The sequence below is a fragment of the Xanthobacter luteus genome (assembly GCF_040049235.1).
GTDB lineage: Bacteria > Pseudomonadota > Alphaproteobacteria > Rhizobiales > Xanthobacteraceae > Xanthobacter.
This window is the reverse complement of record NZ_JBDZDO010000006.1, coordinates 112,289-222,775: the sequence shown is the minus strand read 5'-3', so window position 1 is coordinate 222,775 and position 110,487 is coordinate 112,289. Positions and strand designations below refer to the sequence as shown.

Genomic DNA, 110,487 nt, shown 5'->3' with positions numbered 1-110,487 from the left:
GCGGCGGCGAGATGCCCCTGAAGCTGCTGTTCGACGAGGGCGACGACCCGGTGCGCTTTCCCCTGTCGCGCCTGTGCTGGACCATGATGGACGTGACCGGCGAGTATTTCATGGAGAACGTCGCCACGGTGTTCCGCGACAACGCGCTCGCCCGCGGCACGCTGGCCATCGCCGGCCGCAAGGTGCGCCCGCAGGCGCTGGCGCGCACCGCGCTGCTCACGGTCGAGGGCGAGGACGACGACATCTCCGCCCCCTGCCAGACCGCCGCCGCGCACGATCTGTGCCCGGCCGTGCCGGCGCCGCTGCGGCGCCGGCTCACGCTGGCGAAGGCGGGCCATTTCTCGCTGTTCTACGGCCACGCCATGCGGCGCGAGGTGATCCCCGCCATCACCGGCCTCATGGATCTTGCCGAGGCCTCAGCCCGCGGCGCGGGCTGAGGCCGGCGGCGCGGGGTGCGACATTGGCGCCGGCCCGGGACCGGAGCGGGCGCTTGATCAATGCGGCGGCCTCGGCGAAGCTTCATGAAAGGGCGATTTCGCCTGCGATCCGGCCGACCGCCCGCGGCGCGCCGGAACGCGCCATCCCATCGGAATTTTCCATGCCGGCTGCCGCTCGCGTGCTTTTCCGCGTCCCCGTCGTCGGCTGGTTCCTCAAGGACGCCGTCTGCGGGCTGCCGGACGCCAAGTACTACTTCATCGCCAATCTCGGCTTCCTGTTCGCCGGCCTCACCTACCGGTTCGGCTATGCCTTCCTCATCGTCTATGGCCTGACCGCCACCGCGCTGGCCATGGGCGCGTTGATCGTCCTCACCGCCTCGGACCTGATCGCCAACTGGTCGAAGAAGCGGTGACGGGCGCCCTCAGGCGAAGCGGGCGCGGACCTTGGCGGAGATCCACTCGCTCGCCACCACGGTGGTGAGGATGACGAGCAGGATCAGCGTCACCTGCGGCCAGGCCAGCGTGTTGAGCGAGCTTTCGAGGTTGAGCCCGATGCCGCCGGCGCCGACCAGGCCGAGCACGGTGGATTCGCGGATGTTGATGTCCCAGCGGAACACGCTGATGCCGGCGAAGGCCGGCATGATCTGCGGCACGATGCCGTAGGTGAGCACCTGCGGGCCGGAGGCGCCGGTGGCGCGGACCGCCTCCACCTGGGCTTCGTCGATCTCCTCGATCGCCTCATAGAGCAATTTGCCGATGAAGCCGATGGAGCGCAGCGCGATGGCGCAGATGCCGGCCAGCACGCCCGGCCCGAGGATGGCGACCAGCAGCAGCGCCCAGATGATCGAATTGATGGAGCGCGAGGCGACGATCACGAACAGCGCCAGCGGGCGCACCAGCGCCGCGCTCGGCGTGGTGTTGCGGGCGGCGAGGAAGGCGACCGGGACCGAGAGCGCGATGGCGGCGAGCGTGCCCAGCGTCGCGATGTTCAGCGTGTCCCACATCGGCTTCAGGAGATTGGGGAAATACGACCAGCGCGGCGGCATCATGCGCGACAGGATGTCCCCCGCCTGGGTGGGGGCGTCGAGCACGAAGCTCCAGATGGTCTCGGCCGTCATCACGCGCCAGCAGAGCACCGTGAACGCCACCAGCGCGAGCCACAGGAACCAGGCCGCGAGCGTGCCGGCGGGGGTGCGGCGCTGCCAGGCCTTGCGGCCGTCGGGAAGGGGCGCGACCGGCATCACTTCACCCGCGCGCGGATCAGGCTGGAGGCGTATTCGCTCGCCATGACGATGGCGATGATGAGCAGGATCACCGCCGCGGCGCTGTCGAACTCGTAGCGGTCGATGGCGGTGTTCAGCGTCGCGCCGATGCCGCCCGCGCCGACGATGCCCACCACCGCGGATTCGCGGAAATTGATGTCGAGCCGGTAGAGGGAGAGCCCCAGCAGGCGCGGCGCCACCTGGGGCAGCACGCCGAAGGCGAGCAGCGCGGGCCAGGGCGCGCCGGTGGCGCGGATCGCCTCCACCGGGGCGGGGTCGATGTCCTCGATGTCCTCGGCGAGCAGCTTGGAGAGGAAGCCGATGGTGGCGAAGGACAGGGTGAGGAAGCCGGCGAACGGGCCGAACCCCACCAGCGCCACCAGGAAGATGGCGACGATGATCTCCTGCAGCGCCCGCGACACGGCGATGATCGACCGGCACGCCAGATAGACCGGCAGCGGCACCAGATTGCGCGCCGCGCCGACGCCGATGGGCACCGAGACGGCGATGCCGGCCACCGTCGCCGTCACCGTCATGGTGAGGCTCTCCACCATGCCCTGGACGATGTCGTCCCAGCGGCGCGAGAAGTTGGGCTCGACGAAGCCCGAGAGGAAGCGCAGGCCGCGCGCCCAGCCCTCCGACAGGCGCGCCCAGTTCACCTCCACCGAGCCGAGCGCCAAGGCAAGGTAGGCCACCGACAGGAGCAGCAGGCCATAGCGCAGATAGGGATTGGCGATCAGCGGGGGCGGGCGCCAGCGGCGCGCTTGGGCGGCGCTCACAGGGCGCGCGCCTCGAGCGCCGCGCGCTGGGCGCGGGCGGCGCGCGCGCGCTCCCCGTCCGTGTCGTCGACCTGAACTTCGCCGCCGCCGGCATGGTCCTCGCCCTCCGCCTCGCGGATGGTGCGCGACCAGTCCTCCTCGCCATAGATGGCGGTAAGGGCTGCGGCATCGAGCGTGTCCGGCGGCCCGTCGAAGACGATGCGCCCGGCCTTCAGGCCGATGATGCGCTCGACGAACATCTGCGCCAGCGCCACGTCGTGGATGTTGACGACGGCGGCGAGGCGCCGCTCGGCGCACACCTCGACGATCAGGCGCATGATCTGGCGCGAGGTCTTGGGGTCGAGGCTGGCGGTGGGCTCGTCCACCAGAAGCAGGTCCGGCTCCTGCACCAGGGCGCGGGCGATGCCGACCCGCTGGCGCTGGCCGCCGGACAGCTCGTCGGCGCGCTTGTCCACATGGTCGAGGAGGCCGACGCGCTCCAGCACCGCGAAGGCGCGGTCGATGTCGGCCTGCGGGAAGCGGCGCAGGAAGGCGCGCCAGAAGCCCACATAGCCGAGCCGGCCGGAGAGCACGTTCTCCATCACCGTCAGGCGCTCCACCAGCGCGTATTCCTGGAAGATCATGCCCATGCGCCGGCGCGCCCGGCGCAGGCCGGCGCGGGGCAGGCGGGTGACGTCGATGTCGCCCAGGCGCACCGTGCCGGAGGTGGGCTCCACCAGCCGGTTGACGCAGCGGATGAGGGTGGACTTGCCGGCGCCCGAGGGGCCGATGAGGCCGACCACCTGGCCCGCCGGGATCTCCAGCGAGACGTCGGTGAGCGCCGCGTCGCCCTTGGCGTAGCGCTTGGTGAGATGGGACAGCGTCAGCATGGGCACCGGCCCTCCGGGCGGGCGGCGTCCGGCGCGGCGGGGAACCCTCCCCCCTTGCGCAACGGGGAACCCTCCCCCCTTGCGGGGGAGGGCAGGGAGGGGGGTGTCGCCCCATCCGTCAGCGCGGAGACGGCGGAGACGGCGCGCGCCCCCCGCCCGAGGGGGCGCGCAAGCGCGGGATGGAGGAGAACCTTTTGCCTCACGTCCGCGGCCAAGCCCCGGATCGGAGCCGTCGTCCCCTGCGCAACAGGGAGCCCTTCCCCCTTGCGGGGGAGGGCAAAGTGGGGGATGCCGGTCCGCTCGGAAGGCGACCCCCGGCGCAAACCCGCTTCGCTCAGGAGCGGACGGACGGCGGCGCGGACACCCCCCACCCCATCCCTCCCCCACAAGGGGGGAGGGGGAGCGCCCTGTGCGGGGCTTGAAACGCCGGCCACCCTCATCTTTCGACCGATGCCGTCACTTGCATCCTCACTTGAACCGTCACTTGAACCGTCACTTGCACTCGTACTTCACGCCCATGGCATCGTCGATCTGCCGCACCACCGCCCAGGTGTCCTTGAAGGTGATGGGGATGAACTTTTCCTGCGGCGGCTCGGCGGACTTGAACTCCTTCTGGAGCGCGGTGCCCTCCCAGTCGAAGGAATAGAAGGCCTGCTTCACCTTCTCGGCGAGCTCGGGCTTCAGGTTGTAGACATAGCCGTAGCCGGTGGTGGGGAAGGTCTGGGACTTGTAGATGGTCACCACCTGCTCGGGCTTGATGACGCCGCGGGCGATCATGCGCGCCTTCACCGAATTGGCGATGGCGGCGGCGGGATAGTCCTTGTTGGCGACGCCGATGATGGAATTGTCGTGCTTGCCGGAGAACACCGGCTCGAAGTCCTTGCCGGCCTCCATGCCGAACTGCGACTTCAGGAGCGCCGACGGCGCCTTGAAGCCGGAGTTCGAGGTCTCGGAGGTGAAGGCCATCTTCTTGCCCTTGATGTCCTCGACCTTGGTCACGCCCGAGCCCGGATAGGTGATGATCTCCATCTCGTAGCCGAAGGCGCCGTCCTTCGAGGCCATCATGGTGAAGGGCACGAAGCCGGCGCAGGCCACCGCGATGGGGTTGGAGCCGGTGTTGAAGCCGGCCACGTGCAGGCGTCCCGCGCGCATGGCCTCGAGCTGGGCGGCGTTGGACTGCACCGGGAAGAACTGCACCTTCTTGCCGGTGGTCTTGGCCAGATGGTCGATGAACTCGGCCCACACCTTGGCATAGACGGCGGGGTCCTCCACCGGGGTGTAGGCGAACACCAGCACGTCGGGATCGATCAGCTTCGAGGCGTCGGCCGGCGCGTCGGCGACCATGTCGCCATTGGCGTCGGTGAAGCGCGGATCGAGCTTGAAATCGGCGAGCGCGGCACCGGGCAGAAGGAGCGCGGCGGCGGCGAGAAGCGCAGCGCGCGCGAAAGCGGCGAAAGGCATGGGACCCTCCAGCGATGGGATCGGTGGAAGGGGATGTACGAACTTACTGTGACGCGACGAATACGGCGCCGCGGGGGAGGCGCAGCCGGCGCCGTTCCCCGGCCAGACGACGGCGCAGCCGTCGTTCCCCGGCCAAGCGACGGCGCAGCCGGAGCTCTTGTTCCCCCCAAGCGACGGCGCGGCCGGAGCGCCGAGCCGGGGTCCAGCGCATGCCTCCCGCGCAGCGGGCAATCCCTGCGCCCCCGCCTCGACCTTCGCTCCCCGCCGAACGAACGCCGCCCAAGGCGGCTGGGTGCGCCTCCGGCGTGGTCCTTGCGCTGGGCCCCGGCTCTCCTTCCACTCCGCTGACGCTCCGTTCCAGTCGGCCGGGGCACGCCGGCGGCGCTCACCTCCGAGCACCGCGCCGACACAACCGGAACCGCCCCCGGCCAAGGGGCAGCGCAACTGGCGCGTTTGTTCCCCCAGGGGCAGGCGACAGCAAAGCAAGAGCTTTTGTTCCCCGGCCAAGCGACGGCGCAGCCGGAGCGCCGAGCCGGGGTCCAGCGCAAGCCTCCCGCGCAGCGGGCAATCCCTGCGCCCCCGCCCCGACCTTCGCTCCCCGCCGAACGCACGCCGCCCAAGGCGGCTGGGTGCGCCTGCGGCGTGGTCCTTGCGCTGGGCCCCGGCTCTCCTTCCACTCCGCTGACGCTGTGTTCCAGTCGGCCGGGGCACGCGGGCGGCGCTCACCGCTGGGCGCCGCGCGGGCTCAACCGGCGCCCAGCGCCCGCGTGGCGAAGGCGGACAGGCTCGATGCGAATTGTTCGGGCGAAATGCCGCGGCGGCGATACTTGGATCGCTTCACGTACCAGTCCTGCACCATGGGCTTGATCAGCGCGGCGGCCATGGCGACGTCGTCCACCTGGAACACCCCGCGCGCGCGGCCCTCCTCGATCACGGCGGCGAACAGCGCCTCGGTGCGCGCCTCGCTCGCCACGGCGCGGGCCCGCGCCTGCGGCGGGAAGGCCTTGGCCTCCATGTAGACGAAGGTGAACCAGTCCGGCATCGCCTCGGTGAGCGCCACATGGGCGCCGATGAGCCAGGCCAGGCGCGCGCGGGGATCGGCGAGGCCCGCGGGCGGGCGGCCGAGCACCTCCTCCACCACCTCGGCCACGGTGTCGAGGATCATGGAGAGCAGCGTCTCCTTGGAGGAGAAATAGGCATAGAGCGCGCCCATGCTGAGGCCGGTACCCTCGGAGAGGTCGCGCAGGCTCATGGAATGGAAGCCGCTCTTGTTGGCGAGCGTGAGCGTGGCCTGGGCGATCTGGGCGAGGCGCGGCACCGCCACGCCGGACTTCTTGACGCGGATGGTGGCGCGGTGGCGCTCAAGCATGCGCCGCGCCAGCGCCTCGGGCGAGAGGTCGACGCCCTCCGGCAGGACCGGCGCGCCCGGGCGCGCCGCCGGTCCCGCCGCCGCCGCGCTCGCCGTCTCGGTCGCCCTCTGCGCCTGTCCGGCGCGCGCGCTCGCCCGTTTCACCAATCCCCTGCTCCCTCGCCCCTGTCGCCGCGCCCGCCACGGCCGCGGTTGCCGACCGTCAGATCGCGCCCCGGCGCGCCGGCGCACCCTTGCCTTCGCGCGCCCGTCTTGTCTATAAAGCGAACGCTCGCTCGATAAATCAAGAGCCGCCTGCCGGCGCGGCGGGCCGACGTCGGGAGGACCGTGATGGGTGCAGAGGGATCCGACTTCCATGTCTCGCTCGCGGGCCGCGCCGCGCTGGTCACCGGCGCCTCCCAGGGGCTCGGCGCCCATTTCGCGCGCACCCTCGCCGGGGCCGGCGCCAAGGTCGCGGTCTGCGCCCGCAGCGTGGCGGGATGCAAAAAGGTGGTGGCCGAGATCGCCGCCTCCGGCGGCACCGCCCGCGCCTTCGCGCTGGACGTGACCGATCCGGCATCGGTGGCGGCCGCGGTCGCGGGCGCCGCCGACGCCTTCGGCGGGCTCGACATCCTGGTCAACAATGCCGGCATCGCCACCACCAAGCCGCTGCTCGACGTCAGTGAGCACGACTGGGACCGGGTGGTGGACACCAACCTGAAGGGCGCCTTCCTCACCGCCCAGGCGGCGGCCAAGGCGATGATCGCCGCCGGCAAAGGCGGCGCCATCGTCAACATCGCCTCCATCGTCGGGCTGCGCGTCGCCGGGCAGGTGGCGGCCTATGCTGCCTCGAAAGCGGGCCTGATCCAGCTCACCCGCGCCATGGCGCTCGAATGGGCGCGCCATTCCATCCGCGCCAACGCCCTGTGCCCCGGCTACGTCGCGACCGACTTCAACCGCGACTTCTTCGCCACCGAGGCGGGCCAGGCGCTGATCCGCCGCATCCCCACCCGCCGCCTCGGCACCCTCGACGACCTCAAGGGCCCGCTGCTCTTCCTCGCCTGCGACGCCTCCGCCTACATGACCGGAGCGGAGCTGGCGGTGGATGGCGGCCACCTCGTCTCCTCCCTCTGAAGGCTCCGCTCATGGACTTCACCATCTCCCCCGCTCTGGAAGACCTGCGCGCGCGCATCGCCGCCTTCGTCGCCGCCGAGATCCTGCCGCTGGAGGCGGACCCCGCCGCCTACGACGCCCACGAGAACATCCGCGCCGACCTGCTCGGCGCCCTGCGCGCCAAGGCCAAGGCCGCCGGCCTGTGGTGCCTGCAGCTGAAGCCGGAGAATGGCGGGCTCGGCGTCGGCCGCATGGGCATGGCGGTGTGCTACGCCGAGATGAACCGCTCGATCTTCGGCCCCGTGGTGTTCAATTGCGCCGCCCCCGACGACGGCAACATGATGGTGCTGGAGGCCTGCGGCACGGCGGACCAGAAGGCGCGCTGGCTCGCGCCGATCGCCGAAGGCAAGGTGCGCTCCGCCTTCGCCATGACCGAGCCGCATCCCGGCGGCGGCTCCGATCCCGGCATGATCGCCACCCGCGCGGAGAAGCAGCCGGACGGCTCCTATCGCATCTACGGCCGCAAGTGGTTCATCACCGGGGCGGAGGAGGCGGCGCACCTCATCGTCGTCGCCCGCACCTCGGACGATGAACGCACCGGCCTCACCGCCTTCCTGTTCCACCGCGACCAGCCCGGCTGGCGCATCGTCCGGCGCATCCCCATCATGGGGCCGGAGGAGCATGGCGGGCACTGCGAGCTGGAATTCGAGGGGCTCCACATCCCCGCCGAGGACATCCTGCTGGGCGAGGGCAAGGGTCTCCGGATGACGCAGATCCGCCTCGGCCCGGCGCGCCTCACCCACTGCATGCGCTGGCTGGGGCTCGCCGAGCGCTGCGTCGCCATCGCCCGCGACTATGCCGGCGTGCGCGAGGGCTTCGGCGTCAGGCTCGCCGACCGCGAGAGCGTGCAGCTGATGCTGGGCAAGACCGCCATGGCCATAGAAATCGGCCGGCTGCTGACCATGAAGGCGGCGTTCGAGCTGGACCAGGGCCGGCTCGCCCGCAAGGAGGTGTCCATGGCCAAGATCCAGGCCGCCAACACGCTGCACCAGGCGGCCGACATGGCGATCCAGATCAACGGCGCGCGCGGCTATTCCAAGGACACGGTGCTGGAATGGATCTACCGCTATGCGCGCCAGGCGCGGCTGGTGGACGGGGCGGACGAGGTGCACCAGATGGTGCTCTCGCGCTTCCTCGACAAGGAAGGCGACGGCTTCTGGCGCTGGCCGGTGGCGGCGGCATGAGCGGCCCGCAGGCCGGGGGCGCCGACGCCCCCGAATTCGACCCCGCCATCCTCGACGCCTTTCTGAAGGACCGGCTCGAGGGCACCGCCGGCCCCATGGCGCTGGCGCGCATCGCCGGCGGCCAGTCGAACCCCACCTTCTTCGTCACCTATGCGGGCCGCCGCCTGGTGCTGCGCAAGCAGCCGCCGGGCGAGCTCCTGCCCTCGGCCCATGCGGTGGACCGCGAATACCGCATCGTCAGCGCGCTCGCGGGCACCGGCATGCCGGTGCCGCCGGCGCTGCTGTTCTGCGCCGACCGGGCGGTGGTGGGCACCCCCTTCTACGTGATGGAGCGCGTGGACGGCCGCGTGTTCCACGATTGCACCCTGCCGGGGGTGGAGCCGGCGGCGCGCGGCGCCATGTATGGCGACATGGCCAAGGTGCTGGCCGCGCTCCACAATGTCGACTTCGCCGCCATCGGCCTTGCCGACTTTGGCAGGCCCGGCAACTACTTCGCCCGCCAGATCGCGCGCTGGACCCGCCAGTGGACGCTCGCGCGCACCCGCGAGGACAAGGACCTCGACCGCGTCGCCGCCTGGCTCGCGGCCAACGTGCCCCAGGACGAGACCACCAGCATCGCCCACGGCGACTTCCGCATCGGCAATTTGATGTTCCACCCCACCGAGCCGCGGGTCGTGGCGCTGCTGGACTGGGAGCTCTCCACCCTCGGCCACCCGCTCGCCGACCTCGCCCACTCCGCCATGGCCTTCGTGTCGCTGCCGGAGGAATACGGCGGCATTAGGGGGCTGGACCTGCCCGCCCTCGGCATCCCCGATCTGGATTCCTATGTCGCAGCCTATTCCGCTTCGGCCCGACATGGGGCAAAGATGACGAACTTTCACATGGCCTTCGCATTGTTCCGCTGGTCTGTCATCTTCGAGGGGATCGCGGCCCGGGCCAAAGCGGGGAATGCGGCGTCGGCGGATGCGGCGCGCACCGGGTTGCTGTCGGCCGCCTTCGCCCGCAGGGCGGCCGAATTCATTTGACGTTGAGGGTACCAGGGAGGGGATCTTGCGAAAGAAGGTCTATGCGGACGCCGCGAGTGCGCTCGACGGCGTTCTGGCGGACGGCATGACGATCATGGCCGGCGGCTTCGGCCTGTGCGGCATCCCGGAAAATCTCATCGCGGGCATCCGCGACGCCGGCGTCAAGAACCTCACCGTCGTGTCCAACAATTGCGGCATCGACGACTTCGGCCTCGGCATCCTGCTCGCCAACGGGCAGATCCGGAAGATGATCTCGTCCTATGTGGGCGAGAACAAGCTGTTCGAGCAGCTCTACCTCGCCGGCGAGCTGGAGCTGGAATTCAACCCCCAGGGCACGCTGGCCGAGCGCATCCGCGCCGGCGGGGCCGGCATCGCCGGCTTCTACACCAAGACCGGCTACGGCACCGTGATCGCCGAGGGCAAGCCCACCCGCGAGTTCAACGGCCACCATTACGTGATGGAGACCGGGCTCACCGCCGATCTGTCCATCATCAAGGCGTGGAAGGGGGACAAGGAAGGCAACCTGATCTACCGCAAGACCGCGCGCAACTTCAATCCGATGATGGCCACCGCCGGGAAGATCACGGTGGTGGAGGTGGAGGAGCTGGTGGAGATCGGCGAGCTCGATCCCGAGAACATCCACACCCCGGGCATCTATGTGGACCGCATCATCGTCGAGCAGGGCGCCGAGAAGCGCATCGAGAAGGTGACCACCCGCAAGCGCGAAGAGGTGAAGTGATGGCCTGGACTCGCGAGCAGATGGCGGCCCGCGCCGCCCAGCAGATCCGCGACGGCTTCTATGTCAATCTCGGCATCGGCATCCCGACCCTGGTGGCCAACGCGCTGCCGCCGGGCATGACGGTCTCGTTCCAGAGCGAGAACGGCATGCTGGGCATCGGCCCCTTCCCCTATGAGGGCGAGGAGGACCCGGACCTGATCAATGCCGGCAAGCAGACCGTGACCGAGGTGCCGGACACCTCCTATTTCTCCTCGTCCGACTCGTTCGCCATGATCCGCGGCGGCCACATGGACCTGTCCATCCTCGGCTCCATGCAGGTGTCCGAGCACGGCGACATCGCCAATTGGATGGTGCCGGGCAAGATGGTGAAGGGCATGGGCGGCGCCATGGACCTGGTCGCCGGCGCCAAGGAAGTGATCGTGCTCATGGAGCATGTGGAGAAGTCGGGCGCGCCCAAGCTGGTGACGCGCTGCACCCTGCCGCTCACCGGCACCCATGTCACCGACTTCGTCATCACCGACCTTGCGGTGTTCGAGTTCACCAAGCGCGGCGGCACGCTGGTGCTGAAGGAGCTGGCGCCGGGGGTCAGCCTCGAGGAGGTGCGCGCCAAGACCGAGGCGAAGTTCGACGTCGGCCTCGCCAACTGAGGGACCGGCGAAGCGCCGCCTGAGGCGGCATCGCGCGACAGGCGAGCGACGCGCCGCCGGACAGCGGGGCGTCGCTCTTATTTCGCCGACCTCCCGGCACCGACACGGGAGGCGGCCTCCGGGAGACGACGAGAGGGACAAATGGCCGACCCCGCCACGGGGCCGCTCGCCGGCCTGAGGGTGCTCGAATTCTCCGCCATCGGCCCGGTGCCGCTCGCCGCCATGCTGCTCGCCGACATGGGCGCCGACATCGTGTGCGTGGCGCGGCCCGGCACCACGCCCAAGGACCCGCGCGACATCGTCACCCGCGGCCGACGCTGGGTGGAGCTCGACCTCAAGGACGCGCACGGCAAGGCGCAGGCAAAGCGCCTCGCGCTCGGCGCCGAGGTGCTGCTGGAGGGCTTCCGCCCCGGCGTCATGGAGCGGCTCGGCCTCGGGCCGCAGGACCTCGCCGCGAACGCGCCGCTGGTCTATGGCCGCATGACCGGCTGGGGCCAGGACGGCCCGCTCGCCCCCACCGCCGGGCACGACATCAACTACATCGCCATCACCGGCGCGCTCGACGCCATCCGCGGCCGCGACGGCGCGCCCACCCCGCCTTTGAACCTCGTCGGCGACTATGCGGGCGGCGCCATGTTCCTGCTGTCGGGCGTTCTGGCGGCGGTGATCGCCGCGCGCGCCAGCGGCCGCGGCCAGGTGGTGGACGCCGCCATGTGCGATGGCGTGGTTTCGCTTTTGTCCTTGTTCCACGCCTTCGCGGCCCACGGCCGCATGGGGCCGCCGCGCTCCAACATGCTCGACGGCGGCGCCCATTACTACAACACCTATCGCTGCGCCGACGGGCGCTATGTCAGCGTCGGCGCCCTGGAGCCGCAGTTTTACGCCGCGCTCAGGCGCATCGCCGGCCTCGACGACGACGCCTTCGACGACCAGAACGGGCGCGGCTCATGGCCCGATCTGACCCGCCGCATGGAAGAGGTCTTCGCCCGCCGCACCCAGGCCGAATGGATCGCCGCGTTCGAGGGCTCGGACGCCTGCTTCGCGCCAGTGGTCGGCCTCATGGAGGCGCCGGCGCATCCGCATCTCGCCGCGCGCGGCACCTTCGTCACCCGCGACGGCGTGGTGCAAGCGGCCCCCGCGCCGCGCTTCTCGCGCACCCCCTCGCGCGTCCCCGAACGCCCCATGGGCCTTGCCGCCACGGCGGAAGAGGTGCTGGCCGGCTGGGGCGCCGGCGCCTGACGCCATAGGTCGGGGCCGATCGGCGCCCGGCCCCTCCCCGCGCGGTGCATGGTCGCTCCGGTCCAGCCGACGGACGGCCGGGAGCGACGGCCGGCCTCCGGCACGACCGGCCATCCTTTCCGCCGCGCGGCCGGCGCGGCGGCCGCACGCCCCGACATACGACCATCGCAAGCGCCGCGCGCTCCGGCGTGACGGCGCATCCGGCCCGGCCGCTGTCCCGGCGTCGATGGCCCGCGCATTGCGCTGGCTCAAATTCCGCCGAGGCCTATTGACACGCCTCCGGAACCGCCCCTTAATCTGCGAATTAACTGATCAATAAGTGAGGGCGCGATGCCGAGCGTCGACCTGGATCGGCCGGACTCCTGTCAGTCGGAAGCGGGCCCGCTTGGCGCGGGTCACCCGCGCCTCGACCAGGTGATCTACGCGGTGCGCGAGATGGAGCCCTGCGTCGCCTTCTACCGCGACGTGGTGGGCCTGCCCCTCAAGTTCCGCGACGGCGAGCGCTGGGCGGCCTTCCGCGCCGGCGCGGCCACCCTGGCGCTCGCCGGGGACGCGGCGGCGGCGGGCGGCGGCGCCACGGCGGCGTTCCGCGCCGCCGACCTCGCCCAATTCGCCGCGGCGCTGGCGCAGCGCAGCCCGGCGCCGGTGCCCGCCATGGTGCGCGGCGCCCACGAGCTCACCCTGACGCTCACGGACCCGAGCGGCAATGCCGTCGTCTTCTACCAGACCCTGCCGCGGCCGGCGGGCTGACTGGAACCACCGCCTTCGCGCGGCGCGGCCCCCGGAACCGCACCGCGGAAGCCTTAAAGCCCGTGCCGCCGGAACAGGCGGCCAGAAAAAGGGGAACGACAATGAAGTTCGGCTTTCTTTCGGAAGGCGATCCGCGTCCGGGCCAGACCTATTCCCAGCGCTATTGGGACCTCGTCGAGGAAGTCATCTTCGCCGACAAGATGGGCTTCGACGTGTTCGGCTCCTCCGAGCAGCACTTCGCCATCGGCGTCGCCTCCATCTCCGCGCCGGAGTGCTTCTACCCCTATCTGTTCGCCAAGACCGAGCGCATCCGCTTCCGCCACGCGGTGACGCTGCTGCCCTTCATGATCAACCACCCGCTGCGGGTGGCCGAGCGCATCGCCACCCAGGACATCCTCTCGCGCGGGCGCATCGAGCTCGGCACCGGGCGCGGCAACACCATGCTCACTTTGCGCGGCTTCGGGGTCGACATCGAGACCACCCGCGACCAGTGGGAGGAGGGCATCGACCTCATCAAGGCCGCCTTCACGTCGGACCCCTTCACCTTCGAGGGCAAGTTCTTCAACGTGCCGCCGCGCAGCCTGATCCCGAAGCCGATCCAGGACCCCTATCCGCCCATCTTCGTCGCCTCCACCGGGCCGGATTCCCTGCGCCGCGCGGCGCAGAAGGGCCTCGGCGTGATCACCAGCGCGGTCGAGCGCGGCTGGTCCTACGTGGAGGACGCGATCAAGGTCTACCGCGCCGAGGCCGCCGCCGCCGAGGCCTCGGGCATGCATGTGACCAACGCCATCGCCGTGAACACCACCGCCCACTGCGCCCACACCACGCAGCAGGCGATCGACGAGGCGGGGGCGGTCATCATCAAGGAGCGCAAGCTCGCCGGCGACGCCTATGCCCGCCTGTCCACCATCTCGCCGGACTATGCCTACATGCGCGACATCGCCGCGCTGGGCGAGGCGATGGAAAGCCTCGATTATCTGCGGCTCGAATCCGGCTCCATCATCATCGGCGACCCGGAGCACTTCATCGAGCAGATCCAGAAGTTCGAGGCCATGGGCGCCGACGAGGTGTGGTTCCGCCTCGACAGCCTGCCGCACCACATGGTGATGCAGTCCATCGAGCTGATCGGCCGCTATGTGATCCCGCAGTTCAAGGACCCGCGCCAGGTGGTGCAGCATCCCGAGGTGATGCGCGACAAGCTCAAGGCCAAGCGCGCCGAGCTGGCGCGCATCAAGGAGCAGGCGCTCGCCGCCGGCGCCCCGGCCACGGTCTAGCGGAAACGGCGGGGGCCGGGCCATGGAGATCCTCAAGATCGGCACCATCAACGTCGCGGTGCGCGACGCCATGGCCGCCGGCCGCCTGTTCGGCGCCCTCGGTCTGCCGACCCGGCAGGCCGAGCTCGTGCGCCTGCCCGATCCGCCGGCCCGGATCAGCTACCTGCAGTCCCCCGTGGGGGAGAGCTCGCTCTCCTTCGTGGAGCCGGCCGATCCCGAAAGCCCCGTCGCCCGCTTCCTGGAGCGGCGGGGCGAGGGGCTGTTCTCGCTCAGCATCGAGGTGCGCGGCCTCGGCGCGCTGATGGCCGCCTGGCGCGCCCATGGCGTCGAATGGGTGCTCGACGCGCCCCTGCGGTTCGCCCCCGCGCCGGGCCGGCCCGAGGGCGGCGCGGCCAATTGGACGCGCCCGCGCACCACGCTCGGCATGATCATCGAGGCGATCGAGCGCGACACCACCGACGACGGAGGAACGAACTGAGGCGTCGCCCCCGACCGGTTCCATAAGCCCGGCGGGAGCCCACCCAAGACCAAGTGCGCCTTCGAAAGGAAAAAACATGACCTTCCAGAAGCTTGTAACGGGTACCCTGATCGCCGCCGCCAGCCTCTGCGGGAGCTTTGCCCTCGCCGACGGCTTCCCCGCCAAGCCGGTCACGCTGGTGGTGAACTATCCCGCCGGCGGCGGCTCGGACGCCATCGGCCGGGCGCTCGCCCGCTCCATGGAGAAGGCCCTGGGCCAGCCGGTGCCGGTGGAGAACGTCGCCGGCGGCGGCGGCACGCGCGGCGTGACCGCGGTCGTCACCGCCCCGCCGGACGGCTACCGCATCGGCGTCGCCACCAACAGCCCCATGACCATCGCCGTGCACAATGTGGCCGGCCTGCCATGGAACGCGCCGTCGACCTACGAGATCCTGGGCGGCATCGGCTCCATGTACAACGCCGTGTGCGCGCAGCCCGACGCGCCGTTCAACACGCTGAAGGAGATGGTGGACTACGCCAAGAAGAATCCCGGCCAGCTCAAGGTCGCCAGCATCAAGGGCGGGCTCAACCAATACACCTGGGACCAGTTCGCCAAGGCCGCCGGCATCGACGTGCGCTTCGTGCCCTATAGCGGCGACGCGGACGGCATCGCCTCCTTCCTCGGCAAGAACACCGAGCTCGTGAACCTCACCTGGCCGACGCTGCGCGCCCAGCTCGACGCCGGCAAGGCCAAGTGCCTCGCGATCTTCGCCCCGGCGCGCGTCGCCACCCATCCCGACGTGCCCACTTTCAAGGAGCAGGGCTACGACGTCACCACCACGTCCGACTACGTGGTCTACGCGCCCAAGGACCTGCCCGCCGACGTGCGCAAGACGCTGGTGGCGGCGGTGGAGACCGCGGTGAAGGACCCCGACTTCGTCAAGGTGCTCTCGGCGCAGAGCATCGTCGTCGCGTTCCAGGACGGCGGCGCCATGAAGACGCGCTTCTCCGACGTCTACGACGCCTTCGCCAAGGCCAAGGGCGCCAACTGATCCGCCGCGCCGCGGACGGTCGACCGGAGGAGCACGATGGAGCAGTCGCGACGCATCACGCGCGGGCAGGTCAGGATCGCATCCGCGATCCTGACCCTGTTCGGCGCCCTCTACACCTGGCAGGCCACACGGCTGCCGATCGGCGACCCGGTCGGCAGCGAGGCCGGCGGAACGCCCATGGTGATCGGCGTGCTGTGGGTCCTGTTCGGCCTGTACGTGACGCTCAGGGCGCCCGCGCCCGCGGTCCAGGACGACGAGGTGGGAACCTGGCCCAGCCGCGCCATGGCGGGGCGGCTGGTGGCGGTGGCGGCGCTGTGCGGCGCCTATATCGTGCTGCTGCCGTGGCTCGGCACCATCGCCACCTCGTTCCTGTTCATGACCGCCATGGCGCGCATGTGCGGGGCGCCGTGGCTGCGCGCCATGGCGGCGAGCATCGTCCTTGCGGTGGCGTTCTGGACGCTGTTCGTCAACGTGCTCGACCTCTCCCTGCCCACGGGAGCCTTCTTCAACGCGCTCAGGTGGGGGTAGGACCATGGACCTGTTGAGCGCGATGGCCTCCGGCTTCGTGGTCGCCCTCCAGCCGGAGAACATCCTCGCCGCATTGGTCGGCGCGCTGGTGGGCACCGCCACCGGGGTGCTGCCCGGCCTCGGCGTGCTGGGCGCCATGGCGATCTTGATGCCCATCACCCTGCACCTCGCCCCGGTGACCGGCATCATCATGCTGGCCGGCATCTATTACGGCGCCATGTATGGCGGCTCCACCACCGCGATCCTGCTCAAGATCCCCGGCGAGAGCGGCTCCATCGTCACCACCATCGACGGCTACGAGTTCGCCCGCAGGGGACGGGCGGGCGCGGCGCTGATGATCTGCGCGGTGGGCTCCTTCATCGCCGGCACGGTGAGCATCCTCGGGCTCAGCCTGTTCCTGCCCTTCCTCTCCGACGCGGCGCTGTCCTTCTCGTCGCCCGAATTCTGCGCCCTCGCCGTGCTCGGCGCCCTCACCCTCATCCGCATCACCGGCGGCGACGCGATGATGGGCATGATGATGCTGCTGGTGGGCATGGCGCTCGCCACCATCGGCGTCGACGCGGTCGGCGGCAGCACCCGCTTCACCTTCGGCACCGAGAGCCTCGCGCTCGGCTTCGACCTGGTGCCCGTGGCGCTCGGCCTCTACGGCATGAGCGAGCTGCTCCAGGTGCTGCAGACCCGCAAGGGCTTCCCCAAGGCGGAATCGGTGCGCATCCGCGACATGGTGCCGACGCGGGCGGAATGGCGGCGCGCCTGGCCCGCCATCGTGCGCGGCTCGGGCATCGGCTTCTTCGTCGGCCTCCTGCCGGGGCCGGGCTCGCTCACCTCCACCTTCGCCTCCTACGCGGTGGAGAAGGGCCTCGCCCGCGCGCACAGGCGCGAGTTCGGCAAGGGCGCGGTGGAGGGCTTCGCCGGCCCCGAGGCGGCCAACAACGCCGTCGCCACCTCCGCTTTGGTGCCGGTGATCAGCCTCGGCATCCCGTTCACGCCCAACGTGGCGCTGCTGCTGGGCGCGCTGATCGTGCAGGGGATCCAGCCGGGTCCGCTGCTGCTCACGCAGCGGCCGGACATCGTCTGGGGCCTGCTCGCCTCCATGTATATCGGCAACGTCGCGCTCCTGGTGCTCAACCTGCCGCTGGTGGGGCTGTGGGTGAGGCTGCTGCGGGTGCCGCAATACATCCTGGTGGGGGCGATCTTCGTGGTCTCCATCATCGGCGTCTACACGCTGCGCTCCAGCATGTGGGACCTGGTGGTGCTGTTCTCCTGCGGCTTCGCGGGCTTCTTCCTGCGCCGCATGGGCTTCGACATGGCGCCCCTGGTGCTCGGCCTGGTGCTCGGGCCGATCTTCGAGAAGTCGCTGCGCGAGACCTTGTTCCTGAGCGGCGGCGACCTGTCGATCTTCGTCACCCGTCCGATCTCGGCGGTGCTGGTCGCGCTCTGCGCGGTGGCGCTCGCCGCGCCCGTCGTGTTCTCCTGGGTGAAGCGGCGCGGCGGCTGGACCAAGACCGTGCCGGCGCCCTGAGGCGGCGGCACACCCGATTTCTCGCCATCGCTCCTCTCGGTCCGGAACTTCGTCATGGCCAAGCACATCTTCTGGGAAGCGGAACCGCGGGTGGTGGAGGCCCAGACCGCGGACTGGACCATCCCCGCCATCGTGCGCGAGCGCATGGTCCGCGACGCCGGGGCGGCGATCTATTTCGTGCCCGAGGGCGAAGGCTTCCGCCCGGTGTCCTGGCGCGCCTTCGGCACCGCCATCGCCGAGATCGGCGCCGGGCTCGGCGCGCTCGGCTTCGGCCGAGGCGAGCGCGCGGCGGTGATGGGCGAGCCGACGCTGGAATGGGTGGAATGCGACTTCGGCGCGCTGGTGCCGGGCGGCACCACGGTGGGCATCTACCAGATCAGCTCCTGGCAGGAGGTGGCGCATGTGATCGCCGAAGCGCGGCCCATGGTGTTCTTCGGCCAGAAGCGCGCCCACCTGGACTGCGGCCTGCGCGCGGCCAAGCCGCTCGGTCCGGTGCGCCTGTTCGTGCAGATGGAGGGCGAGGTGGACGGCCTCGTGGCGCCGGACGCGGAGGCCCGCATCATCACGCTCGCCGAGCTGCGGCGCATCGGCGCCGCCGCGCTCGCCGCCGAGCCGGCCCTGTTCGACGCCATGGTGGACCGGGGCCAGGGATCGGACGTGGCGCGCATCATCTTCACCTCCGGCACCACCGGACGGCCCAAGGGCGTCATGTACACCCACAAGGCCTGGCTGCTGGTGGGCGAGCAGTGGGTGATGCGCTTCCCGCCCATCCGCCAGCGCCCGCACGTGCACGTGGCGTTCCTGTCCACTGCCCACGTCTCCTCGGCCATGGTGACGGAGATCGTGCCGCTGGTGTCGAAGCTCCAGCCGCATTTCGCGCCGGAGAAGGCGGAGCTGGTGGAGGTGTTCCGCCGCGCCCGGCCCGAGGTGATCGGCATGACGCCGCGCTTCTACCAGAAGATCGCGGTGCAGCTCGCTTTGAAGCAGCAGGAGGGCTCCACCCTCGACCGCCTCGCCCACCGCCTCGCCATGGGCATCGGCCGGCGCGTGGTGGACGAGTATTGGCGCGGCGTGCCCTCGGCGCGCTGGCGCGTCCTGCTGCTCGACCTCGCGCGGCGCACCCTGTTCCGGCGCCTGCGCGCCACGGTCGGCCTCGACCGCGTCAAGCGGGCGCAGACCGGCTCGGCCATGATGCCCGTGGACGTCGCCGCCCTCTGGGCGATCTGGGGCATGGACATCCGCGAGGCCTACGGGCTCAGCGAGGCGGCCTGCGCCGTGTGCTACCAGCAGCGGCCCTTCCCCAAGCCCGGCACCATCGGCCGGCTGATGGACAACCAGCCCGACAGCGATCTCAGGCTCGCCGAGGACGGGGAGATCCTGTTCAAGTCGCCCATGGTGTTCTCCGGCTATTGGGAGCAGCCGGAGGCGACCGCCAAGGCGCTGAAGGACGGCTGGTTCCACACCGGCGACATCGCCGAGCGCACGCCCGACGGCGACCTGCGCCTCGTCGGCCGCAAGAACGACGCCATCTCCACCGCCGGCGGCAAGACCATCAACCCCGCCGAGATCGAGAACGCGATGAAGCTCAGCCCGTTCATCTCCGAGGCGGTGGTGTTCGGCCAGGGCGAGAAGTACCTCGTCGCCCTCATTGAGATCGAGCGCGACCGCGCCGCCCGCTGGGCGCGTGACGAGGGCCTTTCCGCCTCCACCTATGCCGAGCTTGTCGCCGCGCCGCAGGTGGAGCAGCTGATCGCCGCCGAGGTCGCGAACGCCAATGCGCGGTTCGGCCGGGTGCTCCAGGTGAAGCAGTTCCGCATCATCCCCCAGCCGCTCGACAGCGTGGCCGACGCCCTCACCTCGGCCAAGAAGGTGAAGCGGCGTGTGGTGCGCGAGACGTTCCACGACCTCGTGGAGAGCATGTATGACCGCAAGGAGGAGGCGATCCTGGCGGCGCCGGCGGGACGCCGGTGACGGCCATGCTCGCGGCCTATGCCTCGCATTTCGACCCCGACCGCCCGCTCGCCGGGCTGAAGGTGGGCCCGCGCCCCTTGCCCGCGCCGCCGGCGGGCTGGGCGCGGGTGAAGGTGGTCGCCGCCGCGCTGAACCATCACGATTTGTGGTCGCTGAAGGGCGGCGAGGCCATGCGCCAGCGCGGCGGCGCCGGCCTGTCGCCGGCCGACCTGCCGCGCATCCTCGGCATGGACGCGGCCGGGGTGAGCGAGGACGGGGCGCAGGTGATCGTCCATCCCCTGATCTCCGCGCCCGCCTTCGGCGTCCTGTCGGGGCGCTATGACGGCACCTTCGCGGACTATGTCTGCGTGCCGCGGGAAAACCTCGTCGCCAAGCCGGCGGCGCTCGGCTGGGAGGAGGCCGCCTGCCTGCCCACCGCATGGCTCACCGCCTGGCGCATGCTGTTCGAGAAGGCGCGGGTGGAGCCCGGCGGCAGCATCCTGGTGCAGGGCGCGAGCGGCGGGCTCTCCACCGCCTTGGTGATGCTCGCCAAGGCGGCCGGCCTTCGGGTGTTCGTCACCGGTCGCAGCGCGGCCTCGCGCGCCTTCGCCCGCGCGCGCGGCGCCGACGAGGCGGTGGAGCCGGGCGCGCGCCTGCCGGAGCGGGTGGACGCGGCGATGGATTCCGTCGGCCCCGCCACCTGGGACCATTCGCTGAAATGCCTGAAGCGCGGCGGGGTGATGGTGGTGCCCGGCGGCACCACGGGCTACAGCGCCACGGTGGACATCGCCCGCCTCTTCACCATGGACCTCACCATCGTCGGCAGCGCCATGGGCTCGCGCGCCCAGCTGGAGGCGCTGGCCGGCTTCTGCGCCGCGCGCGGCCTGCGCCCGCCGGTGGCCCGCGTCCTGCCGCTCGGCGAGGCCGCCGCCGCGTTCGCGGCGCTGGAACGCGGGGCGGTGGGAGGCAAGATCGTGCTGCGCCCGTGATCTGCGGAAGCCCCCCGCCCCGTATTCACCCGGAGCTCCCCTTGTTTGCCATCGTCGTGTGATTTGGCGTAATAGCGTCGTGTCGAGCCTCATGGCGGCCAGACCTTCAACCGCGCGGAATTCAGGAATGACTGTCGAAGAGCAATCAAACCGCGGCCGCAAGGAAGAGGTACTCATGGCTGCGGCAGCCGTGTTCTCCGACAAGGGCTACCGCGCGAGCACGATCCAGGACATCGGCCGCGAGCTCGGCACGACCTCGGCGGCGCTCTACTATTATTTCGGCAGCAAGCAGGAGATTCTCGGCGAGCTGATCGTGCGTCCGGTGCGCCAGCTGCGCGAGATGGCGGCGGACGTGGCGCGAAGCCCCCTGTCCAACCGCGCGAAGCTCGGCGAAATCGTCCGCCGGCACATCGCCATGATGCTGAAGCAGCGGGAGCTGTTCACCATCTTCCTGCGCGAGCGCGTCGAGCTCGAGCCCCAGCACGCCGCCCGCCTCGCGGAGATGGAGGAGGAATATTACCACCAGATCCGCGGCATCATCGAGGACGCCGCCCGCGCCGGCGAGATGCGGCCGGTGAACCGGCAGATGCTCGCCCTCGGCATCATCGGCATGACCAATTGGGTGCTGCGCTGGCACAAGCCCGACGGCGCGCTCGGCGCCGACGAGATCGCCAGCGCCTATATGGACATCCTGTCGGGCGGCGCCTTTCGCGGCCCGCCCGAGGCGGATGCCGCCCCGGCCGCGCCGCCGCCGGACGAAGCCGCCCCGCGCCGCCGCGTCAAGCGCGCCTCCTGATCACGCCGCCTGCGCCGCCGCCTTGTTCAGCTGCGCGAGCCGCCCGCGCGCATGGACGAGGGGGTGGCGCGCCTCGAAGGCCGCCCCGTCCTCCACCTTGGCGATGACCACCAGATGGTCGCCCGCGTCCACCAGCTCGTGGACCGTGCACTCGGCATAGGCCACCGCGTGCTCGGCGAGGATCGGCGCGCCGTGGGCCCGCCCGGACGGCTGCCAGCGCACGCCGGCGAACTTGTCCGCGGTCTTCGACGCGCAGGCATAGGCCACCTCGCCGCCGTTCTCGGCGAGGAAGTTCACCACGAACGAGCCGCGCGCGCGCAGCACCGGCAGCGTGCCGGAGCCCTTGCCGATGCACACCAGCAGCAGGGCCGGCTCGAGCGAGACCGAGCACACCGCGCTGCAGGTGATCCCGCGCGGCTGGCCCTCCCCGTCGAGCGCGGTCACCACCGAGACCCCGGTGGGGAAGGAGGACATGATCGCCTTGAACAGGGGCGACTCCATGGTGGCAACCTCATTCTATTGATCAGTAAGTAAGACACAGAGTTAGGCCAGAACGCCGCACCTGTCAAGACGCCTCCGGTGCGGGAGCAGGAAATGTTCTTCGATCGCAGGAGGTTCCGCCTGGCCGGCGCGCCGCGGGGAACGCAGCGGTCGGCTTGCCTGCCAAACGACGTATGGGTCATCGCCTCCCGGAACGGTCCGAGCGCCGTTCGGATCACGCGCGCCGTCAGGACCCGGGCGGATCGGCGCTCCCTCAGCCGGCGCGCCGGGCGAGCGCGGCGCGGGAGAGGGCGCCGCCGCCGATGCGCACCGCCCCGCCGCCCACATGGACGCCGGCGATGCGGCCGCCCGACACGTCCACGGTCAGCTCCACGCGGCTCGGCCGGCCCATGTCCTCGCCCTGGCGGATGGCGAACCGGTTCGCCCCCTGCGCCAGATCCCGCAGGCCGGCGAGGAAGGCGGCGAGCGCCACCGCCGCGACGCCGGTCGCCGGGTCCTCGGCAATGCCCATGGCGGGCGCGAACATGCGGGCGCAGAGCGCGGTGCCGGCCCGCCAATCCTCCATGGTCAGCACATAGATGTGCGGCGCCGGCCCGTCCGCCAGCGCCGTCTGCCACAGCGCGCCGTCGAGCCGGGCGCGCGCCAGCGCGGCACGGTCGCGCACGGGAATGAAGGTGAAGGGCACCCCGGCCGAGCAGCAGGCGGGGGCGACTGCGCCGCCCAGCACCTCGCCGGGTCCGAGCCCCAGCAGCCGCGCCAGCAGGTCGGCCGGCGGCGCGTCGGCGATGCGCTCGGGGATCCTCGGGCTGGTGAGCACGGCGCGCGGCGCCCCCTCGGCCGCCAGGATGCGCACCGGCACCGGCCCGATCTTCTCGTGCAGCACGAGGTGGGCGCCGCCGTGCGAAGCGTGCAGCACCAGCGCCGTGCCGATGGTGGGATGGCCGGCAAAGGGAAGCTCGGCGCGCGGCGTGAAGATGCGCACCGTGTGCCCTTCCTGCCCCGCCGGCGGCGGGAAGACGAAGGTGGTCTCGCTGAGGTTCAGCTCGCGGGCGATGGCCTGCATCTCACCGTCCGAGAGCCCTTCGGCGGTGGTGAAGACCGCCAGCGGATTGCCGCCGAAGGGGGTGTCGGTGAACACGTCCACGAGCACGTAGGGAAGATCTTCGGACGCAGGCATGGCGGTCTCGCGGGGAGGGAGGCGTCTTCGGGAGCGCGCCCTACGGGCGGTCGGGGACGACGGCTCCATGTGCCGTCGTCGTCATTGTCTGCGTCATGCCCCGGCTTGTCCGGGCATCCACTGTTCAAATTTGCGCTGCGCCTCAATCCTGAACGCCGGCAAGGCCGCACCGTGGATCCCCGGACAAGCCGGGGGATGACGCCGGGACCGGCCGCGCCGAACGTCACCAAGGACAGTGCGGTTCATACCGCGCTCGCGCCGGCCGGCGCGCCGCTCTCGATGCCTTCGTGGTCGAGGATGGCCTGGCGCCAGTGCGCGGGAATCTCGCTTCCCTTGCCGGTCGCCTGGTCCACATGGACATGGACCCCGCTGCCCTCGGCGATCAGCGCGCCGTCGCCAAGGCGGGTGAGGGTGAAGACCCATCCCGCGCTCGATCTCTTGATCCAGGGCACCGAGATGGTGATGCGGATGTCGTCGCCGAAGCGCCCCACCGCGCGGTAGCTCACCAGGATCTCGGCCAGCACCCAATGGTCAAGGTCGGCCGGGATCGCCATGCCGGTCACCGCCTCGTAATAGAGGATGCGCGCTTCCTCGATATACTTGACGATGTTGGCGTTGTTCAGGTGCCCCGAGGCGTCGAGGTCGCTGAAGCGCACCTTGATGTCGAGCGTGACCGGCGCCCCCTTCGGCCGTCCATCGGCGTGCATCGGCTCCGCGTCCATGGCGCTCAGACCGCCTTCGGCGTCATGCGGCGCGCGCCTTTGGTGGAGCCCGCGGCGGTGCGGCGCGCGCGCTCGTCCACCGCCTCCTGGGTGAAGTGGGAGAAGACGTGCGCCATGAAGTGATACTCGAACGCCTCGCGCTGGCCCATGATGTCGAGGGTGCGGTTGATCGAGGCCTTGGTGAGCTCCAGCGAGACCGGCGGCTGGGCGGCGATCTTGAGCGCGAGCTTCCTCGTCTCCTCCTCCAGCTGGTCGCGCGGCACCACGCGGTTGACGAAGCCCAGCTGCTCGGCGCGGCGCGCATCCACCACGTCGCCGGTGAAGAGGAATTCCTTGGCGCGCCGTGCGCCCATATCCCAGGGCTCGAACAGCATCTCGCCCACGGCGCAGAAGCGGCTCAAGACCGGCATGCCGAACTTAGCGTCCTCCGAGGCGACGATGAGGTCGCACATGGCCGCCCCCATCATGCCGGCGGCGAGGCAATAGCCGTGGATCTGCGCGATCGTCACCTTGCGGGTGTTGCGGATGGCGAGGCACTTGTCGAAATACATCTTGCGCTCGGTCTCGAGCCGGCGCTCCGGTGTCGCGTACATGGCCGCGACCTCGGGCACGAAGTCGATGTCGGAGACATCGTGGCCCGAGGAGAAGGACGGCCCCTCCCCGCTCAGCACGATGACGCGCACGTCGGGGTCCTCGTCCGCCGCCATCATGGCATCGTGAAGCTGCTGGATCATCTCGAGATTCTTGGCATTGTGCTTCTCGGGACGATTGAGGCTGATGCGGGCGATCGGCCCGTCGCGCCAGGTCTTCACGAACTCGGTCGGTGCGGCCGAGGCCTCGGCGAGGGTCATGGACGGCTCCTTGTCCGGGATCTGGATTTTACTGTACCATTAGTAAGTACACCGTCAAGCCGCCACGGCGGGCATGGGAGACAGGCACGATGGGGTCGCACGCAGCCGCATATTTCGAGGCCCTCCGCGCGGAAATGGCCGACTGGCGCCGCACCCTGCACCAGCATCCCGAGCTCGCCTACGAGGAGCGCTGGACCGCCGATTTCCTCGCCGCGAAGCTGGAAAGCTTCGGCTACACGCCCGCGCGCGGGCTCGGCGGCACCGGGGTCGTGGCGAGCCTCGCCGGCGGCGCCGGCCCTTCGGTCGGCCTGCGCGCCGACATGGACGCGCTGCCCATCCTCGAGCAGACCAACCGGCCTTATGCCTCGCGCATTCCCGGCAAGATGCACGCCTGCGGCCATGATGGGCACATGACGATGCTGCTCGCCGCCGCCCGCTATTTCGCCGAGCATCCGCAGATCGAGGGCACGATCCACTTCATCTTCCAGCCGGCGGAGGAGGGCGCGGGCGGCGCCCAGGCGATGATCGAGGACGGCCTGTTCGCGCGCTTCCCGGTGGAGCGGGTGTTCGGCCTCCACAACTGGCCGGGCCAGGAGAAGGGCTCGTTCGCCGGGCGCGCCGGCCCGCTGATGGCGGCCTACGACACTTTCGACATCACCCTCACCGGACGCGGCGCCCACGCCGCCATGCCGCACCAGGGCACGGACCTGCTGCTCGCCGCCGCCCAGGTTCAGACCCAGCTCCAGTCCATCGTCGCGCGGTCGCTCGACCCGCTGGAGAATGCCGTGGTCTCGGTGACCCAGATCCATGGCGGCGACGCCTATAACGTCCTGCCCTGCGAGGTGGTGATGCGCGGCTGCACGCGCCATTTCACGCTGCCGGTGCAGGACCTGATCGAGGCCCGCATGGGCGACATCTGCCGCGGCGTCGCCGCCTCCTTCGGCTGCGCGGTGGCGCTCGCTTATGACCGGCGCTATCCGGCGACGGTGAACGCCGCGGCCGAGCTGGGCCTTGCCGCCGCCGCCGCCCGCGCGGCCGGCGCCGCCTCGGTCGAGACCGACGTCGCGCCCTCCATGGTGTCGGAGGATTTCGCCTTCATGCTCCGCCAGAAGCCCGGCTGCTATCTGTGGCTCGGCACCGGCCCGATCGAGGGCGGCAAGTCGCTGCACAGCCCCACCTTCGACTTCGACGACGACGTGCTGGCGCTGGGCGCCACCTGGTGGGTCGAGGTGGCGCGCCAGGCCCTGCGCGCCTGACGGCGCCGCTACTGGTCGATCGCGGGCTCCACTAGGCGCGCGAGATTGTGCAGCGACTGCTGCCAGCCGAGATAGCAGGCCTCGGCGGGGATGAGGTCCGGCACGCCGGCCTGCTCGATCTCGATCTCGGTGCCGACCGAGACCTGCCTCAGCACCACGCTCACCACCATCTCGCCCGGCAGGTTGGGATCGTCGAAGCGGTCGGTGTAGCGCAGCCGCGCGCCGGGAACGAGGTCGAGATAGGCGCCGCCGAAGCCGTGGCTCTGCCCGTTCGTGAAATTGCGGAACGACATACGGAACGTGCCGCCGACCTTCGCCTCCAGGTGCTCGACCGTGCAGGTGAAGCCGTCCGGCGGGAGCCACTTGGCGAGCGCGTCCGCCTCGGTGAAGGCGCGGTAGAGCTTCTGCGGGGAGGTGGAGAAAACGCGGTGCAGGCGGATGGTGCTGGGCATAAGCGGTGGTCCTCCTGGGACCGGCCGGGGCTTCCCCGTCCGGTCCTGGTGCCTTGCGGCGGGAAAGGGGCGGAAGGCGCGCCGCCACAGCGGCTTGCCGGTCCCCTGCCCCAAGGACGGACGGGCCCGGGCTCAGCCGACACCGGGCCGTACTTTGTCGGTCGATCCCCGCACCGGGGCCGCGATCAATGCGGGCCAGCCGGGGTGGCGGCGCCCGCCCGCGCGGCCATCCAGGCAACCAGCCCGTCGGGCGTCAGCGGCCGCGAGAACAGATAGCCCTGCACCACCGAGCATCCCAGTTGCTCCAGGAACCGGCTCTGCGGCTCGGTCTCGACGCCCTCGCAGACGACCACGAGGCCGAGGCTCAGGCCGATGCCGATCACCGCCCGCACCAGGGCCTGGGCATGCGCGTCGTCCTCGAAGTGCTGCATGAAGCTGCGGTCGATCTTCAATTCGCTGATCGGCAGGCGCGAGATGTTGGAAAGACTGGAAAATCCGGTGCCGAAATCGTCCATCGACAGGCCGACGCCGAGATCGCGCACGGCGCGCACGGTCTCCAGCGTGCGGTCGCCCCGGTCGACCATGATGCTCTCGGTGATTTCCACCGTCAGGCTTTGCGGCGGCAGGCCGTAGCGATCGAGCACGCCGGCGATGAAGCCCGGCAGCGCGCTGTTGCGGAAATGAAGCGCCGACAGGTTCACCGAAACCGTCGGGATGGGGATGCCCATGGCGCGCCACTGCGCCAGCTGCCGGCAGGCCTCGCCCAGCGACCAGGTGCCGATGGCCTCGATCTGATCGGTCTCCTCGGCGACCGGGATGAACTGGTCCGGCGGGATCCGGCCCAGCGTCGGATGGGTCCATCGGGCGAGCGCCTCCACCCCGCGCAGCGCGAGCGTGCCGGGCGCCAGCTGGGGCTGGTAGTGCAGCTCCAGCGCATCGCTGGCAATGGCTTCCCTGAGCGCGTTGCCGAGACGCAGCCGCTGCTGCAGCACCGCATCCATCTCCGGGCTGAAGAAATGGATGGTGCCGCGCTGCGTCTTCTTCGCCTCCGACAGGGCGGCGCCGGCGTGCTGGAGCAGCGTCTCGCCGTCGCCGCCGTTCTCCGGATGGAGGCTGATGCCGATGCTCGCCGACTTCGCGAGCCGGACCCCGGAAAGATCGAACGGCTCGCTCAGCGCCACCAGCATCCGCTGCGCCTCGGCCGCCGCCCGCTCGGCGGAGCAGCCCGGCAGGACCACGAGGAACTCGTCGCCATTGAAGCGGTAGACCGAGTCCACGCCATGGAACAGCCGCTGCAACCGGAGCGCCACCTCCATGAGCATCTGGTCCCCGGCGCTGTGGCCCAGGGTCTCGTTGACGTCGTTGAAGCGGTCCATGTCGAGGAAGAAGAAGGCGACGTTGTCGCCCGCGGCCTCGCGCGCCAGGCCTGCAATGTCCTCGTGGAAGCGGGTCCGGTTGGGCAAACCGGTGAGCGGGTCGAAATGCGCGAGCCGCGCGATCTGCTCGTTGGCCTCGTGCCGCTCGATGGCGATCATGCACAGATGCAGGCAGGTGGCGACGATCTGCTCGTGCCACGCGCTCGGGCCGCGATTGTCCGAGAAATAGAACGCGAAGGTGCCGACCACGCGCCCGGACCGGGCCTTGATGGGCGACGACCAGCAGGCCTTCAGTTCCGGCGGCAGACCAAGATTGAGGAACGACGCCCACAGGGGATCGCTGTAGATGTCCGTCACCTGGACCGGCTCACCGCGATGGGCCGCCGTGCCGCAGCTGCCGCTGCAGGGCCCGATGGCGGCCCCGTCGATGGCATCGCTGAAGGAAGCGGGCAGGCTCGGCGCGGAGAGCGGCCGCAGCTTGCGCTCCGCATCCACCAGGATGAACGAGCACACCACGTCCGGCGCCAGCGCCTCCACCCGCCGGCACAGGAAGTCGCCCACGTCGCGCAGCGAGGCCGCGCTGGTCAGCGCCTCCAACATCTCGCGCCGCAGGGTCTCGATCTGCTTGTCCTTGGTGATGTCCTCCATCACCAGAACGATGTTGCGGACGCTTCCGTCATCCGCCGCGACGGCGCTGACGGAGACCAGGGTGAGGATGTCCCGGCCGGACTTGTCGCGGGCGATGAACTCGTCGTGAAAGGATTCCCCTGCCGCCGCCCGCGCCCGGAGCCGGGCCAACGCCTCCGGGTCGGTATGCGGACCCTCGAGCAGCTCGGTGGGCACGCGGCCGACGATCTCGGCCAAAGTGTAGCCGAACAGCTCGGTGAAGGCCGGGTTGGCGTAGACGGCGCGCCTCTGCTCGTCGAGCAGCAGCAAGGCCCGGTCGGTGGCGTTCGCCACCAGGGAGAGCCGGCGCAGTTGCTCGCGGGACTGGAGATCCTCGGCCGCGTCGTGCAGCACAGCCACCCGGTGCGGCTCGCCGCCGACCTGCAGGATGGCCTCGGACAGCACGGCCCAGCCTTCGCTGCCGTCCCGGCGCCGGATGCGGATCTGCCGCCGGTCGGCGGCCTCGTCGGTCTCGATCAGCAGCGAGCCGTCGCCGGTGCCGTCACCGACGCGGACGATCTCCTCCAACGCATCGGGAAGAGCGACGATGAGCTTGTCCCGCCGGTCTGCCGTCATCGGACCACCACCACGGAAGAGGAATAGTCTACGCCACCTGCTGCCCCTGGTCCATGTGGGCGTTCCGCCAGCGGGTCCTGTCGATCGACCGGCCGGCGCGAGGTACCGGCGTGCGGATGGCCGTCGCGCCGCTGCGGAAGCGGAGGACAGGCCTGCAAATGCTCGGGGGACTGGAGCGGGCGATGGGAATCGAACCCACGACATACAGCTTGGGAAGCTGTCGTTCTACCACTGAACTACGCCCGCACGGACACGCACCATAGCCAAGGCGCCCCGCCGCCAGCAAGAGGCAAGCTGGCGGCAGGCGCTGGCGCCGCGCCGCGTCCACACCCTTTTGCCGGCGATTGCGGAGCGCAAGGGGCGCTCTTATGGTCCCGTCATGTCCGAGCCCCACCGCACCGCCGCACCGCCCCGCTTCAAGGCCCTGTTCCAGAGCTTCGACGACCTCGCCGACGGCGCCCGCGGCGCCGAGCGGCTGGCGGCGCTGCGCGCGGAGCTCGCCCGGCGCGGCCTCGACGGCTACGTGGTTCCGCGCGCCGACGCGCACCAGAACGAATATGTGCCGGCCTGCGAGGAGCGCCTCGCCTTCCTCACCGGCTTCACCGGCTCGGCCGGCCTGCTGGTGGTGCTCGCCAAGGAGGCGGCGCTGTTCGTGGACGGGCGCTACACGCTCCAGGCCCCGGCCCAGGTGGACACCGCCGCCTTCACGGTGGTGCCGCTCGCCGAGACCAGCCCGGAAAAATGGATCGAGGATCATCTGGAGAAGGGCGCGAGCCTCAGCTTCGACCCCTGGCGCACCACGCTCGACGGGCGCGACAAGCTCGCCCGCGCGGTGGCCTCGGCCGGCGGCATCCTGGTGGCGGCGGCGGACGATCCCATCGCCGCGGTGTGGGCCGACCGGCCGCCGCCGCCACGCGGCGCCGTGCGGCTGCTCGATCTTGCCGTCGCCGGCGAGGAGACCGGCGCCAAGCTGCGCCGCGTGCGCGAGGCGCTCGCCGCCGCCAAGGCGGACGGGCTTCTGGTCTCCGATCCCCACGCCAGCGCGTGGCTGTTCAACATCCGCGGCGCCGACGTGGCGCACACGCCGCTGCCGCTCGCCTGGTCGATCGTTCCCGCCGAGGGCGCTCCGCTGTTGTTCCTGGAGCGGACCAAGCTGTCCGCCGCGGTGCACGACGCGCTGGAGGCGGTGGCGCATCTGCACCCCGTCGGCCACCTCGACGACGCGCTCGCCGCCTTCGCCCGCGGCCGGCGGCTGCGCATCGACCAGGCCACCTGCCCGGTGCGGCTCGCCAACCTGGTCGAGAATTCCGGCGGCACCCTGGACAAGGGCGCCGACCCCATCGCCCTGCTGAAGGCCGCGAAGAACCCGGCGGAGATCGCCGGCATGCGCGCAGCCCACCTGCGCGACGCCGTCGCCCTCGCCCGCTTCCTCGCCTGGTTCGACGCGGCGGCCCCGGCCGGCGGCCTCACCGAGATCGACGCGGTGGAGGCGCTCGAGACCTTCCGGCGCGAGAGTGGCGAGCTCACCGATGTCTCGTTCCCGACCATCGCCGGCGCCGGCCCGAACGGCGCCATCGTGCACTACCGGGTGACGCACGCCACCAACCGGAAGATCGCGGCCGGCGAGCTGTTCCTCTTGGATTCCGGCGCGCAATATCCGGACGGCACAACGGACGTCACCCGCACGCTTGCGGTGGGCACGCCCACCGCCGAGATGCGCGCCCACTATACGCTGGTGCTCAAGGGCCACCTCGCCATCGCCCGCGCGGTATTCCCCAAGGGCATCGCCGGGGCCCAGCTCGACCCGTTCGCGCGCCAGTATCTGTGGGCGGCCGGGCTCGATTTCGACCATGGCACCGGGCACGGCGTGGGCGCCGGCCTGTCGGTGCACGAGGGCCCCGCGCGCATCTCCAAGCTCGGCCACGTGCCGCTGGCGGCGGGCATGATCCTCTCCAACGAGCCCGGCTATTACCGCGCCGGCGCCTACGGCATCCGCATCGAGAACCTGATCCTGGTGGAGCCGCGCGCGGTGGAGGGGGCGGAGAAGCCCTGCCTCGGCTTCGCCACGCTGACGCTGGTGCCCTATGCGCGCGCGTTGATCGACCTCGCGCTGATCGACCCGCGCGAGCGCGAAGAGATCGACGCCTATCACCGCGCCGTGCGCGCGGCGGTGACGCCTTATCTGGAGGGGGCGGCGCGCGATTGGCTGGTTCTGGCGACACAGCCGCTCTGACGGGAACAAGAGCGCGCCGGACGCGTTGATGGCGCCGCGCGCAGACTTGTGAAACGCTGGTCGCGATTTGTTGAAACCTCTCTCTTTTCAGGAACCGTCAAGCTCATAGCGACGTTTCCCCTGTCGATATTCACGGCAGGGAGCCGAAGAGATGTCCACGATCCTTATCGTCATTCTGGTTTTGCTGCTCGTCGGCGCGCTGCCGACGTGGGGATACAGTTCGGGTTGGGGCTATGGTCCCGGCGGCATCGTCGGCGTCCTGCTGATCGTCGTCATCGTCCTGGCCTTGACGGGACGGCTATGACGGCGCAGGCCTGACGCGGGATACGAAAACGGGGCGGACGCATCGCGCGTCCGCCCCGCATTGTTTGAACCACCGGGCGCGCGCGGCGCGCCGGCTCACATGGCCTTCTCGATCACCCGGCCCACCTTGCCGACGAGCTCGTCCACCTGCTCCTTCGAGATGATGAGGGGCGGGGTCATGACCAGGGTGTCGCCGGCGGTGCGGACCATCACGTCCTCCTCGTGGAAGGCGCGCTCGAGCGCCTCGTAGCCGCGCTGGCCCGGCAGGCCCTCGCGCGGCGGCAGATCGATGCCGGCTGTGATGCCCACCGTGCGGATGTCGAGCACGCCCGGCTTGTCCTTCAGGCTCATCACCGCGTCCGCCCAATAGGGCTCGAGCGCCTTGGCGCGGGCGAACAGATCCTCGTCGCGATAGAGGTCGAGGGTGGCGATGCCGGCCGCGCAGGCGAGCGGATGGGCCGAATAGGTGTAGCCGTGGAACAGCTCCACCATGTGCTCCGGCCCCTTCATGAAGGCCTCGTGGATGTGGTTGCGGGCGATCACGCCGCCCATGGGCACGGCGCCTGCCGTGATGCCCTTGGCGAAGGTGATGAGGTCCGGCTGGACGCCGTAGCGCTCCGCCGCGAACGCGTGGCCGAGCCGGCCGAAGCCGGTGATGACCTCGTCGAAGATCAGCAAAATGCCGTATTTGTCGCAGATCTCCCTGAGGCGCTTCAGGTAGCCCTGGGGCGCGGGGATGACGCCGGTGGACCCCGCCATGGGCTCGACGATCACCGCGGCGATGGTCGAGGCGTCGTGCAGGCCGACGAGGCGCTCGAGCTCGTCGGCGAAATGCGCGCCATATTCCGGCTCGCCCTTGGTGAAGGCCTGGTTCTTGCGGTCGTAGGTGGTGGGCAGATGGTCGACGCCAGTCAGCATGGTCCCGAAGGTGCGCCGGTTCGCCACCATGCCGCCGACCGAGATGCCGCCGAAGCCCACGCCGTGATAACCGCGCTCGCGGCCGATCAGGCGGGTGCGCGTGCCCTTGCCGGTCACGTTGTGGTAGGCGAGCGCGATCTTCAGCGCGGTATCCACCGCCTCCGAGCCGGAATTGCAGAAGAACACGTGGTCGAGGTCGCCCGGCGCGAGCGCGGCGATCCGGCTCGCCAGGCGGAACGCGCCGGGATGGCCGAACTGGAAGGTCGGGCCGAAATCGAGCTCGCCCGCCGCCTTCTGGATGGCGGCGACGATGGGCGCGCGGTTGTGGCCGGGATTGGTGCACCACAGGCCGGCGCAGCCGTCCAGGACGGCGCGGCCATCGGGCGTGAAATAGTGCATGTCCTTGGCGCTGGCGACGATCCGCGGCCGCTTCTTGAAGGCGCGGTTCGACGTGAAGGGCATCCAGAACGCCTCGAGATCGTTCGGCGCCATGTCCCCGCCGGAGCGCTCGCCCGCCCCGCTTATCGCCATATCATCCAATGCCATGACACTTCTCCTTACCCGCCGGGGCGGCTCGTGAACGCCCGCCGGCGCGCGGTGGCGCAAGCTAGCAGCGCGGCCGCCGCGAGGAAACCGCCCGGCGCGCCGACCCCTCCCCCTTGCCAGCATGGCTGATCTGGCGGAAAACAAGATGACCATGGGGAAGATCGACGATATGGCGGCGGATGCCGGCGCCGAGGTCCAAGCCGGCCCGGACGCCGCGGCCGCGCGGATTCCGGACCCGGAGCAGGTGCGCGCGGCGCTGGAGCGGGTGCTCGCCTCACCGGAGCTGTCCGCCTCGCCGCGCCTCTCGGCGTTCCTGCGCTACGTGGTCGAGACCGCGCTCGACGGCCGCGCCGAGGAGATCAAGGGCTATACCATCGCCGTGGAGGCGCTCGGGCGCGCCACCTCGTTCGATCCGCAGACCGATCCCATCGTGCGGGTGGAGGCGACGCGCCTGCGGCGCGCGCTCGACCATTTCTATGCCGCCGCCGGCGCCAGGGAGCCGCTGCGCATCCTGATCCCGCGCGGCAGCTACGTGCCGGCCTTCGTCTGGCGCGAGGCGGAGCCCCAGCCCGCGTCCGCGGACGCCGAGCCCGCGGCAGCGGGCGATCTGTCCCTCGCCCGCGATGCCGCGGCCGCGCGCGCGGCCGCCGTCCCGGTGGCGGCGCGCCGGCGCCGGGTGTTCGGGCTCATCGCGGCGGGGCTCGCGGCGGTGGCGCTGTTCGCCGGCGTCGAATGGGCCGCCCGCTCCGATTCGTCCCTGCGCGCCGACGACGAGCGCGTGGCGCTGCCGGTCATGGAGGTGGCGGGCTTCGAGGCGGCGGGCGTGGAACCGCCGCAGCGCGGCGTCCTGCGCGCCTTCGAGGAGCGCCTCGGCGACGCCCTCGCCCAGTTCGATTTCATCGCCGTGCGCGAGGCGGCCCCGGCGGCGGCGGCCCTGCCGGTCGCCTGCGGCAGCCAGGGGCGCTCGCGCTTCGCCCTCGGCACCGTGGCCGAGGGCCACGCCGACGGCACCTTCTCGCTGCTGCTGCGGGTGACCGACCGCTGCGCCGGGGTCATCCTGTGGTCCCGCGCGGTCGAGGGCCTGAAGGCGGACGACGACATCGCCGCGAGCGCGCGGCGCATGGTGCGCGCGGTGTCCGGCGCGCTCCTGGAGGCGCAGGGCGTGGTGACCGCCCGCGCCCTCGCCACGGTGCGTGCGGAAGCCCCCCAGTCGGCCTATGGCTGCGTCGCCCGCGCCTTCGCCGTGCTCGCCCGCACCAGCGGCGAGAAGCCGGCCGCCGTGCGCGCCTGCCTCGACGGCGTGACGCGGCAATTGCCCGGCTTCGCCATGGGCCATGCGCTCAAAGCCATGGCCCTTCTGGATGAGGCGACCCGCGAATCGGCCTACGATCCGGCGCCCGGCCGGGCTGCGCAGATGCTGACCTCGGCCGAGCGCGCCGTGGAGCTCGCGCCCGCCAGCGCCTATGCGGCCCGCTCTCTGGCGATGGTGCAGGCGTTCCTCGGCGAGTACCGCGCCGCGCTGGACACCGGCGCCCGCGCGCTCCAGCTCAACCCCTACGACGCCAACGTCGCCGCCGCGGTGGGCATGGTCTACATCGCCGCCGGCCGGGTCGAGGAGGGCGAATCGCTGCTCGCCAGCGCCGAGGCGGACGGCGCCCAGGCGGGACCGCTCAAGGACGCCTATCTCGCGCTCGCCGCCTTCCTGCGCGCCGACGAGGCCTCCGCCCTGGCGCTGCTGCCCCAGCTCGAGCTGCATCCGAGCCGCGAGAACGCGCTCGCTCTGGCGCTCGCGTTCAACGCGCTGCATCGCCCCGGCGACGAGCGCCGGGCGGTGGCGGCCCTCGCCGGCGAGGCCAGCGGCGGGCCGGACACGATCCGCCGCATGGTCCACCGCCTCCTGCCGGCGCCGGGGCTCGCCGACCGCGCCATCGCCGCGCTCGAGGCCGCCGGTCTCGGCCAGCACGCCGCCATGGTGCAGCCGCGGCGCGGCGGCTGAGGCGCCACCCGGCGGGTGGCGGGACGGCGGCGATTCGGCGGCGATCAGGGTTTTTCCGGAGGCGGTAAAATCCTTTCTTTACCTCCCGCGCGCACGATCCCCGTCGACGCCTTCCAACCGTCGATCGAGGTCATGCTGCACTCCCCAGAAGCCGCCGCCGCACCGGTCCTCGTCTGCGATCCCGATCCCTCGGTGCGCCGCCTGCTGCGCGCGGCGCTCGGCCGCCGCGACCGGCTCAACATGATGGAGGCCGACGCGCTCGAATCGGCCTATGCGCTGGCGCCCCACTGCATGTCGGCGGTGGTCGCCATCGGCCCGGGCGGCGAGGGCGCCATCACCCGCCTCAGGTCCGCCGGCATGAAGGGCGCGCTCATCGTCGCCCTCGGCCAGGGCTCGGTTTCCGGCGCGGTCGCCTGCATGCGCGCCGGCGCCGACGACGTGGTGCTGAAGCCGCTGAAGGCGGAGGATGTGGTGGAGCGCCTGCTCCAGGGCGAGCCCGTGCGCGTGGAGCGCCGCCGCGCCAGCCGCGAGGAGGCGCGTCCCGCCAGCTCCGGCACCGGCGACTTCTGCGGCTTCCTCGGCCGCTCGGCGCCCATGCGCGCGCTCTACGAGCGGATCCAGCGGGTGGCCGCGTCCAGCGCCCCGGTGTTCGTCACCGGCGAGAGCGGCACCGGCAAGGAATTGTGCGCCCAGGCGGTGCACGCCCGCTCGCCGCGCCACGGCGGGCCGTTCGTCGCCCTCAATTGCGGCGCCATCCCGCGCGAGCTCATGGAGAGCGAGGTGTTCGGCCATGCCCGCGGCGCCTTCACCGGCGCCGTCGCCGACCGCGCCGGCGCGGCCGAGATCGCCGACGGCGGCACGCTGTTCCTCGACGAGATCGGCGAGATGGACCTCGCCTTGCAGACCAAGCTGCTGCGCTTCCTCCAGGACAGCAAGGTGCGGCGCATCGGCGAGGGGCACGAGCGGCAGGTGGACGTGCGCATCGTCTGCGCCACCAACCGCGACCCGGTGGAGGAGGTGCGCGCCGGCCGCCTGCGCGAGGACCTGTTCTACCGGCTCCATGTGCTGGAGATGCACATGCCGCCGCTTCGCGAGCGCGGCGACGATGTGATGCTGCTCGCCGAGACCTTCCTCGCCCGCTTCGCCGGCGAGGAGCGCCGCCCCATGCCGCGCATCGGCGCCGATGCCGCGCGGGTGCTCCAGGTCCGCTCCTGGCGCGGCAACGTGCGCGAGCTGCAGAACCTGATGCGGCGCATCGTGGTGCTGGCCGACGGGCCGGCCGTGCCGGTCCATCTCGCCCTCGAGGGGACCGACGCCGAGGAGCTCGGCCGCTTCGGCTCGAACCTCGCCGGCGCCACGCCGCTGCCGGTCGAGGTGGCCGCGGTCGAGCCGCTGGCGCTCACCGAGCGGCGCGCCATCGAGCGCGCCATCGCCTGCTTCGGCGGCAACATCGCCGCCGCCGCCGCGGCGCTGGAGCTCAGCCCCTCGACGCTCTACCGCAAGCGCCTCGCTTGGCAATAGGCCGCGGGCGCGGCGCCGGCCGCCGCGCCCTTAGAGGATGAACCGGCTGAGGTCCGCGTTGCGGGCGAGGTCGGCGACGCGGTCGCGCACGTAGGCCGCGTCCACGATCACGGTCTCCCCCGCCCGGTCGGGGGCGGTGAAGGAAAGGTCGTCCAGCACCCGCTCGATCACCGTCTGGAGCCGGCGGGCGCCGATGTTCTCGACGTTCGAGTTCACCTCCACGGCGGCGTCGGCGATCGCCTCCACCGCGTCCGCCGTCACCACCAGTTCCACCCCCTCGGTCGCCATCAGCGCCACCGACTGCTTGACGAGGCTCGCCTCGGTCTCGGTGAGGATGCGCACGAAGTCGGAGCGGGAGAGCGCCTCGAGCTCCACCCGGATCGGCAGGCGGCCCTGCAGCTCCGGCAGCAGGTCCGAGGGCTTCGACACGTGGAACGCGCCGGAGGCGATGAAGAGGATGTGGTCGGTCTTCACCGGCCCGTGCTTGGTGGAGACCGTGGTGCCCTCGATCAGCGGCAGCAGATCGCGCTGCACCCCCTCGCGCGAGACGTCGGCGCCCGAGCGGCCCTCGCGGCCGGCGATCTTGTCGATCTCGTCCAGGAACACGATGCCGTTGTTCTCCACCGCATGGATGGCTTCCTGGACGATGGCGTCCTGGTCGATGAGCTTGTCCGCCTCCTCGGTGAGCAGCAGCGGGTGGGCGTCCTTCACGCTCACGCGGCGCGCCTTGGCGCGTCCGCCGAAGGCCTTGCCGAGCATGTCGGACAGCGAGATCGCGCCCATCTGCGCGCCCGGCATGCCGGGGATCTCGAACATCGGCATGCCGCCGCCGCCCGACTGCAGCTCGATCTCCACCTCCTTGTCGTCGAGCTCGCCCGCGCGCAGGCGCTTCCGGAACGCGTCGCGGGTGGCGGGCGAGGCGGCGGCGCCCACCAGCGCGTCGAGCACGCGGCCCTCGGCGGCGAGGTGGGCCTTGGCCTGCACGTCCTTGCGCTTGACCTCGCGCACCAGGCCGATGCCGACCTCCACGAGGTCGCGCACGATCTGCTCCACGTCGCGGCCCACATAGCCGACCTCGGTGAACTTGGTGGCCTCCACCTTCAGGAACGGCGCCCCGGCAAGCCGGGCGAGGCGGCGCGAGATCTCGGTCTTGCCGACCCCGGTGGGGCCGATCATGAGGATGTTCTTCGGCATCACCTCCTCGCGCAGCTTCTCGTCCAGCTGCTGGCGCCGCCAGCGGTTGCGCAAGGCGATGGCGACCGCGCGCTTGGCATTCGCCTGGCCGACGATGTGCCGGTCGAGCTCGGAGACGATCTCGCGGGGGGAAAAGTCGGTCATGGATTGCGTACCATCAGGAATGCGGGACCGCCGGCGGAGATCGCTCCCCTTAGGGTGATGCGCGGCGGGGCGGCCGACGCGGAGCTCGGGAGGACGTGGGGCTGCGCCAAGATCACGCCCCCCCGATGGTCTCGATGACGATGTTGCGGTTGGTGTAGACGCAGATGTCGGCGGCGATCTCCAGCGCGCGCCGGACGATCGCCTCGGGGTCCTCCTCCCGGTCCAGCAGGGCGCGGGCGGCGGCGAGCGCGAAACCACCGCCGGAGCCGATGCCGGCGACGCCCTGCTCGGGCTCGAGCACGTCGCCGGTGCCGGTGAGCACCAGGGAGATGGAAGCGTCGGCCACGATCATCATCGCCTCGAGGCGCCGCAGATAGCGGTCGGTGCGCCAGTCCTTGGCGAGTTCGACCGCGGCGCGCTGCAACTGGCCGGGATACTGCTCCAGCTTGGCTTCGAGCCGCTCGAACAGCGTGAAGGCGTCGGCGGTGGCCCCGGCGAAGCCACCGATCACGTCCCCGCGCCCGAGGCGCCGCACCTTGCGGGCATTGGACTTGAGCACGGTCTGGCCGAGCGTCACCTGCCCGTCGCCGGCGATGGCGACGCGGCCGCCCTTGCGGACCGAGACGATGGTGGTGCCGTAGATGGTATCGGGGGAATGCTGCATGAAGGGCTCCGCTCGACCCTTACTTATGCCCTTCCGCCGGGGACGCAACGGCCTCGATCAAACGCCCGGAACCATCGGCCGGCGCCGGCGCCGGCTCACCGGCCGGTCAGGAAGGCGCGGACCACGGTGGCGAAATGCTGCGGCTGCTCCACCATCGGGCAGTGGCCGCTGTCGAGGATCTCCTCGCGCCGCGCGCCGGGAATGGCATGGGCCACCTCGCGCACCATGGCGGGGGCGAACAGCCGGTCGCCGTCGCAATAGAGCACGAAGGTGGGGGCCGTGATGGCACCGATGCGGTTCAGCCCGTCATAGGCGACGCAGGCGCCGAGCTGGCGCAGGAACGCGTCCTTCTCCTGGTAGAGGCCGGCATCGAGCGACTGCTGGACCGCGGCGAACAGCGGCACCGTCTTCAGCATGCCCATGCCGATGACGAACGAGGTCAGCGCGGCGCCGAACGTCAGCTCGTCGTTCAGCTGCAGGCGCAGCTCCTTGAGCAGGCGCATGGTCTCGGTGGTGTAGAGGTCGTTGCGGGCGATGGTGTTGGCGAGCACCAGCCGGTCCACCTTGTCCGGCGCCATGAGGGCCAGCTCCTGGGCCATCATGCCGCCGAGCGAATGGCCAATGACGTGCGCCTTGGCGAACCCGGAGGCATCGAGCACGGCAAGCGCGTCGCGCGCCATGTCGGCGACCGCGTAGGGCGCCTTGGCCCGCGCACTCTTGCCGATGTCGCGGTTGTCGAACTCGATCAGCGTGAAGCCGGCGAGCAGCGGCCGGGTCAGAGCCCAGAAGGAGCGCTCCGCCGACAGGCCGGAGATGATGAGGAGGGGCGGGCCTTCCCCGCTCACGCCGTAGTCGATCGTCAATCCGTCACGGGTGAGGGTCGGCATAGGCTCCTCCAGCTCGGCGCGTCCGCCCAAGCCTATGCCACAGGGCGCGCCGTCAGGCGAGGGCGAGCGCCGCCGCAAAGCACGCGGCGGCGGCGAGCGAAGCGAGCGTTCGCACGTGGTTCCAGAGCATCCACGGGCCGCGATAGGCGCTCCAGGCGGCGGCGTCGACCGCCGCGGCGGAGAGCGCCGCGAGGCGCCCGTTGAGCGGCACGTTGCCGGCGATGGTGACGAGGATGGAGCCCAGGAGATAGAGCGCGGCGCCGAGGATCATCGGGCCCGGCGGCGCGCCCTCGGCTCCCGTGAAGGCGAGCCAGAGCACCGCCAGCGCGAGCGCCGCCGTGCCGAAGAAGGCCAGGAAGAACAGCGGATTGAGCACCGTGACGTTGATCGCCTGCCGCCGCCGCGCGCGGCGGCGGCAGGCGGTCGAGCGCCTGCATGACGAAGGTGGAGAAGGCGAAGAACAGCCCTGCGACCAGGCCCGCGCCCACCGCCGAGGCGACGAGAACCAGTTCGACCATGCTCATGGGCGGACCTCCCGGGGCGCGGCGCGGCGTCATCTCGCGCCATATGGCGTTGCAGCACCGTTGCTGCTAGAACCCGCGGCCTTGGAGGAGTTCCATGCGCACGGCACAGATCGCCCGCGAGACCAAGGAGACGAAGATTGCCCTTGCCGTCGACCTCGACGGCACGGGGCGCTCGGACATTTCCACCGGCATCGGTTTTCTCGACCACATGCTGGACCTGCTGGCGCGCCACGCCCGCTTCGACCTCACTGTGAAGGCCGAGGGCGACCTCCATGTGGATTTCCACCATACCACGGAAGACGTCGGCATCGCGCTCGGCCAGGCGTTCCGCAAGGCGCTCGGCGACCTGCGCGGCATCACCCGCTATGCCGACGCGCTGATGCCCATGGACGAGACGCTCACCCGCGTCGCCGTCGACATTTCCGGCCGCCCGTTCCTGGTGTTCCGCACCGCGTTCCCGGCGCCCAAGATCGGCGACTTCGACACCGAGCTGGTGCGCGAGTTCTTCCAGGCCTTCGCGGCGAACGCCGGGGTGACGCTGCACGTGGAGACGCTCTACGGCGTCAACGCCCACCACATCGCCGAGAGCTGCTTCAAGGGCCTTGCCCGGGTGCTGCGCCAGGCGGTGGCCATCGATCCCACGGCGGCGGGCGAGGTGCCCTCCACCAAGGGCACCCTCGGGACCTAGGAGCCGGACCATGGCCACCTGGAGCGTGCTGTCACGCGTCGCGCCCGGCGACACCGCCGAGGCGGCGGCCGAGCGGGTCGTCTTCGTGCGGGAGAAATTCTCGTGGGCGGCGCTGTTCCTCGCCCCCTTGGTGCTGCTGCGCTACCGCCTGTGGCTGGTGTTCGCCGCTTATGTGGCGGTGGCGGCGCTGCTCGGTTTCCTCACCGCGCGCGCCGGCGTCGCCGAAGCGGTCGGGGTGGCGGTGATGGCGGGGTTCCATCTGCTCCTCGGCTTCGAGCTGCCGGCCTTGCGGGTGCGCAAGCTCGCCCACCGCGGCTTCGCCGAGGAAGGGGTGGTGGTGGCGGGCGATCTGGCGGAGGCCGAGCGGCGCTTCTTCGGCGCCTGGACCGCCAGCCGGCCCGAGCGCCCCCGGCCCGCCGGCTTCACGCCGCCCCCCGCCCCGGCCGCCAGCGGCGACGCGCCGATCATCGGCGGCTTTCCGGGGGCCTACCGCCCATGACCGTCGCCGTCGTCGACTACAATTCCGGCAACCTGCACTCCGCCGCCAAGGCCATCGAGCGCGCGGCGCGCGAGGCCGGGCGCGAGCAGCCGGTGCTGGTGACCTGCGACCCGGAGGTGGTGCGCCGCGCCGACCGCATCGTCCTGCCGGGGGTGGGCGCCTTCGCCGACTGCCGCGCCGGCCTCGACGCGGTGCCCGGCATGGTGGAGGCCATGACCGAGGCGGTTAAGCAGAAGGGCCGACCCTTCCTCGGCATCTGCGTCGGCCTGCAATTGCTCGCCGAACGGGGGCTGGAGCACGGCGTGACCGCCGGCCTCGGCTGGATCCGCGGCGAGGTGGACCGCATCGCCCCCGCCGACCCCGCCTTCAAGATCCCGCACATGGGCTGGAACACGCTCCAGGTGGCGCGCGAGCATCCGCTCCTGGCGCACGTTCCCTCGGGGGAAGGCGGGCTCCACGCGTATTTCGTGCACTCCTACCACCTGAAGGCGGCGGACGGCCTCGACCTCGTCGCCACCACCGACTATGGCGGCACCATCACCGCCGTGGTGGCGAAGGACAACGTGGCCGGCACCCAGTTCCATCCCGAGAAGAGCCAGACCCTGGGCCTTGCTCTGCTCGCCAATTTTCTGAAGTGGCATCCGTGATCCTGTTTCCCGCCATCGACCTGAAGGACGGCCTCGCCGTGCGCCTGGAGCAGGGCGACATGGCGCGCGCGACCGTGTTCAACCGCGATCCCGCCGCCCAGGCCGCCGAGTTCGAGACCCTGGGCTTTCGCTATCTGCACCTCGTCGACCTCGACGGCGCCTTCGCCGGCAAGCCGGTCAACGCGGCCGCGGTGGAGCGGATTCTCGAGACCGTCTCCATCCCGGTGCAGCTCGGCGGCGGCATCCGCGACCGTGCGACCGTGGAGGCGTGGCTGGAGAAGGGCGTCACCCGGGTCATCCTCGGCACCGCGGCGGTGCGCGACCCGGACTTCGTGAAGGGGGCGGCCAAGGCCCATCCGGGCCGGGTGGCGGTGGGCCTCGACGCCCGCGACGGCTTCGTCGCCGTGGAGGGCTGGGCCGAGACCTCCAAGCTCTCGGCGGTGGAGATCGCGCGGCGGTTCGAGGACGCCGGCGTTTCCGCCATCATCTATACCGACATCGCCCGCGACGGCCTGCTCAAGGGCCTCAACATCGAGGCCACCGTTGCGCTCGCCGAGGCGGTGCGGCTGCCGGTGATCGCCTCGGGCGGGCTTGCCTCCATCAAGGACATCGAGGCCCTGCTTGAGCCCGGCGCGGCCAAGGTCGCGGGCGCCATCACCGGCCGCGCGCTCTATGACGGCCGCCTCGACGCCCGCGAGGCGCTGGCTCTGGTGGCGGGACGGTAGGCGCCATGCTCAAGGTCCGCGTCATCCCCTGCCTCGACGTCAAGGACGGCCGCGTGGTGAAGGGCGTCCAGTTCGTCGACCTGCGCGACGCCGGCGACCCGGTGGAGGCGGCGCGCGCCTACGACGCCGCCGGCGCCGACGAGCTGACCTTCCTCGACATCACCGCCAGCCACGAGAACCGCGGCACCATCCTCGACGTGGTGCGCCGCACCGCCGAGCAGTGCTTCATGCCGCTGACCGTGGGCGGCGGCGTGCGCACCGTGGACGACGTGCGCACCCTGCTGCATGCGGGCGCGGACAAGGTCTCCATCAACACCGCCGCGGTCTCGCGCCGCGCCTTCGTGGGCGAGGCGGCGGAGAAGTTCGGCGAGCAGTGCATCGTCGTCGCCATCGATGCCAAGAAGGTGTCGCTCGAGGGCGAGGCGGACCGCTGGGAGATCTTCACCCATGGCGGGCGCACCCCCACCGGCCTCGACGTCATCGCCTATGCCCGCGAGGTGGTGGACCTCGGCGCCGGCGAGATCCTGCTCACCTCCATGGACCGCGACGGCACCGGCCAGGGCTTCGATTGCGCCCTCACCCGCGCGGTGTCGGACGCGGTGCATGTGCCGGTGATCGCCTCGGGCGGGGTGGGCACGCTCGACCATCTGGTGGACGGCATCCGCGACGGCGGGGCCTCGGCGGTGCTCGCCGCCTCGATCTTCCATTTCGGCACCTTCACCGTGCGCGAGGCCAAGGAGCATCTGAGGGAGGCCGGCCTGCCGGTGCGCCTCGATGTGTGAGGCACGCGCCACGGCCCTTTCGGCAGCCCTCCGCTTCCCGCCGCCGGGGGGATCCCCACTTTTGGGTTTTGCCCCAGCATCGCGCGCGCCGTCCCCCTCCCCCTTGTGGGGACGGGGAGAAGCGGCGCACCCGAATTCAACGGCCCGTTTCGCGAGACAGCCATGAGCGCGCCCTTCACCCTCGCCGATCTGGAGCAGATCATCGCCGCGCGCGCCGCGGCGGATGCCGGCGCCTCCTACACCCGCGCGCTGCTCGACAAGGGCGTCGCCAAATGCGCCCAGAAGCTCGGCGAGGAAGCGGTGGAGACGGTGATCGCGGCGGTCTGTGGCCCCGACGAGGGTCTCGTCGCCGAGAGCGCCGATCTCCTCTACCATCTCCTCGTGGTCCTGGCCGTGCGCGGCGTGGCGCTTTCCGAGGTCGAGGCCGAGCTTGCCCGCCGCACCGGGCAGTCGGGCTTGGCCGAGAAGGCCGCCCGCGCGGCAGACTGAGACGGGAGCACGGGCTTTCCTCATGGACCAGCGCATGGATCCCGGCCTTTCGCCCTACCGCACCTTCTCGCGCGAGGAATGGGCGGCGCTGCGGCGCGACACGCCGCTCACCCTGCGGCCGGAGGAGATCGAGCGCCTGCAGGGCCTCGGCGTCCACCTGTCCATTCAGGAGGTGGAGGAGATCTACCTGCCGCTCTCGCGCCTGCTGTCGCTCTATGTGGGCGCGACGCAGAAGCTGTTCCGCGCCATGACCCACTTCCTCGACCAGCGCGAAAACGAGGCCAACGGCGAGGGCAAGGTACCCTACATCATCGGCGTCGCCGGCTCGGTGGCGGTGGGCAAGTCCACCACCGCGCGCGTGCTCCAGGCGCTGCTCGCCCGCTGGCCGAACACGCCGAAGGTGGGCCTCGTGACCACCGACGGCTTCCTGCTGCCCAACGCGGTTCTCGACCGCGAGGGGCTGATGGAGAAGAAGGGCTTCCCCGAGAGCTACGATCTGCCGCTGCTGCTGCGCTTCCTGTCCGACATCAAGGCCGGCCGCCGGCCGGTGCGCGCGCCGCTCTACTCGCATTTCTTCTACGACGTGATGCCCGACCAGACGGTGGAGGTGGACCGGCCGGACATCCTCATCGTCGAGGGGCTCAACGTGCTGCAGACCACGCGCCCGCCCAAGGACGGCAAGGCGATCCCCTTCGTCTCCGACTTCTTCGACTTCTCGGTCTATATCGACGCCGACGAGGAGGTGATCGAGCGCTGGTACGTGGAGCGCTTCATGCGGCTGCGCGAGACCGCGTTCAAGGACCCGCTCTCCTACTTCCACCGCTACTCCCAGCTCACCGAGGAAGAGGCGACCGCGACCGCGCTCGCCATCTGGCGGCGCACCAATCTGCCGAACCTCATGGAGAACATCCTGCCCACCCGCCAGCGCGCCGACCTGATCCTGCGCAAGGCCGGCCACCACGAGGTGGCCGAGGTGAGCCTGCGCCGGCTGTAGCGGCCATCGGCCATTCCCGCGGGGCGATCCGCGCCAAAGGGAGCCGCGGCGCGGTTGCCATGCCGGCAGCCCTCTTTATAACCCCCTAAATTCAAACGAATCCACGGCCCGCATGTGCGGCTTGGGCGATCCATGGCGGCCGATCCGGCGCCAGGGCCCGTCCCATGGCGGGACGCCAGCGCCGCGCGCGCGAACGGTGCGGGAACGAACCGTGCGCGAATCGCTGCCGTGCGGCATGTCCTTCTTTGTTCCGCCCGCCGCGCGGCGGGCGCGCGCCGCGCCGGACGGGCGGCGCCGGCCTCAGGCCCTGAGCAGCGCGCCCCGCAGCTTCGAGAAGCGGTCGGCGAGCGTCGCCTCGTCCATCGGCTCGCGCACGCCGAAGCCGAACACCGGCGCCGGCCAGGCGGCATCGCCGGGATCGCGGCCGACCACATGGACGTGCAACTGACTCACCACGTTGCCGAGCGCCGCCACGTTGAGCTTGGCGCACTTGGATACCTCTCTCACCGCGGCGCCCGCCGCCGCTATCTCCGCCATCAGCAGGGTCCGCTCGGCGGGCGACAGATCGAGGATCTCCACCAGCTGGTCGCGGGCCGGCACCAGCACCAGCCAGACGAAGCGCGCGTCGTCGACGAGCCGGACGTGACACAGCGGCAGGTCGAGCAGAGGCGGGCCGTCCGCCCGGAGGCGCGGGTCGAGGATGAAGGAAGACATCGGCCTTCGGGTCCAGTGTCGGGGGCGGCCGTCCGCCGTCGCGCGCACGATCCGGCCGGATCCGGCGCGAGCTCAGGGGCGGTCGGGAGGGCGGCAATGACGTGGAAAACGAGCCTACGGCAAGAACGCGCCGGGAGAAAGGGCGTCGCCGGCCGGGCCAGGGGCGTTCCGCGCAGCCGGACCGAAGCCCGGGGAGGCGTCGGCCCGGTGCTTCCGTCCGCGCACGGCGCGACGCCGGTTTCGCCCAGGCGGGTTGCCGGCCGGCCCGGTTGCGGCTAGGAAGCGCCCCGAAACGCCGCGCGCTCCGTCGAACCCGCGCGGCAGGGCCAAAGGGATGCAACGCGCCGCCAGCATGGGGATCGAGGACACCGGCGCCGGCAGCGGCGCCCTGTCCATGCGCCGGCGAAAATGACGCCCGCGCGGCCCGGGCGCCCCGCGCCCGCCTCCAAGAGCAATCCCTCGATCCCCCGTCATTGAAAAGAAAGGCGCGAGCCATGGCTCGGCTGGTGATGAAGTTCGGCGGCACCTCGGTCGCCAACCTGGAGCGCATCCGCAACGTGGCGCGCCATGTGAAGCGCGAGGTCGAGGCCGGATACCAGGTCGCGGTGGTGGTTTCCGCCATGGCCGGCAAGACCAACGAGCTGGTGGCCTGGTGCAAGGAGGCCGCGCCGCTCTACGACGCCCGCGAATACGACGCCGTGGTGGCCTCCGGCGAGCAGGTGACGAGCGGGCTGCTCGCCATCGCGCTGCAGCGGGCGGGCGTGCCGGCGCGCTCCTGGCAGGGCTGGCAGATCCCCATCCTCACCGACGACGCCCACGGCTCCGCGCGCATCCTGGAGATCGACGGCACGGCGCTCGGGGCCTCGATCGACGGCGGCGAGGTGGCGGTGATCGCCGGCTTCCAGGGCATTCACGGCGCTTCCGGCCGCCTCACCACGCTGGGACGCGGCGGCTCGGACACCAGCGCGGTGGCGGTGGCGGCGGCGCTCGGCGCCGAGCGCTGCGACATCTACACCGACGTGGACGGGGTCTACACCACCGACCCGCGCGTGGTGCCGCGGGCCAAGCGCCTCGACCGCATCGCCTTCGAGGAAATGTTGGAGATGGCCTCGCTCGGGGCCAAGGTGCTGCAGGTGCGCTCGGTGGAGCTCGCCATGGTGCACAATGTGCGCACCTTCGTGCGCTCGAGCCTCACCGATCCGGACGCGCCGGAGATGGCCAACGTGGAGACGGCGGGCACGCTCATCTGCGACGAGGAGGAGATCGTGGCAAACCAGATGGAATCGCAGGTGGTCACCGGCATCGCCTTCTCCAAGGACGAGGCCCAGGTCTCGATCCGCCGGGTGGCGGACAAGCCGGGCATCGCCGCCGCCGTGTTCGGCCCGCTGGCCGAGGGGCACATCAACGTGGACATGATCGTCCAGAACGTGTCGGCGGACGGCTTCACCGACATCACCTTCACGGTGCCGACCGCCGATTACGAGCGGGCCAAGGCGGTGCTCGAGATGTCCCGCGACGCCATCGCCTACCAGGCGCTGGAAGGGGCGATGGAGGTCACCAAGGTCTCGGTGATCGGCATCGGCATGCGCTCGCACGCGGGGGTCGCGGCCCAGGCGTTCCAGGCGCTCGCGGCCAAGGGCATCAACATCCGGGCCATCACCACGTCGGAGATCAAGATCTCGATCCTGATCGACGCGGCATATACCGAGCTTGCCGTTCGGACTCTCCATTCGCTATACGGGCTCGACAGCTGAAAAGCGGGCCGGCGGGGGCGCGCCGTTCACTGACAGCCCCGCGGGTTCCCCGCCAACCTTGAGGATGCGGCCGATGCGTGGCGCGCTCGGCGGCCCCCGCGTGCTGCTCCGCCGCCTCCGCGAGGTGATGGCGGAGCCAGTAAGCGCGCAGGACCGCCTCGATAAGATCGTGGTGCTCATCGCCGCCAACATGGTCGCGGAGGTGTGCTCGGTCTACGTGCTGCGCGTCGATCAGACTCTCGAACTGTACGCTACGGAAGGTCTGAACCGGAATGCGGTTCATCTTACCGTCATGCGGGTGGACGAGGGCCTGGTCGGCCACGTGGCGCGGGAGGCCGAATCGCTGGCGCTCTCCGAGGCCCAGGCGCATCCGGAGTTCGCCTACCGCCCGGAGACCGGCGAAGAGATCTACAATTCCTTCCTCGGCGTGCCGATCCTGCGCGGCGGCAACACGCTCGGCGTGCTGGTGGTGCAGAACCGGGCGCGCCGCACCTATACCGAGGAGGAGATCGAGGCGCTCCAGACCACCGCCATGGTGCTGGCGGAGATGATCGCCTCGGGCGAGCTGACGGCGCTCGCCAAGCCGGGCGCCGAGCCGGCGGTGCGCCGGCCGCTGCATCTGACGGGCGTGCCGCTCGCCGACGGCCTCGGGCTCGGCTACGTGGTGCTGCACGAGCCGCGCATCAAGGTCACCAACGTCATCGCCGACGACGTCCACAAGGAGACCGAGCGGCTCGACGCCGCCATCGGCAAGCTGCGCCACGCCATCGACGCGATGCTGGAGGACGACGGCCTCGCCAAGGCCGGGGAGCATCGCGACATCCTCGAGGCCTACCGCATGTTCGCCCACGACCGGGGCTGGATGCACCGGATGCGCGAGGCGGTGCTGTCGGGCCTCACCGCCGAGGGCGCCGTGGAACGCGTCCAGTCGGACACAAGGGCGCGCATGATGCGCGCCTCCGACCCCTATCTGCGCGAGCGCCTGCACGACCTCGACGACCTCGCCAACCGCCTGCTGCGCGAGCTGACCGGCGGGAGCGGCGCCGAGCGCGAGACCCTGCCCGAGAACGCCATCCTGGTGGCGCGCAACATGAGCCCGGCGGCGCTGCTCGACTATGACCGCGCGCGCATCCGCGGCCTGGTGCTGGAGGAGGGCGGCACCACCAGCCACGTCACCATCGTCGCCCGCGCGCTCGGCATCGCCGCCGTCGGCCAGGTGGAGAACGCCGCCGGGCTCGCCGATCCCGGCGATCCGGTGATCGTCGACGGCCAGGCGGGCGAGGTGCATCTGCGCCCGCCCGGCGACGTGGAGGAGGCCTATGCCGAGAAGGTGCGCTACCGCGCCCGCCGGCAGGCCCAGTATGCGGCGCTGCGCACCCGCCCCTCGGTGACCAAGGACGGGGTGCATGTCGACCTGCATCTCAATGCCGGCCTGCTGGTGGACCTGCCCCACATCGCCGAGACCGGCGCCTCGGGCATCGGCCTGTTCCGGACCGAGCTGCAGTTCATGATCGCCTCCACCTTCCCGCGCATCTCCGAGCAGCTGAAGCTCTATCGCGCGGTGCTGGACGCGGCCGGCGACCGGCCGGTGACCTTCCGCACCCTCGACATCGGCGGCGACAAGGTGCTGCCCTACATGCGCGCGGTCGAGGAGGAGAACCCGGCGCTCGGCTGGCGCGCCATCCGCCTCGGCCTCGACCGGCCGGGCCTGCTGCGCTCCCAGGTGCGCGCGCTGCTACGCGCCGGCGCCGGGCGCGAGCTGCGCGTCATGTTCCCCATGGTGGCGGCGGTGGAGGAGTTCGACCAGGCGCGCGCCATCGTCGAGCGCGAATTGACCCACCTGCGCCGCCACGGCCACGGCATGCCCGACCGGGTCTTCGTCGGCGCCATGGTGGAGGTGCCCTCGCTGCTGTTCCAGCTGGACGAGATGCTGACGCGCGCCGACTTCCTGTCGGTCGGCTCGAACGACCTCGTCCAGTTTCTCTACGCCGCGGACCGCTCCAACATGCGGGTCGCCGACCGGTTCGACCCGCTCTCGGCGCCGGCGCTCAGGGCGTTCCGCATGGTGGCGGAGGCGGGGTCGCGGCACGGCAAGCCGATCACGCTGTGCGGCGAGCTGGCGTCGCGCCCGCTCGAGGCGGTGGCGCTCGCCGCGCTCGGCTATCGCTCGCTCTCGGTCTCGCCGGCCTCGATCGGCCCGGTGAAGGCGACGCTGCTGGACCTCGACGTCGCGGCGGCGCGCAAGGTGCTGCTGCCGCTGCTCGACGACCGGACCGGCACGGTGGACATCCGCGGCACGCTCCGGGCGTTCGCCTTGGCGAGCGGGCTCGCGCTATAAGCAGCCGATGAACAGCCTGCCGCTTGCCAAGCTCGACCAATTGGTCGCGCGTCACGCCGAGATCGAGGCCGCGCTCGCCCGCGGCGCCGAGGGCGAGGAGATCGCCCGTCTCGGCCGCGAATTCTCCGATCTTTCGCCGGTCGTGGCGCAGGTGAAGGCGCTCAAGGCCGCCGCGCGCGACCTCGGCGAGGCGCGCGAATTGGCGGCCGAGGGCGACGCCGAGATGCGCGAACTGGCGCAGAGCGAGGTGGCGCGCCTCGAGACCCGCATCGCCGAGCTGACCCGCGAGGTGCGGCTCGCGCTCCTGCCCAAGGACACCATGGACGAGCGCGGCGTGATCCTGGAGGTGCGCGCCGGCACCGGCGGCGACGAGGCGGCGCTGTTCGCCGGCGACCTCTACCGCATGTATGCGCGCTACGCCGCCGAGAAGGGCTGGAGCGTCGAGGTGCTGTCGGAGAGCGAAGGCACCATGGGCGGCTACAAGGAGATCGTCGCCGCGCTCCACGGCAAGGGCGCCTTCGCCCGGCTGAAGTTCGAGAGCGGCGTGCACCGGGTGCAGCGCGTGCCGGAAACCGAGGCCGGCGGGCGCATCCACACCTCGGCCGCCACCGTCGCGGTGCTGCCCGAGGCCGAGGAGGTGGATGTCGACGTCAACGAGGCGGACCTGCGGATCGACGTGTTCCGCGCCCAGGGCGCCGGCGGCCAGCACGTGAACAAGACCGAGAGCGCGGTGCGCATCACCCACCTGCCCACCAACACCGTGGTGATGGTGCAGGACGAGCGCTCCCAGCACCGCAACAAGGCGCGCGCCATGGCGCTGCTGCGCGCCCGCCTGCTGGACTCCGAGCGCCAGCGCCAGGAGGCGGGCCGGGCCGCCGAGCGCCGCGGCCAGGTGGGTTCCGGCGACCGCTCCGAGCGCATCCGCACCTACAATTTCCCGCAGGGGCGGGTGACCGACCACCGCATCAATCTGACCCTCTACAAGCTCGAAGAGGTGATCGCCGGCACCGCCCTCGACGAGGTGGTCGACGCGCTCGTCACCGAGCACCAGGCGGCGCTGATGGCCGCGGCCGAAGAGGCGTGAGACCGGACCGGGACGCCGCCATGCCCGTGAGCGAGACCCTTGGCGATCTGCGGCGCGCGCTGGCGGGCCGCCTGCGGCAGGCCGGCATCGCCGCCGCCGACATCGAGGCGCGCCTGCTGGTGGCGCAGGCGGCCGGGCTCGCGCCGGCGCAGCTGCTGGCCCACGCCCAGGACCGCACGGACGCCGGCACGCGCGCGGCGGCCGCCGCGCTGCTCGCCCGGCGCCTCGCCGGCGAGCCGGTCTCGCGCATCCTCGGGCGCCGGGAGTTCTGGAGCATGGACTTCGCGCTCGCCCCCGAGACCCTGGTGCCGCGCCCCGACACCGAGACCGTGGTGGAGGAGGCGCTCGCGCACGTTGCCGACCGCGCGGCGCCGCTGCGCCTGCTGGATCTCGGCACCGGCTCCGGCGCCATCCTCGCGGCCCTTCTGAGCGAGCTGCCGAACGCGTTCGGGGTCGGCGTCGATCTGTCGGCGGGCGCCGCGCGCGCCGCTTGCGACAATCTGGCGCGCCTCGGCCTCGGCGCGCGGGCGTGCGTGGTGGCGGGGCGCTGGGGCGAGGCGCTCTCCGGCCCCTTCGATCTGGTGGTGTCGAACCCGCCTTACATCCCGACCGCCGACCTCGGCCGCCTCGACGCCGAGGTGCGCCTCCACGATCCCGCCCTCGCCCTCGACGGCGGGTCGGACGGGCTCTGCGCCTATCGTGCCATCGTCCGCGAGGCGGGCCGGCTGCTGGCGCCCGGCGGTACTTTGGTGCTTGAGCTGGGAATCGGCCAAGATCGGGCGGTGGCGGGGCTGCTGCGCGAGGCCGGCCTCGCGCTTGCCGGCCCGGCGCGGCCGGACCTCGCCGGCATCCCGCGCGCCCGCGCCGCGCGCAAACCCTGAGCCAGCGCACATTCTGGCGAAATCGGGGCACAAGCAGGCGGGAAAAAAACGCTTGGATCGGACGAGGGAACTGGCTAGTGTTCAATCCCAGGAATCGAGCCGAGGTACCTGCCCAGAGGGGCGGTGCGGGCTTCCGAAATCTCGTAAGGACATTTCGGACGCCATGGAGGATCGTGGTCGATGGCGCGCGAACGCTGCGCCCGTGGCAATCCTCTCGCGGGTCGATCGTTTCACCGGGTAAGGCGTGCTCCGGCATGAGGCCGTGACGCGATGTGTCAGATTGGGCGGCCGCGCCAGAGGCGCGGATCGGGGCTCGATGATCGGACTGATCCTGAATTCTTGAAGGGCACTTCCGCATGCTCACCAGCGCGGGCGCCGGACGGGCGCCGGAGCGTGATCCGAGGAAATTGGCTCAATTTGCTCGGCGAACCGCCCTCTCACCCTAGGATCGGGAACGCGTCATCCGATCAGAATGCGAGCCGATCGCCCCATGTTCCCGGCTGCGCGCATGAGTGCTGCGCCCGCAGCCGTGTTGTTTCCGGTTCGATGCCGCGCGGCCGCGGCGCGAACCGGCAGGTTTGAGAAGCCAGGCCGCATCGCCCCGAGATTCGAAAGAGATCCGGCGCAGGCGGCGGAGTGAACGCCGAGCGAGTAGAGAACGATCACGATGAGAAATGGTCAGCAGAAGCGCATGCGCGGCCGGAACAACAACCGGCGCGGATCCAATCCGCTCACGCGTGTCTATGAGTCGAACGGGCCGGACGTGAAGGTGCGCGGCACCGCCCACCACATCACCGAGAAGTACCAGCAGCTCGCGCGCGACGCGCAGTCCTCCGGCGACCCGGTGGCGGCGGAGAACTATCTCCAGCACGCCGAGCATTATCTGCGCCTCATCGCCTCGCTCCAGGGCCAGTTCGGCCCGCAGCCCGGCTTCGGCCGCGACGAGGATGGCGACGACGAGGACATGGACGACGTGTCCGGCCTCGACGCGCCCCAGCCTTACGGACGGAACGACCAGCCGCCTTATGCGCGCGAAGGCCGCGACAATCGCGAGGGCCGCGACAACCGCGAGGGCCGGGACAATCGCGACAACCGCGACAATCGCGGGCCGGACAACCGTGGGCCGGACAACCGTGGGCCCGACACCCGCGAGGGGCGCCCGCCCCGCGAGGGCCGCAACGGCTTCCGCCGCAACCGCGACGAGGACGGCGGCGAGAGCTACCAGCCGCGCGAGGCGCGCGACAATCGCGAAGGCCGCGAGCCGCGCGAGGCTCGGGAGCCGCGCGAGGGCCGCGAGGTGCGGGAAGGCCGCGACAACCGCGAGCCCCGCGAACCCCGCGAGTTCCGCGCCCCGCGCCCGCCGCGCGGCGAGGAGGAGGCTCCCCGCCCGGCCCCCCGGCCGGCGCGCGAGGAAGATGAGCCCATCCTCGGTTTGCCCTCCTTCATCACCGGCGGCGGCATCGCCAAGGAGGTGGCGAAGGACGTGGTCAAGGATCTGCCCAAGGATCCGCCCAAGGATCCGCCGAAGGATCCGGACGCGGACGAGCGCCCGGCGCGCGAAGCGGCGCCCGACGAGGCGGGCGAGGGCGACGCCGGGGAGGCGCGCCTCGGCCGCCGCCGCCGCCGCTATCGCTCCCGCGCCGACCGCGCCGAGGATGCCGGCGGCGAGCCCGTGGCGGGCGAGGGCTCCGGCGAGCAGCAGCCGCTGTTCAACGACTGAGATCGGGCGCCGAACGGCGCATTCCGGCACGAATCACGGCAAAAGGCCCCGGAGACGGGGCCTTTTTCTTGGCCCCGGGCCGGGGGCCGGGCGCGCGCCCGGCTGCCTTGCCTCGCGCCATGAGCCGTGCGACCGTCGCGCCACCGCCTCTGGAATGCCGGCTCCTTCCTCCATGTCCTTCGCCCATCCCGAACTCGGGCCATGGCCCGCCCTCGGCTATGTGGGAAATCCCCTCGATCGCGCGGCGCACCTGAGGCCCGAGGGCGTGGGCCTCGCCCGCGCCCCGCAGGCGCGCGCCTATCTGCTCGGCGGCGAGCTGGTGGCGCTCAAGGGCGATGCCGATGCCGCCGACCCGCTGTTCGCGCCCGCCGAGGCCGAGGCCTGGACGCGCGAGGCGCCGGTCTTCCTAGGGCTGGCGGGCGGGACGCCGCGCGCCGCCTTCCCGTTCGATCCCGCCCGGCGCGAGGAGATGGAGGCCGCCGGCCTGCTGGTCGCCGATCTGCGCTCGATCGCCGTGCGCGGGCTGGTGGGCCCGGAGCATCTCGGCCCCATCGCCTGCGGCAAGGCGCTGCTGGGCTGGCACCGGCGCCACGGCTTCTGCGCCAATTGCGGCGCCGCCACCACCATCATCGAGGCCGGCTGGCGGCGCGACTGCCCGTCCTGCGGGGCGCAGCACTTTCCCCGCACCGACCCGGTGGTGATCATGCTGACCGCGCATGGCGACGCCTGCCTGCTGGGGCGCCAGCCGCAGTTCGCGCCGGGCATGTATTCGTGCCTCGCCGGCTTCGTCGAGCCGGGCGAGAGCCTCGAGGAGGCGGTGCGGCGCGAGACCCTGGAGGAGGCCGGCATCGCGACCGGCAAGGTCGCCTACCACGCCTGCCAGCCCTGGCCCTTTCCCATGTCGCTGATGATCGGCTGCCTCGCCGAGGCGACCTCGCAGGACATCACCATCGATCCGGCCGAGATCGAGGCCGCGCGCTGGTTTGGCCGCGGAGAGGTGGCGCAGATGCTCGCCCGCACCCACCCGGACGGCCTGTTCGCGCCGCCGCCGGTGTCGATCGCGCACCATCTCATGCGCGCCTTCCTGGAGGGTGCGCGTGCCTGAGGCGCAGCACGGCGCCTCGGGCGGCCGCCCGTCCGCCCAGGCCGACCCCGCCCGCCGTCCGCGGGCGCAGCGGCTGATCGCTTTGGTGTTCGACGATGCCGGCCGCGGGCCGCGCATCCACCGGCGGCCGACCAGCCTGGTCTACGGGCTGAACGACAAGGTGCCGGTGCCGGCTCTGGTGCCGCTCGCGCTCCAGCACGCCATGCTGGCGCTCACCTTCCTGATCTATCCGGTGCTCGCGGCCACCGAGGCCGGGCTGTCCGCGCGCGAGACCTCGGCCATGCTCTCGGCCTGCGCCATGTCCATGGGGCTCGCGACGGTGCTGCAATGCGCGCGCACCCGCTTCGGCTCCGGCTATCTCGCGGTCCACATCCCGGCGCCGGGCGCCATCCCGCTCGCGGTGCAGGCGCTCTCGCTGGGCGGCATCGGGCTGCTCGCCGCCACCACCTTCCTGGTCGGCGTGTGCCAGCTCGGCATGGCGCGGCTGGTGCGGCCGCTGCGGGTGGTGCTGCCGCCGGAGGTATGCGGCGTCGCCGTCACCATGCTCGGCGTCTCGCTCGCCGGGCCGGCGCTGCGGCGCGCTCTGGGCATGGAGGGGGCGGCCCTCGCGCCGTCGGAGAACGCGCTGCTGGTGAGCCTGTCCACCTTGTGCCTGATCGTCGGCGTCGCGGTGTTCGCGCCGAAGCGGCTCAAGCTGTTCGCGGTGTTCGTCGGCGCCTGCGCCGGCTGGGCGCTAGCCGGGGCGTTCGGCACGATGCCGGCGGGCTCCGCCGACCGCATCGCCGCCGCGGCCTGGATGGCCTTGCCGGAGGTGCACCTGCCCTCGCTCAGCCTCGCGCCCGCGCTGTTCCCGCTGGTGGCGCTGCTGGTGGTGATGAACCTCGTGGACGTGCTCTCGGTGACGGTGTCGCTGGAGAAGATGAACGATGCCGACTGGCGCCGCGCCGACATGCGGGCGGCGCAGCGGGCGGTCACCGCCTGCGGCATCGGCAACATGCTGAACGGCCTCTCCTCGGGCTTCCAGGCCGGGCTGTCCTCCTCCTCCGTGGGCCTCGCCTTCGCCACCCAGGCCACCGCGCGGGTGATCGGCCTCGTCGCCGGCGCCATGATCTTCGCCACCGCCTTCTTCCCCAAGGCGATCGTCGCTTTGACCCTGATCCCCTCGCCGGTGATCGGCGGCATCCTGCTCTACACCTCCGCCTATCTGCTGGTGGCGGGCATGGACCTCATCACCTCGCGGCGGCTCTCCGAGCGGCGGGTGTTCGTGGTGGGGCTGTCGATGCTGGCCGGGCTGTCGATCGTCTTCCTGCCGCTGCGCGAGCAGCTGCCGGAGGCGCTGCGGCCGCTGTTCTCCACCCCGCTCACGGTGGGCGCGTGCTGCGCCATCGTCTTGAACCTGATCTTCCGCATCGGCATCGCCAAGGATGCCGCCATGCGGCTCGATCCCGGCGCCGGCGCCTTCACGGCCATGCGGGACTTCCTGGAGCGGCAGGGCGACCTGTGGGGGGCGCGGCGCGACGTGATGGCCGCCGCCATCCCGGTGGCCGCCCAGGCGCTGGAGATCATCGCCGATTCCGGCATCGCCGAGGGCGAGGTGGAGGTGCGCGCGCGGTTCGACGAGACCCATCTCGACGTCGAGGTGCTCTATGAGGGCGAAGTGATGGAGGCGCCGAAGGAGCGCCCCTCGCCGGAAGCCCTGTTCGGCGATGCCAAGGAGGTGGCCGGGTTCGGCGCCTACATGCTCAAGCAGCTGGGCGAGCACGTGAAGTTCGGCCGCGCGGGGGACCGCGCGCGGATCACCCTGCGCTTCGACCACTGAGCCGGCGGACCGCCGGCGCGCGGCGCGCCTTGAACCGGCGGACCGCCCGAAGTCAGAGCGCCTCGTCGCCCGCCGTCAGCCCGGCCCGGAACGGGCTCGCCGCATAGACGCCGAGGATGCGCATCTCGCGCGAGAAGAAGGCGAGCTCCTCCAGCGCCAGCTTCACCGGCCGGTCGTCGGGGTGGCCGTCCACGTCGGCGTAGAACTGGGTCGCCGTGAAGTGCCCGTCCATCTGGTAGGATTCGAGCTTCGTCATGTTCACGCCGTTGGTGGCGAAGCCGCCCAGCGCCTTGTAGAGCGCCGCCGGCACGTTGCGCACCCGGAACACGAAGGTGGTCACCACCGGGCCGTTGCCGGCCGGCGCCCACTCCCCGTCGCGCGAGAGGATGACGAAGCGCGTGGTGTTGTGCGCCTCGTCCTCGATGTTCTCCTTGAGGATGTCGAGGCCGTAGATCTCCGCCGCCAGCCGCGAGGCGATGGCGGCGCGCGAGGGATCCCCCGCCTCGGCGATCTCGCGCGCAGCGCCCGCGGTGTCGGCGCCGATCACCGGCGTGAGCGCGAGCGCGCGGATCGCCCGGCGGCATTGGCCGAGCGCCATCACGTGGCTCTGCACGGTCTTGAGCGTCGACAGGCTCGCGCCCTTCACCGCCATCAGCTGGTGCGACAGCGGCAGGAAGAACTCGCCGACGATGTTGAGCGTCGAGTGCGGCATCAGATGGTGTATGTCCGCCACCCGGCCGGCGACCGAGTTCTCGATCGGGATCATGGCGAAGTCCGCGCCGCCGCCCTCCACCAGCGCGAACGCGTCCTCGAACGTGGCGCACGGCACCGCCTCGTGGTCGGGGAACGCCTCGCGGCACGCGATGTGGGAGTTGGCTCCCGGCTCGCCCTGGAAGGTGATGCGGCGGCTCATGGCAATCAGGTCCTCGCTACGCTCTAACTCACTGAACAAGACGGCGCGCCCACCGGGCGGCTGCGCCTTATTCCCCCTCCGGCCCCTCCTGCGCAAGCAGGGCGCGGGCGCGCGCCAGATGCTCGGGGGTGTCGACGCCCAGCGGCACCGTGTCCACCAGCGCCACGTCGATGCGCATGCCGGCCTCGAGCGCGCGCAGCTGCTCCAGCCTCTCACGCCGCTCCAGCGGCGAGGGCGGCAGCGCGACGAACCGTTCCAGAGCCGCGCGGCGATAGGCGTAGAGGCCGATATGGTGGTACAGCGGCCCGTCGCCGTAAGGCGCGGTGGCGCGGGTGAAATAGAGCGCGCGCAGCAGCCCCGCGCCGGCCGGCGCGCCCACCACCTTCACCACGTTGGGGTCGGTGCGCTCCTCCTCCCGCGTGATCTCGGCGGCGAGCGTGGCGATGTCCACCTCGGGCGCGGCGAGGGGCAAAAGCGCGGCGCGGATGGCCTCGGGCGCGATGGTGGGCAGGTCGCCCTGCACGTTGACCACGATCTCCACCGCCCCGGCGCCGTCGAGGCGGGCGAGCGCCTCGTGGATCCGGTCCGAGCCGGAGGGATGGTCGGGCCTCGTCATCACCGCCTCGAAGCCGGCGGCGCGGACCGCGTCGGCGATCTCCGCCGCGTCGGTGGCCACCGCCACGCGGCCGATGCCGGCTGCGACCGCTCGCCGCGCCACCTCGACGATCATGGGCCGCCCGCCGACGTCCGCGAGCGGCTTGCCCGGCAGGCGGCTTGCCGCCATCCGCGCGGGGATCAGCACCAGGACGCGGGCGGCCGGCATGGTCGGGATTTCCTCGTGGCGGCGCGCGGAAAAGCCGCGCGCAAAGCGGCATTGGGGCGCGCCTTATACGGGTTGCGCCTCTCCGATCAAAGTGCTTACTGTCCCACCCGGTGCGTGGAAAGGGCTGCGCGCCGTCTTATTGATATGCCATGCGGCATGCCGCGCCATCGGGCGGCGGTGGGGCCGCGCGATCAACCGGCCTCGACGCGGCCGGCACCGAGGGGCGAAGCGCCGATGGACGGTTTTGAATTGAACAAGATCTTGGGTGCGGTTCTGGCCACCCTGACCTTGACCCTCGGGCTCGGTATCGTCTCCGAGATCCTGTTCACGCCACAAGCCCCGGCCAAGCCGGGCTTCGACATCGTGGTGAATGAGGGCGCGCCGGGCGGCGGAGAAGCCCCCAAGGCGGCCGCCATCCCGATCGAGCAGCTGTTCGCCACCGCCTCGGTGGAGAAGGGCGCGAGCGTCGCCAAGAAGTGCGCCGCCTGCCACAATTTCGCAGAGGGCGCGGGCGCCAAGGTCGGCCCCGACCTCTATGCCGTGGTCGGCCGCCCCGTGGCGAGCGCCCCGGGCTTCGCCTATTCGGCGGCCATGAAGGCCAAGGGCGGCAACTGGACCCCGCAGGCGCTCAACCACTTCCTGATCAATCCCAAGGCCGACATCCCCGGCACGGCGATGGCGTTCGCCGGCCTGCCGAAGGAGACCGAGCGGGCCGACCTGATCGCCTATCTCAACTCGCTCTCGCACGATCCCAAGCCGCTGCCGACCGCCGCCGCGGCGCCGGCCGCGCCGGCCGAGACCAAGGCCAACTGACGCCGGGCGGGCGCCGGGAACGGCTTCGGCCGGCCTGCGGCGACAGCGCTGGCGGCGGTTTCACGCAGTTGTCACCTTCGGCACGTTTCCGGGCCGGCCCTTCGGGGCCGGCCTTTTTCTTGGGCCGTCCCCGCGGGCCTTTTTCTGGTTTCTCGGGCGTTTCTCGGGGACTTCGCGGCGCCGGCCGAGGCGCCGGGCGGCGCGCCCGGCCGCCCGGCGCGCCCGGCATCCCGCCCGCGCCCGCGCCGCGCCATGTTTCCGCCGTCGCGGCAGGCGCCATAATCCGCTATCCCGGTCCCGGAAGAGGACTCCAGAGCGCGATCGGTGCAGATTCCGTCAATCTGCCCGGCCCCCGCCCTCTGACTTGACGATAGCGAACACGCCGATCGGCGCGCCAGACAAGCCGATCAGCGCGTGCTTATGCGGAGTTGCCGATGCCCGTTCTGCCCCACCGTCTCCCGCGCCCGGCACTGACACCGGTGCTGGCGGCCGCGTTGCTCTCGGCCGCCCTGGCCCTGGCCGGAGGGACGGGCGCGCGGGCCGAGCAGGGTCCGGTCCGCCTGGCCCAGGCCCAGAGCGAGGGCGCGCCAGCTGCGGCGCCGGAGGCCGCTCCGACGGTGCCCGAGGCCGCGCCAGCCGCAGCGCAGGAGGCCGCGCCCGCAGCGCCGGCGGCGCCCGCCGTCCCTCCAGCCGCGGCGCCGGGTTTCCGCCACGCGGTCTCGCTCATGGGCACGCCGAAATATCCGGCCGGCTTCGCCCATTTCGACTATGTCAATCCCGGCGCCCCGAGGGCCGGCCTGGTGCGGCTCGCGGAGGACGGCACCTTCGACAGCTTCAACATCGTCATCCCGCGCGGCGCGGTGGCCGCGGGCATGGGCCTGATCTACGACACGCTCATGGCCGCCTCCTTCGACGAGGTGGCGAGCGAATACGGCCTGATCGCCGACGGCGTCGCCTATCCCGACGACTTCTCCACCGTCACCTACCGCATCAATGCCAACGCGCGCTGGCACGACGGCACGCCGATCACGCCCGAGGACGTGATCTTCTCGTTCGAGGCGTTCACCAAGAACAATCCCGGCCAGCGATTCTACTACAGCCACGTGACGAAGGCCGAGAAGACCGGCGCGCGCGAGATCACCTTCACCTTCGACCAAGCGGGCAACCGCGAGCTGCCGCAGATCGTCGGCCAGCTCGTCATCCTGCCCAAGCACTGGTGGACCGGCACCGACGCGAACGGCAAGCCGCGCGACGTCACCCAGGGCACGCTGGAGCCGCCGCTCGGCTCCGGCGCCTACAAGATCAAGACCTTCGCCCCCGGCCGCAACATCACCTACGAACGCGTGAAGGACTATTGGGCGGACGCGCTCAACGTGAACGTGGGCAAGAACAATTTCGATCAGATCCGGTACGAGTACTTCCGCGACGACACGGTGATGCTGGAGGCCTTCAAGGCCGACCAGTACGATTTCCGCCAGGAGAGCTCCGCCAAGAACTGGGCCACCGCCTACGACTTCCCCGCGGTGCGCGAGGGGCGCGTGGTGCTGGAAAAGTTCGAGGAGCGCGCCCGCGGCATGATGCAGGCCTTCATCCCGAACCTGCGGCGCGACAAGTTCAAGGACCCGCGGGTGCGCCGCGCGCTCAATTACGCGCTCGATTTCGAGGGCATGAACCGCACCTTGTTCTTCGGCCAGTATATCCGCGTGAACTCCTATTTCTCCGGCACCGAGCTCGCCTCCTCCGGCCTGCCGCAGGGCCGCGAGCTGGAGATCCTCGACACCGTCAAGGACCAGCTGCCGCCGGAGGTGTTCACCACGCCCTACACCAACCCGGTGAACGACACCGACGCGGCACGGCGCGCGAACCTGCGCGAGGCGGTGCGGCTGCTGAAGGAGGCGGGCTGGAACGTGCGCGACGAAGTGGACCCGGCCCATCCGCCCGGCGTGTTCGAGCGCATCATGATCTTCCTCGGTTTGTCGCGGCCGGTGACCCATAGGGTGCTGCGCGACGCGGCGGGCGAGCCCTTCACCATCGAGATCCTGCTCCAGAGCCCGGCCATGGAGCGCGTGGCGGTGTTCTACCAGCCGGCGCTGGAGCGGCTCGGCATCAAGGTGACGATCCGCCTGGTGGACACCTCGCAATACATCAACCGTCTGCGCGCCCGCGACTTCGACATGATCGTCGGCGGCTGGGGCCAGTCGCTCTCGCCCGGCAACGAGCAGCGCAGCTTCTTCGGCTCGCAGAGCGCGGACCGCGAGGGCTCGCAGAACTATGCCGGCATCCGCAACCCGGCGATCGACGCGCTGATCGACAAGGTGATCTACGCCACCGACCGGGAGGACCTCATCGCCGCCACCCGCGCCCTCGACCGGGCGCTGCTGTGGAACGAGTACGTCATCCCCGCCTGGACGCTGAACTACAGCCGCACCGCGCGCTGGAACCGCTTCGCCCGGCCGACGCACCTGCCGGCCTATTCCTTCGCCTTCCCGGACATCTGGTGGTTCGATCCGGATCTCGCGGCCAAAGCCGCGGCGAACGCCGCCGCCAATCCGGGCGCGGGAACGGGAGCGGGCAAATGAGCCTCAGCCGCCGCGCCCTGCTGCGCCTCTCGGCGCTCGGCGCCGCCCCGCTGCTGCTCGCGGCGCCCGCGCGCGGCCAGTCCTCTGGCGCGGCCGGAGGCGCTCCGAGCGCGGCAAGCGCCGCCGCGGAGGGCGGCGCCAGCGCGCAGGCGGTGGAGCGCCACGGCCTCTCGTTCTTCGGCGACCTCAAATATCCCGCCGACTTCACGCACTTCGCCTATGTGAACCCGGATGCGCCGAAGGGCGGGCCGTTCTCCCAGATCGGCCCCACCACCTTGTTCAACCAGGCGGAGAACACCTTCGACACGCTGAACCCCTACAACCAGCGGGGCAACGGCGCCCAGGGCATCGAACTGATCTACGACAGCCTTCTGACCGCGGCGGGCGACGAGAGAAGCGCCATGTATCCCCGCCTCGCCTCTTCCGTGGTGATCGCCGATGACGGGCTGACCTACCGCTTCCGCCTGAACCCGAAGGCCCGCTTCCACGACGGCACGCCGCTCACCGCGGACGACGTGGTGGCGACCTTCGCCGCCCTGAAGGCCGACGGCTTCGGGACCATCCGCATGGCGCTGCGCGACCTGACGGGCGTGGAACCGGACGGGCCGCACACCGTGGTGATGCGCTTCAAGGCGGGCCGCGCGCGCGACGTTCCGCTCACCGTGGCGGGCCTGCCGGTGTTCTCCCAGGCGTTCCTTGCCACTCACCCGTTCAACCAGTCCTCGCTCGATGTGCCGCTGGGCTCCGGGCCCTACCGGCTGGCGCGCTTCGAGCAGGGCCGCTTCGTCGAGTACGAGCGCGTCGCCGATTATTGGGGGCGCGATCTGCCCACCATGCGCGGGCGCTACAATTTCGGCACCGTGCGCTACGAATACTTCCGCGACCGCAATGCCGGCATGGAGGGCTTCAAGGCACGCACCTACCTGTTCCGCGAGGAGTTCACCGCGCGCGAATGGGCCGCCGCCTACGACTTCCCCGCCGTGCGCGAGGGCAAGGTCAAGGTGACGACCATGCCCGACGACACCTTCTCGGGGGTGCAGGGCTGGTTCCTCAACACGCGCCGCGCCAAGTTCCACGACCGCCGGGTGCGCGAGGCGGTGAACCTGCTGTTCGACTTCGAATGGACCGGCAAGAACGTGATGTACGACGCCTACAAGCGCACCGTCTCGTTCTTCCAGAACTCGGCGATGATGGCCGAGGGGCCGCCCGCGCCGGCCGAGCTGAAGGTGCTGGAGCCGTTCCGCGACAAGGTGCCGGAGGAAGTGTTCGGCGCGCCCTGGGTGCCGCCGGTCTCCGACGGCTCGGGCGAGGACCGCAACCTGCGGCGCCAGGCCGCCCAGCTGCTCAAGGAGGCGGGCTACACGATCCAGCAGGGCCGCCTCGTGGACGCGCGGGGCGAGGTGCTCGCCATCGAGTTCCTCGACAATGAGGGCGCCATGGAGCGCCACCATGCCCGCTTCATCGGCCACCTCAAGAAGGCCGGCATCGAGGCCACCTACCGGGTGGTGGACGCGACGCAGTACCAGCTGCGGCTCCAGAACTTCGACTTCGACGTGGTGGTGAAACGCTATGCCATGGCGCCCTATCCGGGCGACGAGCTGCGCGCCTATTTCTCCACCGAGGCGGCGCGGGCGCGCGGCTCCTACAATCTCGCCGGCATCGCCGACCCGGTGGTGGACGCGCTCATCTCCCGCGCGCTGGCGGCGGAGAACGCCGACGACCTGATCGTCACCTGCCGTTGCCTCGACCGGGTGCTGCGCGCCGGCCGCTACTGGATCCCGCAATGGTATTCGGCGATCCACCGCATCGCCTTCTGGGACGTGTTCGAGCGCCCGCCCACCAAGCCGAAGTTCGCGCGCGGCGTGATCGACACCTGGTGGAGCCGGACGCCGGACGCCAAAGGCGGATGAGGGGGAGAAGGCCGCGCCGGGGGGCGCGGCGCGGAAACGGTTGACGCGGGGGCCGGCCACCGCCACCGTCGCGCATCGGATCGGGAGAAGGAATGCTCGCTTACATCATCCGCCGCATCGCGCTCATGGTGCCGACCATCCTCGGCATCATGCTGGTCTCCTTTCTGGTGGTGCAGTTCGCGCCGGGCGGCCCGGTGGAGCGGGTGATCGCCCAGCTGACCGGCGACAGCGTCTCGGCCACCCAGCGCGTGTCGGGCGGCGGCGGCGACTTCGCCGGCGCGGCGGGCGCCGCCCAGGCCGCCGGCGCGGCGGACGCCATCGGCTCGAAATACCGCGGCGCCCAGGGTCTCGACCCGCAATTCATCAAGGAACTGGAGCAGCAGTTCGGCTTCGACCGGCCGGCGCACGAGCGCTTCTTCAAGATGGTCGCGAGCTACGCCGCCTTCGACTTCGGCCGCTCCTATTTCCGCGACATCTCCGTGATCGACCTCATCGCCGAGAAGATGCCGGTCTCGATCTCGCTCGGCTTGTGGATGACGCTCATTACCTATGCGGTCTCGATCCCGCTCGGCATCGCCAAGGCCATGCGCGACGGCTCGCGCTTCGATGTGTGGACCTCGGCGGTGGTGATCGTCGGCTACGCCATCCCCTCCTTCCTGTTCGCGATCCTGCTCATCGTCCTGTTCGCCGGCGGCTCGTTCCTCGATCTGTTCCCGCTGCGCGGCCTCACGTCGGAGAACTTCTGGCAGATGAGCTGGCCCGACCGCATCCTCGACTATCTCTGGCACCTGGTGCTGCCGCTCACCTCCATGGTGCTCGGGGCGTTCGCCACCATGACGCTGCTCACCAAGAACTCGTTCATGGAGGAGATCCGCAAGCAGTACGTGGTGACCGCGCGCATGAAGGGGCTCTCGGAAAGCCGCGTGCTCTACGGCCACGTGTTCCGCAACGCCATGCTGATCGTCATCGCCGGCTTCCCCGGCGCCTTCATCTCGGCCTTCTTCGCCGGCTCGCTGCTGATCGAGACCATCTTCTCGCTCGACGGGCTCGGTTTGCTGGGCTTCGAGAGCGTGCTCAACCGCGACTATCCGGTGGTGTTCGCCACGCTCTACATCTTCTCGCTCGCCGGCCTGGTGGTGGGGCTCATCTCCGACCTCACCTACATGCTGGTCGACCCGCGCATCGACTTCGAGACGCGGGAGGTCTGACATGGACGCGGTGCCCGTGCTCCAGCCCGGCGAGCCCACCGACGTTCCCGCGGCGCGCGATCTGCCCCACGGGGCCCTGCAGCCGCCCGGGGCAGGGCGGCCGCGCGGGCGCTTCTCGCTCTCGCCGCTCAATCGGCGGCGGCTCGCCATCTTCCGCCATTCCGGCCGCGGCTACTGGTCGTTCATCCTGTTCACGGTGCTGTTCGTCGGCAGTCTGTTCGCCGAGGTGATCGCTAACGACAAGCCGATCCTGGTCTCCTTCGACGGCGCCTATTATATGCCGGTGCTCAAGTCCTATCCGGAGACCGACTTCGGCGGCGACTTCGAGACCGAGGCGGACTATCGCGACCCGTTCCTGCAGAAGCTGATCGCCGAGAAGGGCGGCTGGATGATCTGGCCGCCGATCCGCTATTCCTACTCCACCCACAATCTCGATCTGCCCACCCCCGCCCCCTCGCCGCCCACCTGGATGCTCACCGAGGCGCAGTGCAAGGAGGTGGCGCAGAAGAAGGGCGTGAGCGGCTGCGCCGGGCTCGAATGGAACTGGCTCGGCACCGACGACCAGGGCCGCGACGTGGTGGCGCGCCTGATCTACGGCTTCCGCATCTCGGTATTGTTCGGGCTCGCCCTCACCATCGTCTCCTCGGTGATCGGCGTGGCGGCCGGTGCGGTGCAGGGCTATTTCGGCGGCTGGGTGGACCTGATCTTCCAGCGCGTCATCGAGATCTGGACCGCGATCCCCTCGCTCTATCTGCTGCTCATCATCTCTTCGGTGCTGGTGCCGGGCTTCTGGGTGCTGCTCGGCATCCTGCTCCTGTTCTCCTGGGTGTCGCTGGTGGGGCTGGTGCGCGCGGAATTCCTGAGGGTGCGCAACTTCGAATACGTGCAGGCGGCCCGCGCGCTCGGCGTGTCGAACCTCACCATCATGACGCGGCACCTTCTGCCCAACGCCATGGTGGCGACGCTGACCATGTTGCCCTTCATCCTGTCCTCGTCGGTGATGACGCTGACCGCCCTCGACTTCCTCGGCTTCGGCCTGCCGCCGGGCTCGCCCTCGCTGGGCGAATTGCTGTCGCAGGGCAAGAACAACATCCAGGCCCCCTGGCTCGGCCTCGCCGGCTTCTTCACCGTGGCGCTCATGCTGAGCCTGCTGATCTTCATCGGCGAAGCGGTGCGCGACGCCTTCGACCCGCGCAAGACCTTCGGGTGAGGTGTGGTAGGATGAGCGCGGAGACGAAGGCCATGAACAAGATCGTGCGCGAGCATTATCCGGTCGACAAGCTGCCCGAGGATTTGCGGCAGGGGCTGCCGCATGTCGACACAGTAACCGTCTCCTTGGAAGCCGAACCCGAGGTGATGGCCCTGAAGCTTCCGCATGCTCGCATAGCGCATTTCTCCCAGTGGAAGGAACTTCGGCGCTCTCAGTTTGCATCGACTGAGGAGATCGTCGCTCACGTCCGAGCGCTTCGCGACGAATGGGATCGGCGCTGATGGCTCCTCGCGCCTATCTCGACGCGAACGTGTTCATCGCGGCGCTTGAGCATGTGGGCGCGCATTCAGATCACGCTTGGTGGGTTCTCTCTGCCATCGAGGATGGCGAGGTCGAGGGCGTCACGAGCGAGATCACACTTGCGGAAATCCTAGTGAAACCGATGGAGCGACGTGATGAAGGTGTGATCACTGCATACCAGTCCATGATTTCGAGCGTTCCCGGCTTCATGGTTCCGAGCGTCGATCGGGCGATCTTGATCGATGCCGCCCGGCTGCGCACCACGCAACGGGCATTGAAGCTGCCTGACGCGGTCCATGTGGCGACCGCTTGGCGTTCGGCTGTACGCACTTCATCTCAGACGACGATCGGCTCTCGGTCCCAGAAGGGATCGTCCGCTTGCCCGTCTCTCCATTCACGATCGACGACCTTCTGAAAACTGAATGACCTCCCCCCTCCTCTCCGTCCGCGACCTCTCCGTCGCCTTCCGCCGCGCCGACGCGCCCAAGGGCGAGAGCACCCTTGCGGTCCGGGGCGTCTCCTTCGAGGTCGCGAAGGGCGAGACGCTCGCGCTCGTGGGCGAGAGCGGCTCCGGCAAGTCGGTCACCGCGCTGTCGATCCTGAAGCTGCTGCCCTATCCCTCGGCGAGCCACCCCACCGGCGAGATCCTGTTCAAGGGGCGCGATCTGCTCACGGTCTCCGAGCGCGAGCTGAGGGGCGTGCGCGGCAACGACGTCACCATGGTGTTCCAGGAGCCCATGAGCTCGCTCAATCCGCTGCACACCATCGAGCGGCAGGTGGGCGAGATGCTGATCCTGCATCGCGGCATGAGCACCAAGGCGGCGCGGGCGCGCACGCTGGAGCTGCTCGCCGAGGTGGGCATCCCGGATCCCGAGAGCCGGCTGTCGGCCTATCCGCATCAGCTGTCCGGCGGCCAGCGCCAGCGGGTGATGATCGCCGTGGCGCTCGCCAACGAGCCGGACCTCTTGATCGCCGACGAGCCTACCACCGCCCTCGACGTCACCGTGCAGGCGCAGATCCTGAAACTGCTCAAGGACCTCCAGGCGCGGCTCGGCATGGCCATGCTGTTCATCACTCACGACCTCGGCATCGTCCGCAAGATCGCCGACCGGGTGTGCGTGATGCAGAAGGGCGAGATCGTCGAGCAGGGCGGCGCCGAGGAAACCTTCCGCCACCCCCGCCATCCTTATACCCAGGCGCTGCTGAAGGCGGAGCCGAAGCCCGACCCCGCCCCCGCGGCCCCCGACGCCCCGATCGTCGTGGAGACCGGCGACCTCAAGGTGCACTTCCCCATCAAGGCCGGCGTGATGCGGCGCAGGGTGGGCTTTGTGAAGGCGGTGGACGGGGTCTCGGTCGCCATCCGCAAGGGCGAGACGCTGGGGGTGGTGGGCGAATCGGGCTCGGGCAAGACCACGCTCGGCCTCGCTTTGCTGCGCCTCATCTCCTCGAAGGGCACGGTCGCCTTCCTCGGCCGGCGCATCGACGGGCTCGGCTTCAAGCAGCTGCGCCCGCTGCGCGCCGAGATGCAGATCGTGTTCCAGGACCCCTACGGCGCGCTCTCGCCGCGCATGTCGGTGGCCGACATCGTCGGCGAGGGGCTGCTGGTGCACCAGAAGCAGCTCTCGGCGCAGGAGCGGGAGGCGCGCGTGATCGCCGCGCTCGAGGACGTGGGGCTCGATCCCGACAGCCGCACCCGCTACCCGCACGAATTTTCGGGCGGCCAGCGCCAGCGCATCTCGATCGCCCGCGCCATGGCGCTGGAGCCCGCCTTCGTGGTGCTGGACGAACCCACCAGCGCGCTCGACATGATCGTCCAGGCGCAGATCGTCGACCTGCTGCGCACGCTCCAGCGCAAGCGCGAGCTCACCTACATGTTCATCTCCCACGATCTGCGCGTGGTCTCGGCGCTGGCGAGCAACATCCTCGTCATGCGCGGCGGCCAGGTGGTGGAGCAGGGTCCGGCGCACGACGTGTTCAGCAATCCGCGGGAGGCCTACACCAAGGCCTTGTTCGCCGCCGCCTTCTCGCTCGAGACCGCGCACAGCGGCGTGGTGAACCAGTGAGCGCCCGCACGCTGCCCGCCGGCCCTCCGGCGGATGGGGTGGCGGACGTGGAGGTGAGCGCCCCCGCCGCGCTCGCCGAAGGCTTCCGCCCCTATGAGCGCTATGACGTGGTGCTGCGCCACGACGACGGCAGCGCCTTCCGCCAGACGCGGGACGTGCTGCGCGGCGGGCCGGTGGTGGGGGTCCTCACCTATGATCCGGGGCGGGAGCTGGTGGTGCTGATCCGCCAGTTCCGCCTGCCGGCGCACCTCGCCACCGGGCGCGGGGAGATGGTGGAGATCGTCGCCGGCCGGGTGGAGCCGGGCGAGGATGCCGCGCAGGCGGCGCGCCGCGAATGCCTGGAGGAGATCGGCATCGCCCCGCACGCGCTTTTGCCCATGCTCGGCTTCCTGCCGACGCCGGGGCTCACCGACGAGGCGGCGCAGCTGTTCCTCGGCCTGGTGGACAGCGCGCGGCTGCCGACGCGCGGCGGCGCCGAGAATGAGGTGGAGGTCACCCACCCCTTCACGGTCTCCATCGAAGACGCGCTGGGCGCGCTCGATGGCGGGCGCTGCGTCAATGGCTATCTCATCATCGCGCTGCAGTGGCTGGCGCTGAACCGGGCGCGCCTGCCGGAGCTTTTGGCGGCGGCGGGCTGAAGGCGGCCGGCGCGCGCCGGCCTCAAGCCTGCCGTCGGGCCACCATGACCGCCCCGGGGGCCCCTCAATCGCGGCCGCGCTCGAAATGCCCGAGGTCGAAGGCCGCGACGTCCGCCAGCAGCTCCACGAACGCCCTCGCGCCGAAGTCCGCCGCCGCCTCGCCCTTGGCGGCGGTGGCGCCGCGCGCGTCGCCCATGGCGCCGCTCGGGTGCAGGTCCTCGCTCATCCAGCCGAAGCCGATGGGGTGGTTGGCGCGCAGGTGGGTGAAGCGCGCCTCCATCTGCCGGCTGAAGGGGGCGAAGTCGGCCGCCTGGCCCATGTCCACGAGGTCGGGGCGGAAGGCGAGCATGAGCGAGGTCTCGATCTCCCCGCCATGGATGCCGTGGGCGCGCTCGTCGGCGCCGAACAGCCCCTCGGGATAGCCGAAGCGGTGCATGGAGGCCATCACCGCCAGCATGGCGTGGCGCGCCCTCAGCTTGCGGGCGAAAAGGTCCATCACCGGCACGTTGCCGCCATGGGTGTTGAGGATCACCAGCCGGCGAATGCCGGCGGCGGCGACGCAGTCGCCGATCTCCAGCCAGGCGGCGAGCGCCGCCTCCGGCGTGAGCGAGAGCGTGCCGGGAAAGGAGAGATGCTCGTCGGACTTGCCCACCGCCTGCACCGGCAGCGCCAGCACCGTGAGCCGGGGCGGCACCAGAGGCGCGATGCGCGCGAGATAGCCCTCGCAGATGACAAGGTCGGTTCCGAGCGGCAGATGCGGCCCGTGCTGCTCCACCGCCGCGAGCGGGAGCACCGCGATGGCGTCTCCGGCGGCGGCCGCCTGCGCGAGGCGCGGCGACGTAAGATCCTGCCAGCGCGCGAACACTTCGGCCTCCTCTGCGGGCGGGGGATGGTAAAGGCCGGCCCGGTCCAACCGAGGGTATGCTATATGTTCGCGGGCACCGAAAGACGGAGCAGCGGGACCAGGGCGCCATTGTCGGCCGGAACCTTCGCAAAATTGTAAGCCGGCGCGTGGATAAGTACGCCACGCGCAGCGGGCGGAACGCGGCACGGGGCGCGGCAGATGGGCGAGGACACTGAAGGCGCAACGTCTTCGGGGGGACCCGCCATGGGGGCAGGCATGAAAGACCCGTTCGCGAAGACCATCGGCTACCGGCTGAACCATACCGCCCGGCTGCAGAAGGCCCTGTCGGCGCGCCTGCTCGCCGACCTCGGCCTGTTTCCGGGCCAGGAATCGGTGCTCAAGCTGCTCTCGGAGGAGGACGGGCGCACCATGGGCGACCTCGCCTCGGCGCTCCGGGTGCGGCCGCCCACCGCCTCCAAGACCATCGCCCGCCTCACCACCCAGGGGCTGGTGGAGCGCCGCGCCACGGACGGCGACGGCCGCCTGGTGCGGGTCTTCCTCACCGAGGCGGGCCGCGACCGCGGCGGCGCCATCGACGGCGTGTGGGAGACGCTGGAGGGCGAGATGGTGGCCGGGCTCGACGGCAAGGAGCGCAAGCGGCTGCGCAAGCTGCTGCGCAAGGTGGAGAAGAACCTCGCCCTGCGCCTCGGCGCCGACGGCGGCGTGGACGACGAGGCCGAGCCGGGCGACGAGGACGACGACGCCTGACCGCTCCGGGCCGCCGGCCGGGCACCCGCAGCCCGGCCCCGCGCCAGGCGCAGGCACACCCGGGTCGCCCATGCGCCGATTGCGCTTTTTTCTCGCGCGGCGGCGCGCTATGCCTATTTCAATCGATTAGGGCGCGGCTCCGGTCCCGCCCTGGGGCGGCGCATGGGCCTCCGGGGGCATCGCCCGGCGGCCGATCGGGCGTCCGCAGGGGCGCCAAGACGCGCGCAGAGCAAGGTGCCGGGGACCACATCCGCCAAGGCGCCGGGAAAAGAGGGGGGGTCATGTCCAACGCCATCGATCTTCAGGGCCGCGCCGCCATCGTCACGGGCGGGGCGCAGGGCATCGGCCGCGCCGTGGTGGAGCGCTTCGTCGCTTCGGGCGCGAGCGTGGTCATCTTCGACCGCGACGCCCCCCTCGCCGGCGCGACCGCCGACGCCATCGGCCGCGACAAGGTGACGCCCGTGACCGTCGACGTCACCAGCCTCGCCGACGTGGAGCGCGCGGTGGCGCAGGCGCGCGCGGTGCTGGGGCGCATCGACATCCTGGTCAACAATGCCGGCATCGCCGGGCCGAACCACACGGTGTGGGACTATCCCGAGGCGGCCTGGCGGCAGGTGATGGCGATCAATCTCGACGGCCCCTTCTTCTGCTGCCGCGCGGTGGCGCCGCACATGATCGCGCAGAATTACGGGCGCATCGTCAACGTCGCCTCCATCGCCGGCAAGGAGGGCAACCCCAACGCCTCGGCCTATTCGGCCTCCAAGGCGGGCGTGATCGCGCTCACCAAGTCGCTGGGCAAGGAGCTTGCGGGCCACGACATCGCGGTCAATTGCGTGACCCCCGCGGCGGCGCGCACGGCGATCTTCGACCAGATGAGCCAGCAGCATATCGACTATATGCTCTCGAAGATTCCCCGCGGGCGATTCGTGCAGGTGGACGAGGTGGCGGCGACCATCGCGTTCGCGGCCTCGCAGGATTGCTCGTTCACCACCGGCGCGGTGTTCGACCTCTCGGGCGGGCGCGCCACCTATTGAGGCCTGCCGCCTGCCGGGGTCCCGCGCCTGCGCAGGTCCGTCACCCTTGAGGTTGTCCATGGCGCCCGAAGGGCCAGCCACACCCTCGGCCCGCGCGACGCTCGCCGGCATCGGCCTGATGTGCCTTGCGGTGACGAGCTTCGCGCTCACCGACGCCAGCGCCAAATGGCTCAGCGGCCACATCAACGTCCTGATGGTGGTGTGGGCGCGCTATGCGATCCACTTCGTGGTCTCGCTCGCGGTGTTCAATCCGTGGAGCGTGCCGGGGCTGCTGCGCACCCGGCGGCCCTGGCTCCAGCTCGGCCGCTCGGCGCTGCTGTTCTCCACCACGGCGCTGAACTTCGCCGCGCTCCAGGTGCTGCAGCTGGACCAGACCGTCTCGATCATGTTCTCCACCCCCTTCTTCGTGGCGCTGATGGCGGGGCCGCTGCTCGGCGAATGGGTGGGCGCGCGGCGCTGGATCGCCATCCTGGTGGGCTTCGCCGGCATCCTGCTGGTGGTGCGGCCGTGGTCGGGCGGCATCCATCCGGCGGCGTTCCTGTCGCTCGCGGCGGCCGCCACCTATGCGCTCTATTCCATCACCACGCGCATGCTGGTGCCCTACGATTCCTCCCCCACCACGCTGTTCTATTCGGCGCTGGTGGGCACGATCGCCGCCACCCTGCCCCTGCCCTTCGTGTGGCAGACGCCCAGCGAGCCCCTGGTCTATGGTGGCATGCTGTTTCTCGGCGCGATCGCCGGGGCGGGGCACTTCGTGCTGATCCTCGCCCATGCGCGGGCGCCGGCGGCGACGCTCGCGCCGTTCATCTACACCCAGATCATCGCCATGGTGGCGCTCGGCTGGCTGCTGTTCGGCCAGGTGCCGAGCCTTTGGACGCTGGCCGGCGCGGCGGTGGTCATCGCCTCGGGCATCTATCTCATCCTGATCGAGCGCAGGACGCGCCGGCACGCCCCCTGAGCCGGCCGCCCGCGTTTTGCGGGTGCTTCTCGTTTTCGTCAAAAAGCGGCTTATGCTGCGCTGCTGCACGTCCCTTGAACCCCCGTGAGGATCATGTCCGCCCCCCGCCTGCTGGTCGTCGAAGGCAACACCGCCGAAGCCCGTGCACGCCAGGTCCAATTCGGCGGAGAGGCCGCCAGCGAGGGCTATGCGCGGCTTTTGCGCGAGCTTTGCCCCGGCGCCGTCGCCGACATCTGCTACCCCGCCGACCCCGGCGCGAACCTGCCCGACAGCGCCGGCCTCGACGGCTATGACGGCATCGCCATCACCGGCTCCTCGCTCAACATCTACAATGGCGGCGCGCCGATCGCGCAGCAGATCGACCTGATGCGGGCGGCGTTCGAGACCGGCGTGCCCATCTTCGGCAGCTGCTGGGGGCTGCAGCTCCTCACGGTGGCGGCGGGCGGCGTGGTGCGGCGCAATCCCAAGGGCCGCGAGGTCGGCTTCGGCCGGCGCATCCGCATGACCGAGAAGGGCGCGGCCCACGCCATGTTCGTGGACAAACCGCCGGTGTTCGAGGCCATGACGGTGCATCTCGACGAGGTGGAGACGCTGCCGCCGGACGCCGAGATCCTCGCCACCAACGACCATTCCGAGGTTCAGGCGGCGCAGATCCGCGCCGGGCGCAGCCTCTGCTGGGCGGTGCAGTACCACCCGGAATATCCGTTCCGGGAAATGGCGGCGATCTTCCGCCGGCTGAGCCCCTCGCTGGTGGCCGAGGGCTTCTTCCTCGACGAGGAGGAGGAGGCCGCCTTCATCGGCGACCTCGAGCATTTCGAGCGCGAGCCGGCCAACAAAGCGCTGGCCTGGCGCTACGGGGTCGACGGCGCGGTGCTCTCCAAGACCACGCGCACCATCGAGCTGAAGAACTTCGTCGAACGCCACGTGCTGCCGACCCGCGCCGCCCGCGGGCGCGGCTGAGCGCCAGCCCGTTCCGTTTCGGAAACGAATCGGCCCCGGACGATGCCGGGGCCGCGGGATTCGACGTGTTGCGCGCGCCGGGGATCAGCCCCCCGCCACCGGCACCGGGATCGGCGCCGGGCCGAGCGCCGTGCGGCGCTGGTTGTCGGCGCGTGCGGCCACGCGGTCGGCATAGGGCAGTTCCAGGCGCTCCCACACGTCCGACAGCGCGCGCGCGAGATGGGCGATCAGCGCGTCGTCGTGGAACGGGGTCGGCGTGATGCGCAGGCGCTCGGTGCCGCGCGGCACGGTCGGGTAATTGATCGGCTGGATGTAGATGCCGTATTCGGCGAGCAGCAGGTCGGAAGCCATCTTGCAGGCCTTGGCGTCGCCCACCATGACGGGAACGATGTGGGTCGACGTGTCCATCTGCGGCAGGCCGGCGGCGGCGAGCGCCGCCTTCACCTTCGCCACCTGGGCGCGCTGGCCCTCGCGCTCGGCGGCCGATTCCTTCAGGTGCCGCACCGAGGCGGCGGCGGCCGCGGCGATCGCCGGCGGCAGCGCGGTGGTGAAGATGAAGCCCGGCGCGTAGGAGCGCACCGCGTCGACGATCAGGCGCTTGCCGGTGATGTAGCCGCCGACCACGCCGAACGCCTTGCCCAGCGTGCCCTCGATCACGTCGATGCGGTGCATCACGCCGTCGCGCTCGGCGACGCCGGCGCCGCGCGGGCCGTACATGCCCACCGCGTGCACCTCGTCGAGATAGGTCATGGCGCCGTAGCGCTCGGCGAGATCGCAGATGCCTTCCATAGGGGCGATGTCGCCGTCCATGGAATAGACGCTCTCGAAGGCGACGAGCTTCGGCCGGTCGCCGGTCGCCTTCAGCAGCTCCTCCAGGTGGCCGAGGTCGTTGTGGCGGAAGATCGCCTTCTGCCGGCCGCCCTGGCGCACGCCCTCGATCATGGAATTGTGGTTGAGCTCGTCGGAGATCACCACGCAGTCGGGGATCAGCTTGACGATGGTGGAAATGCCGGTGGCGTTGGAGATGTAGCCGGAGGTGAAGACGAGGCCCGATTCCTTGTCGTGCAGATCGGCGAGCTCGCGCTCCAGCATGACGATCTCGTGGCTGTTGCCGGAGATGTTGCGGGTGCCGCCGGCGCCGGCGCCGCGCGCCTGCGCCGCCGCGCACATGGCCTCCACCACCTTCGGGTGGGAGCCCATGCCGAGATAGTCGTTGGAGCACCACACCACGATGTCGCGCGGGCCGCCGGGCGAATGCCAGACCGCGCGCGGGAAGCGCGACGCGTCGCGCTCGATCTCCGCGAAGGTGCGGTAGCGGCGCTCCTTGCGGAGCGCGTCGATGGCATCGGCGAAGAAATGATCGTAGTTCATTTCGAACCCTGCGGCAGGCTGAGGCCCGGATGGCGCCGGATACCCCCGAATTGTTCTCTTTGTAGAATGACACCTTGCTCTTTGTATTGATGCCAATCAAGGGGCCGGCGGGCCCGCGCGGCGATCGGGCGCGGGGGTGGCGTGCGCCCGGGAAACGCTTCGCAGTGCAATAGAAAAGGAGCGGGCCTGAGCAAAGGCGGGGGCGCGCCCGCGCGCGCCTGTCGGTTCACGGATTGCCGGCGGCGCGTCCCGCGGAGGCCGAGCGGGCGGCGTCGAAGATGGCCTGCTCGACGAGGTCCAGCGCATCGTCCGGCATCGCCCGCTCGCGCCGGTAGACGCACAGCGGCGGCAGATCGCAGGCGAGATCGCAGTCGAGGATCGCGACGATGCCGAAGCCCTCCTGGGCGCGCGAGACGGCCTCGGGCAGGATCGCCAGCATGCCGGTGACATGCAGCAGATTGATGAGCACCGAGGACGAATAGGTTTCCAGTCGGGCCGCGGGCGGCTGAAGCCCGGCGCGCACGAAGGCATGCTCCATCGCCAGCCGGGTGGGCGAGTTCAGCGGCGGCATGATCCATTCCTCATCGAGGAGATCGGCGACGGCGAGCCCGCGCGCTTTGGCCAGCCGGTGGGCGCGGCCCGCCACGACGACCCCCGCCTCCTGGTGGACCGCCCGCAGGCTCAATTGGCTGCCCGGCGGCAGCGAGCAATGTCGCGCCAGCACGAGATCGAGCATGCCCTCGCGCAGATGGGCAAGGAGCGTCTCGGTGGTTTCCTCGGTCACGGAGAACGCCATCGCCGGCGCGCGCTCCATCGCCAGCTTCAAGGTCGCCGGCATCAGGAACGGCGCCGCATAGGGGATGACGCCCAGCTTGCGCTGGCCGCTGGCGCCGGTCCGATACGCGTCGATGCGCCGGGCGAGCAGGTCGATCTCCGCCAGCAGCGGGGCGGCGCACCCCATCAGGAACGTGCCCATCTCGGTCGGCGCCAGCGCTCGCGTGGTCCGGGAAAAGAGCGGCTGGCCGATGAGAAATTCGAGGTCCTTGAGCGCCTTGGTGACGGCCGGCTGGGTGATGCCGAGTTCCGCCGCAGCCTTGCTCAGGGAGCGGTGCGTGTCGACGGCGCGCAGGAGATGCAGGTCCTTGAGCCGCAGGCGGCGGGCGAGGTCGGCAGACATATATCCTCAGGTGATAAATCGATGATCAGGTTTCATTTTTTGAGAATATATCAATCTCCTACGCTCGGGCATTCCAGAACAAGGGGAATGCCAATGCGCATCATGCTCGCACTGACGGCGGCCTTGGCCGCGCTGCTCGGCTCCGACGCCGGCCACACGCAGACCTTTCCCGATCGCCCGGTGACGGTGGTCGTGCCCTACGGTCCCGGCGGCACGGGCGACGTCATCGCCCGCACCCTCGCCGAGCATCTGCAGAAGCAGATGGGCGCGACCTTCCTGGTGCTGAACAAGCCGGGCGCCGCCGGCACGCTCGGCGCCGCCGCCGTGGGGCGCAGCACCCCCGACGGCTACACGCTGCTCCTGGGCTACACCTCGGAGATGGTCATCACCCCGGCGCTGATGGACAAGCCCGGCTACGCCCTGGACGATTTCGTGCCCGTCGCCTTCACGGGCGAGACCCCGCTCCTCCTGATCGGCCGTCTCGGCCTTCCGGCGGATGACATGCGCGGGCTGCTGAAGGCTTTCAAAGCCCAATCGGCCAAGTTCACCTATGCGTCCGCCGGCCCCGGCAGCCCGGCCCATATTGCCGGCGAACTGCTCAACCGAACGGCCGGCGTGGCCCTGGTTCAGGTGCCCTACAAGGGTGGAGCCCAAGCGGTGGGCGACATTCTGGGCGGACACGTGGACGTCTATTTCTCCGGCATGCCGCCGGCCCTTCCCAACGTGCAGACGAACAAGGCGGTCGCGCTCGCCGTGACCGGCACCGCGCGCGCGCCGCTCCTCCCGAACGTTCCCACCATGAAGGAGGTCGGCCTCGAAGGCTTCGACCTGTCCGGCTGGTTCATGCTGTTCGCCCCGCGGCAGACGCCGGGCGCGGTGGTGGACCTGCTGCGCCGGGAGACGGCGCGCGCGCTCCAGGACGATGCCGTGCGGGCGAAGCTCGCCCAGGCCGGGGTCGAGGTGCGCTCCATGGACCCCGCGCAGATGGCCGCCTTCCTCGATCACGAGCACCGCAAGTACGAGCGGCTGCTCAAGGACCTGAACATCTCGCAGAAGTGAGGGCGCTCCACCATGCTCAAATTGACCCTGCTCGGAACCGGCACGCCGACGCCCTCGCTGCGGCGTGCCTGCTCGGGCTATCTGATCCGGTGCGGCGCCGACGTGATCCTGTTCGATCACGGCTTCGGCGCCTATGCCCGCATGCTGGAGCTGGGCATCGCGCCGGCGCAGGTGACGCACCTGTTCCTCAGCCATCTGCATTACGACCACATGGGGGACGTCGCGCGCCTCGTCCTGACGCGCTGGGACCAGGGCGGCGGGCGGATCGGCGAGCTCGACGTCTTCGGGCCGCCGCCGACCGCGGCCGTCTTCGCCGCCTTGTTCGGCAAGGACGGCGCGTTCGGGCCCGACCTCACGGCTCGCACGCGCAACCGCAGCAGCCTCGATGTCTATCGCGCGCGGGGCGGCACGGGAGAGCGCCGGTGGCCCGCCCCGAAGCTGCGCGAGGTCGACCCGGGCGCCGAGATCCTCGGCGACGGCTGGAAGGTCACGGTCGCGCGCGCGCACCATTGCGGGCCTGAACTCGATTGCCGCGCCTACCGGATCGACGCGGCCGGCCGCAGCATCGTCTACTCCGGGGACAGCGGCCCGTCCGAGGCGGTCTGCGCGCTCGCCCAGGACGCCGACGTGCTGATCCACATGTGCCACTATATGAGCGGCAGCGCGCCGAGCGAGGAGTTCGCAGCCTCCAACAGCGGGCATCTCGAGGTCGCGCGCCTCGCGCAGAAGGCGCGCGTGCGCACCCTGGTGCTCACCCACATCACCGAGCAGCTCGATCGGCCGGGCGTGCGCGAGCGCGTGGTGCGAGAGGTCGGCGACGGCTTCGGCGGGACCGTCGTTTTCGGCGAGGATCTCGTCGACGTGCCGTTCGAGGCGCCGCAGTTCCCCGCCCCCACCTGACCGCTTCCGCCCCGCCTTCCCATCGCCCCGAAAATCATCAAATCGTCACTTGCATGGGGGGGCCGAATACCCTACATCCGCGTTGCCCAAATTCGCACGTGCCTGTGGTCGCGTGTCGGTCGGTAGGATCTCCGGACAAGAGGCCGGAAAGCTGCCAGGACGACCGATAGCCGGAGGGAACCGGCCCACCCCGCTCCTCATGCGGGGGACGTGACTTGAAGCAACGACGTAAGGGCTTTTTTGGTCTCGGCCGTCCCTCCAAAGGACGACTGTACTGAAGAGGCACTACATCTTGCCGGCCGTGCGGAGCGGGACTTCCCTCTCCAATCGTGCGCACTGGTTCAACCCGAAGCGACATCCGTCGCCGCGGGCGGTTCTGCTGCCGTTCGGTCCGATGATGCGGCCGGGTTAGAAGCCCGGCGAAGCGGGTACGGCCCGCAGGTTCGTCGGCGTGTCCAAAACGCCACCTGCCTGCGTGTGCGTGCCCCGGACGGCCCCGAAAGGGTTCCCGTCCGTCCTTTCGTCGCGCGGCGTTCGTGCCGCGCTTCACGAGGCTTCAGGTCACGGAGGACACCATGACCGATCGCATCCGCGAATTCCTTCGCACCCGACGTGAGGACGGCCCCTGTGTGGTGGTGGACCTCGACGTGGTGCGCGCCAACTACGCCGCCTTCGCCCGCGCGCTGCCGGACACCCGCGTGTTCTACGCCGTGAAGGCCAATCCCGACGCCGCGATCCTCAAGGCGCTGGAGGAGATGGGCTCCTCGTTCGACTGCGCCTCCACCGGCGAGATCGACATGGTGCTCGCCACCGGCGCCGGCGCCGAGCGCATCTCGTTCGGCAACACCATCAAGAAGGAGCGCGACATCGAGCGCGCCTTCAAGCTGGGCGTGCGCCTTTACGCCGTGGACAGCTACGAGGAGGTCGAGAAGATCGCCCGCGTCGCCCCGCGCGCCAAGGTGTTCTGCCGCATCCTGTGCGACGGCGCGGGCGCCGAATGGCCGCTCTCGCGCAAGTTCGGCTGCGAGCCGGAGATGGCGAGCGACGTGCTGGAGCACGCCTACCGCCTCGGCCTCACGCCCTATGGCGTGTCGTTCCACGTGGGCTCGCAGCAGAAGAACGTGAACGCCTGGGACGGGGCGCTCGCCTCGGCCGCGGCGATCTTCCGCGAGTGCGCCGAGCGCGGCATCGCGCTCTCCATGGTGAATCTCGGCGGGGGCTTCCCCACCAAGTATCTCCAGGACGTGCCGGCGGCCAAGTCCTATGGCGAGGCGATCTTCGCCTCCCTGCGCAAGCATTTCGGCAATGCGCTGCCCGAGACCATCATGGAGCCGGGCCGCGGCATGGTCGGCAATGCCGGCCTGATCGAGGCCGAGGTGGTGCTGATCTCGAAGAAGGCCGAGAAGGACGCCATGCGCTGGGTCTATCTCGACATCGGCAAGTTCGGCGGTCTCGCCGAGACCATGGACGAGGCGATCCGCTACCCGCTGCGCACCCCGCGCGACGGGGACGACGTCGCCCCCTGCGTGCTCGCGGGCCCGACTTGCGATTCGGCCGACGTGCTTTACGAGAAGACCCCGGTGGAGCTGCCTTTGTCGCTCTCCATCGGCGACAAGGTCATCATCGAGGCCTGCGGCGCCTACACCACCACCTATTCGGCGGTGGCGTTCAACGGCTTCCCGCCGTTGAAGTCCTACGTGATCTGAAGAGGGGGACTTCCCCCCTCGTCTTCCGCTCCGTCCCGCTCTCGGGGATGGCTGCGCTCGCGCGCGTCCATCCTTGTGAGGCAGACGGATCTTCTCACCGTTTTGGTTGTGGCACAGGAGGTGCTGATGACTGAAATCGTGCTTGAAACCGTGGAAGATGTGGCCGGCCGCGAGAGCCTGCTGGACCTGTGCTTCGGCGATGCGCGCTTCGAGAAGGCCTCCGAGCGCCTGCGCGAGGGCCGTCTTCCTGCGGAGGGACTTTCCTTCTGCGCCCATGGCCCCGACGGGCGCGTGGCCGCGACCGTGCGGCTGTGGCATGTCGGCGCCGGCCCCGGCAAGCCGGCGCTGCTGCTCGGCCCGCTGGCGGTGCACCCCTGGTTCCGCGCCCGCGGGCTCGGCGCGGCGCTGATGCGCCATGCGCTCGGCGCGGCTACGGCCAAGGGCCACCGGGCGGTGCTGCTGGTCGGCGACGCGCCGTATTACGCGCGCTTCGGCTTTTCCACCGCGCCGACCCGCGAGCTGTGGATGCCCGGCGCCTATGACCGCGACCGCCTGCTCGGCCTCGAGCTGAAGCCCGGCGCGCTCGCCGGCGCCCGCGGCCTCATCAGCCCCACGGGCGCGCGCGTCGCCATGCCCTCCCTCGCGGAGCTGCTGGCGCGCGAGGGGGGCCTGCGCAGGTCGGCGTGAGCCCTGCGCGTCCGGCGCCGGACCAGGCGGCCCGCTCCCGATCCGGGAGCGGGCCGTTTCGTTTCAGCCCCCGCGCGGTCTTGCGCCGAGGCGCGGCGCGCGCCATGAGAGGCGACGGGGCGCGTGGGGCGCCTTTCCATTTCGGGCCGCGCAGCGATGTCAAAGCACGATCAGGCCAAGCACGATAAGGCCACCCGCGATCAGGCGGGCCTCGATGCCCTTCCCTACCGGCCGTGCGTCGGCCTGTGCGTGTTCAACGGCGCGGGCCGCGTCTTCGTGGGCCAGCGTCTCGGCGGGCCGGAGCATGTGGACGCGACCCATTCCTGGCAGCTGCCCCAGGGCGGCATCGATCCCGGCGAGGCGCCCTATGAGGCGGCGCTGCGCGAGCTGTTCGAGGAGACCTCCATCCGCTCGGTGGCGCTGCTCGCCGAGATCGAGGACTGGCTCGCTTATGATCTGCCGGGCCGCCTCGCCAAGGATGCCTGGAAGGGGCGCTATCGCGGCCAGACCCAGAAATGGTTCGCCCTGCGCTTCACCGGCGCCGACGCCGAGATCGACATCGCCCGGCCCGGCGGCGGCGCCCACAAGCCGGAATTCTGCGCCTGGCGCTGGGAGGAGCTCGACCGGGTGAGCGAACTCGTCATCCCCTTCAAGCGCGACATCTATGTGCGGGTGGTCAACGAGTTCCGCCGCTTCGCGGCGCCCTGAGCGCGCGTACCTGCGCCCCTCGAACGGCGCCTTCTGCTGCCGGAAATGAGCGGGGGCGGGGGGCATCTGAAATGAAAAGGCCGGACTTTCGTCCGGCCTGCATCACCCGATTTGCATTCGATCCCGCCCGGCGGCGCGCTCAGTGCGCGGGCGCGGACGTGTCGCCCAGATGCAGCGCCGCGGCCACCTGACGCAAATCGTCCAGCTGGCGCTGGGCGCGCTGGCGGGCCGCGTCGTTGGTGGCGTCGCGCACGTCTTCCTCGGCGTTCTTGATGTGCTGCGCCAGCATGCCGGCGTCGATCTCCTCCACCGGCTTCGCCTCCTCGGCGAGGATGGTGAGGCCGGCGGCATTCACCTCGGCGAAGCCGCCGCGCACGAAATAGCTCCGCGCCGTGCCGTCCGTTTTGATGACCAGGATGCCGGGCTTGAGCATGGCGATGAAGGGCGCGTGGCCCGCCAGCACGCCGAACTCGCCCTCGGCGCCGGGCACCACCACCTCGGTCACCGCGCCGGAAAATACGAGCCGCTCGGGGGAGACCAGCTCAAAGGGAAGGGATGCCATGTCTCTCGTCTCCGGATCGTCTTGACCGGCCGCGCGCCGCGGCCTCAGCGCCGGCGGTCGGCCACGAAGCCGACGCCGAGCCCGATGATCCCGCCGACCAGGGCCACGAGGCCCAGATGGCGGGCCTGCTCCGACGTGAGGCCACCACCAGGGCGTTCGCCCTGGACCTTGATGTCGATGCCCGGCAGGCGGATTTCAGCCACCTGCGGGCGGGTGAGCCAGCCGACGATCCCGCCGGCCAGAAGGCCGAGGACCAGGAACACGACTTTGAGGCTCATCCGCTCATCCCTTCAGGATCGAGGTCAGGCCGCCTCGGCGGCCAGCTTCTTGCCCTTCTCGATGGCTTCGTCGATGGAGCCCACCATGTAGAAGGCCTGCTCGGGCAGATAGTCGTACTTGCCTTCCACCAGGCCCTTGAAGCCGGAGATGGTGTCCTTGAGGTCCACGAGCTTGCCCGGGGAGCCGGTGAACACTTCCGCGACGTGGAAGGGCTGGGACAGGAAGCGCTCGATCTTGCGGGCGCGGGCGACGGTGAGCTTGTCCTCTTCGGAAAGCTCGTCCATGCCCAGGATGGCGATGATGTCCTGCAGCGCCTTGTAGCGCTGGAGGGTCTGCTGCACCTGGCGCGCCACATTGTAGTGCTCCTCGCCGATCACCAGCGGCGAGAGGATGCGCGAGGTGGAATCCAGCGGATCCACCGCCGGGTAGATGCCCTTCTCGGCGATGGAGCGCGAGAGCACGGTGGTCGCGTCGAGATGGGCGAAGGAGGCGGCCGGGGCCGGGTCGGTCAGATCGTCGGCCGGCACGTAGATGGCCTGCACCGAGGTGATCGAGCCCTTGGTGGTGGTGGTGATGCGTTCCTGCAGGGCGCCCATGTCGGTGGCCAGCGTGGGCTGGTAGCCCACCGCCGAGGGGATGCGGCCGAGCAGCGCCGACACTTCCGAGCCGGCCTGGGTGAAGCGGAAGATGTTGTCCACGAAGAACAGCACGTCCTGGCCCTGGTCGCGGAAGTGCTCGGCGACGGTGAGGCCGGTGAGCGCCACGCGCGCGCGGGCGCCGGGCGGCTCGTTCATCTGGCCGTAGACCAGGGCGCACTTGGAACCGGCGGCCGAGCCGTCATGCTCGTGCGGATCCACGTTCACCTTGGACTCGATCATCTCGTGATAGAGATCGTTGCCCTCGCGGGTGCGCTCGCCCACGCCGGCGAACACCGAGTAGCCGCCGTGCGCCTTGGCGATGTTGTTGATCAGCTCCATGATCAGCACGGTCTTGCCGACGCCGGCGCCGCCGAACAGGCCGATCTTGCCGCCCTTGGAATAAGGCGCCAGCAGGTCCACCACCTTGATGCCGGTGACCAGGATCTCGGCTTCCGTGGACTGCTCCGCATAAGAGGGGGCGGGCTGGTGGATGGCGCGCTTGCCGTCGCCGATCACCGGGCCGAGCTCGTCCACCGGCTCGCCGATCACGTTCATGATGCGGCCGAGGGTCGCCTCGCCCACCGGAACCTGGATCGGGGCGCCGGTGTCGGTGACCGGCTGGCCGCGCACCAGACCCTCGGTGGCGTCCATCGCGATGGTGCGGACGGTGTTCTCGCCGAGATGCTGGGCGACTTCGAGCACCAGGCGGTTGCCGTTGTTGGTGGTCTCGATCGCGTTCAGGATTTCCGGCAGGTGGCCGTCGAACTGCACGTCGACAACGGCGCCGATGACCTGGGTAATGCGTCCGGTGGGATTAGCCATGTTCGTCGTCCTTTGTCCTCGTCCACGCCGCGGTCAGAGCGCTTCGGCGCCGGAGATGATTTCGATGAGTTCCTTCGTGATCATGGCCTGACGCGTCCGGTTGTAGATCAGCGTCTGCTTCTTGATCATGTCGCCCGCGTTCCGCGTCGCGTTGTCCATGGCGCTCATCTGCGAGCCGTAGAACGAGGCCTGGTTCTCCAGGAGCGCCTTAAAGATCTGCACCGCGAGGTTGCGCGGCAGCAGGTCGGCGAGGATCTCCTCCTCGTCCGGCTCGTATTCGTAGACCGGCGCGTCGGCGTCGCTGGCGCGCGCCTCGAAGGTGGCGGGAACGAGCTGCTGGGCGGTGGGCACCTGGGAAATCACGCTCTTGAAGTGCGCGTAGAACAGCGTGCAGACGTCGAACGCGCCCTGGTCGAGCAGATGCAGGATCTTGGCGGCGATGTCGTTGGCCTCCCTGAAGCCGAGGGTGCGCACCGCGCGCAGGTCGACCAGTTCGATAATGTCGTCCGGGAAGGTGCGGCGCAGCTGCTCGTAGCCCTTTCGGCCGACGCAGAAGAACTTCACCTGCTTGCCGTCGGCGATCAGCGCGAACGCCTTCTCGCGGGCGAAGCGCACGATCGACGAGTTGAAGGCGCCGCACAAACCGCGCTCGCCGGTGGCGACCAGCAGCAGGTGCTTCTGGTTGCCGCCCGTGCCGGTGAGCAGAAGCGGCGCCTGGCCGCCCTGGGTCATGCCGGCGGCGAGGTTGCCGAGCACGGTCTCCATGCGCTCGGCATAGGGACGCGCCGCTTCCGCGGCCGCCTGGGCGCGCCGCAGCTTCGCCGCGGCGACCATCTGCATCGCCTTGGTGATCTTCTGCGTCGCCTTCACCGAGGCGATGCGGTTTCTCAGGTCCTTCAGGCTCGCCATCGCGACCGTCCGTCAGTTCGAGACAATCCCAGGGCGATCAGGCGAAGCTCTTGGCGAAGGCGTCGACGGCCTTGGTCAGCTTCTCGGTCGTCTCCTTGGAGAGCTCCTTGGAGGTGCGGATGGTGTCGAGGATGTCCTGGTGCTGGCCACGCAGCGCCAGCAGCAGGCCGCTCTCGAACTCGCGCACCTTGGACACCGGGAGCGGGTCCAGATAGCCGTTGATGCCGGCGAAGATCACCGCCACCTGCTCTTCCACCTTGAGCGGCGAGAACTGGCTCTGCTTCAGAAGCTCGGTGAGCCGGGCGCCGCGGTTGAGCAGCTTCTGGGTCGAGGCGTCGAGGTCGGAGCCGAACTGGGCGAAGGCCGCGAGCTCGCGGTACTGGGCGAGCTCGCCCTTGATCTTGCCCGCCACCTGCTTCATCGCCTTGATCTGCGCCGCCGAGCCCACGCGGGACACGGAGAGGCCGACGTTCACCGCCGGGCGGATGCCCTGGTAGAACAGATCGGACTCCAGGAAGATCTGGCCGTCGGTGATGGAGATCACGTTGGTCGGGATGTAGGCGGACACGTCGTTCGCCTGGGTCTCGATCACCGGCAGCGCGGTGAGCGAGCCGGCGCCGTGCTCGTCATTGAGCTTGGCGGCGCGCTCGAGCAGGCGCGAGTGGAGGTAGAACACGTCGCCGGGATAGGCCTCGCGGCCCGGCGGGCGGCGCAGCAGCAGCGACATCTGGCGGTAGGCGACGGCCTGCTTGGACAGGTCGTCATAGATCATCAGACCGTGCATGCCGTTGTCGCGGAAAAACTCGCCCATGGCGCAGCCCGCGAACGGGGCGAGGAACTGCATGGGCGCGGCGTCGGACGCGGTGGCGGCGACGATGATGGAATAGTCCAGCGCGCCCTGCTCCTCGAGCACCTTCACGAACTGGGCGACGGTGGAGCGCTTCTGGCCCACCGCCACATAGATGCAGTAGAGCTTCTGGCTCTCCGGGGCATCGCTGCCGTTCAGGGGCTTCTGGTTCAAGATCGCGTCGAGCGCCACGGCGGTCTTGCCGGTCTGGCGGTCGCCGATGATCAGCTCGCGCTGGCCGCGGCCGATCGGGATCATGGCGTCGATCGCCTTGAGCCCGGTCTGCATGGGCTCGTGCACCGACTTGCGCGGGATGATGCCCGGCGCCTTCACGTCCACGCGGCGGCGCTCGGTGTATTCGATCGGGCCCTTGCCGTCGATCGGGTTGCCGAGCGCGTCCACCACGCGGCCGAGCAGGCCCTTGCCCACCGGCACGTCGACGATGGCGCCGGTGCGCTTGACGGTCTGGCCTTCCTTGATCTCGCGGTCCGAGCCGAAGATCACGATGCCGACATTGTCGATCTCGAGGTTCAGCGCCATGCCGCGGGTGCCGTTCTCGAACTCGACCATCTCGCCGGCCTGGACGTTGTCGAGGCCGTAGACGCGCGCGATGCCGTCGCCGACGGAGAGAACCTGGCCGACCTCGGAGACTTCCGCCTCCTGGCCGAAATTCTGGATCTGCTCCTTGAGGATCGCGGAGATTTCAGCGGCTCGAATGTCCATCAGCGGACCTCTTTCATCGCATGCCGGATAGAATTGAGTTTGGTCTTCAGGGAAGCATCGACCATGCGCGAGCCGAGCTTCACGATGAGACCACCGAGGATGGACGGATCGACGGTAACGTCGAGATGCACGTCCTTGCCGGTCTGTTGCGCCAGCGCCTCCTTGAGGGCGGCGTAGTGGGCGTCGCCGAGCGGCGCCGCCACCGTGATTTCAGCCGTCGTCTCGCCGCGCTTCCTGGCGACGAGGGCGGCATAATCGGAGATCATGCGCGGCAGCGCGAACAGGCGGCGGTTCTTGGCCACCAGCCGCACGAAATTGGCGGCGAGGCCGCCGATGCCGACCTTGTCGAGCACCGCCGCCATCGCGCCGAACTGCTCCTCGGCGGTGAACACCGGGCTCTTCACGAGCCGCGCCAGATCCGCGTTCTCGGCCATCAGGCCGGAGAGGCGGGCAAGGTCCGCCGCGACGGAATCGATTGCGCCGGCCTCGTCGGCCAGCTCGAACAGCGCGGTCGCATAGCGCCCCGCCATGCCTGACACGATCGTCTCCGCCACCCGCACCTCTCTCGGACTTGCGGCCAGCTGCGGCGCACCATGCGCGCATCCTGCCCAAACCCTTGATCTGTTGGGAATATTCTTATGCGATCCGCCCCACGGGATAATCCCGCGCTGCGAAATCCCGGTGTGCCTAACACAGGCGGATGAAGGCGGCAACATGACCGAAGATGGGCCGATATGCCGCATTGCCGCACCGTGAGTTCCCGGCCTCCGCCCGGGCCCCCCCGGGAAACCGCGCCGGCCGGCGCTTTTTCCCTTACGGAAAGCCAAGGCGGCGCCTGCGGGCCGGCGCCTCGGGCCGCCTCCGGCCGAGCGCGCGCCGAAATAAAAAGGCCCCGGCCTTGCGGCCGGGGCCTCGTCGCCGGCGCGCCGGGCGCCGGGAAGCGGGCCGGGCTCAGTTGGCCCGGCTGGTCTTTTCCGGGGCGGCCGGGAAGGCGGCGTTCTTCACCTGGCCCTTCATCAGCTCGATGGCGAGCTTGAGCTGGGTGTCGTCCTTGGTCTCCGGCGGCACGTAAGCGGGGGAGCCGGTCTGCTCCTCCTCGCCGTTCTTCAGGTGGCCCTTCAGGGAGGATTCGCTGCGCCCGTCGCCGGTGGCGCCGAGCTTGGCCTTCTCCTCGTCGGGCAGGTCCTGCACCAGGATGATGTCCGGTTCGATGCCCTTGGCCTGGATCGAGCGGCCGGAGGGGGTGTAGAAGCGCGCGGTGGTGAGCCGAAGCGCCCCGTTCTCGCCTTCGCGGCCGAGCGGGATGATGGTCTGCACCGAGCCCTTGCCGAAGGTGCGCGAGCCCAGCACGGTGGCGCGCTTGTGGTCCTGGAGCGCGCCGGCGACGATCTCGGAGGCCGAGGCGGAGCCGCCGTTCACCAGCACGATCACCGGCTTGCCCTTGGTGCGGTCGCCGCCGCGGGCATTGTAGCGCTGGGATTCCTCCGGATTGCGGCCGCGGGTGGAGACCACCTCGCCGCGATCGAGGAACGCGCTCGACACCTCCACCGCCTGGGTGAGCAGGCCGCCGGGATTGTTCCGCAGGTCGATGATGTAGCCGCGGATCTTGTCCGCGCCGATCTCGCCGGTCAGGTTGTCAATGGCCTTTTCCAGGCCGGCATTGGTCTGCTGGGTGAACTGGTTGATGCGGATGTAGGCGATGTCGTCCGCCTCCACCTTCGAGCGCACCGCCTGGATCTTGATGACGGCCCGCGTCACCTTGACCTCGAACGGCTTTTCCATGCCCTTGCGCATGATGGTGAGGCGGATCGGCGCGCCCACCGCGCCGCGCATCTTGTCCACCGCCTCGGTCAGGGTCATGCCCTGCACCTGCTCGTCATTGAGCTTGGTGATGAGGTCGCCGGCCATCACGCCCGCTTTGGCAGCCGGGGTGTCCTCCATGGGCGCGATGACCTTCACCAGGCCATCCTCCATCTTCACCTCGATGCCGAGGCCGCCGAACTCGCCGGAGGTCTGCACCTGCATGTCGTGGTAGGTCTTGGCGTCCATGTAGGACGAATGCGGGTCGAGCTCCTGGAGCATGCCCTTGATGGCGGACTCCACGAGCTTGGAATCCTCCGGCTTCTCCACATAGTCCGAGCGCACGCGCACGAACACGTCGCCGAACAGATCGAGCTGGCGATAGGTGTCGGAGGAAGCGGCTTCCGCGGCCATCCCGAGGAACAGGCGCGGCTGCACCACGGTGAACGCCACCAGGGCGCCGGCGGCCGCGCCGAAGATAAACAAAGACGTCCGACGCATCATCCGCGCACCTTCCGACTATCCGTTGCTGCCGCCCACCAGGGAGCGGGATCGATCGACACCCCGTCCTTGCGGAACTCTACATACAATTGGGGCTGTCCCGAGGCTGGATTTGCCGAGGCTGGATTTCCGCCGGGCAAGGCCGGGATCCCCGTCCTGCCCGCTCGGCCCATCACCGCCACCGGCTCGCCGGCCAGGACGAACTGGCCGAGCTCGACCGAGATCCGGTCCATGCCCGCCAGGAGAATATGGTATCCGCCGCCAGCGTTGAGGATCAAGAGTTGTCCGTAGCTGCGGAACGGGCCGGCATAGACCACCCAGCCGTCGGCCGGGGCGCTCACCGGGGCGCCCGAGCGGGTGGCGATGGTGAGCCCCTTCTCGGCCCCGCCGGCGGCGTCCGGCGCCCCGAACTCGCGCAGCCGCACCCCGGCAACCGGTAGCGGCAGCAAGCCTTTGGCATCGGTGAAGGCGATCGCGGGGGCGAGCCGCGCCGGGTCGTCCTGGGGCGCGAGGTCGCGCCTGCCGGAGGGCGGCGGCGGCGCCGCGGCCTGCGCCGCCTCGGCGGCGCGGGCGGCGGGCGGCACCTCCGCCTCCAGCCGGGTCACGAGATCGTGCACGTCGCCGCTGGTCTTCGCGAGGCCCTCGGCCTGCGCCTTGTCGGCCGACGGCAGGGGATCGCTCTCCTGCTGCCGGCGCTGGCGCTCGCCCACCAGCGCGGCAAGGCGCGCGCGGTCCTCCTCCAGCACCGCGGCGAGGCGCGTCAGCGCGCCGCGCGCCTCGGCGAGCTCCCCGCGCACCCGCGACAGCTCGGTGAGGTCGGCGGCGAGCGTCTCCGCCTCCACCCGCAGCTCCGGCACCAGCGCGCCGAGCAGGATGGCCGAGCGCACCGCGTCGAGCGCGTCGCCGGGGCGCATGACGAGGGCGGGGGGCGGCTCGCGGCCCATGCGCAGCAGCGCCGCCAGCACCTGGGCCAGCACGCCGCGGCGCTGGGCGAGCGAGATGTCCAGCGCCGAGGCCGCCTGGTCGAGGCGCACCATGCGCGCCTCGAGGTCGATGACGCGCTGCTCGACCTCCCGCGCCCGTCCGGAGGCCTCCACCAGCAGGCGCGAGAGCTTGCCGCGGTCGCCCTTGGCGGCCTCGATCTCCGCCCGCAGGCGCTCCTGGAATTCCCGGTTGCCGGCCACCTCGGCCTTCAGCGCCGCGCCGTCCACCTCCCGGCCCACGCCCCTGCCCGGCGCGGGGGGCGGCAGCGGCACCGCCTTCTGGGCGAGGCGCGGCGAGGCCGGCCGGGGGGCGCCGGCGCCCTCGGCACGCGCCGGCCCTGCCCCGGCCACGGCGGTGGCGAGGAGCACGCAGGCGAGGAGACCGATGCGCGGCATCATGACCCATCATTGCCGCGCTCTGGTTGAGCAGAGGTAAAGGCCTGCGGGCGGCGCCCGCCGTCCGGCCCGGAGCGCCGGGCGGGGCGCACGCCCTAGGCCTCCATGCCCTCGAGCTCGGAGATCATGCTCTCGATCAGCGACAGGCCGGTCTGCCAGAACGCCGGGTCGCGCGCGTCGAGGCCGAACGGGGCGAGCAGCTCGGAATGGTGCTTGGTGCCGCCCGCCGCCAGCATGTCGAGATAGCGCTCGGCGAAGCCGTCCGACGCGCTCTCGTAGACCGCGTAGAGCGAATTCACGAGGCAGTCGCCGAAGGCGTAGGCATAGACGTAGAACGGCGAGTGGATGAAATGGGGGATGTAGGTCCAGAAGCTCTCATAGCCGGGGCCCAGATGGATCGCCGGCCCGAGGCTCGCGCTCTGCACCGCCATCCAGATCTCGCCGATGCGCTCGGAGGTGAGCTCGCCCGCGCGCCGCTCGGTGTGGACCTCGCGCTCGAAGCTGTAGAAGGCGGTCTGGCGCACCACCGTGTTGATCATGTCCTCCACCTTCTGGGCGAGCATGATCTTGCGCGCCTGCGGGGTCTCGGCGGCGGCGAGCAGGCGGCGGAAGGTCAGCATCTCGCCGAACACCGAGGCGGTCTCGGCCAGCGTCAGCGGGGTCGGCGCCATGAGCGCGCCCTGGCGGCCGGCGAGCACCTGGTGCACGCCGTGGCCGAGCTCGTGGGCGAGCGTCATCACGTCCCGCGGCTTGCCCTGATAGTTGAGCAGCACGTAAGGGTGCGCCGAGGGGACGGTCGGGTGCGCGAACGCGCCCGGCGACTTGCCGGGCCGCACCGGGGCGTCGATCCAGGACTTGTCGAAGAAGTCGCGGGCGATGTCCGCCATCTGCGGCGAGAAGGTGCCGTAGGCCTGAAGCACGGTGTCCTTCGCCTCGCTCCAGGCGATGTCGCGCGCCGCCACCTTCGGCAGCGGCGCGTTGCGGTCCCAGAATTCGAGGCGCTCCTTGCCGAACCAGCGCGCCTTGAGCGCGTAATAGCGGTGCGACAGGCGCGGATAGCTGGCCTGGATCGCCGAGACCATGGCGTCCACCACCTCCTGCTCCACCCGGTTGGACAGGTGGCGCGCCGAGGCGACGTCGGGGAAGCCGCGCCAGCGGTCGGAAATCTCCTTGTCCTTCGCCAGCGTGTTGGTGAGCAGCGTGAACAGGCGCACGTTCCGGCCCAGGGTCTCGGCGAGCGCGAGGGCGGCCGCGCGGCGCACCTCCTCCTTGGGATCCTGCATCAGGTTGAGCGTGGGCTCGATGGCGAGGTCCTGCCCGTTCACCTGGAAGCGCAGCGAGGAGATGGTCTCGTCGAACAGCCGGCTCCAGGCGCTGCGGGAGGGGTTCGCCTTCTCGTGGAACAGCTGCTCGATCTTGTCGTCCAGCTGGTAGGGCTTGTCCTTCCTCAGATCCTCGATCCAGGGCCGGTAGTAGGCCAGCGCCGGCGTCGCCATGGCGGCCTCGAGCTTGGTGTCGTCGAGCCGGTTCAGCTCCAGCGTGAAGAACAGAAGGTGGGTGGAGGCGTCGGTCAGGCGTTCCTGGATGTCGCCGTAGAACTTGGCCCGCGCCGGGTCGGAGGTGTCGCCGGCATAGACCAGGCTGCCGTAGGAGGCGATGCGCCCCATGAGGTCGTCCAGCGCCTCGTAGCGCTGCACCGCCGCCGCCAGCGCGCCGCCGGCGTCGGGCCGCTCCAGCAGGTCTGAGAGCTTGCCCTTGTAGTCGGCCTCGAACACCAGGCAGGCGGCGTCGGCCTGCTTGAGGTCCGCGGCGAGGGCGGGAGCGTCCATGCCGGCATAGAGGTCGGACAGATTCCACACCGGCAGGTCCTGCGCCGGGGCAATGGCGGCGCGGGCCGATGCGGGCGCCGCATGGACCGCGCCGGCGGAGGGGAGGCGCGCCGGCAGACCGGGGCACGGAACGGTGAACGGAACGGACATGGGACCTCCGAAAAGGGGCGTTGCCTGAAATTGGGCCGTGCCGCGGCCGATGCCAAGGGGGATGGCAGCGGGAATGGCAAGGGGCGGCGGCAAGTGGGGCGACAAGGAGGGCGACAAGGAGGGGCGGCAAGGACGGCAGGAAGAAGCGGGGCGGGGGCGGTGACGGGCGCCGGCGATTCGGCCCCGCCGGCCGGCCCGGCGCGCCGGCGGCGCGGAAAGGCCGGCGCCAGAATCCTCCCAACCCCGCTGCGCCGCAAGGGTCTTGCGCAATGGCGCGGCGCCTTAGACTTGCCTTAACCATCGCCGGCCAAGCTCGCGCATTGTCTTCCGCCCCCGCCAGCCCGGACGCCCATGACCTCATCCCTGCTCCTCGTCGAGGACGACCCCGACGAGGCCCGCCGCCTCGCCGCCTGCCTCGCCCATCTCGGCCACCGCACCAGCTGGGTGGAGGACGGCGACGCCGCGCTGGAGCGCCTGTCGCGCGAGCCGTTCGACGCCATGCTGCTCGATCTCGTGGTGCCCGGCCTCGACGGCATGGGCGTGCTGCGCGCGCTCGCCGCGCGCGGCGACGCCGTTCCGGTGGTGGTGGCGGTGACGCCCGCCGGCCTCGAGGGCGCGCGCTCGGCGATCCGGGCCGGCGCCTGCGACTTCGTGGTCAAGCCGGCCGGCGCCCTGCGGCTCGAAGTGGCGCTCGCCAACGCTTTGGCGCGCGGCCGGGACGCGGCGCCCCGCCGCGCCGGGACGTCCCCCGCTTCGGGCACTCCGTCCGCGACGGCCCCCATTTCCGCGCAGGTGATCCGCCTCGCCGACCGGGTGGCGCCCGACCCGGGCGCGAGCCGCCCCCTCGCCGTCCCGGCCGAGCGCCTCGATCTGCTGGACGGCGCCGGCCATGTGCGCCCGCTCGACGCGGTGGAGGCGGAGCTGATCCGCTTTGCCTGCGCCCTTTATGGCGGGCGCCTGACGGAGGTGGCGCGGCGCCTCGGCATCGGCCGCTCGACGCTCTACCGCAAGCTGGCCCAGATCGAGCACGCCGGACCCGCCGCAGCGGAAGCGGCGTCCAGCCCCGCTTCGCCGGCGATAGCCGCCGAGTAACCATATCGGCCGGACCCCGGAACCTCCCGTCGCAGGGTTTGTTGCTGCCAAGTTACAGACGAACGAATTCCTTGCGCTACGCAAGCTTGTGAGTTGATCGGCCGGCATCGAAGCGGCACCTAGACAACTCGCGGGCCATTTTGAGGAGGTCGGACCCATGCGGGTTGATCTGCAGGGGAAGCTGGGGCGTGCGGTGGCGTGCGGCAGCCAGGTGATGCGCCGCGCGCCCGCCGGCGCGCGGGCGGCGATGCTCGCGGCGCTGATGGCCACGCTCGGCGCGAGCCCGCTGCGCGCCGAGCAGCCCGACCTTCCCGGCGCCGCGGAGCTTCCCGCCGGCGCGGCGCTGGCCTCCCCGCCCACCACCATCTTCCGCCCGGGCAATGTGGGGCCCATGTCCCTGCCGCCGGGCCGGAGCGCCGAGCCCGCGGCGGCGCCGGTGACCCATTCCGCCGGCTTCGGCACCTCCACCGCGGTGTCGGGCATCGATGCCGCCGGCAGCGGCGAGCACGCAAGCCCGCTCCAGGCCGCCACGCCGTCGGCGGCGCCCCCCGCGCAACCGGCCGAGCACGCCGCGCCGTCCCGCGCCGCGCCGAGCCAGGCGGAGGCGCCTCTGCCGGCGCCCCCGGCTGGCCCCGCAGCGACGGCCGCTCAGCCGATTCCGGCCTCGCCCGCCGCCAGCGCGGCCAACACCGGGACCGCGCTGCCGCCCGCCCCCGCCCAGAGCGCCGCGCAGCCGGCGGTCATGCCGCCTGCGGACACCGCTCCCGTGGCCCAGGCCGATCCTCTCGCTCTGGTGGCGGGCGAGGTGCGCGCCCTGCTGGCGCGGCCCGAGGCCGTCACCGCCAACAAGTCGTTCCAGGAGGGCCTTGCCGCCTTTTACGGCGCGCGCGAGGGCCGGCCGATCTTCGTCGACGCCGCGGGCTTCGACGCGCGCGGCATGGCGGTGATCGCCCGCCTGCGCGCGGCGGCGGAGGACGGCCTCGACCCGGACGACTACGCCGTGCCGCCGCTGCCGCGCCGGGCCGACGCCCTGACGCTGGCGCGCGCCGAGTTGCACCTCGCGGTCGCCGCCCTCACTTATGCGCGCCACGCCCAAGCGGGCCGCTTCGAACCCTCGCGCATCTCCGCCCTGGTGACGCCGAAGCGCGACATCCCCGACCCGGCGGCGGTGCTCGAGACCCTCGCCGACGCGCCCGACGCCGACGCCGCCCTCGCCGGCTTCAACCCGCCCCATGCGGGCTACCGGGCGCTGAAGGCGAAGCTCAAGGAGGTCGCGGGCCAGACCGCGCCCAAGATCGTCGCGATCCCCGCCGGCCCGCTGCTGCGGCCCGGCGCGAGCGACCCGCGCGTTCCCGCTTTGCGCACCCGCCTCGGCGCCGCCGGCGCGGCGAACGATCTGATCTACGACCAGGCCTTGGTGGAGGCCGTGAAGGCGTTCCAGGAATCGAGCGGCGTCTCCGCCACCGGCAATGTGGGCGCCTCCACCATCGCCGCCTTGAACAAGGATGCGGGTGGGGGCGGCGGCAGCCTGGCCACCGACGTGATCGCCAACATGGAGCGCTGGCGTTGGCTGCCGCGCGACCTGGGCGAGGCTTATGTGATGGTCAACATCCCCGAGTTCATGGTGCGCATCTACCAGGGCGACAGGAAGGTCCACGAGACCCGCGTGGTGGTGGGCAAGCCGCAGACCCCGACCCCGCTGCTCACCCGGGACATGCAGTACGTGGTGGTGAACCCGGCCTGGAACATCCCGCCCTCGATCGCCCGCAACGAGATGATGCCGCTGCTGCGCGCCGACCCGAGCGCGCTCGGCCGGCGCGGCATCCAGGTGGTCAGCAACGGCTCGGGCGGGGTCTCCTTCCGCCAGCCGCCGGGCGAGCGCAACGCGCTGGGGCGCATCAAGTTCATGTTCCCCAACGACCATTCGGTCTATCTCCACGACACGCCCTCGCGGGCGCTGTTCCAGAACGAGCGCCGCGCCTACAGCCACGGCTGCATGCGGGTCTACGAGCCGCTGAAGTTCGGCGAGGTGATCTTCAATCTGGGCATGCCCGGCGAGACCTGGACCGAAGGGCGGATCGCGAAGATGTTCGGCAGCGCCGAGCGCTACGTGAACCTCAAGCGGCGCTTCCCGGTGCACGTGGTCTATTTCAACGCGGTGGTCGACGGCGCCGGCCGGCTGAGCGTGCGCGAGGACCTCTACGGCATCAACGCGCAGGTGAAGGCCATTCTCGGCCTCGATGGCCGCCGCCGGATCGCCGACAACCAGACCAGCCGCACCCGCTGACCCCGGCGGCGGCGCCCGACCGCCGATTCGCCGACAGGCGCCGTGGCACGATGGCCACGGTCAAGTGGAAATCGGCGTCGGCACGTTTTCGCCATAGTCCGCCGCTACTCACGACGGCGTGACATGGGGGCGACGGGCGTAAATCCGCCCTTAACCGAACCCGACAAGACTCCGATTGCATCGCGCCACGGCAACAGTCGCGGCACCGACCAGACCTGAGCCTCGGGTTCGAGCCATTGCAGATCACCGCCGCGCCGCAATCCCTTCTCTCCCGCCTCGCCGGCGCGCTCGATCGGCTGAAGGTCGCGGGGTTAGGCGTCATCCTGGCGGTGTGCGGCACCACTGCGCTGCAGAATGCGGTGGCCAACGGCGACACCCGCACCCTTGCCATCCACCACACCCATACCGGCGAGAGCGGCACCTTCACGTTCAAGAAGGACGGCCGCTATGACGCCGCGGTGCTCGAGAAGCTCAACTGGTTCCTGCGCGACTGGCGCACCAACGAGCCCACCAAGATGGACCCCCAGCTGTTCGACATCCTCTGGGAGGTGTGTCGCGAGACCGACGTCGAGGCGCCGATCCAGGTGGTGAGCTCCTACCGGTCTCCCGCCACCAACGCCATGCTGCGCTCGCGCAGCCGCGGCGTGGCGAAGACCTCCCAGCACATGCTGGGCAAGGCCATGGACTTCTTCATCCCCGGCGTCGAGCTCGCGCGCCTGCGGGAAGCGGGCCTGCGGCTCCAGCGGGGCGGCGTCGGCTTCTATCCCACCTCCGGCTCGCCGTTCGTGCATATGGATACCGGCTCGGTGCGCCACTGGCCGCGCATGAGCCACGACCAGCTGGCCCGCGTGTTCCCCGACGGCAAGACCGTCCACATCCCCTCCGACGGCAAGCCGCTCGCCAACTATCAGGTGGCGCTGGCCGAGATCGAAGCGCGGGGCTCGCGCCCCGGCGTAACCGTGGCCTCCGCCGATTCCGGCAAGGGCATCAAGGGCTTCTTCAGCAAGCTCATGGGCCGCAAGGACGAGGAGGAAGACGAGAGCCGCGGGTCCGAGCCGCAGGTGGCCTCGGCCGCCGCCGCCAAGACCCCGGCCACCGCCGCCCCGGCGCCGGCCGCCGATGCCGCCGCCCCGCGTCTCGCCGCCGCGCCGCTGCCGCGCCCGCGTCCGGCCGAGATCGCCGGCGCCGCGATCGTCACCGCCTCGCTCGCGGGCGCCCCCCTCGCCGGCGCCCCCTTGCCGCCGTCCCGTCCGGCGGCGCGGGCGGAGCCGAAGCCCGCCGCGCCGGTGCCCGGCGTGCAGGTGGCGAGCCTTCCCGGCGCCCCGCTTCCCGAGCTGATCACCGGCGCGCCGGTGGGCGGCTCGCTCTACGATGCCGGCGCCGCGCTCGGCTATGCCGCGGCGGGCAATATCGGTCCCGAGGCCGCGCCGCTGCACGGCGGCGCCGTGCTGGCGGCGCCGGCGCACGCCGCTGCCCCGGCGCCGCCTTCGGCCGTCGCCCGGCTGCGCGCGCGCGGCAAGCCGGTGCCGCAGGCCCCCGAACCGGTGGTGCAGGCGGCCTCCGCCGCGACCTTCGACCGGCTGTTCCTGTCGCCGAGCCTCGCCTCGGATCTCACCCTGCGGCCGCCGGAGCTGCGTGTGTTCACGGCCTTCGTGTCGCCGCCCCAGACCGTGGTGGCGCAGGGCTTCTCCCGCGACGGCAGCTTCGGGCTCGATCCGCGCTTCCGCGGGGCGGCGGTGGTGCCGCTGCCCACCTACGCCTTCCGCGCGCCGTCCGTGGTGGTCAGCCAGCGCATGTGAGCCCCGGGCCAGGGCCGAGGCCCGGGCCGAGGCCAAAGCCGGGCGGCGCCCGGCCCGGCGGGTGTCATGCGAAAATGCCGAGCGCCTGGCAATAGAGGTCGACGATCGCCTCGTGCTCCTTGCGATCGTCCACGTCCTCCTTGCGGATCTTCAGGATGGTGCGCAGCGCCTTCACGTCGAAGCCGTTGGCCTTGGCCTCCGCGAACACGTCCTTGATGTCGTCGGCGATGGCCTTCTTCTCCTCCTCGAGCCGCTCGATGCGCTCGATGAGGGACTTCAGCTGTTCCTTGGCGAACCCCGCGGGGGCATCTGACACGTCTTCCGCCACCTGGCAGACTCCTCAAGCTGATGGGCCGTCGATAGAGGCCCTGCGCCCGGGCGCCGTCAAGGACGCGTCCCCGCTTTCCACGCCCCGGTGCGCCATCGCGCCGGCTTTCGCCGCGGCCGGCGGCATGCGAGTCTACCGCCCCACCGCAGCCTTCGCCCCCGCCGCCGCGCCCGCCGATCCGCCCGCCACAAGCCTCGCCCCATGACTGCCCAGTCGCCATCCCGCCTCGCGCCAGGCATCCTCGCCCTCGTCCTCGGCGCGTTCGCCATGGGGGCATCGGTGCTGTTCGTGCGATTCGCGGACGTGGGGCCGTTCGCGAGCGCCTTCTGGCGCGCCGCGCTCGCTTTGCCCTTCCTCGCCGCCTGGGCGGGGCTGGCCGGAAAACCACACGGGGCGAATCGCACCGGGACGCGCCGCACGTTGCCGCGCGCGAGCCTGGTGGCGGGGCTGTTCTTCGCCGGCGATCTGATCTTCTGGCACCTCGCCATTCTCGGCACCAGCGTCGCCAACGCCACCGTGCTCGCCACCACCTCGCCGCTCTGGGTGACGCTCTATGCCGCGCTCGTGCTGCGCGCCCGGATTTCGGCCGCAAGCCTTTGCGGGCTAACGCTCTGCACCGCCGGCGCGCTGGCCCTGGTGGGGGAAAGCTGGCACCTCGATCCCGCCCGGCTGCCCGGCGACGCGGCGGGGCTGGTCACCGCCGTGTTCTTCGCCGGCTACTTCCTCGCGGTCCGCGCCGCCCGGCGCCACAGCGGGCCGGCGACGGTGACCCTGGTCTCCACCGCCGTGACCAGTCTGGCGCTGCTCATCGTCGCCCATGCGCTGGAGCCAACTATTTGGCCAGCATCGACAAACGGCATCGCGGCGCTGCTCGCGCTCGCCCTCGTGAGCCAAGTGGGCGGGCTCGGCCTGGTCTCGGTCGGGCTCGCCGTGGTGCCGCCGGTGTTCGGCGCCCTGGTGTTCTTCCTGGAGGTGGTCAGCGCCGCCGCCCTCGGCGCGCTGTTCCTGGGCGAGGGCCTGAGCCTGGCCCAATGGGCCGGCTCGGCGCTGGTGGTGGCGGGCCTCCTCGTCGCCCGCCCGCGCCCGCCTTCGTCGCGCCGCGAAGGGCGTCCAGAAGTGCGCCGGCCCGCCGAGCATTGACGCGGCCGCCCAAGGCGGGCACACAAACCCACCCGGCGCGGCCTCGGCCAAAAGTCGAGGCCTCGGGCGGAAGGTCATGGATCCATCGAACGCGGAAAGATGTCTCGCGGCTTCCTCGGCATGACACCAGGCGCGATCCGCTCCCGGCCCTTCGGCGGTCGCGCGGCAGCGGTGCGCCTCGCGGCCCTTGCCGCGCTGGCGCTGGTGCTCTGGCCCGCCGCCGCCCATGCGGACTTCCGCCTGTGCAACCGGACCCAGAGCCGCATCGGCATCGCCATCGGCTACAAGGAAGGCGACACCTGGCTCACCGAGGGCTGGTGGAACGTGAGCGCCAACAGCTGCGAGACGCTGCTGCGCGGCGACCTGCCGGCCCGCTTCTACTATCTGTATGCGGTGGACTACGACCAGGGCGGCGAATGGGCCGGCAAGGTCCATATGTGCACCCGGGAGAAGGAATTCACCATCCGCGGCGCCGAGGACTGCCTGGCGCGGGGCTTCGAGCGCACCGGCTTCTTCGAGGTGGACACGCAGCAGCAGAAATCCTGGACCGTCCAGCTCACGGAGGCGAACCAGTCGAGGCCGCCGCCCCAGGCGGCCGCGCCCCTGCCCCCGCCGCCGCCCAGGAGACCTTGAGCCGAGAGGACCGGCAGCCCAGGCCGGCGTGACCGCGCAGAAGGCCAGGGTCGGCGCCTCCCCGCACCCTGCGCGCCGCGGCCTGCGCCACGGGGCTCAGATGTTGCGGCCTTCCACCTTCACGGCGAGCTGCTCCTCCATGTCCTCGGAGCCGTCGATGCGCGGATTGACCGCGCGCGCCCGGCGCACCGCCTCGAGGGCGCGCTTGTCGTCGCCCAGGTCGCGGAAGATCAATGCGAGGCCGTACATGGAGGGGAAGTGGCGCGGCTCGCGGGCGATCACCTCGCGCAGATCGGCGAGCGCGCCGGCATAGTCGTCCTTGATGTAGCGCAGGGTCGCCCGCTTGCTGATGGCGCCGATGTAATCGGGCTCGATGACGATCACCTGGTCCAGCAGTTCGAGCGCGAGGTCATACTGCTTGGCGTCCGCCGCCGCCAGGGCACGGGCCATGAGGATGTCGCAGCTGGGCGAGCCGGAATCGGAGAAAATCTGCTCGAGCCGGTCGGCGATCTGCTTCGAGGAGCGGTCGTCGGGCGCCACCTTCAAGGCCGCGAACAGGCCCTCGAGCTGGGTGCGCTTATCCTTCGGCGGCCGGGGCTTAGGGACCTCGGCGGCCTTCTGGTCCGGCTTGGGTGCCGCCTGCGGCGCCGACTTCGGCTGGCCGGGCGCAGGCGCCTGGGCGCGGGCGGTGCCACCGAGAAGGCCGAGCGCCAGCAAGCCGCAGGCCGCGAGGCGGAGGGCGCGCACCCGAGGCGCGAAAACAGAAATAGGCGGCGTGGTCTCGGCACTCATGGGAAAAGTGTCGAGCGTCCGCCGCCGTTCGTCAACCGGCAGAAAGGCAGGGGCGCGCGGTGGTGGGTCACGATCCGGCGATGCCGGCGGCGACGCGCTCCAATCGCGCGTCGGCCGAACTGGCGCCGGGATCAGCCCTGGCGCGCCTTGAAGCGCTTCTGGGTCTTGTTGATGATGTAGACGCGGCCCTTGCGGCGCACGAGACGGTTGTCCCGGTGGCGGCCGAGCAGCGACTTCAGGGAATTGCGGATCTTCATGGTAACCAGCTTTCGGCCGACCGCGGCGCGCATGCCGCGCGGCTCGTCGACACCTTGTTTGATGGATCGAGCCGGCGTGATAAGGGCGAAGCCGCGTCCTGTCAATGCGTCAGGCCCGGCGGCCGGGCGCCGAGCGATGCTCAGGCGCGGTGATAGGGGTGGCCGCAGAGGATGGTGACGGCCCGGTAGAGCTGCTCGGCCGCCATCACCCGCACCAATTGGTGGGGAAAGGTCGCGGCGCCATAAGCGAGCAGCAGCGTCGCACGGCTGCGCACCTGGCCGCTCAGCCCGTCCGCGCCGCCGATGACGAAATAGATCGCCGGCACGCCGCCGTCGCGCCGCTCGCGGATCCAGCCGGTGAAGGCTTCGCTCGACAGGTTCTGGCCGCGCGGGTCGAGGATCACCAGCGCCGCGTCCGCGGGGAAGGCGGCGACCAAAGCCGCGCCCTCCTCGGCCATGCGGTCCTCGGGGCGGCGGGCGGTGGATTCGCCAATCTCAACCATGTCGACCTGGGTGAAGCCGATTTGCCGCCCGCCGGCGCGGGCCCGGTCCAGATAGCGGGTCACGAGGTCGCGCTCGGCTCCGGCTTTCAGCCGGCCGACGCAGGCGAGGACGAGACGCACCCTTCCTGCCCGCCGATCAGGCGCGGGCGGGGCCGGACCACATCTTCTCGATATTGTAGAAGCTGCGGACCTCAGGCTGGAAGATGTGCACGATCACGTCGTTCGCGTCGATCAGCACCCAGTCGCAGGCCGGCTGTCCCTCGATCCTGACGCCCTTGACGCCCGCCTGCTTCAGCGCCTCGATGAGGTGCTCGGCGATGGCGCCCACGTGCCGCTGGGAGCGGCCCGAGGCGATCACCATGAAGTCGGCGATGGACGTCTTGCCGCGCAGGTCGATCGAAACGACGTCCTCGGACTTGTCGTCTTCGAGCCGGGCTATGACGAGTGCGAGCATCTCCTCAGCGTCGAGCGCTTCGGAGAGCGGGGCGGGCGCCTTCATCGGGGCGGCCGCCGGGAGAGCGGTCGTGGACAGGGGTCCGTATCCTCTCGCGTTGCGTGGGCCGCGGGTGGCCGCACCCGCGCGCACCAGAACAGAATGCAGGCAAATCAACGAATTTTCAAGGGTTACTCGCAATCAGGCCGGCGATGGCCCCGCCCCGTCCCGCCGCGCCGCCCGGATCTGCGTTGACGACACAGGGGATTTCAGCCCGTGGAGGAACACCCAGGCGGGCGGGGCGAGGTTGGCCAGCAAAGGCGCGTCGCTCTCCTCGATGCGGTAGCGCCCGAGCGCCTGGGCGGCGCGCGAGGCGGTGGCGGCGAGGCTCTGGCCCATGCGGTCCACCACCGCGATGGGCACCAGATCGGCGATCTCGCGCCAGCGCTGCCAGCGGTCGAAGCGCGCCAGATTGTCCGCCCCCATGATCCAGACGAACCGCACCTGGCGCATCCGCGCGGTGAGCAGGCGCACGGTCTCGTAGGAATAGCGCACGCCATAGTCCGCCTCGAAGGCGGTCACGTCGATGCGCGGATGGTGCGCCACGGCGCGGGCGAACGCCACGCGCGCCTCGATACCGGGCAGATCGCTGTTGTTCTTGAGCGGGTTGCCGGGGGTGACGAGCCACCACACCCGGTCGAGCCGCAGCCGGTGCAGCGCCAGAAGGCTCGCCGCCCGGTGCGCGCCGTGGGCGGGATTGAAGGAGCCGCCGAACAGCCCGACCCTGAGGCCGGGCGTCGCCAGCGGCAGACGGCGCGCCGCGCGCGCGCTCAGGCACACCGGGCCAAGCGCGGCCTCCGCCTCGCCCTTCGTCGCCAGGCGCGCGCTCACGGCCGGGTCTGGCCCTGGCCGTGGACGCGATACTTGAACGAGGTGAGCTGCTCGGCACCCACCGGCCCGCGCGCATGCATGCGGCCGGTGGCGATGCCGATCTCGGCGCCGAAGCCGAACTCGCCGCCGTCGGCGAACTGGGTGGAGGCGTTGTGCAGCACGATGGCCGAATCCACCTCGGCCAGGAACCGGTCCGCCGCCGCCTGATCCTCAGTGACGATGGCGTCGGTGTGGTGCGAGCCGTGGGCGTCGATATGGGCGATGGCCTCGTCCAGGCTGCCCACCACCTTGGCGGCGATGATCGCATCCAGATACTCGGTGTCCCAATCCTCGGCGGTGGCGGGCGCCACGCGCGGATCGGCCGCCGCCACCGCCGCGTCGCCACGCACCGCGCAGCCGGCGTCGATCAGCATCTGAACCAGCGGCTTCAGGTGGGTCGCGGCCGCGTCCTTGTGCACCAGGAGCGTCTCGGCGGCGCCGCATACGCCGGTGCGGCGCATCTTGGCGTTGAGCACCACGCTCTTGGCCATGGCGAGGTCGGCCGCCTTGTCGATGAAGACGTGGTTGATGCCGTCGAGATGGGCGAATACCGGCACCCGCGCGTCCGCCTGCACCCGGGCGACGAGGCTCTTGCCGCCGCGCGGCACGATCACGTCCACCGTCCCGTCGAGCCCGGCGAGCATGTGGCCCACCGCGTCCCTGTCGGCCACCGGCACCAGTTGGACCGCGTCCGCGGGCAGGCCTTCGGCCTCCAGCCCAGTGACCAGGGCGCGGTGGATGGCGGCCGAGCTCCTCAGCCCGTCCGAGCCGCCGCGCAGGATCACCGCGTTGCCGGCGCGCAGGCACAGAGCGGCGGCGTCGGCGGTCACGTTGGGCCGGCTCTCATAGATCACGCCGACCACGCCGATGGGCGTGCGCACGCGCTCGATGACGAGGCCGTTGGGCCGCGTCCAGCGGTCCACCACCTCGCCCACCGGGTCGGGGAGGCCGGCGACGGTCTCGATGCCTTCGGCCATCGCGGCGATGCGGGCGGGGCTGAGGGTCAGGCGGTCGAGGAACGATCCGGTCATGCCGGCGGCCTGCGCCTGCGCCACGTCCTGCGCATTGGCGGCGAGGATCTCGGCCGCGCCGGCGCGGATGGCGGCGGCGGCGGCCTTCAGCGCCGCGGTCTTGGCGGCGGGATCGGCGAGCGCGAGCACGCGCGCGGCGGCGCGGGCGCGCCGGCCCATGGCGGCCATGAAGGCGCCGAGCTCGGCCGGCGGCACGGGCCGGCCCGCTTCGGCGGGGTGGTCGGCTCGGGCGGCAGCGGCGGAAGGCATGGCGGTGTCTCGCGACGAAAATCAGGAGCGTCCCGCGGATGGGGACGCACTTCCCTACCACGGCAGATAGGAAAAGCGACAGATCGGCGCAACCGGCGCGGGCGCCTTGGTCCCTTGGCGCAGACGCCCGAGCCAGGCCGCGCCTCAGACCTCAAAGCCCCGGTAGGGGTCGTCGAGGCCCTCCCGCAGATGGCCGTAGGCGATCGAGAGGACGGAGCAATGGAGGATGACGGCGATGACGTTCACGAGGGCGAAGTATAGCGACACGGCCAAGTCCAGCACAAAAGGAAGACGCCCTGCGAATTGCTCATACATCGCTCCCGGAGAGAACGGCGCAGCCGCCGGCGGCCCGTCCGGGAAAGGGAACAAGGGCAGGTAGAAGACCAACAGCGGGAGTTCCACCGGCAGCGTCACCGCCACCAACAAAAGGACCACGAGAAGACCGCAAGCGAGGAGCCGCAGCGTATTGCCGCGTCCCATGCTCCAGACTTCGCTCCAGGGCATCGGATGGCCCAGCGCCCGCGTCGGCAGACGGAGAACCAGGCGGGCGAGCACGGCAACGTACGCCGCCATGAAGACAAAAGGGCTGATGAACAGTGGGACCTGGATCGCCGCAGGGCCCAGCAGGGTCCGCCCAATCATCAGCAATCCGATCATGGCCGCGAGGCCAATCATCGTGAGGAGGCTCACGCCCAGGAACAGGAGGAGGAAATCGAAAACGTATCCGAAAGCCCGGCCGATCCATCCGCCGAGGGCGAGGCCGGTCAGGCTGCCCAACCCATGCTCCACCTCATTGTGCGTGAGCACGGCCAACGCCACATAGACGCAGATGTCAGCGAGCATGATGGCAAGGTCCAGCGCGATCCAAGACGCGGAGGGAGCCGCGGCCGGGATCAGAGCGAAGTCGGCTGCCGATCCGAAGATGACAGCCATGAACACGCCGGGAATCAGCGTATAGGCCAAAAGGAAGAGCCAATGATGCCTTGCGATGGCCCAGGTCCAGCGCAAGGCGAGCATGATCGTTCCGCGAACCGGCAGCTTCACGCGCATGTCCATGGCCACCTCGCCCCCAGCCGGACGATGCGCGGAGCCCCTACGTCCGCGCTCAACCGCCGCGTGCGCGACCGGTATCTGAAGCGGCGCGACCTGTCGAGCAGCGTCGGCGCCGTGGCCGGTCCTGCGTCGCGCGATCGCCGCACCGCGTCGGCGGGCCGCGCGCGGCTTTGTGAGGTGCGGCGCGCACGGGGCATGCTAGTTGCCCCGCGACCGGGCGCCCCCGGCCGGGGCAAGCACCATGCCGTCGAACTCGATCGCGCCGTCGCTTCTGTGCTGGCTCGCCTGCGCCGCGCTCCTCGCGCCGGCCGCCCCCGCCTTGGCTCAGGCGGGGGGCGGCGCGGGCAGCATCACCGAGGCGGCTCTCACCGATCCCACCCAGCGCTACCGCCATTTCGTCCTCGGCCGCGACGTCGAGCCGTCGAGCCTCGTCGCGCGCCTTGCCGACGGACGCACGCTGAAGCTCGCTCTGCCTCCCGACCAGGTGTTCGAGGACCGGGCGGCGCGCATCGCCGATCTCGACGGCGACGGGCGCAACGAGGTGGTGGTGGTGCGCTCGTCTTTGAGCGAGGGCTCCGCCGTGGTGGTGGTGGGCGAGCGGGACGGGGCGCTGCGCATCCTCGCCGCGGGTCCCGCCACCGGCGGCCCGAACCGGTGGCTCAATCCCGCCGGCATCGCCGACTTCAACGGCGACGGCCGGCTCGACATCGCCTATGTGCAGCAACCCCATGCGCTGGGCCGGCTGCGGGTCCTGAGCTATTCCGGCGGCCGGCTCGTGGAGATCGCCTCCCTCGGCGGCGTCTCCAACCACGTGGCGGGCTCGGCGGAGCTCGGCCTCTCGGCCGTGGCCGACTTCAATGGCGACGGCATCGCCGACCTCGCGGTGCCGAGCCTCGACCGGCGCACCTTGCGGTTCATCACCTTCCGGGACGGGGCGCGCGAGTTCGCGGCCCATCCTCTGCCCGCGCCCGCCACGTCCGGCTTCAGGCTGGTGCGTGGACAGGGCGGCCCAATCGTGGACGTGGGGCTCGCCGGGGGCCGCCGGGCCGCCGTCGCCCCCTGACCTCTACGGCGCCCCGAGCGCCAGATCGTCCCGGTGCACCATTTCGGCGCGGCCCTTGATGCCGAGGATGGATTCGATCTCCGCCGTGGAGCGGCCCTTGATGCGCTCGGCATGGTCCGCGTCGTAGGCGACGAGGCCGCGGCCGATCTCGCCGCCGTCGGGGCCGCGCAGCACCACCGCGTCGCCGCGCTCGAACCCGCCCTCCACCCGGGTCACCCCCGCCGGCAGGAGGCTCGAGCCGCGCCGCAGCGCCGTCACCGCGCCGGCGTCAAGATGCAGCACGCCGCGCGGCTCCAGCGCGCCGCCGATCCAGCTCTTGCGCGCCCGCGCGGGGTTGGCCGCGGTGAGGAACCAGGTGCAGCGCCCGCCATCCAGGATGCGCTTCAGCGGGTTCTTGCCGTGGCCCGGGGCGATGAGCATGTGGGTGCCGGCGGTGGTGGCGATCTTTCCCGCCTCGATCTTGGTGCGCATGCCGCCGCGCGACAGCTCGGAGCCGGCGCCCCCTGCCATGGCCTCGATCTCCGCCGTGATGCGCGGCACCACCGGGATGTGCCGGGCGTCGGGGTCCTGCGCCGGCGGCGCGGTGTAGAGCCCGTCGATGTCGGACAGAAGCACCAGCAAATCGGCGCTCGCCATGGTGGCGACGCGGGCGGCGAGGCGGTCATTGTCGCCGTAGCGGATCTCGGAGGTGGCCACCGTGTCGTTCTCGTTGATGACCGGCACCGCGCGCAGGTTGAGCAGGCGCGCCAGCGTCGAGCGGGCGTTGAGGTAGCGGCGGCGCTCCTCCGTGTCGCCCAGGGTCAGCAGCACCTGGCCGGCCGTGATGCCTTCGTGCGACAGGGTCTCGGACCAGGTGCGGGCGAGCGCGATCTGGCCCACGGCCGCGGCGGCCTGGCTGTCCTCCAGCTTGAGCGCGCCCTTGGGCAGACCGAGCACCGTGCGGCCGAGCGCGATGGCGCCGGAAGAGACCACCAGCACGTCGCTGCCCTTGGCATGAAGCGCGCCGATGTCCTCCACCAGCGCGGTGAGCCACGGCAGGCGCACCCTGCCACGCGCCGAATCGACGATGAGGGCGGAGCCGACCTTGATGACGATGCGGCGGAAGTCGGCAAGGGATGGCGCGGTCATGGCGATCGGTGCGACAGTGGTGAAACGGGCTCCGCCGTGCGGGCGGGCCGGAGGCGGGAGCACGCAATAGGCCATCGGAGCCGCGAAGTCCAAGCCCGCGGCGGCGAAGTTCAAGCCTTCCGCTGGGGCGGCGCGCGGCGCCCGGTTGGTCCGGACCGGGTCCGGGCAGAAATAGCCGTTGCTCCGCGGCCCGCCATGCGGCTTTGCGGGAGAGGCCCGCATCGCGGCGGGCCAAGGGAAGGAGGAGGCGACCATGATCACGCATACGCTCATCCGAGCCGGCTTCTCGGCGGCTGCCTTGGCGGCCGGGCTGCTCGTCGGCAGCGCGGCGGAGGCCCAATCGCCGACCAGCGCCCAGCAGCAGGCGCTGCGCGCCTCGTGCCAGTCGGATTTCCGCGCCAATTGCTCCGGCGTCTCGCCGGGTGGGCAGGCGGCCCTCGCCTGCCTGCAGAAGAACGTGGCGAAGCTCTCGCCGGGCTGCCAGAGCGCGGTCACCGCGATCGGCGGCGCCGGCGCGCCCGCGGCGGCCCCCGCTGCGACACCGGCGCCCGCCCCGGCAACGACCACCACCGCGCCGGCGGCAGCGCCGGCGCCCACGGCCGCGCCGGCGCCGGCCAAGCCGACGAAGCCGCCAGCCACCGGCGCGCCGACGACCAAGCCGGCCGCCGCAGCGCCCCCCGCCCCCGCGCCCGCCCCGCGGGCGATCGTCCTGTCGCCGCGCGAGGAGATCATGCTGGTGCGCCAGTACTGCGGCGCCGACGTGCGGACCTTCTGCCGGGGCGTGCCGATCGGCGGCGGCAACATCGCCGCCTGCCTGGTGGCGAACTCGGCCCGGCTCTCCGCGCCCTGCCGCCGCGCGCTCACGGTGCGCTAGGGCGCGATCCGGCCATAGGCAACCAAGCCGCGGTTGCCTATGGCCGGTCGATCGGCCCGCAATTTGGCGCGGCAACCGGGCCGCAAAGGCGTGTGCCCGCTCGCGCACGGGCGACCGGACGCGCGGACCGGGCGGACCGGGCGGCCCGCGGCGGCGAAAGATGCCTCTCGACACAAGCCGACCCGTGCACCCCATCGGGCCGATTGCCGGCATTTCAGGACGTTCGTCCTGGATGTGCCGGTATCGCTCCGGCGACGGGCTGCGGCACGCCCGCCATGGCATCGCCCGCCCCGCCCCCGGCCCTAACCGGCAGCGAGGAACGCGGCCTTGTTGGCGATGATGAAATCGCGGACCAAGGTGGGAGCGCGGCCGGTCAATTCCTCGACCGTCGGCGTGACCGTCCCGTAGAATCCGAGCGCGGTCGCGATGTCGAACCCGCTCATCGCGCCGACCAGCGTCGGCGGCAGGCCCGCGCCTTCGAGCCCCTTGCGCAGCGCATCGACGGGAATGTCGGCGTGGGCGGGCGGCTTGCCGGTGACGCCCGACACGATGGCCGCGACCTCCTCGGGCGTCGGCGCGGCAGGTCCGTTGATCTCGTGGATGCGCTGCGTCGTGTCGCCGGAGGCGAGGGCCGCCGCGACGGCATGGGCGCAGTCGTCGCGCGTCACATAATGGCGCGGCTTGTTGCGGGTCGCGGTCGCCCAGCTCCCCGACTTCAGCGCCTGTGGCAGGAACCACAGCTGCCCGTCCGTGTAGAGGCCATGGCGCATGAAGGTCCAGCTCATGGGGCTCGCGGCGTGTGATGGTGGTGGGCGCGCTCGCCGATGGCCCGATGCGCTTCAACGCGATCCTGCGCAGGATCGGCACCATCGATCGGCACCATCTCCCATCGCATGCTGACATTGACGCTGCGCGGCCTGGAACGCGACGGCATGGTCGAGCGTCGGGCCTTCGCCACGATCCCACCGACGGTCGAGTACGAGCTGACGCCGCTCGGGCGCTCGCTCATCGATCCCCTGTGGGCGCTCGCCCAATGGGCGCAGGCCAAGCAGGGCGAAATCCAATCCGCGCGCGCCTGGTTCGACGGATCCGCGCGCGCCCGGTTCGACGGCCGCTCCGCCGTGAGCTGAAGCGAAGCCGGCAGGGCGCCGGCCGAGGCCGGCGGGAACTGGCCGGACTGCGCCGAGAGCCCGGCGTCGCGACGGGCGAAGCGGATCACGCGATAGCCGCGTGCCGCCAGTTCCTGGCACAACGGGACGGCCCGGCGCATCCTCTGAGCCCGCAACCGGCGATCAACGGGAGCCTCGGATCACCTCCGGCCGAAATGATCCGGGGTCAGCTCGATGCCATTGGCTTTCGCCATGATCACGGGCGCATCTCTTCCGGATCCGGCCGGGACCGGCCTTTCGGCGTGGGAAAGCAGGCGCAGGTCCGCAGGCCGCCGCGCGGGGCATCCCCTTCGCGCGAGGAACGGGTCGATTTCCGCCCAGGCCGCGCGAACCGGGCCGGTTGCCCGTCAGCAAGGCGCGCCGGGCGGATCCGTGGCACCGCCCAGCGCTGCCGCCTGGCCTCGCCCGATCGCGGCCCGGAGTGTCAGCCCTTCCTTGCGATCGCCAGGGCCGCTGAACGAACCGCTTGCGCAATGGCCTCCCCCGCAGCCGCGTCTTGCACCGATCGCGCAAGGGTGACGCCGCCGGACAGGATGGACAGAAGGGCCCATGCCCGCCGCATCCGCACGTCATCCGCCTTGCCGGGCAATCCGTCCGCAATGGCGCGCGCGACCCGATCTGCCTCCGCCTCGAACGCACCCTTGATCTCGCTGTCGGCGCGCTGGACGTCGGGCGCCAAACTCTGCAAAGCGCAACTTGAGCCCAGCTCGCAGGTTCTCTTCTGGCCCAAATAGAAGTCGATGAAGACCTCGATCCATTTTGCCCCGTGTTCGGCCCGGAGCGTTTCGATGGCGGCCCGCAATTCATTGACGCCGGCCACGACGGCTTCCTTGAACGCCGCATCCTTCGAGGGGAAATGGCCGTAGAAGGCCCCCGAGGTCACGTCCGCCTCTTTTGCCAGGCCATCGACGCCGATGCCGCCGAAGCCCTTGCGGCGGAACCCCCGGCCTGCTGCGGCGATCATTCGGGTTCGCGCTTCTTCCCGGTGTCCAGCCCCGTATCGCATGTCGACGCCCACAATCCATAGCGATCGTTATTTTCGGAATTGACTCCATAGCGATCGTTATCCTATGGATTGCCGCGGTCGTTATATAACGATCGCAATCCAACGGCAAGGCTGTGGTCGCAGGCCTTCCAGCAACAGGTGTCGCTTATGCCCCTCACGCTCACCCTCACCCAAGGTGTTCTGCCCGATGGCGCCGAAGCGCAGGCCATCGCCCGCATCACCGATGCGTTCCTCGCCGCCCACGGCCTGTCCGGCAACAAAGTCATGACGCCGAACGTCACCGCGCATGTGAACATCCTGCCCAAGGGCGCGACGTTCGCCGGCGGCAGGCCGGTGGAAGGCGCCTGGATCGAGACCAAGACGCCGTCATTCGCCCTGGCCGATCACGCGGTTCAAGAGCGCTTCTTCACCGATGCGACCGAGATCCTGCACGAATTGTCCGGCCGCCGCCTGCCGAAGGACCGCATCTGGGCCAATGGCGTCCATGCGGTCGATGGCACCTGGAACATCAATGGTTCGCCGATGACCAACGCGGAAATCGGCGCCGCCGTCGCCAACGGCTGAAGGCCTTAAACCGCGCCGCACCGCGACCGCGAGCGGCCTCTCGGCCGCTCGCTTCGGTCCCGGGCCGGCCTCGGTCGCCGGTGCGGGACCTTGCTGAAGCTGCCTTCGTGCCCGCCGCGTCCCCCCGCCAAGAATGCCGAGGTTGGCATCAGATCCATGACCGCGTGCAAGAGCTACCCGCCCGGCGATGCCTCGCGCTCGATCAGAGCGCGCTTGCGCTCGACCCCCCAGGCATAGCCCGAGAGCGCGCCGTCGCCGCGCACCACGCGGTGGCAGGGAATGGCGACGGCGAGCTTGTTCGCGGCGCACGCGCCGGCGACCGCGCGGACGGAATTCGGTTCGCCGATGCGCCGGGCGATCTCGGCATAGGACGCCGTCGTGCCGGCCGGCACGTCCCGCAGCGCATTCCATACGCGCTTCTGGAAGGCCGTGCCGCGCACATCCAAGGGCAGATCGAGGCCGATCCGGGGCGCCTCGACGAGCCCGACGACCCGGGCCACGAGGGCCTCATAGCTCCTGTCGGCGCCGATGAGGCGCGCCTTCGGGAAGCGGTCCTGCAGCTCGCGCACCAGCGCATCGGGATCGTCGCCCAGAAGGATGGCGGCGACGCCCTTTCCGGTCGATGCGACCAGCAAGGCGCCGAGCGAGGTCTCGGCGACCGCGAACCTGATCTCCTCGTTCGCGCCCCCGTCGCGGTAGCGCGAGGGCGTCATGCCGAGCATGTCCTTTGCCTTCTCATAGAAGCGCCCGCTGGAATTGAAGCCGGCCTCGTAGATCGCCTCGGTGACGCTGCTGCCGGAGGCCAGCCCGTCCCGGACCTTCGCCGCGCGGCGGGCGGCGGCATAGTCCTTCGGCGTGACGC

General features: G+C 70.8%; 105 protein-coding genes, 1 tRNA gene and 1 pseudogene (2 of these 107 only partly in view). 63 read left to right on the top strand and 44 right to left on the bottom strand.

What is annotated here, in order from left to right; translation table 11 throughout:
* Both ABLE88_RS18470 and ABLE88_RS18465 read left to right on the top strand, forming a co-directional pair.
* Nucleotides 1-437, top strand: the end of a protein-coding gene (locus tag ABLE88_RS18470) for a polyhydroxyalkanoate depolymerase (protein ID WP_348833169.1). Its footprint begins 712 nt before the window's first position; the window shows 437 of its 1,149 coding nt (coding positions 713-1,149); the start codon falls outside the window, past its left edge; it ends in the stop codon at nt 435-437.
* A 161-nt stretch (nt 438-598) separates the two neighbouring features.
* Complete coding sequence (locus ABLE88_RS18465; protein ID WP_348833168.1) at nt 599-850, top strand: hypothetical protein; 252 nt, start codon at nt 599-601, stop codon at nt 848-850.
* 9 nt (nt 851-859) lie between these two features.
* Here the strand turns inward: ABLE88_RS18465 and phnE (ABLE88_RS18460) are convergent, their stop codons facing one another.
* The 5 genes from phnE (ABLE88_RS18460) to ABLE88_RS18440 all read right to left on the bottom strand — a co-directional run bounded on the left by phnE (ABLE88_RS18460) (nt 860) and on the right by ABLE88_RS18440 (nt 6,321).
* On the bottom strand, nt 860-1,678 hold the full coding sequence (gene phnE / locus ABLE88_RS18460; protein WP_348833167.1) for a phosphonate ABC transporter, permease protein PhnE: 819 nt from the start codon (nt 1,676-1,678) through the stop codon (nt 860-862).
* On the bottom strand, nt 1,678-2,478 hold the full coding sequence (gene phnE, locus ABLE88_RS18455; RefSeq protein WP_348833166.1) for a phosphonate ABC transporter, permease protein PhnE: 801 nt from the start codon (nt 2,476-2,478) through the stop codon (nt 1,678-1,680). The genes phnE (ABLE88_RS18460) and phnE (ABLE88_RS18455) overlap by 1 nt, the downstream gene beginning before the upstream one ends.
* On the bottom strand, nt 2,475-3,347 hold the full coding sequence (phnC, locus tag ABLE88_RS18450) for a phosphonate ABC transporter ATP-binding protein (RefSeq protein WP_348833165.1): 873 nt from the start codon (nt 3,345-3,347) through the stop codon (nt 2,475-2,477). The genes phnE (ABLE88_RS18455) and phnC overlap by 4 nt, the downstream gene beginning before the upstream one ends.
* Nucleotides 3,348-3,839: 492 nt before the next feature.
* Nucleotides 3,840-4,808, bottom strand: a complete 969-nt coding sequence (gene phnD / locus ABLE88_RS18445; protein WP_348833164.1) for a phosphate/phosphite/phosphonate ABC transporter substrate-binding protein — start codon at nt 4,806-4,808, stop codon at nt 3,840-3,842.
* A gap of 745 nt (nt 4,809-5,553) precedes the next feature.
* Nucleotides 5,554-6,321: a TetR/AcrR family transcriptional regulator gene (locus ABLE88_RS18440; RefSeq protein WP_348833163.1), complete on the bottom strand. Its 768-nt coding sequence runs from the start codon at nt 6,319-6,321 to the stop codon at nt 5,554-5,556.
* Between the two features lie 186 nt (nt 6,322-6,507).
* Between ABLE88_RS18440 and ABLE88_RS18435 the strand changes: the two genes are divergently transcribed.
* The 15 genes from ABLE88_RS18435 (at nt 6,508) to ABLE88_RS18365 (ending at nt 21,480) form a co-directional block, all read left to right on the top strand.
* Entirely contained in the window at nt 6,508-7,290 is a 783-nt protein-coding gene (locus ABLE88_RS18435) for an SDR family NAD(P)-dependent oxidoreductase (RefSeq protein WP_348833162.1), read from the top strand.
* A gap of 11 nt (nt 7,291-7,301) precedes the next feature.
* A complete protein-coding gene (locus ABLE88_RS18430) occupies nt 7,302-8,513 on the top strand; it encodes an acyl-CoA dehydrogenase family protein (RefSeq protein ID WP_348833161.1) in 1,212 nt (403 codons plus the stop codon).
* Nucleotides 8,510-9,538: a phosphotransferase family protein gene (locus ABLE88_RS18425; RefSeq protein ID WP_348833160.1), complete on the top strand. Its 1,029-nt coding sequence runs from the start codon at nt 8,510-8,512 to the stop codon at nt 9,536-9,538. The genes ABLE88_RS18430 and ABLE88_RS18425 overlap by 4 nt, the downstream gene beginning before the upstream one ends.
* Before the next feature lie 22 nt (nt 9,539-9,560).
* A complete protein-coding gene (locus tag ABLE88_RS18420; RefSeq protein WP_348833368.1) occupies nt 9,561-10,277 on the top strand; it encodes a CoA transferase subunit A in 717 nt (238 codons plus the stop codon).
* Nucleotides 10,277-10,924: a CoA transferase subunit B gene (locus ABLE88_RS18415; protein ID WP_348833159.1), complete on the top strand. Its 648-nt coding sequence runs from the start codon at nt 10,277-10,279 to the stop codon at nt 10,922-10,924. The genes ABLE88_RS18420 and ABLE88_RS18415 overlap by 1 nt, the downstream gene beginning before the upstream one ends.
* Before the next feature lie 141 nt (nt 10,925-11,065).
* The gene (locus ABLE88_RS18410) at nt 11,066-12,163 is read left to right on the top strand and encodes a CaiB/BaiF CoA transferase family protein (protein ID WP_348833158.1); all 1,098 of its coding nucleotides are present in this window, start codon (nt 11,066-11,068) and stop codon (nt 12,161-12,163) included.
* 330 nt (nt 12,164-12,493) lie between these two features.
* On the top strand, nt 12,494-12,913 hold the full coding sequence (locus ABLE88_RS18405) for a VOC family protein (RefSeq protein WP_348833157.1): 420 nt from the start codon (nt 12,494-12,496) through the stop codon (nt 12,911-12,913).
* Between the two features lie 101 nt (nt 12,914-13,014).
* Entirely contained in the window at nt 13,015-14,187 is a 1,173-nt protein-coding gene (locus ABLE88_RS18400) for an LLM class flavin-dependent oxidoreductase (RefSeq protein ID WP_348833156.1), read from the top strand.
* A gap of 22 nt (nt 14,188-14,209) precedes the next feature.
* A complete protein-coding gene (locus ABLE88_RS18395; protein ID WP_348833155.1) occupies nt 14,210-14,665 on the top strand; it encodes a VOC family protein in 456 nt (151 codons plus the stop codon).
* A gap of 76 nt (nt 14,666-14,741) precedes the next feature.
* Nucleotides 14,742-15,695 carry a Bug family tripartite tricarboxylate transporter substrate binding protein gene (locus ABLE88_RS18390; protein ID WP_348833154.1) on the top strand — a complete coding sequence of 318 codons (954 nt, stop codon included), beginning with the start codon at nt 14,742-14,744 and terminating at the stop codon, nt 15,693-15,695.
* A gap of 36 nt (nt 15,696-15,731) precedes the next feature.
* Nucleotides 15,732-16,223, top strand: a complete 492-nt coding sequence (locus ABLE88_RS18385; protein WP_348833153.1) for a tripartite tricarboxylate transporter TctB family protein — start codon at nt 15,732-15,734, stop codon at nt 16,221-16,223.
* A gap of 4 nt (nt 16,224-16,227) precedes the next feature.
* On the top strand, nt 16,228-17,745 hold the full coding sequence (locus ABLE88_RS18380; protein ID WP_348833152.1) for a tripartite tricarboxylate transporter permease: 1,518 nt from the start codon (nt 16,228-16,230) through the stop codon (nt 17,743-17,745).
* A gap of 54 nt (nt 17,746-17,799) precedes the next feature.
* Nucleotides 17,800-19,716, top strand: a complete 1,917-nt coding sequence (locus tag ABLE88_RS18375; protein WP_348833151.1) for an AMP-dependent synthetase/ligase — start codon at nt 17,800-17,802, stop codon at nt 19,714-19,716.
* Nucleotides 19,717-19,721: 5 nt separating this feature from the next.
* Nucleotides 19,722-20,684: a zinc-binding dehydrogenase gene (locus tag ABLE88_RS18370; RefSeq protein ID WP_348833150.1), complete on the top strand. Its 963-nt coding sequence runs from the start codon at nt 19,722-19,724 to the stop codon at nt 20,682-20,684.
* A 175-nt stretch (nt 20,685-20,859) separates the two neighbouring features.
* Nucleotides 20,860-21,480: a TetR/AcrR family transcriptional regulator gene (locus ABLE88_RS18365; protein WP_348833149.1), complete on the top strand. Its 621-nt coding sequence runs from the start codon at nt 20,860-20,862 to the stop codon at nt 21,478-21,480.
* Here ABLE88_RS18365 and ABLE88_RS18360 read toward each other — a convergent pair whose 3' ends face one another.
* From ABLE88_RS18360 to ABLE88_RS18345, 4 genes are all read right to left on the bottom strand, one after another.
* Nucleotides 21,481-21,981, bottom strand: a complete 501-nt coding sequence (locus ABLE88_RS18360) for a flavin reductase family protein (RefSeq protein ID WP_348833148.1) — start codon at nt 21,979-21,981, stop codon at nt 21,481-21,483.
* A gap of 253 nt (nt 21,982-22,234) precedes the next feature.
* The gene (locus ABLE88_RS18355; RefSeq protein ID WP_348833147.1) at nt 22,235-23,158 is read right to left on the bottom strand and encodes a PhzF family protein; all 924 of its coding nucleotides are present in this window, start codon (nt 23,156-23,158) and stop codon (nt 22,235-22,237) included.
* 242 nt (nt 23,159-23,400) lie between these two features.
* A complete protein-coding gene (locus ABLE88_RS18350) occupies nt 23,401-23,880 on the bottom strand; it encodes an acyl-CoA thioesterase (protein WP_348833146.1) in 480 nt (159 codons plus the stop codon).
* A 5-nt stretch (nt 23,881-23,885) separates the two neighbouring features.
* Nucleotides 23,886-24,731, bottom strand: coding sequence for an enoyl-CoA hydratase (locus ABLE88_RS18345; RefSeq protein WP_348833145.1), 846 nt, complete (start codon nt 24,729-24,731; stop codon nt 23,886-23,888).
* A gap of 89 nt (nt 24,732-24,820) precedes the next feature.
* Between ABLE88_RS18345 and ABLE88_RS18340 the strand changes: the two genes are divergently transcribed.
* Entirely contained in the window at nt 24,821-25,987 is a 1,167-nt protein-coding gene (locus ABLE88_RS18340; protein ID WP_348833144.1) for a M20 aminoacylase family protein, read from the top strand.
* An 8-nt stretch (nt 25,988-25,995) separates the two neighbouring features.
* Here ABLE88_RS18340 and ABLE88_RS18335 read toward each other — a convergent pair whose 3' ends face one another.
* The 3 genes from ABLE88_RS18335 to ABLE88_RS18325 all read right to left on the bottom strand — a co-directional run bounded on the left by ABLE88_RS18335 (nt 25,996) and on the right by ABLE88_RS18325 (nt 29,303).
* A complete protein-coding gene (locus ABLE88_RS18335) occupies nt 25,996-26,439 on the bottom strand; it encodes an SRPBCC family protein (protein WP_348833143.1) in 444 nt (147 codons plus the stop codon).
* 185 nt (nt 26,440-26,624) lie between these two features.
* The gene (locus tag ABLE88_RS18330) at nt 26,625-29,057 is read right to left on the bottom strand and encodes an EAL domain-containing protein (RefSeq protein WP_348833142.1); all 2,433 of its coding nucleotides are present in this window, start codon (nt 29,055-29,057) and stop codon (nt 26,625-26,627) included.
* Between the two features lie 171 nt (nt 29,058-29,228).
* Nucleotides 29,229-29,303, bottom strand: a tRNA-Gly gene (locus ABLE88_RS18325).
* Nucleotides 29,304-29,436: 133 nt separating this feature from the next.
* On the opposite strand from ABLE88_RS18325, the gene ABLE88_RS18320 reads away from it, so the two are divergent.
* Nucleotides 29,437-31,290, top strand: coding sequence for an aminopeptidase P family protein (locus ABLE88_RS18320; protein ID WP_348833141.1), 1,854 nt, complete (start codon nt 29,437-29,439; stop codon nt 31,288-31,290).
* A 151-nt stretch (nt 31,291-31,441) separates the two neighbouring features.
* Nucleotides 31,442-31,594: a DUF3309 family protein gene (locus ABLE88_RS18315; RefSeq protein WP_348833140.1), complete on the top strand. Its 153-nt coding sequence runs from the start codon at nt 31,442-31,444 to the stop codon at nt 31,592-31,594.
* A 95-nt stretch (nt 31,595-31,689) separates the two neighbouring features.
* Here ABLE88_RS18315 and aptA read toward each other — a convergent pair whose 3' ends face one another.
* On the bottom strand, nt 31,690-33,057 hold the full coding sequence (gene aptA, locus ABLE88_RS18310) for an omega-aminotransferase AptA (protein WP_348833139.1): 1,368 nt from the start codon (nt 33,055-33,057) through the stop codon (nt 31,690-31,692).
* A 145-nt stretch (nt 33,058-33,202) separates the two neighbouring features.
* Here aptA and ABLE88_RS18305 point away from each other — a divergent pair, with 145 nt between their 5' ends.
* Together ABLE88_RS18305 and ABLE88_RS18300 are read left to right on the top strand one after the other, a co-directional pair.
* Nucleotides 33,203-35,053, top strand: a complete 1,851-nt coding sequence (locus ABLE88_RS18305) for a tetratricopeptide repeat protein (protein WP_348833138.1) — start codon at nt 33,203-33,205, stop codon at nt 35,051-35,053.
* A 132-nt stretch (nt 35,054-35,185) separates the two neighbouring features.
* Nucleotides 35,186-36,574: a sigma-54 dependent transcriptional regulator gene (locus tag ABLE88_RS18300; RefSeq protein ID WP_348833137.1), complete on the top strand. Its 1,389-nt coding sequence runs from the start codon at nt 35,186-35,188 to the stop codon at nt 36,572-36,574.
* A 30-nt stretch (nt 36,575-36,604) separates the two neighbouring features.
* On the opposite strand, the gene hslU is transcribed toward ABLE88_RS18300, so the two are convergent.
* The 4 genes from hslU to ABLE88_RS18280 all read right to left on the bottom strand — a co-directional run bounded on the left by hslU (nt 36,605) and on the right by ABLE88_RS18280 (nt 39,839).
* On the bottom strand, nt 36,605-37,912 hold the full coding sequence (hslU, locus tag ABLE88_RS18295; protein ID WP_348833136.1) for an ATP-dependent protease ATPase subunit HslU: 1,308 nt from the start codon (nt 37,910-37,912) through the stop codon (nt 36,605-36,607).
* 112 nt (nt 37,913-38,024) lie between these two features.
* Nucleotides 38,025-38,576 (bottom strand): ATP-dependent protease subunit HslV, encoded by a 552-nt coding sequence (hslV, locus tag ABLE88_RS18290; RefSeq protein ID WP_348833135.1) that lies wholly within the window; start codon nt 38,574-38,576, stop codon nt 38,025-38,027.
* 95 nt (nt 38,577-38,671) lie between these two features.
* The gene (locus tag ABLE88_RS18285) at nt 38,672-39,463 is read right to left on the bottom strand and encodes an alpha/beta fold hydrolase (RefSeq protein WP_348833134.1); all 792 of its coding nucleotides are present in this window, start codon (nt 39,461-39,463) and stop codon (nt 38,672-38,674) included.
* 52 nt (nt 39,464-39,515) lie between these two features.
* Nucleotides 39,516-39,839: an anthrone oxygenase family protein gene (locus ABLE88_RS18280; RefSeq protein ID WP_348833133.1), complete on the bottom strand. Its 324-nt coding sequence runs from the start codon at nt 39,837-39,839 to the stop codon at nt 39,516-39,518.
* A gap of 242 nt (nt 39,840-40,081) precedes the next feature.
* Between ABLE88_RS18280 and hisB the strand changes: the two genes are divergently transcribed.
* The 7 genes from hisB (at nt 40,082) to coaA (ending at nt 44,811) form a co-directional block, all read left to right on the top strand.
* Nucleotides 40,082-40,675: an imidazoleglycerol-phosphate dehydratase HisB gene (hisB, locus tag ABLE88_RS18275; protein ID WP_348833132.1), complete on the top strand. Its 594-nt coding sequence runs from the start codon at nt 40,082-40,084 to the stop codon at nt 40,673-40,675.
* A gap of 10 nt (nt 40,676-40,685) precedes the next feature.
* Nucleotides 40,686-41,174, top strand: a complete 489-nt coding sequence (locus tag ABLE88_RS18270) for a DUF2628 domain-containing protein (RefSeq protein ID WP_348833131.1) — start codon at nt 40,686-40,688, stop codon at nt 41,172-41,174.
* Nucleotides 41,171-41,821 carry an imidazole glycerol phosphate synthase subunit HisH gene (gene hisH, locus ABLE88_RS18265; protein WP_348833130.1) on the top strand — a complete coding sequence of 217 codons (651 nt, stop codon included), beginning with the start codon at nt 41,171-41,173 and terminating at the stop codon, nt 41,819-41,821. The genes ABLE88_RS18270 and hisH overlap by 4 nt, the downstream gene beginning before the upstream one ends.
* Complete coding sequence (gene hisA, locus ABLE88_RS18260; protein WP_348833129.1) at nt 41,809-42,546, top strand: 1-(5-phosphoribosyl)-5-[(5-phosphoribosylamino)methylideneamino]imidazole-4-carboxamide isomerase; 738 nt, start codon at nt 41,809-41,811, stop codon at nt 42,544-42,546. The genes hisH and hisA overlap by 13 nt, the downstream gene beginning before the upstream one ends.
* Before the next feature lie 5 nt (nt 42,547-42,551).
* Nucleotides 42,552-43,328, top strand: a complete 777-nt coding sequence (hisF, locus tag ABLE88_RS18255) for an imidazole glycerol phosphate synthase subunit HisF (RefSeq protein WP_348833128.1) — start codon at nt 42,552-42,554, stop codon at nt 43,326-43,328.
* A gap of 162 nt (nt 43,329-43,490) precedes the next feature.
* Nucleotides 43,491-43,817 (top strand): phosphoribosyl-ATP diphosphatase, encoded by a 327-nt coding sequence (locus tag ABLE88_RS18250; protein ID WP_348833127.1) that lies wholly within the window; start codon nt 43,491-43,493, stop codon nt 43,815-43,817.
* A gap of 22 nt (nt 43,818-43,839) precedes the next feature.
* A complete protein-coding gene (gene coaA, locus ABLE88_RS18245; RefSeq protein WP_348833126.1) occupies nt 43,840-44,811 on the top strand; it encodes a type I pantothenate kinase in 972 nt (323 codons plus the stop codon).
* Between the two features lie 300 nt (nt 44,812-45,111).
* Here the strand turns inward: coaA and ABLE88_RS18240 are convergent, their stop codons facing one another.
* Nucleotides 45,112-45,525 carry an HIT domain-containing protein gene (locus ABLE88_RS18240; RefSeq protein ID WP_348833125.1) on the bottom strand — a complete coding sequence of 138 codons (414 nt, stop codon included), beginning with the start codon at nt 45,523-45,525 and terminating at the stop codon, nt 45,112-45,114.
* A 494-nt stretch (nt 45,526-46,019) separates the two neighbouring features.
* Here ABLE88_RS18240 and ABLE88_RS18235 point away from each other — a divergent pair, with 494 nt between their 5' ends.
* The 7 genes from ABLE88_RS18235 to ABLE88_RS18205 all read left to right on the top strand — a co-directional run bounded on the left by ABLE88_RS18235 (nt 46,020) and on the right by ABLE88_RS18205 (nt 56,226).
* Nucleotides 46,020-47,279: an aspartate kinase gene (locus ABLE88_RS18235; protein WP_348833124.1), complete on the top strand. Its 1,260-nt coding sequence runs from the start codon at nt 46,020-46,022 to the stop codon at nt 47,277-47,279.
* 73 nt (nt 47,280-47,352) lie between these two features.
* On the top strand, nt 47,353-49,617 hold the full coding sequence (gene ptsP, locus ABLE88_RS18230) for a phosphoenolpyruvate--protein phosphotransferase (RefSeq protein ID WP_348833123.1): 2,265 nt from the start codon (nt 47,353-47,355) through the stop codon (nt 49,615-49,617).
* Nucleotides 49,618-49,624: 7 nt separating this feature from the next.
* Complete coding sequence (prfA, locus tag ABLE88_RS18225) at nt 49,625-50,701, top strand: peptide chain release factor 1 (protein ID WP_348833122.1); 1,077 nt, start codon at nt 49,625-49,627, stop codon at nt 50,699-50,701.
* A 20-nt stretch (nt 50,702-50,721) separates the two neighbouring features.
* On the top strand, nt 50,722-51,582 hold the full coding sequence (gene prmC, locus ABLE88_RS18220) for a peptide chain release factor N(5)-glutamine methyltransferase (RefSeq protein WP_348833121.1): 861 nt from the start codon (nt 50,722-50,724) through the stop codon (nt 51,580-51,582).
* Nucleotides 51,583-52,249: 667 nt separating this feature from the next.
* Nucleotides 52,250-53,302, top strand: coding sequence for a DUF4167 domain-containing protein (locus ABLE88_RS18215; RefSeq protein WP_348833120.1), 1,053 nt, complete (start codon nt 52,250-52,252; stop codon nt 53,300-53,302).
* Nucleotides 53,303-53,474: 172 nt separating this feature from the next.
* Entirely contained in the window at nt 53,475-54,407 is a 933-nt protein-coding gene (gene nudC / locus ABLE88_RS18210) for an NAD(+) diphosphatase (protein WP_348833119.1), read from the top strand.
* Entirely contained in the window at nt 54,400-56,226 is a 1,827-nt protein-coding gene (locus ABLE88_RS18205) for a uracil-xanthine permease family protein (RefSeq protein WP_348833118.1), read from the top strand. The genes nudC and ABLE88_RS18205 overlap by 8 nt, the downstream gene beginning before the upstream one ends.
* Before the next feature lie 52 nt (nt 56,227-56,278).
* Here ABLE88_RS18205 and ABLE88_RS18200 read toward each other — a convergent pair whose 3' ends face one another.
* Nucleotides 56,279-57,139: a prephenate dehydratase gene (locus ABLE88_RS18200; RefSeq protein ID WP_348833117.1), complete on the bottom strand. Its 861-nt coding sequence runs from the start codon at nt 57,137-57,139 to the stop codon at nt 56,279-56,281.
* 67 nt (nt 57,140-57,206) lie between these two features.
* Complete coding sequence (locus tag ABLE88_RS18195) at nt 57,207-57,962, bottom strand: 3-deoxy-manno-octulosonate cytidylyltransferase (protein ID WP_348833116.1); 756 nt, start codon at nt 57,960-57,962, stop codon at nt 57,207-57,209.
* A gap of 234 nt (nt 57,963-58,196) precedes the next feature.
* Between ABLE88_RS18195 and ABLE88_RS18190 the strand changes: the two genes are divergently transcribed.
* From ABLE88_RS18190 to ABLE88_RS18150, 9 genes are all read left to right on the top strand, one after another.
* Nucleotides 58,197-58,775 (top strand): c-type cytochrome, encoded by a 579-nt coding sequence (locus ABLE88_RS18190; RefSeq protein WP_348833115.1) that lies wholly within the window; start codon nt 58,197-58,199, stop codon nt 58,773-58,775.
* A gap of 434 nt (nt 58,776-59,209) precedes the next feature.
* Nucleotides 59,210-61,354 (top strand): extracellular solute-binding protein, encoded by a 2,145-nt coding sequence (locus tag ABLE88_RS18185; protein WP_348833114.1) that lies wholly within the window; start codon nt 59,210-59,212, stop codon nt 61,352-61,354.
* A complete protein-coding gene (locus tag ABLE88_RS18180) occupies nt 61,351-63,264 on the top strand; it encodes an extracellular solute-binding protein (RefSeq protein WP_348833113.1) in 1,914 nt (637 codons plus the stop codon). The genes ABLE88_RS18185 and ABLE88_RS18180 overlap by 4 nt, the downstream gene beginning before the upstream one ends.
* A gap of 92 nt (nt 63,265-63,356) precedes the next feature.
* Nucleotides 63,357-64,472, top strand: a complete 1,116-nt coding sequence (locus ABLE88_RS18175) for a microcin C ABC transporter permease YejB (RefSeq protein WP_348833112.1) — start codon at nt 63,357-63,359, stop codon at nt 64,470-64,472.
* A 1-nt stretch (nt 64,473) separates the two neighbouring features.
* On the top strand, nt 64,474-65,682 hold the full coding sequence (locus ABLE88_RS18170) for an ABC transporter permease (protein ID WP_348833111.1): 1,209 nt from the start codon (nt 64,474-64,476) through the stop codon (nt 65,680-65,682).
* 32 nt (nt 65,683-65,714) lie between these two features.
* The gene (locus tag ABLE88_RS18165; protein ID WP_348833110.1) at nt 65,715-65,963 is read left to right on the top strand and encodes a hypothetical protein; all 249 of its coding nucleotides are present in this window, start codon (nt 65,715-65,717) and stop codon (nt 65,961-65,963) included.
* Nucleotides 65,963-66,397, top strand: a complete 435-nt coding sequence (locus ABLE88_RS18160; protein WP_348833109.1) for a type II toxin-antitoxin system VapC family toxin — start codon at nt 65,963-65,965, stop codon at nt 66,395-66,397. Before ABLE88_RS18165 ends, ABLE88_RS18160 begins: the two co-directional genes overlap by 1 nt.
* A gap of 7 nt (nt 66,398-66,404) precedes the next feature.
* On the top strand, nt 66,405-68,045 hold the full coding sequence (locus tag ABLE88_RS18155; protein WP_348833108.1) for an ABC transporter ATP-binding protein: 1,641 nt from the start codon (nt 66,405-66,407) through the stop codon (nt 68,043-68,045).
* Nucleotides 68,042-68,683 carry an NUDIX domain-containing protein gene (locus tag ABLE88_RS18150; RefSeq protein ID WP_348833107.1) on the top strand — a complete coding sequence of 214 codons (642 nt, stop codon included), beginning with the start codon at nt 68,042-68,044 and terminating at the stop codon, nt 68,681-68,683. Before ABLE88_RS18155 ends, ABLE88_RS18150 begins: the two co-directional genes overlap by 4 nt.
* Nucleotides 68,684-68,747: 64 nt before the next feature.
* Here ABLE88_RS18150 and ABLE88_RS18145 read toward each other — a convergent pair whose 3' ends face one another.
* Nucleotides 68,748-69,548, bottom strand: a complete 801-nt coding sequence (locus ABLE88_RS18145; protein ID WP_348833106.1) for a creatininase family protein — start codon at nt 69,546-69,548, stop codon at nt 68,748-68,750.
* A 255-nt stretch (nt 69,549-69,803) separates the two neighbouring features.
* Here ABLE88_RS18145 and ABLE88_RS18140 point away from each other — a divergent pair, with 255 nt between their 5' ends.
* The 4 genes from ABLE88_RS18140 to ABLE88_RS18125 all read left to right on the top strand — a co-directional run bounded on the left by ABLE88_RS18140 (nt 69,804) and on the right by ABLE88_RS18125 (nt 73,247).
* Nucleotides 69,804-70,295 (top strand): MarR family winged helix-turn-helix transcriptional regulator, encoded by a 492-nt coding sequence (locus tag ABLE88_RS18140; RefSeq protein ID WP_348833105.1) that lies wholly within the window; start codon nt 69,804-69,806, stop codon nt 70,293-70,295.
* A gap of 281 nt (nt 70,296-70,576) precedes the next feature.
* On the top strand, nt 70,577-71,329 hold the full coding sequence (locus ABLE88_RS18135; RefSeq protein WP_348833104.1) for an SDR family NAD(P)-dependent oxidoreductase: 753 nt from the start codon (nt 70,577-70,579) through the stop codon (nt 71,327-71,329).
* Nucleotides 71,330-71,387: 58 nt separating this feature from the next.
* Nucleotides 71,388-72,287, top strand: coding sequence for a DMT family transporter (locus ABLE88_RS18130; RefSeq protein WP_348833103.1), 900 nt, complete (start codon nt 71,388-71,390; stop codon nt 72,285-72,287).
* A 93-nt stretch (nt 72,288-72,380) separates the two neighbouring features.
* Nucleotides 72,381-73,247, top strand: a complete 867-nt coding sequence (locus ABLE88_RS18125; RefSeq protein ID WP_348833102.1) for a type 1 glutamine amidotransferase — start codon at nt 72,381-72,383, stop codon at nt 73,245-73,247.
* Between the two features lie 84 nt (nt 73,248-73,331).
* Here the strand turns inward: ABLE88_RS18125 and hemA are convergent, their stop codons facing one another.
* Both hemA and ABLE88_RS18115 read right to left on the bottom strand, forming a co-directional pair.
* Nucleotides 73,332-74,618 carry a 5-aminolevulinate synthase gene (gene hemA / locus ABLE88_RS18120; RefSeq protein WP_348833101.1) on the bottom strand — a complete coding sequence of 429 codons (1,287 nt, stop codon included), beginning with the start codon at nt 74,616-74,618 and terminating at the stop codon, nt 73,332-73,334.
* Nucleotides 74,619-74,844: 226 nt separating this feature from the next.
* A complete protein-coding gene (locus ABLE88_RS18115) occupies nt 74,845-75,795 on the bottom strand; it encodes a LysR family transcriptional regulator (RefSeq protein ID WP_348833100.1) in 951 nt (316 codons plus the stop codon).
* 93 nt (nt 75,796-75,888) lie between these two features.
* Here ABLE88_RS18115 and ABLE88_RS18110 point away from each other — a divergent pair, with 93 nt between their 5' ends.
* The 5 genes from ABLE88_RS18110 (at nt 75,889) to ABLE88_RS18090 (ending at nt 80,855) form a co-directional block, all read left to right on the top strand.
* Nucleotides 75,889-76,854, top strand: a complete 966-nt coding sequence (locus tag ABLE88_RS18110; RefSeq protein WP_348833099.1) for a Bug family tripartite tricarboxylate transporter substrate binding protein — start codon at nt 75,889-75,891, stop codon at nt 76,852-76,854.
* A 12-nt stretch (nt 76,855-76,866) separates the two neighbouring features.
* A complete protein-coding gene (locus tag ABLE88_RS18105; RefSeq protein ID WP_348833098.1) occupies nt 76,867-77,754 on the top strand; it encodes an MBL fold metallo-hydrolase in 888 nt (295 codons plus the stop codon).
* A 575-nt stretch (nt 77,755-78,329) separates the two neighbouring features.
* Nucleotides 78,330-79,460 (top strand): type III PLP-dependent enzyme, encoded by a 1,131-nt coding sequence (locus ABLE88_RS18100; protein WP_348833097.1) that lies wholly within the window; start codon nt 78,330-78,332, stop codon nt 79,458-79,460.
* Between the two features lie 126 nt (nt 79,461-79,586).
* Nucleotides 79,587-80,147: a GNAT family N-acetyltransferase gene (locus tag ABLE88_RS18095; protein WP_348833096.1), complete on the top strand. Its 561-nt coding sequence runs from the start codon at nt 79,587-79,589 to the stop codon at nt 80,145-80,147.
* 156 nt (nt 80,148-80,303) lie between these two features.
* On the top strand, nt 80,304-80,855 hold the full coding sequence (locus tag ABLE88_RS18090; RefSeq protein WP_348833095.1) for an RNA pyrophosphohydrolase: 552 nt from the start codon (nt 80,304-80,306) through the stop codon (nt 80,853-80,855).
* A 139-nt stretch (nt 80,856-80,994) separates the two neighbouring features.
* On the opposite strand, the gene ABLE88_RS18085 is transcribed toward ABLE88_RS18090, so the two are convergent.
* The 9 genes from ABLE88_RS18085 to ABLE88_RS18045 form a co-directional block, all read right to left on the bottom strand.
* Nucleotides 80,995-81,417 (bottom strand): F0F1 ATP synthase subunit epsilon, encoded by a 423-nt coding sequence (locus ABLE88_RS18085; RefSeq protein WP_348833094.1) that lies wholly within the window; start codon nt 81,415-81,417, stop codon nt 80,995-80,997.
* Between the two features lie 44 nt (nt 81,418-81,461).
* The gene (locus ABLE88_RS18080; protein ID WP_348833093.1) at nt 81,462-81,695 is read right to left on the bottom strand and encodes a hypothetical protein; all 234 of its coding nucleotides are present in this window, start codon (nt 81,693-81,695) and stop codon (nt 81,462-81,464) included.
* A 24-nt stretch (nt 81,696-81,719) separates the two neighbouring features.
* Nucleotides 81,720-83,156, bottom strand: coding sequence for a F0F1 ATP synthase subunit beta (gene atpD, locus ABLE88_RS18075; RefSeq protein ID WP_348833092.1), 1,437 nt, complete (start codon nt 83,154-83,156; stop codon nt 81,720-81,722).
* A 33-nt stretch (nt 83,157-83,189) separates the two neighbouring features.
* Nucleotides 83,190-84,065 (bottom strand): F0F1 ATP synthase subunit gamma, encoded by an 876-nt coding sequence (locus tag ABLE88_RS18070; RefSeq protein ID WP_348833091.1) that lies wholly within the window; start codon nt 84,063-84,065, stop codon nt 83,190-83,192.
* A 37-nt stretch (nt 84,066-84,102) separates the two neighbouring features.
* Complete coding sequence (gene atpA, locus ABLE88_RS18065; protein ID WP_348833090.1) at nt 84,103-85,635, bottom strand: F0F1 ATP synthase subunit alpha; 1,533 nt, start codon at nt 85,633-85,635, stop codon at nt 84,103-84,105.
* Nucleotides 85,635-86,165: a F0F1 ATP synthase subunit delta gene (locus ABLE88_RS18060; RefSeq protein WP_510182919.1), complete on the bottom strand. Its 531-nt coding sequence runs from the start codon at nt 86,163-86,165 to the stop codon at nt 85,635-85,637. Before ABLE88_RS18060 ends, atpA begins: the two co-directional genes overlap by 1 nt.
* A 421-nt stretch (nt 86,166-86,586) precedes the next feature.
* Entirely contained in the window at nt 86,587-87,939 is a 1,353-nt protein-coding gene (locus tag ABLE88_RS18055; RefSeq protein WP_348833088.1) for a S41 family peptidase, read from the bottom strand.
* Nucleotides 87,936-89,318, bottom strand: coding sequence for a murein hydrolase activator EnvC family protein (locus tag ABLE88_RS18050; protein ID WP_348833087.1), 1,383 nt, complete (start codon nt 89,316-89,318; stop codon nt 87,936-87,938). The genes ABLE88_RS18055 and ABLE88_RS18050 overlap by 4 nt, the downstream gene beginning before the upstream one ends.
* 92 nt (nt 89,319-89,410) lie before the next feature.
* A complete protein-coding gene (locus ABLE88_RS18045; protein WP_348833086.1) occupies nt 89,411-91,294 on the bottom strand; it encodes a M3 family oligoendopeptidase in 1,884 nt (627 codons plus the stop codon).
* A 351-nt stretch (nt 91,295-91,645) separates the two neighbouring features.
* Between ABLE88_RS18045 and ABLE88_RS18040 the strand changes: the two genes are divergently transcribed.
* The 3 genes from ABLE88_RS18040 to mepK all read left to right on the top strand — a co-directional run bounded on the left by ABLE88_RS18040 (nt 91,646) and on the right by mepK (nt 96,472).
* Nucleotides 91,646-92,386: a response regulator gene (locus tag ABLE88_RS18040; RefSeq protein ID WP_348833085.1), complete on the top strand. Its 741-nt coding sequence runs from the start codon at nt 91,646-91,648 to the stop codon at nt 92,384-92,386.
* 157 nt (nt 92,387-92,543) lie between these two features.
* Nucleotides 92,544-94,673: a L,D-transpeptidase family protein gene (locus ABLE88_RS18035; protein WP_348833084.1), complete on the top strand. Its 2,130-nt coding sequence runs from the start codon at nt 92,544-92,546 to the stop codon at nt 94,671-94,673.
* Nucleotides 94,674-94,909: 236 nt separating this feature from the next.
* Entirely contained in the window at nt 94,910-96,472 is a 1,563-nt protein-coding gene (gene mepK / locus ABLE88_RS18030; RefSeq protein ID WP_348833083.1) for a peptidoglycan L,D-endopeptidase MepK, read from the top strand.
* Nucleotides 96,473-96,536: 64 nt separating this feature from the next.
* On the opposite strand, the gene ABLE88_RS18025 is transcribed toward mepK, so the two are convergent.
* Entirely contained in the window at nt 96,537-96,800 is a 264-nt protein-coding gene (locus tag ABLE88_RS18025) for a DUF2312 domain-containing protein (protein WP_348833082.1), read from the bottom strand.
* Between the two features lie 201 nt (nt 96,801-97,001).
* Here ABLE88_RS18025 and ABLE88_RS18020 point away from each other — a divergent pair, with 201 nt between their 5' ends.
* Complete coding sequence (locus tag ABLE88_RS18020; protein WP_348833081.1) at nt 97,002-97,940, top strand: DMT family transporter; 939 nt, start codon at nt 97,002-97,004, stop codon at nt 97,938-97,940.
* Between the two features lie 99 nt (nt 97,941-98,039).
* Entirely contained in the window at nt 98,040-98,573 is a 534-nt protein-coding gene (locus tag ABLE88_RS18015) for a DUF1036 domain-containing protein (RefSeq protein WP_348833080.1), read from the top strand.
* Nucleotides 98,574-98,669: 96 nt separating this feature from the next.
* On the opposite strand, the gene ABLE88_RS18010 is transcribed toward ABLE88_RS18015, so the two are convergent.
* The 7 genes from ABLE88_RS18010 to ABLE88_RS17980 form a co-directional block, all read right to left on the bottom strand.
* Complete coding sequence (locus tag ABLE88_RS18010) at nt 98,670-99,320, bottom strand: tetratricopeptide repeat protein (protein ID WP_348833079.1); 651 nt, start codon at nt 99,318-99,320, stop codon at nt 98,670-98,672.
* Between the two features lie 176 nt (nt 99,321-99,496).
* Nucleotides 99,497-99,622, bottom strand: a complete 126-nt coding sequence (gene ykgO / locus ABLE88_RS18005) for a type B 50S ribosomal protein L36 (protein ID WP_013167868.1) — start codon at nt 99,620-99,622, stop codon at nt 99,497-99,499.
* 140 nt (nt 99,623-99,762) lie between these two features.
* Nucleotides 99,763-100,245 (bottom strand): 23S rRNA (pseudouridine(1915)-N(3))-methyltransferase RlmH, encoded by a 483-nt coding sequence (gene rlmH / locus ABLE88_RS18000; protein WP_348833078.1) that lies wholly within the window; start codon nt 100,243-100,245, stop codon nt 99,763-99,765.
* 16 nt (nt 100,246-100,261) lie between these two features.
* Entirely contained in the window at nt 100,262-100,624 is a 363-nt protein-coding gene (gene rsfS / locus ABLE88_RS17995; protein WP_348833077.1) for a ribosome silencing factor, read from the bottom strand.
* A gap of 135 nt (nt 100,625-100,759) precedes the next feature.
* On the bottom strand, nt 100,760-101,398 hold the full coding sequence (locus ABLE88_RS17990; protein ID WP_348833367.1) for a nicotinate-nucleotide adenylyltransferase: 639 nt from the start codon (nt 101,396-101,398) through the stop codon (nt 100,760-100,762).
* A 47-nt stretch (nt 101,399-101,445) separates the two neighbouring features.
* Nucleotides 101,446-102,687, bottom strand: coding sequence for a glutamate-5-semialdehyde dehydrogenase (locus tag ABLE88_RS17985; RefSeq protein WP_348833366.1), 1,242 nt, complete (start codon nt 102,685-102,687; stop codon nt 101,446-101,448).
* A 225-nt stretch (nt 102,688-102,912) separates the two neighbouring features.
* Nucleotides 102,913-103,824, bottom strand: a complete 912-nt coding sequence (locus ABLE88_RS17980) for a hypothetical protein (protein WP_348833076.1) — start codon at nt 103,822-103,824, stop codon at nt 102,913-102,915.
* Nucleotides 103,825-104,062: 238 nt separating this feature from the next.
* On the opposite strand from ABLE88_RS17980, the gene ABLE88_RS17975 reads away from it, so the two are divergent.
* On the top strand, nt 104,063-104,884 hold the full coding sequence (locus tag ABLE88_RS17975) for an FG-GAP repeat domain-containing protein (RefSeq protein ID WP_348833075.1): 822 nt from the start codon (nt 104,063-104,065) through the stop codon (nt 104,882-104,884).
* Nucleotides 104,885-104,887: 3 nt separating this feature from the next.
* On the opposite strand, the gene proB is transcribed toward ABLE88_RS17975, so the two are convergent.
* The gene (gene proB, locus ABLE88_RS17970; RefSeq protein WP_348833074.1) at nt 104,888-106,012 is read right to left on the bottom strand and encodes a glutamate 5-kinase; all 1,125 of its coding nucleotides are present in this window, start codon (nt 106,010-106,012) and stop codon (nt 104,888-104,890) included.
* A gap of 253 nt (nt 106,013-106,265) precedes the next feature.
* Here proB and ABLE88_RS17965 point away from each other — a divergent pair, with 253 nt between their 5' ends.
* Nucleotides 106,266-106,886, top strand: coding sequence for a hypothetical protein (locus ABLE88_RS17965; RefSeq protein ID WP_348833073.1), 621 nt, complete (start codon nt 106,266-106,268; stop codon nt 106,884-106,886).
* Nucleotides 106,887-107,188: 302 nt separating this feature from the next.
* On the opposite strand, the gene ABLE88_RS17960 is transcribed toward ABLE88_RS17965, so the two are convergent.
* Entirely contained in the window at nt 107,189-107,671 is a 483-nt protein-coding gene (locus tag ABLE88_RS17960; protein ID WP_348833072.1) for a Rossmann-fold NAD(P)-binding domain-containing protein, read from the bottom strand.
* A gap of 17 nt (nt 107,672-107,688) precedes the next feature.
* Between ABLE88_RS17960 and ABLE88_RS17955 the strand changes: the two are divergent.
* Nucleotides 107,689-108,016: pseudogene (locus tag ABLE88_RS17955) on the top strand (winged helix-turn-helix transcriptional regulator).
* A 463-nt stretch (nt 108,017-108,479) separates the two neighbouring features.
* Here the strand turns inward: ABLE88_RS17955 and ABLE88_RS17950 are convergent.
* A complete protein-coding gene (locus ABLE88_RS17950; RefSeq protein ID WP_510182918.1) occupies nt 108,480-109,061 on the bottom strand; it encodes a TetR/AcrR family transcriptional regulator in 582 nt (193 codons plus the stop codon).
* A gap of 147 nt (nt 109,062-109,208) precedes the next feature.
* Here ABLE88_RS17950 and ABLE88_RS17945 point away from each other — a divergent pair, with 147 nt between their 5' ends.
* A complete protein-coding gene (locus ABLE88_RS17945) occupies nt 109,209-109,625 on the top strand; it encodes a 4-oxalocrotonate tautomerase (RefSeq protein WP_348833070.1) in 417 nt (138 codons plus the stop codon).
* Nucleotides 109,626-109,798: 173 nt separating this feature from the next.
* On the opposite strand, the gene ada is transcribed toward ABLE88_RS17945, so the two are convergent.
* Nucleotides 109,799-110,487, bottom strand: partial view of a bifunctional DNA-binding transcriptional regulator/O6-methylguanine-DNA methyltransferase Ada gene (gene ada, locus ABLE88_RS17940; protein ID WP_348833069.1) — the 3' portion only. 403 nt of this gene lie beyond the right edge of the window; 689 of the gene's 1,092 nt are visible here — the last part of the coding sequence; its start codon lies beyond the right edge, outside the window — the gene reads right to left on this strand; its stop codon occupies nt 109,799-109,801.

Excerpts from the sequence above, each read along its gene's own strand:
- ABLE88_RS18465 (WP_348833168.1), top strand. The coding sequence starts at position 599 with ATGCCGGCTGCCGCTCGCGTGCTTTTCCGCGTCCCCGTCGTCGGCTGG.
- phnE (WP_348833167.1), bottom strand. The coding sequence starts at position 1,678 with ATGCCGGTCGCGCCCCTTCCCGACGGCCGCAAGGCCTGGCAGCGCCGC.
- phnC (WP_348833165.1), bottom strand. The coding sequence starts at position 3,347 with ATGCTGACGCTGTCCCATCTCACCAAGCGCTACGCCAAGGGCGACGCG.
- phnD (WP_348833164.1), bottom strand. The coding sequence starts at position 4,808 with ATGCCTTTCGCCGCTTTCGCGCGCGCTGCGCTTCTCGCCGCCGCCGCG.
- ABLE88_RS18435 (WP_348833162.1), top strand. The coding sequence starts at position 6,508 with ATGGGTGCAGAGGGATCCGACTTCCATGTCTCGCTCGCGGGCCGCGCC.
- ABLE88_RS18430 (WP_348833161.1), top strand. The coding sequence starts at position 7,302 with ATGGACTTCACCATCTCCCCCGCTCTGGAAGACCTGCGCGCGCGCATC.
- ABLE88_RS18425 (WP_348833160.1), top strand. The coding sequence starts at position 8,510 with ATGAGCGGCCCGCAGGCCGGGGGCGCCGACGCCCCCGAATTCGACCCC.
- ABLE88_RS18415 (WP_348833159.1), top strand. The coding sequence starts at position 10,277 with ATGGCCTGGACTCGCGAGCAGATGGCGGCCCGCGCCGCCCAGCAGATC.
- ABLE88_RS18410 (WP_348833158.1), top strand. The coding sequence starts at position 11,066 with ATGGCCGACCCCGCCACGGGGCCGCTCGCCGGCCTGAGGGTGCTCGAA.
- ABLE88_RS18405 (WP_348833157.1), top strand. The coding sequence starts at position 12,494 with ATGCCGAGCGTCGACCTGGATCGGCCGGACTCCTGTCAGTCGGAAGCG.
- ABLE88_RS18400 (WP_348833156.1), top strand. The coding sequence starts at position 13,015 with ATGAAGTTCGGCTTTCTTTCGGAAGGCGATCCGCGTCCGGGCCAGACC.
- ABLE88_RS18395 (WP_348833155.1), top strand. The coding sequence starts at position 14,210 with ATGGAGATCCTCAAGATCGGCACCATCAACGTCGCGGTGCGCGACGCC.
- ABLE88_RS18390 (WP_348833154.1), top strand. The coding sequence starts at position 14,742 with ATGACCTTCCAGAAGCTTGTAACGGGTACCCTGATCGCCGCCGCCAGC.
- ABLE88_RS18385 (WP_348833153.1), top strand. The coding sequence starts at position 15,732 with ATGGAGCAGTCGCGACGCATCACGCGCGGGCAGGTCAGGATCGCATCC.
- ABLE88_RS18380 (WP_348833152.1), top strand. The coding sequence starts at position 16,228 with ATGGACCTGTTGAGCGCGATGGCCTCCGGCTTCGTGGTCGCCCTCCAG.
- ABLE88_RS18375 (WP_348833151.1), top strand. The coding sequence starts at position 17,800 with ATGGCCAAGCACATCTTCTGGGAAGCGGAACCGCGGGTGGTGGAGGCC.
- ABLE88_RS18370 (WP_348833150.1), top strand. The coding sequence starts at position 19,722 with ATGCTCGCGGCCTATGCCTCGCATTTCGACCCCGACCGCCCGCTCGCC.
- ABLE88_RS18365 (WP_348833149.1), top strand. The coding sequence starts at position 20,860 with ATGGCTGCGGCAGCCGTGTTCTCCGACAAGGGCTACCGCGCGAGCACG.
- ABLE88_RS18360 (WP_348833148.1), bottom strand. The coding sequence starts at position 21,981 with ATGGAGTCGCCCCTGTTCAAGGCGATCATGTCCTCCTTCCCCACCGGG.
- ABLE88_RS18355 (WP_348833147.1), bottom strand. The coding sequence starts at position 23,158 with ATGCCTGCGTCCGAAGATCTTCCCTACGTGCTCGTGGACGTGTTCACC.
- ABLE88_RS18350 (WP_348833146.1), bottom strand. The coding sequence starts at position 23,880 with ATGGACGCGGAGCCGATGCACGCCGATGGACGGCCGAAGGGGGCGCCG.
- ABLE88_RS18345 (WP_348833145.1), bottom strand. The coding sequence starts at position 24,731 with ATGACCCTCGCCGAGGCCTCGGCCGCACCGACCGAGTTCGTGAAGACC.
- ABLE88_RS18340 (WP_348833144.1), top strand. The coding sequence starts at position 24,821 with ATGGGGTCGCACGCAGCCGCATATTTCGAGGCCCTCCGCGCGGAAATG.
- ABLE88_RS18335 (WP_348833143.1), bottom strand. The coding sequence starts at position 26,439 with ATGCCCAGCACCATCCGCCTGCACCGCGTTTTCTCCACCTCCCCGCAG.
- ABLE88_RS18330 (WP_348833142.1), bottom strand. The coding sequence starts at position 29,057 with ATGACGGCAGACCGGCGGGACAAGCTCATCGTCGCTCTTCCCGATGCG.
- ABLE88_RS18320 (WP_348833141.1), top strand. The coding sequence starts at position 29,437 with ATGTCCGAGCCCCACCGCACCGCCGCACCGCCCCGCTTCAAGGCCCTG.
- ABLE88_RS18315 (WP_348833140.1), top strand. The coding sequence starts at position 31,442 with ATGTCCACGATCCTTATCGTCATTCTGGTTTTGCTGCTCGTCGGCGCG.
- aptA (WP_348833139.1), bottom strand. The coding sequence starts at position 33,057 with ATGGCATTGGATGATATGGCGATAAGCGGGGCGGGCGAGCGCTCCGGC.
- ABLE88_RS18305 (WP_348833138.1), top strand. The coding sequence starts at position 33,203 with ATGACCATGGGGAAGATCGACGATATGGCGGCGGATGCCGGCGCCGAG.
- ABLE88_RS18300 (WP_348833137.1), top strand. The coding sequence starts at position 35,186 with ATGCTGCACTCCCCAGAAGCCGCCGCCGCACCGGTCCTCGTCTGCGAT.
- hslU (WP_348833136.1), bottom strand. The coding sequence starts at position 37,912 with ATGACCGACTTTTCCCCCCGCGAGATCGTCTCCGAGCTCGACCGGCAC.
- hslV (WP_348833135.1), bottom strand. The coding sequence starts at position 38,576 with ATGCAGCATTCCCCCGATACCATCTACGGCACCACCATCGTCTCGGTC.
- ABLE88_RS18285 (WP_348833134.1), bottom strand. The coding sequence starts at position 39,463 with ATGCCGACCCTCACCCGTGACGGATTGACGATCGACTACGGCGTGAGC.
- hisB (WP_348833132.1), top strand. The coding sequence starts at position 40,082 with ATGCGCACGGCACAGATCGCCCGCGAGACCAAGGAGACGAAGATTGCC.
- ABLE88_RS18270 (WP_348833131.1), top strand. The coding sequence starts at position 40,686 with ATGGCCACCTGGAGCGTGCTGTCACGCGTCGCGCCCGGCGACACCGCC.
- hisH (WP_348833130.1), top strand. The coding sequence starts at position 41,171 with ATGACCGTCGCCGTCGTCGACTACAATTCCGGCAACCTGCACTCCGCC.
- hisF (WP_348833128.1), top strand. The coding sequence starts at position 42,552 with ATGCTCAAGGTCCGCGTCATCCCCTGCCTCGACGTCAAGGACGGCCGC.
- ABLE88_RS18250 (WP_348833127.1), top strand. The coding sequence starts at position 43,491 with ATGAGCGCGCCCTTCACCCTCGCCGATCTGGAGCAGATCATCGCCGCG.
- coaA (WP_348833126.1), top strand. The coding sequence starts at position 43,840 with ATGGACCAGCGCATGGATCCCGGCCTTTCGCCCTACCGCACCTTCTCG.
- ABLE88_RS18240 (WP_348833125.1), bottom strand. The coding sequence starts at position 45,525 with ATGTCTTCCTTCATCCTCGACCCGCGCCTCCGGGCGGACGGCCCGCCT.
- ABLE88_RS18235 (WP_348833124.1), top strand. The coding sequence starts at position 46,020 with ATGGCTCGGCTGGTGATGAAGTTCGGCGGCACCTCGGTCGCCAACCTG.
- ptsP (WP_348833123.1), top strand. The coding sequence starts at position 47,353 with ATGCGTGGCGCGCTCGGCGGCCCCCGCGTGCTGCTCCGCCGCCTCCGC.
- prfA (WP_348833122.1), top strand. The coding sequence starts at position 49,625 with ATGAACAGCCTGCCGCTTGCCAAGCTCGACCAATTGGTCGCGCGTCAC.
- prmC (WP_348833121.1), top strand. The coding sequence starts at position 50,722 with ATGCCCGTGAGCGAGACCCTTGGCGATCTGCGGCGCGCGCTGGCGGGC.
- ABLE88_RS18215 (WP_348833120.1), top strand. The coding sequence starts at position 52,250 with ATGAGAAATGGTCAGCAGAAGCGCATGCGCGGCCGGAACAACAACCGG.
- nudC (WP_348833119.1), top strand. The coding sequence starts at position 53,475 with ATGTCCTTCGCCCATCCCGAACTCGGGCCATGGCCCGCCCTCGGCTAT.
- ABLE88_RS18200 (WP_348833117.1), bottom strand. The coding sequence starts at position 57,139 with ATGAGCCGCCGCATCACCTTCCAGGGCGAGCCGGGAGCCAACTCCCAC.
- ABLE88_RS18195 (WP_348833116.1), bottom strand. The coding sequence starts at position 57,962 with ATGCCGGCCGCCCGCGTCCTGGTGCTGATCCCCGCGCGGATGGCGGCA.
- ABLE88_RS18190 (WP_348833115.1), top strand. The coding sequence starts at position 58,197 with ATGGACGGTTTTGAATTGAACAAGATCTTGGGTGCGGTTCTGGCCACC.
- ABLE88_RS18185 (WP_348833114.1), top strand. The coding sequence starts at position 59,210 with ATGCCCGTTCTGCCCCACCGTCTCCCGCGCCCGGCACTGACACCGGTG.
- ABLE88_RS18180 (WP_348833113.1), top strand. The coding sequence starts at position 61,351 with ATGAGCCTCAGCCGCCGCGCCCTGCTGCGCCTCTCGGCGCTCGGCGCC.
- ABLE88_RS18175 (WP_348833112.1), top strand. The coding sequence starts at position 63,357 with ATGCTCGCTTACATCATCCGCCGCATCGCGCTCATGGTGCCGACCATC.
- ABLE88_RS18170 (WP_348833111.1), top strand. The coding sequence starts at position 64,474 with ATGGACGCGGTGCCCGTGCTCCAGCCCGGCGAGCCCACCGACGTTCCC.
- ABLE88_RS18165 (WP_348833110.1), top strand. The coding sequence starts at position 65,715 with ATGAACAAGATCGTGCGCGAGCATTATCCGGTCGACAAGCTGCCCGAG.
- ABLE88_RS18160 (WP_348833109.1), top strand. The coding sequence starts at position 65,963 with ATGGCTCCTCGCGCCTATCTCGACGCGAACGTGTTCATCGCGGCGCTT.
- ABLE88_RS18155 (WP_348833108.1), top strand. The coding sequence starts at position 66,405 with ATGACCTCCCCCCTCCTCTCCGTCCGCGACCTCTCCGTCGCCTTCCGC.
- ABLE88_RS18140 (WP_348833105.1), top strand. The coding sequence starts at position 69,804 with ATGAAAGACCCGTTCGCGAAGACCATCGGCTACCGGCTGAACCATACC.
- ABLE88_RS18135 (WP_348833104.1), top strand. The coding sequence starts at position 70,577 with ATGTCCAACGCCATCGATCTTCAGGGCCGCGCCGCCATCGTCACGGGC.
- ABLE88_RS18130 (WP_348833103.1), top strand. The coding sequence starts at position 71,388 with ATGGCGCCCGAAGGGCCAGCCACACCCTCGGCCCGCGCGACGCTCGCC.
- ABLE88_RS18125 (WP_348833102.1), top strand. The coding sequence starts at position 72,381 with ATGTCCGCCCCCCGCCTGCTGGTCGTCGAAGGCAACACCGCCGAAGCC.
- hemA (WP_348833101.1), bottom strand. The coding sequence starts at position 74,618 with ATGAACTACGATCATTTCTTCGCCGATGCCATCGACGCGCTCCGCAAG.
- ABLE88_RS18115 (WP_348833100.1), bottom strand. The coding sequence starts at position 75,795 with ATGTCTGCCGACCTCGCCCGCCGCCTGCGGCTCAAGGACCTGCATCTC.
- ABLE88_RS18110 (WP_348833099.1), top strand. The coding sequence starts at position 75,889 with ATGCGCATCATGCTCGCACTGACGGCGGCCTTGGCCGCGCTGCTCGGC.
- ABLE88_RS18105 (WP_348833098.1), top strand. The coding sequence starts at position 76,867 with ATGCTCAAATTGACCCTGCTCGGAACCGGCACGCCGACGCCCTCGCTG.
- ABLE88_RS18100 (WP_348833097.1), top strand. The coding sequence starts at position 78,330 with ATGACCGATCGCATCCGCGAATTCCTTCGCACCCGACGTGAGGACGGC.
- ABLE88_RS18095 (WP_348833096.1), top strand. The coding sequence starts at position 79,587 with ATGACTGAAATCGTGCTTGAAACCGTGGAAGATGTGGCCGGCCGCGAG.
- ABLE88_RS18090 (WP_348833095.1), top strand. The coding sequence starts at position 80,304 with ATGTCAAAGCACGATCAGGCCAAGCACGATAAGGCCACCCGCGATCAG.
- ABLE88_RS18085 (WP_348833094.1), bottom strand. The coding sequence starts at position 81,417 with ATGGCATCCCTTCCCTTTGAGCTGGTCTCCCCCGAGCGGCTCGTATTT.
- ABLE88_RS18080 (WP_348833093.1), bottom strand. The coding sequence starts at position 81,695 with ATGAGCCTCAAAGTCGTGTTCCTGGTCCTCGGCCTTCTGGCCGGCGGG.
- atpD (WP_348833092.1), bottom strand. The coding sequence starts at position 83,156 with ATGGCTAATCCCACCGGACGCATTACCCAGGTCATCGGCGCCGTTGTC.
- ABLE88_RS18070 (WP_348833091.1), bottom strand. The coding sequence starts at position 84,065 with ATGGCGAGCCTGAAGGACCTGAGAAACCGCATCGCCTCGGTGAAGGCG.
- atpA (WP_348833090.1), bottom strand. The coding sequence starts at position 85,635 with ATGGACATTCGAGCCGCTGAAATCTCCGCGATCCTCAAGGAGCAGATC.
- ABLE88_RS18060 (WP_510182919.1), bottom strand. The coding sequence starts at position 86,165 with ATGGCGGGGCGCTATGCGACCGCGCTGTTCGAGCTGGCCGACGAGGCC.
- ABLE88_RS18055 (WP_348833088.1), bottom strand. The coding sequence starts at position 87,939 with ATGATGCGTCGGACGTCTTTGTTTATCTTCGGCGCGGCCGCCGGCGCC.
- ABLE88_RS18050 (WP_348833087.1), bottom strand. The coding sequence starts at position 89,318 with ATGATGCCGCGCATCGGTCTCCTCGCCTGCGTGCTCCTCGCCACCGCC.
- ABLE88_RS18045 (WP_348833086.1), bottom strand. The coding sequence starts at position 91,294 with ATGTCCGTTCCGTTCACCGTTCCGTGCCCCGGTCTGCCGGCGCGCCTC.
- ABLE88_RS18040 (WP_348833085.1), top strand. The coding sequence starts at position 91,646 with ATGACCTCATCCCTGCTCCTCGTCGAGGACGACCCCGACGAGGCCCGC.
- ABLE88_RS18035 (WP_348833084.1), top strand. The coding sequence starts at position 92,544 with ATGCGGGTTGATCTGCAGGGGAAGCTGGGGCGTGCGGTGGCGTGCGGC.
- ABLE88_RS18020 (WP_348833081.1), top strand. The coding sequence starts at position 97,002 with ATGACTGCCCAGTCGCCATCCCGCCTCGCGCCAGGCATCCTCGCCCTC.
- ABLE88_RS18015 (WP_348833080.1), top strand. The coding sequence starts at position 98,040 with ATGTCTCGCGGCTTCCTCGGCATGACACCAGGCGCGATCCGCTCCCGG.
- ykgO (WP_013167868.1), bottom strand. The coding sequence starts at position 99,622 with ATGAAGATCCGCAATTCCCTGAAGTCGCTGCTCGGCCGCCACCGGGAC.
- rsfS (WP_348833077.1), bottom strand. The coding sequence starts at position 100,624 with ATGAAGGCGCCCGCCCCGCTCTCCGAAGCGCTCGACGCTGAGGAGATG.
- ABLE88_RS17985 (WP_348833366.1), bottom strand. The coding sequence starts at position 102,687 with ATGGCCGCCATGGGCCGGCGCGCCCGCGCCGCCGCGCGCGTGCTCGCG.
- ABLE88_RS17980 (WP_348833076.1), bottom strand. The coding sequence starts at position 103,824 with ATGGACATGCGCGTGAAGCTGCCGGTTCGCGGAACGATCATGCTCGCC.
- ABLE88_RS17975 (WP_348833075.1), top strand. The coding sequence starts at position 104,063 with ATGCCGTCGAACTCGATCGCGCCGTCGCTTCTGTGCTGGCTCGCCTGC.
- proB (WP_348833074.1), bottom strand. The coding sequence starts at position 106,012 with ATGACCGCGCCATCCCTTGCCGACTTCCGCCGCATCGTCATCAAGGTC.
- ABLE88_RS17965 (WP_348833073.1), top strand. The coding sequence starts at position 106,266 with ATGATCACGCATACGCTCATCCGAGCCGGCTTCTCGGCGGCTGCCTTG.
- ABLE88_RS17960 (WP_348833072.1), bottom strand. The coding sequence starts at position 107,671 with ATGAGCTGGACCTTCATGCGCCATGGCCTCTACACGGACGGGCAGCTG.
- ABLE88_RS17950 (WP_510182918.1), bottom strand. The coding sequence starts at position 109,061 with ATGCGATACGGGGCTGGACACCGGGAAGAAGCGCGAACCCGAATGATC.
- ABLE88_RS17945 (WP_348833070.1), top strand. The coding sequence starts at position 109,209 with ATGCCCCTCACGCTCACCCTCACCCAAGGTGTTCTGCCCGATGGCGCC.